The organism is Metasolibacillus sp. FSL H7-0170, from assembly GCF_038593115.1.
Classification (GTDB): domain Bacteria; phylum Bacillota; class Bacilli; order Bacillales_A; family Planococcaceae; genus Metasolibacillus; species Metasolibacillus fluoroglycofenilyticus.
Map to the genome: position 1 here is coordinate 2,191,517 of NZ_CP151964.1, position 83,484 is coordinate 2,275,000.

Consider the following 83,484-nt stretch of genomic DNA (forward strand, 5'->3'; position numbering starts at 1 on the left):
CCATCCACTCTTTTACAATTGCGCCTGCATTTCCCGTCACAACATTTAACACACCTTTTGGTATCCCGGCTTCATGCGCTAATTGTATTAACTTAATTGCAGTGAATGGTGTTTGTGAGGCTGGCTTGATAACAGCCGTACAGCCAGCCGCTAAAGCTGGGCCTACTTTGCGCGTAATCATAGCTGCCGGAAAGTTCCACGGCGTAATTGCAGCAACAACCCCTACAGGCTGTTTGACAACGAGTAAGCGCTTAACCAAACTTGACGAAGGAACGGTATGTCCATAAATGCGCTTGCCCTCTTCCGCATACCAAGAAATAAAACTATTAGCATAGTTCACTTCACCTATCGCCTCTGCTAATGGTTTTCCTTGCTCTTCAGTCATTATTTGTCCAATCAGTTCCTTATTTTCATCAATAAGCTGATACCATTTTTGCAATAAAATCGAGCGCTCTTCAGCAGTTAATTTCGACCAAGAATCAAGCGCATCATGCGCCGCATTAGCTGCCAGCTTCGCTTCCTCGCCACCGCCTTTTGGTACTGTACCAATCACTTTATTCGTCGCTGGGTTTATTACTTCAATTTGCTCTTTTGTATCAATTTGCTCACCGTTAATAATTAAAAATTCTTTTTTACTCATCATTTTCACTCCTTTAATATTCGATGTAAAGGTTTACATACGATTATATGGAGTGCTTATAAAAAAAGTCAATATTAAATTTAATCAAAAATAATCCAATTTTTTTCGTTTTCCAAAAATTCAGAACTAAAATCCTTTAGCGTGTAGGGCGAATAAAAGCTATTGCTAAAGAAAAAAATCATGTTATTCTAACTCAAAAGATACTACTTTTATTTTTTTTATATTATATATTATATTTAGTAAATGAATTCCTACTCGAGGGTTATTTTCCACAATAAAACAATTAATTACGTAACAACGAAGCACGTAATTGCATCAAAATTTTGAATTGTGTTTGGATACCTACTGAATCAATATTAAACGAAATGAGGTTTACAGTTATGAAGGTAAATATTTATGATGTCGCGAAAGCAGCCAATGTTTCAATCGCTACCGTGTCAAAAGTGATTAACAACACAGGGCGAATTGGGGATAAAACACGCAAAAAAGTGAATGACGTTATTAAAGAATTAGATTACAAGCCTAATTTAATTGCTTCTGCACTTATGGGCAAAAAAACGTGCACGATTGGTTTTATTTTGCCTGATTTAGCAAACCCCTTCTTCTCCGAATTAGCGAGATATATTGAGGATATGGCTAGTAGCTATAATTATAACGTTGTTATTTGCAGCACTGACTATATTACAGAAAAAGAGGAAATGTACGTATCCTTGCTATTACAAAAAAACGTTGATGGATTTATTTTAGCATCGGGGTTTGAAAATTTTGAATCAATTAAAAAAATACAAGAAATGGAGATTCCAATTGTACTTGTTGCCCGAAATGCACCTGGTAAAGCATTAAACCTTGTATCCATTAATGACTACGATGCTGGCTTTAGCGCTGCCTCTTATTTAATCGAGCGAGGACACCAGCAAATAGCTATTATTGCGCGTGATATTTGGAGTAACCGTGAACGCTATCGTGGCTATGCAGATGCGATGCGTGCAAATGGATTAACGCCTATGAATGAGCACTATTACGCAAAGGAATCGTCAATCCAAGACGGCTTCAATAGCTTACAACAAATTATGAAGGATTTTCCTACAAAACCAACAGCCATCTTTGCCTGTAATGATTTAATGGCGACTGGAGCGATTAAAGCTTGCAAAACGTTTAATTTAAGCGTGCCTGAGGATGTTTCAATAATCGGCTTTGATAATAGCATCTTTGCACAAATTGTTGAACCTGCCCTAACGACCGTTGCACAGCCGCAACGTGAAATTGCTAGCGAGGCAGTTCAGCTTCTTATGAATGCAATAAATGGAGATGCGTCCCATCAAACAATTACATTGAAAACAGAAATTATTGAAAGAGAAACTGTAAAAAATATAATTTTGTAGTTGAAAATTCTAAAAATTCATTTTATAATTACGTAAAATTAGGTTAAGCGCTTAACTTAAATGCAAGGAGGCGAAAATTATGATTACTGGTACTGCTATGATTGTTCAATCAGGTGGTCCAACAGCGGTTATTAACAGCTCACTGGCAGGGCTCATAAAGACTATATGGAAGCAATCTGACATGCCTGTCTACGGCGCTAAAGGTGGATTGCAGGGCTTATTAAGCAATACATTTGTGCGCTTAGACATGCTCTCGGAGCAACAGCTTGATAAAATAAAATACACTCCGGGTGCGTTGCTTGGAACATGTCGTTTAAAAGTAAATGAACAACATTTAAAACAAATTATCGACACACTCAAAGCTTTAAATGTTCGCTACTTTTTTTATATTGGTGGCAATGGTTCAATGCATGTAGCACATCAGATTAGCACATATGCTCGTCAAAGCAATTATGATTTATATACAATCGGTATTCCTAAATCAATTGATAATGATTTAGATTCAATTGACCACTCACCTGGCTATGCTAGTGCAGCAAAGTTTTTAATATCGTGCACACGAGATATTACATTTGATATTAACAGCTATGAGCTTCCTAAAAAAGTGACTATATTAGAAACAATGGGACGCAATACAGGCTGGTTGGCAGCCGCCTGCTCATTGGCAGCAAGCCAACAATCAAATTGTCAGCAGCTCATCTATATACCTGAAGTTCCATTTAACATGGAGCAATGCTTAGAAAGCATCGAAAGAAATAGAAATAATAATCGGCATACACTTCTTATTGTTTCTGAAGGCATACGCGATAAAAACGAAAGCTTAATTGCTTCTGATAATGTTCTTTTCGATGCACTTAATAGACCAAAATTAGGCGGTGTATCCTATACGCTAAAGCAACAAATTCACCAAAGCCTCGGCGTTTCAACTCGCTATATAGATACGAGCATTTGGCAAAGATGCTGTACTAGCTGCTTGTCGATGGTAGATGTGGAGGAGGCATACACTTTAGGTGTGAAAGCATGGGAAGCTGTACAAAAAGGAAATAACAATATTATGGTTACACTAGTTAGACAGGAAAGTGCTAAGTATATTCCTGTGTACGGCACAGTTTCTTTGAAAAAAGTAATAGATATTGAAAAGCATTTCCCCATTCAGTGGTATGATCAAACGCTGAATACAATTAAGGAGCCATTTTCAAGTTATTTACTACCACTTTTAGGAGAAGATATTTCATCTGCTCAGGATTACTTTCTTGATGCGACGGTGAATATATAATTTTCAACATTGGTTAAGCGCTTACTCATTTTTTATATTAAGGAGGAATTTTATGTCAGTCATCAATTTATTACAAGAAAAAGCTACAAATGCACGAAAGGATTTATTAAAAGTTGTACACCATGCGGGAGCTGGTCATATTGGGGGGCCGTTATCTGCAATTGATTTATTAACAACACTTTATTTTAACGAAATGAATATTGACCCAGCGAAACCGAAGGACCCTGAACGCGATCGCTTTGTATTATCAAAGGGGCATTCTGCCATTGGTTTATATGCTGTGCTTGCTGAAAGAGGCTACTTTCCAAACGAAGAGCTATTCACTTTTGACTCTTTAAACTCTAGATTACAAGGACACCCTGATATGAAAGCCTTACCAGGAATTGAAATGTCTACAGGCTCGTTAGGACAAGGTATCTCAGCCGCGGTCGGTATGGCTTTAGGGGCAAAGCTACAAAACAAAAATTTCCGCACATATTGCATGATTGGCGATGGTGAATCCCAAGAGGGACAAGTATGGGAGGCTGCGTTTATCGCACCAAAATATCAGTTAGATAATCTCGTTATCATACTTGATTATAATAAATTACAACAATACGGCTGGGCGGGTACAGACACAGAACGCTCTGCACCTAATGAGCTTTTAGAAGAAAAATGGCTTGCTTTTGGCTGGCATGTGATTCGTATCGACGGGCATTCTTACACTGATATTTTACAAGCGTTTGAAGAAGCAAAGGCGACAAAGCAAAAGCCTACAGTAATTATTGCTGATACGGTAAAAGGAAAAGGTATTAGCTTTATGGAAGGCAATTATTTATGGCACTCAAAAGTTCCATCAGATGAAGAATTAGCAAATGCATTAAATGAATTAAACGCTGTAGGAGGATTATAAATGAAAATTTCTGAACTTAAAAAAATGTCAATGCGAGATACATTCAGTACGGCCCTTTTAGAAATATCACAAACTGACTCAAGAGTATATGTATTAGATGGCGATTTAGCAACATCTACAAAAATAGATGTTGTCGCAACACAATTACCAGAGAAATTTTTACAGATGGGTATCGCAGAACAAAATATGTTAAGCGTTGCTGCTGGTTTAGCGACAACAGGCTTACAGCCATGGGTTGCTACATTTGCGGCCTTTATGTCCAAACGTGCGATTGACCAAATCCAAGTCCAAATTGCTCAACCAAATCTAGATGTAAAAATGATTGGTGCATATAGCGGTTTATTGACAGGTTTAACAGGAAAATCGCACCAAGCATTAGAGGATATAGCGATTTTTAGAACATTGGCTCATATGACCGTTTTAGCACCTGCTGATGCAGTGGAAACAGCCGCAATGATTAAATGGGCAAATCAATATAATGGACCTGTATATATCCGTTTAGCACGTGACAACTACCCTATTATTTTTGATAATCAATACAAGTTTGAACTAGGAAAAGGCGTTCTACTACGCGAAGGCACAGACCTTACGATTATTTCAACAGGAACACAAACGAGCCGCGCAGTTGAAGCAGCAGAAATTTTAGCTGAGCAAAAGATTTCAGCAGCAGTTTTACATCTACCTTCAATCAAGCCAATTGATAAAGAGGCTATTATTCAAGCGGCAGTAAACACTGGAGCCATAGTAACAGCGGAGGAACATAGCGTCTACGGTGGTTTAGGCAGTGCCGTAGCAGAAATTTTAGCAGCTAGTGAGCCAACTCCTATTGAATTTGTAGGTGTGAAAGACCGCAACTCTGAATCGGCAGATAATGATGATTTACTAAATAAATACGAATTATTGCCTACGCATGTTGCCGAAGCAGCAAAACGTGTATTAGCAAGGAAACGCTAATCAATTATAACTTCATTCAATTTTTAACCTACTAGGCAAAATTGGCAGCACTTAGTGCATTGCGATACTTTGAATTAATAGAAAGCACGAAGGGGCTGTCCGAAAAGCTATACTTTTTCGGACAGCCCCTACTTCTATATTGATTATTCACTAAAATCCAATCTTGAGTTTTCTGAAATTTCGATTGACAAATTACTATTACAATTCAATAATAATATTGTACGAAATAATTACACGTTGTACGATATTAGTACAAAATATAATATAAAGGGGTCAGATGTATGCAAGAAATGGAGAAGTATATGCTTTATATTGATGGTCAATGGATGGAGCCTGTTTCTGGGAATTACGAGAATATTATAAGCCCTGCAACGGGTAAAATTATTAGTCAAGTGGCGGTGGGCGATGAGCGAGATGCACAAAAGGCGATAGATGCTAGTGTGCATGCCTTTAAAGATTGGTCAGCGAGAACAGCTGGAGAACGGGCAAATATTTTACGCAAATTTGCTCAATTATTAGAACAAAATCGCCAACAATTAAGCCAAGCGGTCAGTGTTGAATCTGGTAAACCATTAAAAGAGGCTGATATTGAAGTAACGCGCTCCATTGATTATGCCCTTTGGAATGCAGAAGAAGGACGAAGAATTTACGGTGAAACAATTCCGGCCCCTTCAAGAAATAAGCGTATTGAGGTCATTCATCAGCCTGTTGGGCCTATTGCAGCCATTACACCTTGGAACTTCCCATTATCTATGATAGTTCGAAAAATTACACCTGCCCTCGCGGCTGGTTGCACAGTTGTATTAAAGCCTGCTCCAACTACCCCTGGAAGTGCTGTACTAGTATGTCAGCTAGCAGAACAAGCTGGAATTCCAGCGGGCGTAGTCAATTTAGTACTTGGAGACGCGGAGAAAATTGGGAAAGCATTACTAACAGATAAACGCATTCGTAAAATTACATTTACAGGCTCAACTAAAGTAGGAAAGCTACTATTAAAGCAAGCCGCCGACCAAGTAAAACGAGTGTCTATGGAATTAGGTGGGCATGCACCACTTATTATTTTTGAGGATGCTGATTTAGAGCAAGCGGCTACAAACGTAGCTCAAATCAAATTTTATAATTCTGGACAAACTTGCATTTGCCCTAACCGAATCTATGTCCAGCAAACGATTGTCGAGCCATTTATCCAATTATTAAAGAAAAAAGTTGAGGCATTAAAGATAGGAAATGGTTTACAACCAGAAGTGGAGATGGGGCCGCTCGTTAACCATCAAGCTGTAGAAAAAGTACATGCTCAAGTAAATGATGCTATTCATAAAGGGGCTACACTTATTACAGGTGGAACTATTCCTACTATTGAAGGTTGTGAAAACGGCTCATTTTATGCACCGACAATTTTAGCTAATATTAATCATCATATGACCATTGCCCACGAGGAAACATTTGGTCCCGTAGCTGCAATCGCCACATTTGAATCAGAGGAAGAGGTGCTTGCACACGCAAATAATACTGACTACGGCTTAGCTGCTTATGTGTTTACAAAGGATTTAGCTCGCTCCATTCGCGTGTCAGAGGAATTAGAGTATGGGATGGTCGGCATTAATGATACTGCTGTTACTGTTGTAGAAGGACCATTTGGTGGTATTAAGGAAAGTGGTATGGGACGCGAAGGTGGCCCCGGAAGCTTGCATGACTTTTTAAATAAAAAATTAATTACAACAACTATTTAGCTGTAGGGAGGTCGCTATATGAATATCCAACAATTACAATTCGAAAGCTTGCTCGCAACAAAGCTAATTTTTGGAGTTGATTGTGTTCAACAAAAACTTGGCTCTTTATTAACGCAGGAAAGTTTTTCAAAAGTATTTATTGCGACAGATGCAGGTATTTTAAAAGCAGGTATTATCGATAATATACAATGTCATTTAAAGGACGCTTCAATTGACTATACATGCTTTGCAGAGGTAGAACCAAATCCGCATGCCGAAACTGTTATGAAAGGTAAGGCACTTTATGAACGCGAAAATTGCCAAGCAATTATTGCTGTAGGCGGGGGTAGCGCAATTGACTTTGCCAAATGTGTGAGTGCAGTAATTGCCAATCCTGGTCATATTTTAGACTATCGCCGCGGACAAAAAATATTAACAGAACAAGGTCCTAAAATTATCGTTTTACCTACAACGGTAGGTACAGGGGCAGAAGTAACATCGAGTGCCGTAATTACTGACCCTGCTGCTAAACGCAAATATGTCGTTGCTTCACCATTCATTCAACCACAGTATGCAATGATTGACCCAGCCTTGACTTACTCCCTGCCACAGCATATTGTAGCTGCGACTGGGATGGATGCGCTTGTCCATGCTATTGAATCTTATGTTTCTTTAGAGGCAAACCCTCTTTCCGAGGCCTTCTCTTTACAGGCAATTCGCATGTTAATCGAGCATTTACCTGCGAGCTATGCAAACGTCGCAAATGTCGAGGCGCGTGCTCAAATACATCTAGCAAGTACGTTAGCTGGCTTTGCCTTCAATTATGGGAAGCTCGGCATTGTGCACTCCTGTTCGCATCCAATGTCTGCGCATTATAATGTTCCGCATGGTTTAGCAAACGCAATTATATTACCTTACGTCTTAGGCTTCAATAAAATTGCGAACATAAAAAAATTCGCGCATATTGCGAGAATGTTTGATTCATCGTTAATTGTAAAAAGTGATAACTTCGCAGCCGAGCAATTGCAAAATTTAGTTCATAAATTCAATAATGAACTCAATATTCCAGCCAACTTCCGCTATTTGAATATTGCTTTTACTAATGAAATGATTGAGCAGCTAGCACTAGACGCTCTCGATGACCGAGGAACATTCCCCTTTAACCCTCGCAAGGCTAGTAAAGAGGATATTATAGAAATTTATAAAAAGGTGTTGCTTTAATCAGTAGCAAGAATGGAGGGGATTTTTTGAATGCTAAAGACCATATAGCTATTATTGGGGCAGGCACGATGGGGCTAGACATTGCCAAGCTTTTTCTTGAGCAAGAGCATAGCGTCACTTTAATCGATAATTTTCAAGAAAGCTTAAATCGCGCAAAGAAAGCGCTCGATGCATACGAACAAAGCGGATTATTAACATTGCAAGATAGTATTTTTTTCAATCGTATGCCAAACATTGTTATTGAAGCCGTTCCTGAAATAGCTGAGTTAAAAAGCAGCATTTTTGAATTACTTGAACAGCATGTGACAGCTAACACCATTTTAGTTTCAAATACATCGGGTATCCCTATAACAAAATTGGCTGAAGCTTTGCAGCATAAAGAAAGATTTTTAGGAATGCACTTCTTTATGCCTGCAAATGTGATTCCTATTGTAGAAGTAATTAAAAGTTCCTATACATCTAATGAAGCAAGCGAATATGTCTACGAGCTCTTAGCAAGTGTGCAAAAAATGCCTGTGATGGTGGAGAAAGATGTTCCAGGGTTTATTGGCAATCGCATTCAACATGCAATGGCACGTGAGGCAATATCATTATTAGAGCACAATATTGCTTCAGCAGAGGATATTGATAAAGTTGTACAATATGCTCTTGGCATTCGATTAGTGCTTGCTGGCCCATTAAAACAACGTGATTTGAATGGTTTAGATACCCACTTAAATATTGCTACCTATTTATATAAGGATTTAGAAAATGGTGATACTCCCTCACCTCTACTAAAAGAAAAGGTTGAGCAAGGCTTGCTCGGTGTAAAGAGCGGCAAAGGTTTTTATACATGGGATGAAGAAGCTCTACAACAATTAGCTAAACAAAATAGAAAGTTGCAGGCGCTTTTAGCTTTTTTAGAAAGCTAGTGTTTAAAAATGGCGCACATTTTTCTCATTGGTCATTATCCCAGTAAAGGGACGTCTGAAAAGTCATTTTGAGACGAGTAATCGCAGGTTCAAGTATTTTTAGCAAATATTTAATGTAGAAGCAGAGGGCTATCCGAAAAGTGTATACTTTTTCGGACAGTCCCTCCAAAAAAAACCTTTTTAATAGCCTGCAATATGCCCGTCTGTACGCGACTCTGTGCCACCCATTAGTACACCTTCATCATCGCGCCATATAATTTGTCCACGACCAAAACTACCAGACTCGCTAATTGAAATATTATGCCCTTTTCGTCTCAATTCTTCAATTAAATATTGTGGGAAGTGGGGCTCCACTAATATCGTTTTATCCCCTGTCCATTGCCATCTCGGCATATCAAGTGCTGCCTGTGGATTTAAGTTGAAATCTACAGTATGTGATACGACCTGCATATGCCCCTGTGGCTGCATATAGCCGCCCATTACGCCAAACGGACCAACCGCCTTACCATCCTTTGTTAAAAAGCCTGGAATAATTGTATGATATGAGCGTTTACCACCGCGCAATGCATTTGGTGCTTGTGGGTCTAATGAAAAATCATGTCCACGATTTTGCAGTGCTATGCCTGTACCTGGTACAACTACACCAGAGCCAAAGCCCATATAGTTACTTTGGATATAGGATACCATATTGCCATCCTCATCAGCTGTCGCTAAATAAATTGTGCCACCAGATGGTATTTTTGTTGGTTCAGGGCTAGCAGCGCTTTCTGTAATTTCTGCTGCCTTTAATTTTGCATATTCTTCAGATAATAAATAATCTACAGCTACTGGCATATCTGCCTGCTCCGTAATATATGCCTTGCCGTCAGTAAATGCAGCCTTCATCGCCTCAATTTGTGCATGAAGTGTATCTGCATCTTTCCATTTAGGCTGTTCAAGCTGTTGATAAATATTGAGTGCCATCGTTGCAACAATCCCATGACCATTCGGTGGAATTTCCCATACATCATAGCCTCTATAGTTTACAGAAACAGGCTTTACCCACTCTGGCTCATAGCTCGCTAAATCTTCCTTTGTTAAGAAGCCGTTATGCTCCTGCATGAAATCATCTATTTTCTGCGCTAAATCGCCCTCGTAAAAGCTGCGTGCATCCGTTTCACCAATAGAACGTAAAGTATTTGCGTGCCCCTCTGATGACCAAATTTCACCGATTTTCGGCGCACGTCCTTTTGGTGCAAATGTTGTAAACCATGCTTCAAATTCAGCTGCTGTGCAAGATTCTTTAAATTTTGTATAAGCTCTTTCCCAGTAGCTTCCTAAAATTGGCGATAGAGGAAAGCCCTTTTCAGCATATTCGATTGCTGGTGTTAATGCTTCAAGTAGTGATAGCTTACCGAATCTTTTTGATAATGCTGCCCAAGATGCCGGCACACCCGGAACCGTAATAGGTAGTAAGCCATACACAGGCATTTTTTCAAAGCCGCGCTCACGAACTGCCTCTATAGAAATGGATTTTGGTGCTGGTCCTGAACCATTTAAGCCATGTATTTCCCCGTTCATCCAAACAATTGCAAAGGCATCGCCTCCAATGCCATTGGAAGTAGGCTCAACAACCGTTAACACTGCCGCTGTTGCAATCGCCGCATCTACAGCATTGCCGCCTTTTTTCAAAATTTCTAAACCCGCTTGTGCTGCAAGTGGCTGTGATGTTGCCACCATTCCCTTACGCGCAAAATGTGTATAGCGCTGCGAATGGAACGGCTGTTTTAAAAAATCCATATTGCTCACCCCAAATTATTATGTATTTATCAGTAAATTGTATCATAGAATCTATCTTGATTCAGTAATGTTTTCTGCAACGAGTAACCGCAGAAGCGCAGGCTTTTGCCCGAGAAAAGCATCGGGCTGAAAGGGCATGTTAAGTCCTCTCAGCCTCAAGACCTAGTAAAAGATACATTTACAGGTCGTTATCCCAAACTCAAACTTTCTTTAATATAAAGTTATCAACGAAAAACTTGAAATAAAAGAATTATTTCAGTATGATGTTTCAATGTCACTCTAAAAATTTGAAGTACTTCATTCTCACTTGTTAGCGTAAAAGGCGATGAAGGACAAACAAAAAGCCTAGTTAATTTCTAATACTAGAAGAGCTTCTCGACATCAAAAAAATAATCTTTCATATGATGAATCTTTTCTGCGTTTTAAACGTACTAAATATTAAGACTTCTTTCATAAATAATTATACTATTTCTTCATTTTTATCTGTTATTGTAATATTGAGGTGATTTTCATGGGTAAAGTAATTTATATTGTGTTAACAGAAACTGGGTCAATTCTTTCTCGCGCCATACAACTATATACACAAGAAAATTTCAATCATGTCTCTATTGCATTTGACCGCAATTTAACTGAGATGTATAGCTTTGGTAGAAAGTTTGAAAACAATCCTTTTATCGGTGGCTTTGTTCAAGAAAATATTCACTCTAAATTATTACGCTCTGCCAATTGTGCCATTTATGAATGCTATGTAACGGACGAGCAATACGGAATATTGCAGCAAAAAATTCAATACTTTAAACAGCATATGGACAAGTACCGCTATAATTTCATTGGCTTAATCGGTGTAGCTTGTCGCATTAAGCTAGAACGTGAATGGGCCTTCTTTTGCTCGCAATTTATAGCGACTTTATTAAAAGAGGCTGGTTTCCCTTTGGATGGGCTGTGCCCATATTTTATGAAACCGACTGATTTGGGCAAGCTGCCTTATATGCAACTTCGTTATAAAGGGGAGCTAAGCCGCTATGTCTTCATTCCCCGCTCCAAGCCAATGAGCAATGTACCAATTGGGGCCATATCAAAAGTCATTTGAATGAACTGTTGCGGCAACAAATGCTCGAAGTTGTTCAAAATGAGCCGGTATAAACAAATATTTTCGATAAATTTCTATTAACCGCTCAAATAACTCGAATTGTTCTGTTGCCCATAATGACTTTAAAATATTACATACATGCTTTGAGGTCATCAGAGCAATCTCAGCATATGGTCCTCTTCTTATTTGATAGCCCTCCTGCCACTTTGTTAAAGACTGGCGAATATGCTGCGTAGAGCCATCGACAATATGAGCGATGCCTCTTTGCACACCAGCCTCTAATTTATGTAATAAATCCGCATCCTGCACTCCATTTATATATTGATAAATTTCTATACAGGATGCAATTTCATAATCTTTTAATAATGCAATTATTCGTTTAAACTGATTCGTTTTCGCAAGTGCCTCTATAACATAATATAGAATAAACTCCCCACAATTTTTATTATAAGCCTTCACAATTGTTTCTGGCTGTGGCGGAATAATTTTAAGTACCTCATTATATTCAACCATCAATTCAACAATATGATTGTTTAAACGTTCCTCCTCGATTAAAAAAAGCCCCTGTACCAAAATTTGCTCTGTATCCTTGCGTGCTACTGCCTCCTCAAGCAGTATATAAGCAAGCAGTGTTCTTTCCTTTTCTGTTAAAGCCCACTCCCCCTCTTTCCATACCGCTTCAAGCTGGGCTATACGCTTCCTTAACTTACGAAAATGTCTTGAGCCACTTGTAAAATGAATAATGACATCACTTAAATGTAGTGTTTTTAATTCATAGGATGCCCCACTGCGCTGTGTGATGTGGTTGATTAATTGATGGACAATTGTCGCCACGCGATTTTTAGACATTGCTTGGTTGAGTGCTTTTTGCAACTCCAAAATGAGTAAGGCTGGATTTTGTATATTCTCAATGTCGACTTGCATAAATATGCTATACAATTTTTTAGCATATAGTGTGCTCCAAAAAGATTGATTATCTTGCCATATTGGATGAATCAGCCATTTATTCTCAACTTTATGAACTGCTAAAACCTTCATCTCCTGCATAGGAAGCACCATATCAATCCCTGTTAAAAATCGCAGTAGACCTTGCGCCTCAACTGTTTGATGAAGCGCCATATACTGCAATATATGTGCGTCATGATTATCAAGCATTAAATCTTGCAGCACCTTCGTCACACCTTGCTCTACTCCCGAAAAGGCGGCTACATCCTCGATACAGTAGCCTTTTACTAAAGTGAGTGCTTGCTCATCACTGATTAAAATTTGTTCTAGTGGAAGGAGCTCGCCCCAAATAATAGACGTTTCATTCGAAATTCCTGCAATTGCACGCATGAATGGCTCCCCTATTTTTCCCCCTGTCATGCTATACAGCTGCTCGTCTATTTGCAGCATACGTCTCCCCCCTTTTAATAACATTCTATTTCTACTATATCAAACGTGATGACAGGTTGCTGTAGTTTTTTGTCGGCATCTCTGCAAAAGGAAAGAGGTCGTCTAGAAAGTCATTTTGGGACGACCCTTTTGTGACAGGTCATTGCAGAAGCAGTTTTTTTGTGCTGAAAACGAAGCGACAGGTACAAACATTTTTAGCAAATAGTTAATGTAGAAGCAGGGGCTGTCCGAAAAGATATTCACTTTTCGGACAGCCCCCTATCCTTAATCATACTGCTGTTTTACTGGCTTATATATTTTTGCTTGCTTTAGCAATGTTTTCGGTACTTGGAATGTTGCTGTGACCACACCCGGTAGTCGACCAATTTCGACGCCACCTGTTAAGGTAATACGATTTTTCACCTCATCGCTAGATAAATCTAGTAAGGCTGCTGCCCGTTCCACCGCATTATCCGTTGCAATATTTAGATTGACGCCCGTTCCAACAACCGAAATAGGCAATGCCTCCTCTAGCTGCTTTAATCCATATTCCTCTGCTAGCTCTCGTGCTAAGCGCTTTTCCTCTTTCGTGAATGGCTTTGCAGTATATGGTAAATCCTCCTCATTCGCTAAAATAATTGGCCCGTCGATAGCTACCTTTTTTAGCACGCTTACTTGTAATTGTACAATGCCGGCAACATCTGTCGTATGTCCCGCCATTTCACCATCGCCCTGCATTGCATGCATATCACCGATATAAACACCGCCACCCTCCACTTTTACAGGGCAAATAATAGTAGCTCCTTGACGTACGCGGCTAATGTCCATATGGCCATCGGTTTTATGTGAGACTAATTCCTCCTCAGTTAAAATAAACTCATGTGGTGCACCGATTAATGCCGCACCAAAATCACCCGCATTATGTGAATCAGGTAGCGCTTTTGAAGGCACTGTGCCTAACTGCCCTAAAAATGGGCGCATTCTTGCTAACACGCCAACTAAATCAGAAGGCGCTAAACTTACGACAGGATTTTGCTTCGAGTTTTCAGGTATTCGCATATAATGATTAGCATCTAACGCAATTTTTCGCGCACCGTCCTTGCCCACTGTCACACCTAATTGTTCATTATGGTGAAAAGCCATCGTATAGCCATTTGTGATAGCAAATGGCGCAGTTGCTGTATCACAAATTGCACAGCGAATTGCCTGTGGTCCGATTCCTTGAACCTTCGTTTGTGGATGTAGCTTGCCGCAGCCAGGGCATTTTACTTTCACAAATGGGTCACCTATGAAACGGTCTGGCAGTGCTTCATCCGTACCAGATGCAGTCGCAATGGACGTTACTTGAATTGATTTAATTTTAATAACAAGTGCATCTCCAACTTCAGCACCCTCTATGTATACCGGTTTTGTTACTTCATGCCCGCCTCGTATTTCAGGTGTTAGCATTGGTCCCCAGCAGCCAGGTGCTGTGTTGGCAATAATTGTCCCGCCATTTCGGAGCGGACCAAGCATCGGCTTATTTGGATCTAATACACCATTCGTAAACTCATTGACAAAAAGCGTTTCTACTGCTTTAATCGTTTCGTTATTCTCATGTTCGATTGGTTGTTCATTCGTCATTAAAGCCACCATCCTTTTATACTTTATATTACTAGTTTAACTAGTGATATATTGGAGTACAAGCATTTACGTGAATTTAGAAACTTTTGTGTGTTAAGCGACTTTTTATATGTCTATATTGACAAGTTGCAGCAAAAGATAACAAGCTAGTTGAACGGTGCATTAATATTATATTCTCAATACTAATCTAGAGATTATTTTATATTAATAATCCTTATCACAATGAGCTGTTTATTTTGTTTTAAAGGAAAGTAACTGTAAGCGGCCACTTGACAAACAATTATGTCTATGATTAGCTAGATACAATCAAATATTCAAATTACTAGGGGAGCATAATTTTGCTGAGAGAGACAAGTCTTGACCCTTTGAACCTGATCTAGGTCGTACTAGCGTAGGGAAGTAATGGTGAAATATGTGCATATATTTTGTTATATACATTAACCCATTCCTTATACTACAGGAATGGGTTTTTTGTGCCTAGTATACACATGTACTCTCAGGTGCAAATTCCGAGTTTCCATGACAAAAATAAGGGTTATCTAAAAAGAAAGGGGCTGAATCTAGAGAGTTCTGAAGACAAGACACAGATTTGAGGAACACAAATCTCACAGAAGGCTAGGTATGATTAGGTGAGCTTGCCAAACAAAACAAAGCTCTTTCTGTTTAATTGAACCACCGTATACAAATTCATACGTAAGTTTGAGAGGTAAGGAGTTCATCGCTCCCCCTACTCAATTATATTTTAGTAATGACAAAGGAGAGTAAATTCAATGACATTTTCTGATCGTTTATTTAAAAAAGTGCAGCCTGTATGGAATAGTTATTTAGAACATCCTTTTGTAAAGGGGATTGGGGAAGGGACTCTTGATAAGGAAAAATTCATACATTATATGAAGCAGGACTATGTGTATTTAATAGAGTACTCTAGAGTTTTCGCAATTGGGAGTGCCAAAGCCAATGATTTAAAAACAATGACTATTTTTGCAAATTTATTGCATGGAACAATGAATTTTGAAATGGATTTACACCGTGAGTATGCAGCGAAATTTGGGATTTCCAACGAAGAATTAGAAAATACAGAGCCATCTGCTACAATGACAGCGTATACAAGCTATATGCTTAGCCAAGCACAGTTAGGCGGAGTAGAGAATACGATTGCAGCAGTATTAGCATGTGCATGGAGTTACAATTGGATTGGTAAAAAATTAGCTGAATGGCCAAATTCTTTAGAGCATGAACTCTATGGAAACTGGGTTAAAATGTATTCTTCTGACGGGTTTACTAAAATTGCTGAAGATTGCATCGATTTAATCAATGAGATTGCACAAGGAAAGCCAGAAGATGAACTGAATAAACTAGAAGAAATATTTGTGAAAACAAGTTACTTTGAATATATGTTCTGGGATATGGCTGAAAACATTTCAATGTGGCCAGTAAAAGAATTAGCAAAAATTTAATATTGATTTGGTGTAAATAATAATCGAATGGACAGGAAAAGAATAATTAAATAGAATCTGACCACTAGAGAGGGTGTATTACTACTTACAAACTAGTACATCCTAGTAGAAAGAAGCGGTTCATGAAAATAAATTGATAGATTTCAGACCACTTCTTTTCGCAAGTGGTTTCTCTATTACAAAAAAGGCGGGAATGTTGTGACAAATAATATCGAGAGATTGATGCTTCAAGTAGAAAATCGCAAACAAGAATTGATTGATTTGGTTACTACACTTATAAAGTTTGAAACACCCGCACCACCTGCAAGAAATACAAAAAATATTCAACAATTTATCGCAAATTATTTAAAAAATCTTAATTTTGAAATTGATATATGGGATGTGTATCCAGATGACCCCAATGTCGTTGGGGTGAAAAAAGGAACGGAACCTGAATTATATAGCAGTTTAATTATTAATGGGCATGTTGATGTAGCTGAAATACGAGATGACGAACAATGGTTAACGAATCCTTTTGATCCAATAGTAACTGAAGAGGCTATTATAGGTAGGGGCGTAGCTGATATGAAAGGAGGAATTGCAGGGGCCCTATTTGCATTAAAACTTTTACATGAGGCAAAATTTGAGGTGAAGGGCGATCTCATTTTCCAATCTGTCATCGGAGAAGAAGTCGGAGAGGCTGGTACACTTCAATGTTGTGAGCGAGGATATAAAGCCGACTTTGCGCTTGTTGTTGATACGAGTGATTTACATATACAAGGTCAAGGCGGGGTAATCACGGGTTGGATTACGATAAAAAGTGCTAAAACATTTCATGATGCTATGAGACGAAATATGATTCACGCAGGTGGCGGACTATTGCAAGCAAGTGCCATTGAAAAAATGATGAAAATAATAGAAGGATTGCAAGATTTAGAGCGCCATTGGGCGGTTACTAAGCAATATGAAGGATTTCCACCTGGTACAAATACAATCAACCCTGCTGTTATTGAAGGTGGAAGACAGCCCGCTTTTATAGCTGACGAATGTAAACTATGGATTACTGTTCACTACTACCCTAATGAAACTTATGAAGAGGTATCTAGAGAGATTGAGGAACATATACTTTCTGTTGCAAAGTCGGATCCATGGCTAAGGCACTATCCGCCGACATTCGTGTGGGGAGGAAGTTCGATGATTGAAGACAAAGGCGAAATTTTCCCTTCACTAGAAGTTGATCCGAATCATCCAGCTGTTCAATTATTGTCCTCCTCTCACCAAATGAACCATGGAAAAGAAGCTACGATTGATGTATCTCCTTCCGTTACTGATGGTGGATGGTTTGGCGACGCAGGTATCCCAGCTGCCATTTATGGACCAGGCGATTTTCAAAATGCTCATGCAGTAAATGAATCTTGCTCCATCGATCAACTTATTGCTTTTACGAAAACGATGATTCATTTTGTTTACGAATGGACAAACACCAAGAAAAAGTGACAGAAATGGAGGTTTATCTTGGTATCAACATAAGTTAAAGGGGAACGCGGAAATCAATTGAACAAGAAGGATGAAAGACTTTATGAGTATGGATAAAAAGCATGATTATGTACTGCAGTTTAAAGATGTATCATTTTATTATGATCAGCCACACTATATTTTAAATAAGTTAAATTTTCAAGTAAATAAAGGTGAGTTTGTCAGTATTGTTGGGGCAAGTGGAACAGGTAAATCAACTATATTTAGACTACTTGTGGGACTGGAACAACCAACAGAAGGCTCTATTTTTCTAAATGGTTATGAAGAAACGAATCGTCTAGGTAAAGTAGGCTATATGCCACAAAAAGATTTACTTATTCCTTGGCGAAAGATAGCGGAAAATGTTGCTTTACCACTCGAAGGAAAAAATAAGAAATACGATAAACAATTAGTTTTAAATAGATTAAAAGATTTCGGATTAGAGCATGTTTACAATAAATATCCCCATGAACTATCAGGAGGGATGAGACAGCGTGCGTCATTTTTACGTGCTATATTAACTGGTTCAGATTTACTTCTATTGGATGAACCCTTCTCAGCCCTTGATGCGATGACAAAGCTGTATATGCAGGAGTGGCTGTTAGAACAATGGAATCAAACTAAATCATCGATTGTTTTTATTACGCATGATATTTCAGAGGCATTATTTTTATCGGACAAGGTTTTTGTCATTAGTGAAACACCAATTCATACGATTGAAGAAATCAATGTTCCATTAAAAAGACCGAGAAGCAGACAACAATTAGATGAGCCTTCATTGATTAATTTGAAAAATGAACTAATCGATTATTTTAAAATGAAGGTGACCTAATGAAAAGATATATGTATTCTGCCATATTACTTTCCACAACACTTGTAGTTTGGGAGGTCGTTGCAAGACTTGTTCATGTTTCATTTATTCTCCCATCACCCTCCCAGGTTATTATCAAATTGTGGGAGTTGAAAGACGTATTATTGCAATCCCATCTTCCAGCTACATTTGCAGTTATTAGCATAGGCCTGTCTATCTCTCTTGTGTTGGGGGTTGCAATAGCTATAGCCATGCATTATTCAAAGGTTTTAGAGCAATCTCTCTATCCTTTACTGATTACTTCTCAAACGATTCCAATTATCGCGTTAGCACCTATTTTTGTTCTATGGTTTGGTTATACAATTTGGAGCAAGGTTGTTGTGACGATTTTGATAACCTTCTTTCCGATTACGATAGGCATGTTTGATGGTTTACGTTCTACAGAGAAGGACTTAAAAGAATTGCTTCAAACATTTGGGTTAACAAAAAGTCAAATTTTTTTTAAGTTAGAAGTCCCCTCTGCCTTACCATCGTTTTTTTCAGGATTAAAAGTTGCGGTACCGATGAGTGTTATTGGAGCAGCAATTGGTGAGTGGTTAGGAGCACAATCAGGATTAGGGTATTTTAGTAGAAGAATGATGACTCAATTTGATGGAGCAGGTGTTTTTGCACCAATTGTTATTTTATCGTTCATCGGTATTGCATTATTTATTGTTGTTTTAATTATAGAAAAATCTTTTTTGAAATGGAGAAAAAATTAATGATGAAAAAACGGTTAAGTATCGTTATAAGTATGATGCTTGTATTTATCCTCGCAGCTTGTCAGAGTGAAGGTAGCAATGAGAAAGAGCAAAATAAAAATCATAAAATTACAATGATGTTAGACTGGTATCCAAATGCGGTACATAGTTATTTATACGTTGCAAAAGAAAAAGGATATTTTGAAGAAGAAGGGTTAGATGTCGAATTTCAATTTCCGGCAAACCCAACAGACCCACTATCTCTTGCAGCAGCTGGTAAAGTAACGATGGGAATGTATTATCAACCGGATGTCATTCAAGCAGTAGCAAATGAAGGGATACCTGTAAAAGCAGTTGCAGCAGTCGTTCGTTCACCATTAAATCATGTTGTATTTCGTGCAAATCAACCGATTGAAAATCCACTAGAATTAGAAGGAAAAAAAGTTGGTTATCCAGGAATTCCATTGAATGAAACAATTATCAAAACCATTGTAGAAAACAGTGGAGGAAGCTATGAAAACGTAGACATGGTTAACGTTGAATTCGAACTAGGTTCATCATTAATATCCAAAAAGGTTGATGCCGTTGTTGGGGCATACGTAAACCATGAAGTACCGCAATTGAAAAGCGAAGGTCATGATGTTGGATACATGAATCCAGTAGATTATGGAGTGCCAAGCTATTATGAATTAGTCGCCGTTACGAGTGAAAAAACATGGGAAAAAGAACAAAAAGAAATTGAAGCGTTTTGGCGTGCAGCTAGAAAAGGATTCGATTTTATGGAAAAGAACAGTGAAGAAGCATTACAAATTCTCCTCGACCAACAGGATGAAGCGAATTTCCCTTTAAATAAAGAAGTTGAAACGGAAAGCATTAATATTTTATTACCTAAAATGAAGAGTGAATCTGGGTTCGCAACTCAAGAAAAATCGTCTTGGGAAGAAACAGCCAAATGGTTAAAAGACTATGGATTAATTGAAGAAGTGCCAAATATGGATGAGTTAATTGTTAATATTTTACCTTAATTCACCAATTGGCAATCTGCAGTTTTCTTTGGGGGTAAGACAGCCCAATATTTATCTTGATTGGGCAAATTCCTTTTTTGTACCGAAAGCAACGTGACAGGTATAGAATACTTCCATCTCTATAATTGACAAGTTGAATGCTTCTTTTTCGATTTATTCAGTGGATGTACAAACACTGTGAGTTCAATTTTCAAAAAGTAAGCTATAAAGCTCCGTGTTTCTCTTGTTTTCAAATAACCCTCTGCGAATTCTTTGAAAAAGCAGACCCAACAACGTCCAGGGGCTGTCTAAAAAGAGGGTTTTGTCTAGAAATCGCATGTGAATGAGGACTTTTGCTACTTCTCTTTCATTTTGGAGAAGCACCGCTAAACCCTATGTTTCTAGCATTTTCAAAGAAAGCTCTCTATTTTAGAGGAGCAAACATTTTGCCAAAACACCATCATAAGCGTCCAAAATGCCGGCTATGCACGGCTTTTTGGACGCCCCCTTGGCATCCCTCATTTAACTCTTCCAATAATATAGTAATACTAAAAATTCACTTCCCTGTCATTATCACCTATACTAAAAGAAGAAATGGATTGCTGAAAGAGGTGTTTGTATGGAACAACCATGCATTTTAATTATAGATGATGAGGCTGATTTACGAAGTTTACTAACAACTACCCTACAAAAGGAAGGCTTTTCAAATATTATTACTGCAAGCTCTGTCACAGAAGGCTGGAATATGTTTGAGCAGCATTCACCGAGTATTGCATTAGTCGATATTATGCTACCTGATGGAGAAGGCTATGATTTATGTAAAAAAATGCGTGAGGTATCGCATATACCTATTTTATTTTTATCTGCGAAATCAGATGAAATTGATAAACTACTCGGACTTGCAATTGGCGGAGATGATTATATTACAAAGCCATTTAGCCCAAAGGAGGTTGCATATCGCGTCAAGGCACAGTTGCGTCGCGCAGGCTACCAGACACAAGCTGAAGCACCAACAACTAGTGTCGGTCCTTTCACCATTAATACGGATGAAACTGAAGTATACAAGGCTGGAACTGTACTTGATTTAACGGCTAAGGAAGTTGGCTTAATGGCTTGCTTTTTACGCAATCCAAATCGTATTTTGAGTAAGGAAACATTATTTGAGCAAGTATGGGGGGAAGAATTTTTTGGAGCAGACAATACATTAATGGTGCATATTCGTCGCCTGCGAGAAAAAATTGAGGACAACCCATCTAGCCCAATCTATATTACGACTGTTAAAGGTTTAGGCTATCGCTTTAAGGCGAAATAAGGAGAAGCGTTTATGAGATGGAAAATAACAGGTCGCTTTTTAACTGCCATTATATGTACAGTATTTTGCGTTATTTTAATAAACGGTATGATTTCAATTGTGGCATTCTTTATTTACAATAATGCAAGCGAGGAAATCCATCCTTCACCAACAGATTTTACACGTACACTTGCACGTTACATTTCGGAAGTCGATGGCACACCTCAAATTTCAGACGAAGGGGTTGCTGCACTACAACAGCGCAATGCGTGGCTGCAATTTTTAGATAATAATGGTCATGTGATTTCTGAAGTATTAGCACCGCCTACAGCGCCTCAGCATTACACACCTGTTGAGTTAATACATGCTTATAAATATCGCGACGAAAATAATACGTCTATATTTGTCACAGAGCATGATGGCATTATGTATTTAGTTGGTATTGAAGATAGCAGTTTGACGAAAATTGTTTTCACCTCAAATACAAGCTCCATCTCCCAATTTGTAGCACAGGTTGCTCTTATTATTATTATCATCGACCTTGTTATTGCTGCAATTATTGGCTTTATCTTCAGTTCATTTCTGACAAAGCCGATTTATGGCATGATTGAGCGCATTCGAAAGTTGAAAAGCCGCAATTTTTCTGTTGCCAATATGCAAAACCAAGGCATTTATCGTTCGGTTTTTCAAAATTTAGATGATGTCGCCGAGAATCTGAAGCTACAAGAGGAGGAGCGCCATAAACTAGAGCTGATGCGCAATGAATGGATTAGCAATGTTTCGCATGATATGAAAACGCCGCTTGCCTCAATCCAAGGCTACGCCGAACTACTGCAAGACGATATTTCACCAAAGGAAAAAGCAGATTACGCAGAAATTATTGAAAAAAAATCAGTTTATATGCGTGAACTACTAGATGACTTCACATTAACAATGCGGCTTCGCCAGCAGCAAATGCCATTGCAGCTTGTGGAAACAAATATCGTTTCCTTTGTACGCGAGCTTGTTATCGATGTCTTGAATGATCCATCGTTTAGCGAGCATAATATTTCATTTGAAGCACAAACCGAGCGACTTATGAAAAGCATCGATAGCCATTTGATGAAACGTGCATTGTTAAACTTTATTTATAATGCCCTCGTGCATAATGATGCACAAGTAGCGTTAGAAATTTCTGTCGAGGAACCAGCTACCATCATTATTCGCGACCAAGGCAAAGGAATTGCAGAGGCGGATTTACCACAAATATTCGAGCGCTATTATCGTGGTACAAATACGGAAAATATTAAAGGCACTGGGCTAGGTATGGCAATTGCCCGCGACATTATCCAAGTTCATGGTGGAGAGGTCATTGTAACAAGTAAGATTGATGTTGGCACAACTGTGGTTGTGAGGCTGTAGTGAAGGGGGCGAAAAGCAATTTTCTGCCCCATTCTCCGTCTGCTATTTCCCATCTCCAAAACAATTACCTAAATAAATCACACCTCCGCATAATTGCATCCAAATTTTTTCGAGCTTGCTCGAAAATTCCTCTTCAAAATCTGTGACATCCGCAGGTGACTTGTGCTAACACGATGTTGATTACTCAGTCGTTACCACCAGATACGATGACCCTAGACTGAATTCCTCATTATCGGCGAGTGTTTGGACACTCACTGAAATGAGCCTACCTAATCAAGACATTCATCTCACCATCTGTAGAGGTTGAAGACTTCTACTGAAAAATGTCAAAATTTCTCCTTCACTTTCTCAGGTAGCTCATCATACGATATTTCATCATAAGATGTCACCTCTTTACCGCTCTTTACATAAAGCTTTAAATAAGCATCATGCCGTAAATTTTTGTTTGCTGAAAACTCCACCTCAACAACCCCGCCATTTTCCTTATAGGCAGCCTGCTTATACCAATATGTCGCCATCACTTCGCCACTTGCTGTTGTAAACTTCTCAACCTCTCCATCTCCAGTAATTTGCACATATACAGCCTCTTTCCCTAAACGATTAAAATCAACCGTCGCAATTACAACAAGACCTGCAATCACAACGATAATCAACGATGCTAATGCAATAAATACTTTTTTCATTTTATTTGCCTCCACTGTAAATTGTGTGAAAATTGTTTGTGTGCCTGGCACCCAATCACTGCGTAAATCCCCACATAAACACCCATCCATATAATGACTGGCACAATGATATTTGTGCCCATTAATCCTGAAAATGCACTCAAAGCGAAAGCGCTATGCAAAATCCCCATTACTAATGGTGCTGCAAAGATAAAGCCGATTTGCATGCGGATGGTTTTGCTCATCTCTTTATGACCGACACCAATTTTATGCAAGATTTCATATTTACCGCGGTCTTCCTCTGCTTCCGTCATTATTTTAAAGTAAATAATACTGCCTGTTGCAACTAAAAATACAAGACCTAAAAAACTACCAACAAATAATAATGAGCCTAAACTTTCCATTGACGCTTTATAGCTAGCTGGGAAGCTTGATAAATAGCTATCGCCTAATTGTTGCTGTAGGTCATTAGAAGTTGCTACTTGTTTTTTTTCATCGCTCATACCGATTAATTGGTAGGCGCTGTCATTAACTTCTAATGCTTGATAATCCCTTGCAGATACCACAATTACCTGTGCAACTATGTCGGCATTCAAAATACTTTCTGTTCGGAAGCTCTTGACCTTTACCACTACTTTCCCGATAGTTAATTGTTGTCCAGTAAAATTTGTTGAAAAGCGTTCATCATAATATGGGTCTAGCATAATGGCTTCCCCGTTGTGAACAGTTAATTGTTCGCGCTTTTGCAGCTTCGCTAGCTTGTTGTACGTATCATTATCGATAAATGTATAGCGATAGGTAACTCCTGCAATGTCTAGCTCTGACTGCTTGGCATTAATCGTTTCATCGTAAACAACATCCTGTGAAGAAATACGAGCCGCCTCCCCCTCCCACATAAACGTGTTCGGTAAATAATGCTGCGTTTGCTCGCCCGTATTGTAATACAGTCCATATACTGCACCGCCAGCCGTAATCGTCGTAGCACTTAATACTGCGATTGTTGTCAAGGTTTTCGCGTTACCTCGAATACGATACAAAAGCTGCGAAACACTTAATAAATTTAGCCCGCGCCATGCCCAGCGCTCATTATTTTTTAACTTTGTGAGGACGAAGACGAGGACGCTATGAAATAATAAATACGTTCCTGCAACCGTTGCTATAATAATAACAATCGGTGTTGCTATACCGAGCATTGCCCACATTTTCGATGTCATTAAATCCTGCAATGCTAACCAGTAACCGAATATTAGCAAGGTAATTCCCGCAATCGTTGCCAACCATTTTGCCCGCGGTAAGCTTTCACCTTTTTTATCTGCATAAAATAATTCAATTAATTTAAACTGATAAATTACGCGATAGCCTTGTAATGATGTAAATAAGAAAACAATCATAAAAACAACTGTCGTATTAAGCATCGCTTCACTTGATAGTGTGAAGCTCGCTACTGCATCCAGCCCCATCAAACGAACTAATATCGTTAATAAACCTTTGGATAATAGAAAGCCAAGCATAATTCCAATCGCTAGTGATAATATGCCAAGCACGATATTTTCAAAAAATAATAGAAAACCGATTTGCTTTTTGCGCACACCTAGCAGCGAATACAGCCCTATTTCTTTTTTGCGCTTTTTTATAAAAAAGGAATTGGCATAAATAATGAACATCGCTACAAAAATTAATAAAACAACTGAGGACGCACTCATAATACCTTGCACCTTCAAAGACGAATCTGCTAAAGCACTAATATCATCGCTATATTTCAATGTAACAAATGTAAAATAAATGACAATACTGAACAATACAGAGCCAAAATACAATGCATAACTTCTCATATTGCGGCGCATATTTTTCAATGCTAAATCAAATAACGTCATTTACGTCACCGCCAATCACTGTAAGCTCCTGTAAAATTGTTTGGAAAAATTGCTTACGCGTTGCTTGACCACGAAAAATTTCCTTCGATAGCTGACCGTCCTGTATAAAAAGAATGCGCTGACAGAAGCTAGCTGCATAAGCATCATGCGTCACCATTAAAATTGTTGACTGCTGCTTCGCATTCAAATCACTGAGACTTTCCAGTAAATCCGTTGCTGATTTGGAATCTAAGGCCCCTGTTGGCTCATCCGCAAACAATAGCTTTGGCTCTGTTACGAGTGCACGTGCTGAGGCTGTACGCTGCTTTTGTCCACCTGAAATTTGATACGGATACTTAGCAAGCAGTCCCTCGATGCCGAACAATTTCGCAATTTTTTCTACGCGTTCATTTATTTCTGATGCAGGTCTTTTTGCGATTGCTAAAGGTAATACAATATTTTCACGCACTGTTAACGAATCAAGTAAGTTGTAATCCTGAAAAATAAAGCCTAAATGGTCTCGTCTAAAGTCTGCAAGCTGCTCATCCTTCATATTGGCAATATTCGTCTCATCAATGACAATTTTACCCGTCGTCGCGCTATCAATTGTTGCAATAACATTTAGTAAAGTCGATTTCCCTGCACCAGACGGTCCCATCACACCAACAAACTCTCCTTTATGCACTTTGAAGCTTACACCATTTAATGCTTTATATAGATTAGCACCCTTGCCATATGCCTTTGTTATATTTTCAACTTGTAAAACAGGTTTCATCCTTCGCACCTCCATCTTGATACTTCTACTTTAGCAGGCGCTCCTTACGGTAAAATTGTGCGAAGCTTACAGCAACCTTAATTTTGTAACAATGCTACAATAACATTACATTTCATTTAAGGTTTGATGAAAAACCACTATTCTGCATAAAAATGCGCTATGCTATAACTGTTCCAATCACCTGCATTTGTATTTATATTCCGCAAAATAGCATCGCCTCGCTATTTTAAATACAATTGCAGTCAACCATTTGGACATGAGAAAACACCCTCAATTCTCTTTAATTAGTAGGAATCCTGCTAATTAAAAAGACCAGCCTCCCGCGAACTTCAAAGGTTTTTTCGAGTGAATCCGAAAAAATCCAAAGTTTATTACGCTAAGGCAAAATTGAAAAATCAAAAAAGGATTGCCTCCTGCGCAGGGCAATCCTTTTTTCATTAAATTGTGTGAGAATTGTTTGTGTGCCTGGCACCGTATGTTTTAAAGCGTTCCAACATATACTCCATCTCATCATCATCTAAAATAACCGGCTTTCCTATTCCTCTAGCACGAATATATACTTCAGCACAAAGCTCAATCTCCTCGGCAATATTAAATGCTTCTTCAATCGTTTCTCCCGCTGCGAGTAGTCCATGATTTGCTAATAAAACGGCTTTAGAATCTCCCATCGCAGTTAATGCATTGTCAGCAAGCTCCTGTGTACCAAAGCTTGCATATTGGGCACATGACACCTTTTTTCCCGCAACAGCAACTAAATAAGATACGGCTGGTAAATCTTCACGTAAACAAGAGAGTGTTTTAGCAAATACAGAATGCGTATGAACGACTGCCTGCATTTCTGGCTTTTGTTTGTACACAGCTGTGTGCATAGCCCACTCGCTCGAAGGTTTATAATTACCTTCTATTTTATTCCCATCTAGATCAATCAGCACAACATCCTCTGGCTCCATAGAATCATATGGTACGCCACTTGGACTAATCACTACACAGTTTTCAGAAGGAACATAAATACTTATATTGCCACCAGTGCCTTTTGTCAGTCCACTTTTCAAAAGTAATTGACAGTGTTGGACGATTTTTTTTCGTTCATCAAGTAGTCTCAAATGAACAACCCCTTATTCATCATTTTTTACAAGTCGAAAATCGGTATGATTCTTTTTAAATTCATCAATTACTTCTTTTTGCTCTCCTGTAAAACAATCGCAATCACTAACGATAATCGTATTAATTTCATCTGAAGGTATAACTTGAAACAGTTTTTTGACACCAATCTTGCTATGGTCAACGAGGGCAATGATTTGATTTGATTTATGAATCATCGCCTGTTTCGCCTCACCCTCATCAATCGTAGAATCTGTCAAACCCTCCTGCAATGTTAATCCGCGGGCAGACACAAACATTTTATCTATATTAATGGATTCCATATACTTTTTTAGGGATGTACCCATCGTTGAGATTGAATTTGGGCGCACATATCCCCCCAGTAAAATCGTTGTTATTTCACTACTAATCAAATCTAATGCTATCGTAATATTATTTGTAACAACTGTGATATTTTTAAAATCCTTAACTAATTTTGCTACCTCAGCAGCAGATGTACTCGCATCAAAGCCAATTACATCGCCGTCTTCAATTAGTTTAACTGCTTCTCGTGCTATAACTTGCTTAGATAAAAGGTTTTCAGATGCACGCAAATTTAAGTTATCCTCTACAAATGATTTTTGAATGGGCTTTGCTCCCCCTAAAACGCGAATTAATAACCCTTCATTCTCCATCTTTTCTAGATCTCTTCTTATTGTCATCTCAGAAACATTAAAGCGGTTGCTCAAATCCGATATTTCAACGTAGTTTTTTTGATTCACTAATTTACTAATCTCATTTCGTCGATGTTGTAATGAATTTACCATGCGTGTCATCCTATTCTTTACTAATATTAGTTAAAAACCGCCCTTAATTTCTCCTCATTTGGGCTATGAATAATTCCTTTCTCTGTAACAATTGCTGTAATTAAATGAGCAGGCGTCACATCAAAAGCAGGGTTATAAACTTTTACTTCTGGTGGTGCAATATATTGCCCTGTCGGCTTTAGCACCTCATCCTTATTTCGCTCTTCGATTGGAATCTCTGCACCAGTTGCACAATTTAAGTCAATCGTAGGTGTAGGTGTAGCGACATAAAATGGTATACCATAATGCTTTGCCAAAATTGCTACCCCCAGTGTACCTATTTTATTAGCTACATCGCCGTTTGCCGCAACACGATCGCAGCCAACAATAACAGCCTGCACTTTATTTTGCGCCATTACTGTTGCAGCCATATTATCCGTAATTAATGTTACATCAACTCCAGCGTGGTAAAGCTCAAAAGAAGTAAGCATAGCTCCTTGAAATCGAGGCCGTGTTTCATCTGCAAAAACTTTTAAGCTCATTCCTTTTTCTTTTGCTAAATAAAACGGTGATGTCGCAGTGCCATATTTTGTTGTTGCTAATGCACCAGCGTTACAATGTGTTAAAACACCTTGACCATCGTCTAATAAAGTTAATAAATGCTCTCCAATATTTCGGTTAATATTAACATCCTCCATATGAACAGCTATCGCTTCCTCAAGCATGCACTCTTTAAACTCGTCCAAATCACTTCCTAAAAACAGCTCTGCTACCTTCCCCATACGCTCAAGCGCCCAAAACAAATTAACAGCAGTCGGTCTAGATGTTGCTAAGTAATCAAGCTGTTCCTTTAACACTATCTTTACTTCCTCCACTGAGCCTTTTAAATGCTGAATAGCAATATAAGCCCCGTAAGCAGCCGTTACACCGATGGCTGGTGCACCGCGTACAATCATGGAATGGATAGCGTTCCAAACATCTTCAGCAGTAGTAATCTCTACATAGCTGACATCGTTAGGCAATGCTGTTTGGTCTAGAAGTATTAATTTATCATCTTTCCATTCTATTGTCTTAAGTTCCATTATATCAACACCTCACCTTTATATTTAAGTAGCAACTGAAGATATTCAGAAATGCTAGAAATTGTATCATTTTTTATACATTCTTTCGCAATGGATAAACCTCTTCGTTCAGCTAAAATACGTGCTTCTTTATCTTCAATTGTTGTAATATCTGCTACTTTTGCTAAGCCAATGATTCGACGATTTATTTCTAGTCCTGCAATGGCAAATGTATCCCGTAAAATAGAGGATAAAAACCCCTCTACAACTTCCTCATAAATGGCGAACTGTTCTATCGACTCTTGTAATATCGCCCTTGCTTTTAACTCGAACTTTTCCATTGTCTCTACTAATACATTCTCTACCCAATTTCCGTAATCTACTTCGTTAAAGGCAAGTGCTCTCAGCCAAGAAAATGTTAAATTTGCTACTAAGTTTCCAACATCGTAGCCAATAGGACCATAGAAGGCAAACTCCGGGTCAATAACTTTTAAAGTCTTTTGATTAATAAATATGGAGCCCGTATGTAAATCACCATGAAGTAAAGCCTGACCCTGTGTTAAAAATTGTTGCTTTAGCTTCGCAACTTTCAGATGCATTTCTTTATCGTTATATACAAAGTCTCGAATGAATTCCTCATTACCCTCTGTTAGCATATTTTGCTTTTTAAAATCAATATATGGCTCTGTATAAACGAGATGCTCCGTAATCTCACAAAGCTCAGGATTAATAAATTGCTTTTGTAGCTGCTTTTTCTTTACAGGATTCATTAAAAAATCCGTTGTACGAATTAAGTTTTCAGCCATAAACGTCGAAATATTTTCCGAGAAATGATTGAATGTATGAAATGCCATCAAATCCTTTCTCATAATTTCAAAATCCTTTAAATCTTCCATTACACAGCAGCTCATCGTTTGGTCGAACAACAAAACTTTAGGCACTAAATCTGGTGTGTATTCAGCTTCTAGCATTAATGCCTCTGTTTCAATACGATTTCGGTCTGTCGAAAGTACAAAGCTTTCAGATATCCTCGCTTGAGGTCCTGCCTGTTTGACAATAACTGAGGCCCCCGCTTCATTCGTTACTCTAAATACATAGTTTAAATTACCGTCTCCAATTTCCCTGCATTGTAGTTCCCCTGAAAAGTCTTTAATCTTTGCTTGAACATATTTTTTTACATCTTCATCGCTCATTAAAAAATACGCTGAATACATCACAGCCACCCCTTATTTTTTTCTACTGTAATATGTGGATGCTAAAGCCAAAGCTAATACAAGCCCTTTTATAATATTTAATGAATAATATGGCACCGACAACATCACTAACCCATTTTCCAAAATACCAACAAGCGCAGCGCCAAATAAGGTACCGATAGCATTCGGCTTGCCATGTCCTGCAAAGGATTGACCAATAAAAGCGGCTGCAACTGCTGGCATTAAATAACCTGCTCCCGCGTTAATTTGAGAGGAGCCTATTTGTGATGCTAATAATAGACCACCTATACCCGCTAATAGTGCTGAAAAAATATAAGCCATCATCTTATAACGATTGACAGGAATGCCCGACAATTTTGCTGCCTCTTCATTTCCACCGACAGCATATAAAAAGCGTCCATGCTTCGTATATGTTAAAAACAAATGCACAACAATCACAACACATAGCATAATGAGGATAATCCATGGCGTTTTACTCAATGTTAGGAAAAAGGAAGAAATACTCCCCTCCGTTGGTGTACCGTCTAATCGAGGCATCCCTACAGAAATTGAACCGCCGCCAGTATAAGTCATTGCAACCCCTTCAACAATAAACATCGTTGCTAACGTCGCGAATAAATCAGGAATCTTTATTTTCACAATTAAAAAAGCATTGAATAATGCAACACATAAAACAGCTAACAATGCCACTAAAATAGAAACGCCTGTTGGCATACTAAACCATACAAACATCGAAACGACTACTGAGCTCGCTAATGTCGCAGTAGAGCCGATAGATAAGTCGAAACCATTAACAGAAAGCGATATCGTTAATCCGATTGCAATAATCGTAACGATTGAAATACTTCTTAATATGTTCAGGATATTAGCCGTCTGCATAAACGTTGGAATCGATATAGTAAAAATGATGATTAATAATATAACCGCAATTACAATTGCCCAATCTTTCATAAATTTTATAGATTGGAGATTTTTAAGCCCCTGCATAACTATCACCCCCGGTTGCATAGTACATTATTTCATCCTCGGATGTTTCACTCGTAATAAGCTCCTTAACTATCTTGCCATCATACATAACGTAAATACGGTCTGTGATTAATAACGCCTCATTTAGTTCACTTGTGGCGTAAATTATCCCTTTCCCTGCAATCGCTAGCTCATCAATTAGATTAAAAATGTCGCCTTTTGCACCGACATCTACACCTTTCGTAGGCTCATCAAACATTAATACCTCTGCATCTGTCATAAGCCATTTGCCAATCGCAATTTTCTGCTGATTTCCCCCAGATAAATTAGCTACTTTTTGATATTCATTCGGTGTTTTAGCACCAATTTTTTTAATCATTTCTCTAGCGGCACTTAGTTCTTTTTGGCGGTTTATAAATTTGGCAAAGCCTGCGAAAAATTCTAAGTTCGCCATTGATAAATTTTTATAAATTGGCTCTTCTACAAAAATCCCTTCTTTTCTTCTTTCTTCAGGAATTAGACCAAATTTATTTTTTACGGCATGATAAGGTGATATATTCTTGACCAGTTTCCCAGCCAACTCAATCGTTCCATACTTTAAATGTGACATACCAAATATTGCCTTACAAAGCTCCGTTTTCCCTGCACCAACAAGCCCTGCTATCCCAACTATTTCATGTTTATCAACAGTAAATGTGACATCATTAACTAGACCTGAATCGTCTACTAAGTTCGTTATCTTTAAAATTGCATCCCCTTTATTTTTCAATTGCTTATGATGTACTAAATCGAAGGACTTTCCTAGCATATATTCAATAACCTTCGCAGGACTGATTTCAGCAATTTGGCTTTCGTTAACAATTTCTCCATCCTTCATAATTGTGATTTTTTCACAAATACTAAAAAGCTCAGGAATTCGATGTGAAATAAACACAATGCCTAAATGATGATTTTTCACTAAATCACGTACAATGGAAAATAATTTATCTGTCTCTGCCTGACTTAATGGGGCAGTTGGCTCATCTAATATTAAAAACTTTCTTTCATGGATAAGCGCTCTTGCAATAAGTATCATTTGCTTCTCAGCTAATGAAATATCCTGTACCTTTTTATCAATATCCATGCTGATGCCCATACGCTTTAATACGTCTTTCGCTTGCGATTTGATTGCTTGCCATTTTATTAGCGATTTTTTACTAAAGACGAGATTATCGAGCATAATATTTTCTGCCACTGTTAAATACGGGATTAACGCCGTGTCTACTTCTTGATAAACAATATCTATGCCTAGCTCCTTTGATTTTTTTGTATCTTCAATTGACACATTGTGATTATTAATAAAAATTTCGCCAGTATAATGTGGATATGCACCAGATAATATTTTCATTAGCGTTGATTTGCCTGCACCATTAGCTCCTATGACTGCATGGATTGTACCCGATTCTAGCTTGAAATTAACGTTGTTTAGCGCCTTAACTCCAGGAAATTCGATTGAAATTCCTTTCATTTCTATAATAGTCGTACTTTCCATTTGTACCCTCCTTTCTCTTTTAAAGAAAGAACGCCTTATTAGTGTAAAGGCGTTTTAATTTATAATTTTCACGCTAAAAAATGTGCCGCGAGCTACTAATTAGCTATTAATTAAGCTATTTAGAGTAGTGTTCACGCAATTTCTCCATCCAATCTTCCTCAAAATCAGACGATTCGCCCCAACCATTAATAATGTCCGCTAAATTGAACATCGTAGTGTCATCCTTTAACTCACTTTGTTTAATTAAATTTGCGGATAAATTATATTCCTCCGGTGTATCTTCGCCAGCTAGCTTTTTCGCCATAATTCTCATATTCATTTTACCGATTAGTGCAGGGTCTACTGCTGCTGTAGAAATCCATTGACTACCATCTTCCTTCATCAAATTAATATCCTGGTTCGATACATCAATGGAAATTAATTTGATGTCGCTACGTTTATTATCAACTAATGATTTGTATGCTCCTTTTGCTAATTCGTCCCATGACCCCCAGACGGCATCCACTGTTCCCGGTGGATATTTTGCTAAAATGGCATTCACTTTAGCGGCAATATCTCCTTGTACATCTTGGAAATTTGTTGGTCCAATTGTTTCGAGCGTTACAATTTCATTTTTATCTTCAAATTCTTTATAAACTTCTTGACGACGATCTAAAGGTGATAGACCGCCAAACCATAGTTTAATTACTTTTACAGGCTCTTCTTTTAATTCAGCAATTTCTTGTAATGACAATCGAGCTAATTCATAATCATCTTGAAAAGTTGCTGTTACTCCTTCATGACCTTTGCTATCTTTTAACGCAACCGTATCAAATAGTGTTACTTTTATCCCTTTCTCCACGGCTGGTTTTATCATGTCGTAAGAATAGTCCTCTTTACCATGCGAAATAATAATTCCGTCATAGTCCTGCATTGTAATTTGCGACACTAACTCTTGGAATTTCGCATCATTATTTTCAACAATATGCGTATCTACTTTAAAACCTAAAGCTTCGCCCTCTTTACGAGCACCATCTAAAAACTGCTTCGTATGATCATCAGACGCTAAGTTTCTTAATACCGCAATTTTCACACCCTGCACCCCTTCAGGCACACCCTCAATCACTGCATCTCCTTTGGATGATTTACCATCATCGCTACCACATGCAACTAACAATATTCCCGTTAATAACATCATCATAAAAAATGTAAACCTTTTCATTAAAATCCCCCTTAGTCTTATAAAATCCCTTTTGTAAGCTTTAAAGCTTATAGCAATAATATTATCTGAATATTCAAAAGTCAATCATAAAATGTTATTTTTTTTCTTAATAACGTTAATTTTTTTCATATAAATTATTTTTCATGTTAATTTACACAATTTCATGCCTATTTTTGTTTACTAATTAACAATTTCAATTTCGGACAATATATTAGCAAAATAAAAAAGCCATCCAGAAAATACAATATTTTCTGAACAGCTTTACTTATAATAATATCTATACATGCTCCTGCAATCCCCCATCGCAAGAGAAGGACGTGACCCAAAGTCACTTTTCAGACGCCCCTCCATTAAATTGTGTGAGAATTGTTTGAGTGCCTGGCACCCTCTTTGCAATTTGAAGCAACGGGTCCCATACACCATTAAATGGTGGGGAGTAGGAAAAATCTATATCCAATAAATCTGGCAAAGTCATACCTGCCGCTAATGCTGTTGCAAAAACATCGATGCGCTTATCTACGCCTGCACCGACTGCCTGCAAGCCTAATAACTTTTGCGTATTTTTTTGCACAACCATGCGTAAATGAATAGGCTGCACATTAGGGTAATAACCAGCGATATGGTTTGCTGTATGGGTATACACATCATATGCTATATCAAGCTTGTCTGCATCGTTTGATGTAATGCCAGTCATGCCGATTGCTAAATCAAAGAACTTTAAAATGGCCGTACCTGCCACACCCCTGAAGCGGCTTACCTTACCAGCCATATTAAGCCCCGCAATGCGCCCTTGCTTATTTGCTGTTGTGCCTAGCGCCACATAATCATAATCACCTTTGATATAATTGAAATGTGCCACACAATCGCCCGCAGCATAAACATTTGGTAATGATGTTTGCATATATTCATTTACGATAATGGCCCCGTTATCCCAACGCTCAAGCTTAGCAGCAAGTTCTGTATTTGGCTTGACACCTGTTGCGACAATGACAAGGTCTGTCGGATAGCTTCCCTGCTCTGTCACGACAGCTTCAACTGCCTCAGTCCCTGTAAAGCCAGTTACTTGCTCGTTCAATAGTACTTCTACATTATACTTTTGTGCCTCAGCAAGCACATGCTCAGCCAACTGCTCATCAATCAATGACATAAGCTGCTTCCCTCGATGAATTAAGCGCACTTGTAAATTGCGTGACCTCAATGCTTCTACTACTTCAAGCGCAATGTAGCCCGCCCCTAGCACAGTAACATGACGGGTGTGCTGTAAGCTTTCCAATAATTCATTCATTTGAGGAATTGTTTTCACTGTATGAATATTGGCTAAATGTGTCCCTTCCCAATTAGGCATCGTTGGGCTAGCACCCGTAGCAATTAACAATTTATCATACGGTACAGCAAAAGCTTCATCCCGGTACAGCCCCTTCACAATCTGAGCCTCAAAATCAATTTCCTGCACCTCATGCTGAATACGCGCATCAATACCACGCTTTCGGAACTCCAATGCCGAGCGTGCAATTAAATTATTTGGTGAAGAAATGCGCCCGTCAATTACATACGGTAGCCCACATTGTCCGTATGAATAAATTTCTCCACGCTCAAGTGTTGTAATTTCTGCATCATCGACATTGCGCAAAATTTCCATCGCCGCACTCATTCCCGCAGCATCCCCACCAACAATAACATACTTCATCGCAATCACTCCCTTTACCCCATCATACATGAATTGCAACTAAATTGTGTCTAAATTGTTTGAGTGCCTGGCACCCGTACTTTTTCCGGTCATCCAGCGCCATAATTTCTCCATTGGTCCCATCTTGAAAAACTTGAAATAAACTACGCTAAATACAATTTGGATAGCAAAGACCATTGGTGCAATGATCATAATATCCTTCGAATTTACAACTTCCAGACCCATAACCGAGATAATGGCTAAAGCAATAAAGCTTTGTGCGATATAATTCGTTAAAGCCATTCGCCCAACTTTCGCGATAGGCTGACATAGCCTTACAGCAGTTGGATTCGAGAAAATCCAAAATAATAAAATTAAATAGCAATACGTAATCGGCACTGTTCCTAGTGCCATAATCTGCATTAGATTTCCGTTATTCCCTTCAGATGCAAACCAAATCCATAGCATGCTACCCACCGCAAACGGCAACAGCCCAATAAATAAAAGCTTTAACTGCTTCACTTCTTTTACATTTTGAATCCAGCCTGCCTTTGATACGTAGAAACCAGATAAAAACATTATGAATACAATCATTGAATCATTACTGAAAATGCTTGTCACGGCTGAATCTGTAATAGGTACAAAAAGCGGTAGTGCTGTTGCAACAATTTGAAGTGTGATTAAACCTATTAACCAACTGCGAATCGTGTTTAAGCTCGCTTTATAAAATGGCAGTAATAAAAGGCCTATCACCGCATAAAAAACTAAAATTGAGCCCCAGAAAATAAATATATGCACGATTCCGATTAATAACAATGCAAGTAAACGTCTTACAAAGCGCCATCTCGGTTTATCCCCACGTCCCTCGGCACGCGATGCAAAAATATAAAACCCTACCCCAAATAAAAACGAGAATATCGAGTAAAATTTCTTTTCTATAAAAATATTGATTAATGAATCAATCGTTTTATTAATGCCTGTAAAATCAGGTATTGGACCACCCTCAACTAGTACTTGATAGCCTGCGATATTAATAAATAAAATGCCAAACAATGCAAAGCCTCGAATAATATCAAGGGCTTGAATTCTTTCTTTCGGTGTTACTGACGATTGCATTTATGAACAGCTCCTTCTTTTGAAATATCCGTCCTAAATGTAACGTGTGTACCTTACGTTTATTTAATGGCAAGCTTACAAAAACCTTAAGTAAAGTAGATATGTATTGATAATAGCCTGATTAAGGATTTTTAAAACGTGTCCAAAACGCGTACAAGCAATGGAAGCTTAAAATTGATTTTTACAACAACAAGCGTTACCAGCAAGGCTTAAGCCTCTTACAATTTAGAGCCTAATCCGTTTTATTATTTACAGTATCTACTTCAGTCAAAAGACAGTTTTGTTTTGATAGCGCACCGAAAGGGAAAATTCTCTTTTCTCATTTCCAGAGTATATTGATGAATAAAAATTTTGCTAAAACATCAACGAAGGCGTCCAAAAAGCCAGCAATCGCATGGCTCTTTGGACGCCCTCTTTTATTTTCCCCTCACTCTGTCACAAGCTGCTCCTTGCAAAACGCTAAAATCATCGCTTCCTCATCATCCTCTAACGCGAAATCTAAATATTCGTTTTCCGCCTTGTCGATAATGAAGTAATTTAAAATACGCACTTCCTCTTCATGATGGCCAATTAATACACGCACTTCAATGCCTGCTTCAGAATAGAGCTCGTCTTCTTCATCGATTTCTACATCTAATAAAAATTCATAGCGCTTGCCTTCAATAATATTTGTTGGGTCTTTAATTTCTTCAATCGAAAATTGTGTAATATTCAATTTGCTCGCTCCCTTTGCGAAATATATGTCGTCTTATTAATGATAGCGTAAATTTACTATGCGTCAACTAGATGACAGCGCGTAAGTCATATGACAAAATAGAAGGCAAAGGAGATGAAAAAATGAAGGATTTACTATACTATGTCGATTCGACAATACAGCAGTTTTCAGCAAAAATTTTACATATTGGCAATGATGGACGAGACTATGTCGTACTTTCAAATACAGCCTTTTACCCAACAGGTGGTGGGCAACCACACGATACAGGCTGGCTGAATGATGTAGAGGTGATAGATGTCGAAAAAATAGAGGGAGAAATTCGTCACTATGTGAATGGACAGCTAGCTTTAGGTGAGGTAACAGGCAAGCTTAATTGGCAGCGCCGCTTTGACCATATGCAACAGCATACAGGCCAGCATATTTTAACAGCCGCCTTTGTCGAATTATTCAACTATGCGACAACAAGCTTCCATTTAGGAACAGGCTTCGTTTCCATAGATATCGATACGGAAGAAATATCTGAGGAACAGCTCCAACAAGCTGAGGCACGTGCGAATGAAATTATTTTAGAAAATCGTCCAATTGAAACAAAATGGGTAACGAAGGATGAGCTAACTGAGTATAACTTACGAAAAGATGTAGCAGTTGATGAGGACATTCGCCTCGTTATTATCCCAAACTACGATTATAACGGCTGTGGTGGTACACATCCTACATCTACTGGGCAAGTTAGCCAATTAAAGATTATGGCCACAGAAAAAATGAAAAAGCAAATTCGCGTTCATTTTGTTTGTGGAGAACGTGTGTTACAAGAGCTAGCAATGCGGAAGGCTGTTCTGACAGATGTAGCTAGACAGCTAAGTGTACCCGAGGAGCAAGCAGCAACAGCATTGAAAAAAGTAATGGATAGCGCGAAAGCTACGGATAAAAGCTTAGCTGAGGCACAAGAAGCCTTATTACAATATGAAGCTAAGGAGCTATTAGCGGGAGCACAGCAGCATATCGTAGCAATGCATTTTGAAAATCGCTCTATCCAAGCATTGCAAAAGCTAGCACGCTTTATTACACAACTTGATGTGGAAGCCATTGCTCTACTCGCCGCAAACAATGAAGACAAGCTACAATTCGTAGCGGCACGCGGGCAAAATGTCACGCTCAGCATGAAAAATGTGGCGGCAACTGCTTTAGCCATTATTAATGGCAAAGGCGGCGGTAGCGATGCGCTGGCACAAGGTGGAGGAGAACAAACAATTTCTGCCTCTGAGCTATTAAAACAAATGGAAAATGCATTAAAATAATGACCTATTTCCAACTATTCGGTATTTCTATTCCAGCGCTATGGATAGCCTTTTTAGCAGCAGCTTTTTTACTTTCCCTAAAGCTAGATGGTTGGTTCAGCAATGCGATTGTTATTTACGTGATTATTTGGAAATTAAGCTATATTCTATTCTACTGGGAAAGCATACTCGGATTGCTTTATTTTAACGGTGGAATTAAAGGGCACTGGCTCGGGCTATTTGTTGCAACAATCTACATTATTTTATTAGCGCCTAAAAAATACCCTTCCATCAAAAGACAAGCCTTCAGTGCTGCACTGCTCTATATTTACGCTTTCGAAGCAATTTTTAATTTATTACAGAGCAACTTTTTATTTGCGCTAATCCAAGCTGGAATCGGTGCTTTAATTTTATCATTAAGTAACAAGCTGAATAAGCAATGGATTTTACTATTTTTCATGATTGAACTACTAACTTTATCGCTACAGCATACGCTAACATTAACGAAAATTTTAACATTTAGCGTGCTCATTTTTATCTCAATTCTTTTTACAATAAAGGAGAGAACAAATGGTTAAAAAAATTATATCAATCGCCATTATTGCCATCGCTATTATCATTGTCGTGTTCAATGTGGCGAACACCATGGGCAAAAAGGACAAACGTGAAAACGCTGAGCAAGCTGCTGATTTCTCGTTAGAAACAATCGATGGCTCAACTATTTCATTATCGGATTATAAAGGACAAAAGGTTATTTTAAATTTCTGGGCGACATGGTGTCCTCCATGTAAAGCAGAGATGCCACATTTGCAAAATTTCCATGAAAATAATGAGGATGGCGATGTTACGGTACTGGCTGTCAATTTAACAGCATCTGATTCCGTCAGTAACGCCGAAAGCTTTGTAGATGGCTACGGGTTGACATTCCCTGTTTTACTTGATATTGATGGTGAGGTAGGTCAGCTTTATGAGGTAATCACAATCCCGACAACCTTTTTCATTGATGAAGATGGCAATATTATTGAAAAGTTTATTGGCGCTTTAGACGAGGAATCAATGGAAAATATTATTGATTCTTATTAGAATAATACAAGGAAGTGTCTGGAAGGTAGCCTTATACGCAACATTTCAGACAACTTTTTTATTTAAAGTGCTGTTATATATTTTTTAAATGAACAAACTAAATTATATTTACCCACTATTTCAAAATTAAATTTTGCGGTATTCACTTCTCCCCTATTACAGAAATTTTTTTAAAACTCCCCCATTGACATACCCTACACAGGTATGGTAAATTGAATTTAAAGATTGGAGGCGAGCGTAATGGAGCAGACTACTCATAATATGAATGAAAATACTGCTTGTCGACAAAGTCACCATCCTGAGTCTGTGAAAAAGGACTTGACGACACGTTTAAATCGTATTGAAGGTCAAATTCGCGGCATCAAAGGGATGATTGAAAAGGATGTATATTGTGATGATGTCATTACACAGCTATCAGCAACACAATCTGCACTCAACAGCGTCGCAAAAATTTTACTTGAAGGTCATTTAAAAGGCTGTGTTGTTGATCGCCTATCACAAGGTGATGATGCAATCATTGATGAATTAGTTGTAACAATCCATAAATTAATGAAAAAATAAGGAGTGAATTTATTATGCAAAATGTAACGTTAAATGTTAAAGGAATGTCATGTGGTCATTGCGTTAAAGCGGTTGAAGGAAGCGTTGGAGAACTTGCAGGTGTTGAGCAAGTAACTGTGAATTTAGAGGCAGCAACAGTTGCTGTATCTTTTAATGAATCGCAGGTTTCAGTTGAAAAAATCAAGGAAACAATTGACGATCAAGGCTACGACGTCGAATAACATTATGCAGAGTGCTTATAAAAGCACTCTCTTCTTTACAGAAATATATACCCCTATACAGTATGTGAGGTGAGCAGAATGGCAACTACAAAAGAAACAACATTACAAATTACAGGGATGACCTGTGCAGCCTGTGCGACACGCATCGAAAAAGGCTTAAACAAGATGGACGGTGTAGAACAAGCAACTGTCAATCTAGCACTTGAAAAATCGGCAATCAAATATGATGCGGATAAAATTAACACAACCGACTTAGAGAAGAAAATTGAATCACTTGGCTATGGTACAGTGAAAGAGAAGGCTGAATTAGACATTACGGGTATGACTTGTGCAGCCTGTGCAACACGTATCGAAAAGGGCTTAAATAAATTATCAGGTGTCTCAGTCGCCAACGTCAATTTAGCGTTGGAAAAGGCAACAATTGAGTTTAATCCGTCTGAAATTGCGGTAGCTGACATAATCGAACGTGTCGAAAAGCTCGGATACGGTGCAGTACAGCCTGTTGCGAAAGCAGGAATAGACCATCGACAGCAAGCGATAAAAAAACAAATACGTAAATTTATTGCAGCAGTGATTTTTGCACTACCATTACTTTGGACGATGGTTGGGCACTTCTCATTTACCTCTTTCTTATATGTACCTGACCTTTTAATGAATCCATGGGTACAGATGGCGCTAGCTACACCTGTACAATTTATTATTGGCGGACAATTTTATGTGAGTGCTTATAAAGCGCTACGCAATGGCAGTGCCAATATGGATGTGCTTGTAGCGATGGGGACATCTGCTGCTTATTTTTACAGTGTTTATCAAGCGATTTTATACGGCAATTCTCATCATGCACATCTTTACTTTGAGACAAGTGCCGTCCTCATTACCTTAATTTTGCTTGGCAAATTATTTGAGGCTAAAGCAAAGGGTCGTTCATCTGAGGCGATTAAAAAGTTAATGGGACTTCAGGCAAAAACAGCACTTGTCGTACGCGATGGTGTTGAAATGGAAATTCCATTAGAAGAAGTATTATTCGGTGATATTATTTTAGTAAAACCCGGTGAAAAAATTCCTGTCGATGGCGAGGTTATTGAGGGTAGCACAGCGGTAGATGAATCGATGCTGACAGGTGAAAGCTTGCCTGTTGATAAAAAAGTTGGCGATTTATTATTCGGTGCGACAGTTAATAACAATGGCTTTATTCGCATGAAGGCAACAAAGGTTGGACGTGACACAGCACTCGCTCAAATTATTAAAGTTGTCGAGGATGCACAAGGCTCTAAAGCGCCCATTCAGCGACTTGCTGATAAAATTTCAGGTATTTTTGTACCGATTGTTGTCGCAATTGCTGTGCTAGCATTTATCGCTTGGATTGTTTGGGTGAAGCCTGGTGAATTCACACCTGCACTTGAAGTTTTCATTACTATTCTTGTTATCGCATGCCCTTGTGCACTTGGCCTTGCAACACCTACGTCCATTATGGCAGGCTCTGGACGCGCTGCTGAATTCGGCATTTTATTTAAAGGTGGCGAGCATTTAGAACAAACGGGACATATCGACACAGTCGTCGTCGATAAAACAGGAACTGTGACATATGGTAAACCGGTATTGACAGACATCTTACTAACTGATGATGCAGAAGAAACAGCTGTATTATCCCTAGTTGGTGCAGCCGAAAAGCAGTCGGAGCATCCATTAGCACAAGCGATTGTTCAAGGTATCGAGGAGCGCAATATCACATTAGGCGATGTGCAATATTTTGAGGCAATTCCCGGCTACGGTGTGCAGGCGACTGTTTCAGGGCAAGCGGTGATTGTTGGTACACGTAAATTAATGGCACAATACGATATTCATATCGAAGAAGTTTTACCATCAATGGAAGCTTTAGAGGAAAACGGCAAAACAGCTATGCTTGTTGCTATTAATGGGCAATATGCTGGGATGGTAGCAGTTGCGGATACTGTGAAGGAAACTTCGAAGGCTGCCGTAGAGCGTCTCCATGCAATGGGGATTAAAGTAATTATGATGACAGGCGACAATGAACGCACAGCACATGCAATTGGTGCTGAAGTAGGTGTCGACCAAATTATTGCGGAGGTACTTCCTGAAGGCAAAGCTGAAGAAGTGAAGAAGCTTCAGGCAACCGGCAAAAAGGTGGCTATGGTCGGTGACGGAATTAATGATGCACCTGCTCTCGTTACTGCGGATATCGGGATGGCGATAGGTACAGGAACCGACATTGCAATGGAGGCGGCAGATATTACATTAATTCGCGGAGATTTAAACGGCATTGCTGACGCTATTTTAATGAGCCGCAAAACGATGCGCAATATTAAACAAAACCTATTTTGGGCTTTTGCCTACAACACATTAGGCATTCCAATCGCAGCAATTGGCTTGCTGGCACCTTGGGTTGCAGGCGCTGCGATGGCGTTTAGCTCTGTGTCAGTTGTTCTTAACGCCTTACGATTACAACGTGTAAAGCTTCATTAAAATCCTTCAATTATTTGAGTGAGCTTTGCTTTATTTGCGACCTCCCTAAATGATTTCGTAAAAATAAAAACCAATAGTGCGTCCCCAAAGCAGTGCATTGCCTGCTTTAGGGACGCTTTTAGTGATATTCCTTCAAAGATATCACTAAATAAATAGAGAGAACTTCCTTTAAAAATATAATAAACATTAGGTTTATCCGCTTACTTTTGCATTTAAAATAAGCGTAAAGCTAATTTTTCACTGCACTGAGGAGAGTGAAACAGCACATCGGCTTAATTTTTTAAGAGATTCCCCATATTTTTTAATATTATACTGCCGCTTCTTGCTCTTGCTGCTTTCTACGTTGCTCAGCAGCAGCCATTTCTTCCGGTGTTAACTTCACAATAGCAAAGCCTACATATGCATAAATAATAGAAATAATTGGTACTACAAAGTTTAAAATCGCATACGGTGCATATTCCATCGCCCCTACACCTAAAGTGGCTAAAATAAATACACCGCAAGTATTCCAAGGGACAAAAACAGATGTTAATGTTCCACCATCCTCTAAAGCTCGTGACAAGTTTTTAGAATGCAAGCCGCGCTTCTCGTAAACTTCTGCAAACATACGGGAAGGTACGACAATTGAAATATATTGCTCCGAGCATGTTGCGTTTGTCGTAAAACAAGCAGCAATCGTTGAAGCAACAAGACTTCCAGTTGACTTTGCAAACTTAACAATCACATTCATTAAAGCTCGTAGCATGCCAGAGTACTCTAAAATACCTCCGAATGTCATCGCCACAATTGTCATTGAAACCGTTCCCATCATTGAATCTAAGCCACCACGATTAAAAAGCTCATCCACCATTTCATTGCCAGTCGCAATAGCAAAGCCTTCCTGCAATGCCGTAACTGCCTCAGTTGCTGTTCCACCTTGCACAAAGATTTGCAATAGGAACCCTGATACAATACCCGCTACCAATGCTGGTATTGCTGGAACTTTTAGACCAACAAGTACGATAACACCCACTGGGACAAGAAGTAACCATGGAGAAATCACAAAACTCTGCTCCATTACTTTAAGCGTTGTCAAAATTTCGTCTGACTTCATTGAAATATCTGCAAAGCGACGTCCCATAATACCAAATACGGCAAATGCAATAATTAGAGCTGGTATCGTTGTATAAAGCATATGTTTAATATGATCAAATAAATCTGTACCAGTTAAACCTGCTGCTAAATTTGTTGTATCTGACAATGGCGACATTTTGTCACCAAAATAAGCCCCAGAAATAACAGCTCCCGCAATCATTGCTGCTGGAATACCCATACTTAGGCCAATTCCCATGCCAGCAACTCCAATTGTCGCCATCGTTGACCAAGAGCTCCCAATCGCTAATGAAACAATTGCGCATAATAGCAAAATTGTTACTAAAAACCACGCTGGAGAAATAAGCTTTAAACCATAATAAATCATTGTTGCAACTACACCGCTACCAATCCATGCGCCAATAACTAATCCTACTAATATAATAATAACGATAGCTGGTAAAGCTAGTCGTATCCCCTTATACATCATTTCCTCAATCTCGCCCCATTTGAAACCATGCAATTTAGCAACAATTGCTGCTACTGCTGTCCCAATAATTAATGGCACATGAGGACTTTGCTCAAGCTTTACTACGGTAATAATCATTGCTGTAATCATAATCGCAAAAGTAAGCAATGCCCATTTTGCACTTATTTCCTTCTTCATTAAACTAACCCCTTTACAATTATGCTATTTCTCAGTTGTCTGATGTACTTACCTTCAAACTTCTTTTCATCTCCTACTTGAAGTTTATAAGCTTATCAATTACGCCTCGGCGTAACTGCGTTCAGATTCTTCAAGCTGTTTGGTGGAAGTTAACCTCAAACCGTCACATCCTGTGACAACGGTTAACTGACCTGCATCGCGCAGGTGTCCCTTCAAAATCTGTGACATCCGCTGGAACCGAGACCAACACAGTATTAGTCACTCTGACTAATACTTATATTCATCTCACCGCGGTGGGAAACTTCTACTGAAAGAAGTTAAATAAGAGATAAAAAGAAGTTTGTTCTCACATTTTCTCAGCTTAATGTTTTAAAAAACAAAAATCAACGCAAAATTTTCTTACCACTCTAAGAAATTCATCTTATTCGAGCAGAAAAAAAGCGCTTTCAAGCAGTTTTTAGCGAAATTCATAAAGTGAAACTTCAATCAGTGAAGGTTTTCCCCATCTCCCAATTATCCTTAAGCCAATTTCACTCAAATTTTGAATTCGGTGTCTTACTGCCCGTTAATGCGCGATAAATCGAAGGAAAATTATTATAATGCATGATTGTAAATAATAGTTTATTAATGAAAATTTACTTATTGTCATGAATTGTTCAATCTTGTACCATACCCCCCTATGCTATAATTTAATTAAAGCTACCCATTTTAAAGGAGAGTTAAAGCAAATGAAAAAAATACTATTTAGCTTATTAACGATTGTTTTTTTGTTAGCTGCATGTGGGGCAAAGGAAGAGGTACATGATGAAAATGATGGTCATCTGCACATTAATGGAGATATTCAAGAGGAAACAGCAAGCGCTGATATACTTCCCTCTTTCTTAGATGCGCAACCAGAAAATGTTCGCCTTACTTATCAAATTGCGGGACAGGCTACAGACATTTTAGAGTGGATGCCTTGTTATTGTGGATGTGGGGCATCAGTAGGGCATCGTAACAACTTAAATTGCTTTATTCAAGAGGTGAAGGACGGTGGGGCTATCGTTTGGGATGATCATGGAACTCGTTGCCTCGTATGTTTAGAAATTGCTTTACAATCTGCGAAGATGTATAAGGAAGGTATGAATTTACAAGAAATCCGCCAAACAATTGATGAAATGTATAAGGAAGGCTACGAAAAGCCAACAAATACACCATTTCCTGCATAATGTTCTAATTCATCAAACGACTGTCACTCGCAATGTTCATATTCTAAAGACTAGCGGCTTTGTGAATGTAACAAAGGATAAAAACGATTCAAGACCTTTATCTGTCTCCATAACAGATAAAGGTCTTGCCAGATTAGAGGAGGCATCGCCTATTTGGTCACAAATGCAAGAGAAAATTGAAAATGGGGTGGGGAAGGAGAAGTACGATAATTTACTGGAAATGCACAATACTTTACAAAAATCTATTGGAAATGAGCGCTAAAATAGCCTGAAACGATGCTGTCTTAAAAGTCGAATCACTCTTCATGGCAAGGAAAATTAACTTTACACCTATTTTAAATGCAAAAGAAGGCTAATAAACCCTGTGTTCACCCCATTTCCAAAGAAACTTACTTAATGATGAAATATCACCAAAAACATACTAACATTAGTAGTACAAACCAAGGCCATGGTTTGTACTACTATTTTTTTATAGTAGAAGTGAAGGAAAGTCGAACAAGCTCCTGGGATCATTTTAGAATCCGTATTAAAAACCGACTGACTTCACACCCTTATTTGAATCAGTTTAGTATGTTGGGTCCAAGAGATCGTGTAGAAGAAAATGGAATCGGTAAGGCACTGTGAAGACTTCTATGATTGGCTAAAAAGGAGAAAGTATGATGAAACATGTGGTTGCGTTAGATGTGAGTAAAGGAAAAAGTACCATTGCGATTTATAATCCGTATCGTCAATGTGAATTTGAAGGTGAACTGAATCATACACGTATGGACTTTGAACAATTACATAAGCGAATGAAAGAAATAGCGGAGCGTGACGGTCAAGCACCTGAAATCGTTTTTGAAGCGACAGATGTTTATTCAAAACCATTGGAAACGTTTCTAATCGATTATGGCTACACCTATTGTCGGATGAATCCACTTGAAGCGAATCTACAAATGGCTTCGATGCGTCGAAATAAAACCGATAGTAGTGATGCGCATGAGTTAGCGAAAACCCATTTTAAAATGGAGCGTGAGCCGACCTATGTGCAGGATGATTATTATGAACAGATGCGTGGACTTACACGTTATTATGATGAGATTGATGAAGAAATCACGCGATTAAAAAGTCGAATGCATGCGTTATTACATTTGAGTTTTCCGGAGTTGGAAGCACTCATTACACCAAGTTCGGCCCTGTTTTTAAATATTGTTCAGCTCTATCCACATCCAGCCCTGTTACTGGCGCATTCGAAAACAGTCATTAAAAATCGGTTAAAAGCCAATACACGAAAAAACCTATCATTCGCACGTGCTAAGGCAAAAGCAGAATGTTTACTAGAGGCTGCTCAAAATAGTTATCCAGCCATTAAAGCTACCGATATTCGTTGTGATCAAATTCGTGACTACGCAGCTCGTATCATGGATTTAGTTGAGAAGAAGGAAACACTTGTGAAACAAATGGTGGAGATGTCACAGGAACGCAAAGAATACCAAGTGCTTCGTTCGATTCCGGGCGTTGGCGATACAACAGCTTGCCGATTAATCGGTGAATTAGGGGATATTCGCCGCTTTCAGAATGCGAAACAACTAAATGCGTATGTAGGTATTGATATTATGCGTTATCAATCGGGTAACACGCAGTATCGTGATCGTATCAATAAAAGAGGAAATAAGAAGCTACGAAAGATTTTATTTTTTATGATTTGTACGATGATTACGTTACGGAAAAAGACTAACAATCACCTGGTAGATTATTACGATAAATTAAAAACGCAACCTCAGAGAAAGCCTCATAAGGTTGCGATTGTCGCCTGTATCAATAAGTTTCTGAAAATGACGTTTCAGTTAATGACACAAGGCATTCTGTACGATTATGAGTCCGCACTACCAGCTCAGAAATCGTAACCAAAGTAAATTAACTATAGCACAATGACCTTTCGAAAAAAAGAAAATTCGTGAGGTCTCTTTGGCATGCGCAATTTTTTTGTGAGGGTGGGGGTACCCCCACCCTCACAAAAAAGTCTTTTCAAAACTTTAATTATTTTCTTAAAAACTATTGACTGGAGGTAAGAAGGAGTTGTCCGAAAAAGCTATTTTGTTTTGACACTGCATAGAAATAAATGTTTTCATCGCTTCCCTTTTACTGAAGGATAACGCTGCCAAAGCCCATGTGCATCCCATTTTCAAAAGAGGCGTTCTCTGTTTATAGGAATCAACATTTTGTGAAACATCATCGCTACTGTCACTCTATTATTTTGGTAAATGATTTAAAAAGTTTTGATAGGCAAAGCCGCGCACTTCATCCTCTGAGTAATATTTCATCAGCTCATTTACTAAATTGAAATGCTGGCTAGCATTAGCTAAATGCTTTACCTTTTCATTAATGCCATCAAAATCTGAGCCAAAGCCAATCAGATTTTTGCCACCAAGCGCACAAATATGGTCGATATGCTTGATTAAATCCGCTATCGTCGCCTCCCTTTGTTCTACAATAAACATCGGGCAATAAACGATATGGATTGGTGCTTTTTTCGCCACCATCGCTTTAATTTGCTCATCGTTTAAGTTTCTGCGATGCGAACATAACGCCTTCGCATTTGAATGCGAGGCAATAACATAGTCCGCCAGCTCTAAAACATCCCAAAAACTTTGCTCACTTAAATGGGAGACATCTGTAAACACCTTATGTGCATTATTTAACTGAATAATTTCTTGGCCAAATGCTGTTACGCCTCGCCCTAAATCCTCCTCAACACCGTCCGCAGCCTCATTCGCGTTATTCCACGTTAGACCGATACTTAATACACCAAACTCCCTAAATAAATGCCACATTTTTATGTCGCCCTCTAAAAAATCGACACCTTCAATTGTCAGCACTGCCCCTATTTCATCATCCTGTAAACGCTCAATATCAGACCAATTTTTAATATGTACGACTTTATTTTCTGGTCGCACTACATGCGTTTTAAAATAATACAACTGACGTAGCGCAGATTTTATTTTTTCTGCTTTTGGTATAGTTGGTTGGATAAAGATGGCGAATGCCTGTACTTTGACATTTCCTTGACGCAAGTTTTGCAAGTTCACGTCTAGTTGTGTGGCATTTACAAAATCGACTTCCTGCTTCTCGTATTTATACAGTACATCACAATGTAAATCAATAATTGGCACTTTCATTAAATGGCCCCCTTCCATATACATATTATGACGTACATGAAAGAGGATTGCCATTTCATCGTCTTTACATATCTACCCAAATCTTAACTGCTGTAGCCAATATAAGAAAAGCCAAAATCATTTGTAATACTTTTGTATTGAGCGCCTTGCCCGCCTTTGCACCAAGAGGAGCAGCAATGATGCTTGCGATAATCATAATGACTGCTGCGGCATAGTCAACTTGCCCCGTCATTAGCTTGCCGATACTGCCTCCAATGGATGAAATAAATGTAATGGCTAGACTTGTTGCAATCGTCATACGTGTTGGAATTTTTAATACGACCAATAAAATTGGTACTAGTAAAAAACCCCCTGCCGCCCCGACAATCCCAGACCCTATACCAACGATGAATGCCAAAATTGCTGCGAGCGGCTTATTAAATACTACCTGCTCTAACGGCTTATCATCGAGCTGTTTTTTTGGTACAAACATCATAGCTGCAGCAATTGTAGCTAATATGCCATAAACAATATTGACACTCGTCTCAGATAAATTAGAGGAACCAAAGCTACCTACAAAGCTACCTACTAAAATAGCACTTCCCATTGTTAAAATAAGCGCTTTATTTAAGTATCCTCCTTTGCGATAAGCCCAGACCCCTGCAATGGAGGCGAAAAACACTTGCACAGCGCTAATGCCTGATACTTCATGCGCTGTAAATGCTGCCAAGCCAAATAACGGCGGGATATACAACAGCATCGGATATTTAATAATAGAGCCTCCAACACCGAGCATACCTGAAATAAATGAACCTACAAAGCCAATTGCAAACAGCACAATAATAAATGTTACACCCATCCCACATCCTTCTTTCTATGCTAGCTAGGCTTTTTTAATACGAAAAACAAACACGCCAGCCTCTTCTGTTTGCTCGGTAATTTCGTGACCTCCTGCGCTTGCCCATGCAGGAATATCAGCCAACGAACCTTTATCCGTTACATGCACCTCCAAAATTTCGCCTGACTCAAGTGAATCAATCGCTTTTTTTGTACGTACAATCGGCATTGGACATGCTAAGCCCTTTGCATCTAAAATTGTTGTATTTTTCATCAAAAAAACCTCTCTTCTTTTTACAATACTCATTTAATTTTTACTTCTTCACAATAACTTAGAGAAATGCAGCTAAACTAAATATGCATAGCTATACCCTTGTTGAAACATTATTGAAACGTCTACAAAGCAGATAAAACAATGCTTTTGGACACCTCTATCTTCCTTTTATTATCTAACCGCGCAACGGTTCGGTCCGATTTCCATTTCCGTTTGCTCATCATAGCTAGGCTTTAGTTTACCCATATTCACTTGTCGTATTTGCTGATAAGCATTCGGCTGTGGTGGCAAATTATCCGTTACCGTCCTGCGGAATTCTTCTTCATTTTCGATATTTAAACCGTGATTTTCTGCAAATAAATCACCTAAACGTTTCGCTACCTGCCCATCTGCATTTAACTCCTCTACTATCATGAAATGTGCAGGTAGTACAATTAAATCATCGATTAACTCACGGTAACGCTCATAAAGCGTCTGACGTAAATCACCTACCCAATCCTCCGCAAGTCCTGCTAAATCTGGACGACCAATTGAATCAATAAATAAAATATCACCTGTTAACAAATAGCGATCATCAATAATAAATGATGTGGAACCAATCGTATGCCCCGGTGAATACAGAGCCTCTATCGTCACATTCGCTGAGCCAATTTGCACCTTTAGCCCATCTGTAAGGTCCTCACAATCAAACACAATCTCCTCTGCATCCTTCGGTGGCAAATAATACGCAGCACCTGTTGCCGCCGCGATTTGTCGTCCACCAGAAATATGATCGGCATGCAAATGTGTGTCAAATACATGGGTAATTTTCGCATTCTTTTCTTTAGCAAAATCAAGAAACACATCTGTAAAACGCACCGCATCAATTACTGCTGCCTCGCCATCAGCGACAACCATATACGATAAACAGCCTTTGCCTAAACGCACGAATTGGTACAGCTCGCCGCCACCTGTTAAATCCCCTATTTTAATTGGTTCAAGATAAATGCTCCAAGATTTCATACCGCCCTCTAAATAAGCTGCTTCACGTCCTGCCTCATCTAACATTTTGGCAATCATAATAGAAGAGCCTTCCTTGGCACAAACAACTAACAACTCTCTATCTGAAGGGATTTGTGGCAATACTTCCTCTATGCCGTCTAGCAATTCAAAGTAAGGTATGTTTAAATAATTAAATTGCCTACCTTCAATTTTCCAATCCTCGAAAGCCTCTTTATTGCGTACATCTAAAATAAAAAGCTTATCATCATTAATTACTCTTCGTGCAACATCTGCTGCTGTCCACTTAATCACTACCATACGATTACCCCCTGAGGTATTATTTTTTCGATTTTTTTGGCAGGGCATCCCCCACCGCTTAAATTTATATCGATTTTTCTAGCTCGCCCTGCCATTCCGTCATCCCCGGCAACACATTATAGACATTTTTGAATCCCGCATTTGCTAACTTTTGCGCTGCAAAATCACTGCGCTTTCCTGTTCGACAAATGACATAAATCGTCTGTTCCTTTGCTAGTTCATGTAAACGCGCATCTAGCTCCCCTAGAGGAATCGATTTTGCCCCAGCTATATGACCAAATACATACTCTACTTCCTCACGTACATCTAAAATGATTCCATCTGTTGATTGCTGCAATTGCTCATTTGTAACTGTTTGCTCAAATGGCTTTTCTATCACATCCTCATTAGAGCATTTTCGAATATAGTGATAGAGTACATCCCCCTGCTCTGTCGTTCCGATATATTGATGCTGAGCAGACTGCGCCCATGCTGCTAAATCCGCTGTAGAGCCACGATCTGTCGCCTGTACCTCTAATATTTGCCCATCTATTAAATCTGCCATCGCTTTTTTTGTACGCACAATTGGCATTGGACATGCCAAACCTTTTGCATCTAATTGGACATCTGCCTTAATCGTCATATTTTTTACCTCCTATTTAATATGCCTTGCCAAGCCTGCATTCCACCAGTCATATTCGTTGCATCATAGCCTCGCTCCTGTAAAAATGCTGTAGCAAGCCCGCTACGTCCGCCAGAGCGACATACGATAATATATGGTGTATTTTTATCGAGCTCTTGCAAACGAAATTCAAGCAACCCTAACGGAATATGCTTTATACCCGGAATATGTCCCTCTTGAACTTCATCAACCTCTCGCACATCTATTAATTGCAAGTTTTCACCTGCCGCTAATTGTTTCTCTACTTCCTCTGTCGAAATCTGCTTCATTTTTTTCATCCTTTCCATGCATTCATGCCACCCCGAATATTTGTAATATTATCGTAGCCTAGCTTTTTCATTTGTTTACATGCCCGTGCACTCCGCATACCACTTTGACAAATGACGAAAATATCTCCATCCCTCGGTAGCTTTGAAAAATCCGTACCAAGTGGCATATTTTTAAATTGCTGAATATGTCGCCCCTTATATTCTGAAGGTGTTCGCACATCGATAAATATTTTGCCACGGTCATTAATAATTGTCGCAAGCTCCTCAGTTGAAATAGCTTTTATCCCTTTGGCTGGCAACATGCGCCATGCTAAAAATGCAACAATAACTAAAAAAATGATAAAGGCTGTCATATGAACTCCTCCTAGATAAATAAATTGACATGCCCTTGCTCTGCATCAGCTAAGTAAGCAGCTACTCCTGCATAGTGCACACCATCTAAAAGCTCCTCTTTTTGAAGCCCTAATAAATCCATTGTCATTGTACAAGAGACAAGCTTAATATCCTGCTCCTGCGCCATTTCAATTAGCTGTGTTAATGTTAGTGCATTATGTTTTTTCATTACATGCTTAATCATTTTCGGTCCCATACCAAGCATTTGCATTTTCGATAAACCAAGCTTTTCTGCACCGCGTGGCATCATTCGCCCAAACATTTTTTCTAAAAAGCCTTTTTGCACCTCGATAGGCTGTTGCTTGCGCAACGCATTAATACCCCAGAACGTATGAAAAATCGTTACGTCATGGTCATAAGCAGCGGCACCATTTGCAATAATATACGCGGCCATCGCCTTATCATAATCTCCACTAAACAATACAATCGTTGTTCTTTTTCTTTCCATTGTACGCCTCCATATACCCATATAGGTATTATTTTGAGTAAAAAAAAGTTCAGTTTATTTTCCATCCGTTGCCAGCATGATGTCGGTTATCGTGCCACTTTTACTGAAGGATAACGCTACTAAAGTCAATGTTCATCACATTTTTAAATTAGACGTCCCTTTTATATAAGTCAACATTTTGTGTAACATCATCGATACTGTCCAAAAGCCCGGTATGCTCGGCTTTTTGGACAGCTCTAGCCATTAACGGCTTTTCACTAATAAACTAACTGCCTCCTGTATTGAAGCATTGACTTCTTCTGTATTATCACCAGCTTTTTGCACACATTCAACGAGGTTTTCACTAACAATTACACCAATTGCTCTATCTACACCAGAGCGTACCGCCGATAATTGTGTAATTACATCGCGACAATCTTGCCCTTCTTCCATCATGCGTAAAATACCGCGTAACTGGCCCTCCATTCGCTTGACGCGATTCATTACTTTTTGATCGTATATCATATTACAGCACCTCCTGACATTAACTTATCGTCCATGTCCCTTATATTATACCCCATTGGGTATATTGTCAACCTAAAAAACTCAACAAATATTTTTTGGCTGCCCTTTTATTTAAAATTATACTGTGTTATTATCGGCTCACGTTGCTTTGTGTAATCATTAAAATATTCATGCAGACAAATACCTAGAAAGGAGCCTGCCACATTTTTAATATTCGTAAAACCATTACCTTGTAATGCCATTACCGCATTATAGCTACGCTGACCTGAGCGACAATGGACGTAAACAGGAACATCTCGTGGGATTTCATCTAAACGCTCACGTAGCTCACTTAAAGGAATATTTTTAGCGCCCTTTATATGCCCTTGCGCAAACTCATTTATCTCACGCACATCTAGGAAGTAAGCCCCTTGTTCGACTAATAGACGCACATCTGAAACTTGTATTTGCTCATACTTGCCATAAAGTATATTCAGTCCAACAATTGCTCCTATATTAACAACATCTTTAGCTGTACTAAACATTGGTGAGTAGCTTAATTCTAGCTCCTTTAAGTCCTCTAATGTCCCCCCCATTGTAATAAGTGTTGCGATAACATCAATGCGCTTATCAGCATTCCCTTTACCAATTGCCTGTGCACCAACAATTTTTCCTGTTGGTACTTCAAATACCAACTTTAAATGCAGTGGGTTGCTACCTGGCATTAAGCCAACTTTATCTGGTGCAATGACATAAACACTATCCACCTGTAGCCCTGCCTGCTGTGCTGTACGCTTATTCAAACCTGTAGCTGCACATGCCAAATCGAAAATTTGGATACTAGCTGAGCCAATAACTCCTTTATTTAACTGCGTCATACCATATATATGGTTGGCTACAGCACGTGCCTGACGCTGTGCAGGTCCTGCTAATGCTAATCTTGTCGGCTTGTGCAAGAGCTGATGATACACTTCAATGGCATCTCCCACTGCATAAATGGCAGGGTCATTCGTTGCATAATGCGCATTTACTTTAATTCCTCCTAACTCTCCAAGTGCTAAGCCTGCCTCCGTAGCTAAAGCTGTTTCCGGTCGAACACCAATCGCTAGCACGACAACATCCACTGCTAGGCGCTTCCCTGAATTCAATGTAATATGCTGCTCCGCAATAGTAGCTAAGCCATCTCCAACAATAAGTTCAACACCTTTATCAGTCATTTCCTTATGCATAATTTGTGCCATATCTTCGTCAAATGGTGTCATAATTTGAGGAGCAAATTCAACAAGCGCTACATGATGCCCTGCCAAACGGAGATTTTCAGCAACCTCTACTCCAATAAAGCCACCACCAATTACTGCAATATTTTGTACAGTATTACTTGCTATATACCCCTGTAGGTTTTGGATATCAACCACGTTGCGCACAGTAAAGACATGCGGTAGCTCAACACCATTAATTTGTGGAATAATCGGCCTTGCTCCCGGTGACAATATTAAATAATCATAGCTTTCTTCGTATTCCTCACCCGTCTTCAAGTTTTTTACTGCAATCATTTTACGCTCCCGATGGATTGCCACTACCTCTTGATTTGTGCGTGCTTCAATATTATATTTTGTTTTAAAGCTATGCGGATTCATTAGTATCAGCTTTTCACTATTTTCCACAATCCCACTCAAATGAAACGGTAATGCGCAATTAGAAAATGATACATGCGGTCCTTTTTCAAACATAATAATTTGTGCCTGCTCATCCAATCGACGGATACGTGCAGCTGCTGAAGCCCCTCCAGCAACGCCTCCAACAATTAATATCTTTTTTGTCATATCATCTATCTCCTTTAAAATGTTCTTAAAAAGAATTTATACCCCCATAGGTATTTTGTCAAGTAGAAAAAAAGGCGTCTGACATGCCGTGCAGTTACCGGCATATCAGACGCTGTCGAGCGAGGCTTTTTAAAAGTTTACCCCATAGTTTACTTTGAAAATGAGTGAAACACAAGATTCAGCAAGACTTGCCCCTAAAAAGCAGCCTCATCTTACATAATAAAATAAAAAACCAAATTTCATTCGGAAAAATCAGATAAAACCTGTGTTCTTCAATTTTCAAACCATCTTCTCACTATTTTCTCCAAGCATACCCTTTAGTCCAAAGCCAACAACTGCACGGCTTTAGGCACGCCCCTCTATTCTTCTACAACGATATGATTCACAGAAACATTAAGCTGCTGCACGCGATTAACAATTTGACGCTCAATCTTATAATCTACCAATCCATCTACTAAAATAGGCAATGTATATTGGTCATTGAAAGTGAATATAATATGGTCTTCCCGCTCTCGACCATTCGTTTTTTTCGTTAAATCAAGCTGCACAATTTCATCCCACGCATACTGCTTTTTTCCCTTTAGCCAATGCGAGCTTTCAATAAATTCATTATCTATATAAATATAATTCTTCGTCCCACTAACAAATAAGAAAAGAAACGCAATGATAGTAAAAATACTTAAAGCAATTTTAAAGCCTTTCTTTTTTATAAAATACATGGCAACTAAGCTGGCTGCAACAGCTATAAACGCTGAACTATAGACTGCTAGACTTGATGGTAGTGGAAGAAAAACAATTTTATCTGCATGGTCATAAAAAATCATCCCAATTGTAAACGGCGTAAAAAGAACAATGATTGGTGCAATTAAAGCAACTACAATTGCAAATATAATATAAAGAGTCCTTCTCTCTCGGTCCATCATATGAAAATCCCACCCCTTTTTGTTATATAATCTATATACGTCCCTAAAGAACAAAAGTTTCAGAATATTAAAATAGATGGAAGAAAAGGAAAGAACATGAAGCATCAAAACGCCCATACAGAAATCGGCGAGTACAGGTGCAAAAATAAACGCTTCACCACATTGACACGAGGTCCCAAAATTTATTCTCCAAAAAACTGGGGCTGATTGGGAAAGTAATACTCTTCCAATCAGCCCCAATGTACTATTTAGTAGCTCGTAGCTCTACCGTCACAATCTCTGGTAAATTAAAAATACGATATGGAACAACGCTATTGCCTAATCCTCTGCTGACAACCATTGTCGTCTCCCCGTCCTCATACGTACCTGCTGTATATTTTGGTAAATAGCCCTGCCCTGGCGCTACTAACCCGCCGATAAATGGCAGACGAATTTGCCCACCATGTGCATGCCCTGTGAAAACAACATCAATCGCATTATTCACATATGTTTCAAAACGCTCTGGTCGATGTGATAATAGCAGTGTAAATGCATCGCTCGGTACATACTTGTATGCCATATCAAGCATTTCCTGTGTCGTATAACCCATTAATGGGTCCTCAATCCCGGCAATCACAATTTGTTCATCACCATTCTTTATCGTCAACGCCCTATTCGGTAACACATGCACTCCTAGTTCTATTAATACTTCATAAATTTCCTGCATCTTTCTCGTGGCTACCTCATGATTACCAAGCACATAATAGACATCTGCAATATCCACAAAGCCTCTTACAGCATCTAAACTATTTTCTAAATGATAACGATTGCTGTCTATTAAATCGCCTGTAATGAAAATGACATCTGGATTGGTAGCCCGCACTTTTTCAATCAGTCGCCTCTGTCCCTTGCCAAATATTGCATCATGCAAATCTGTCACCTGTGTAATACGATAGCCATCAAAGCTTGCTGGTACACGCTCGGATTCATACACATGCTCTGTTACCATAAGCCATTTATTATTTACTTGTAAAAAAACATACATCGCAACAATGAAGATAATTAATTTTACTAACTTTTTCAAACTGCACCGCTCAATTCATTATTAATAATATATATATTGAATCATACCACTATTATCAATAATATTTATATGTTTTGGCACATTCAAATGAATTATTTGTTGTCCCATTCCATAATTAGAGTATCCTTCATTGTCAAAACGCTCATAATAATGTTCAATTGTCCATATTTTCGGGATGACACGATGATAGATTATTTCCCTATTTATCTCGGAAATCAATAATGTATCCTTCTCAAAATGTATTTGTGGTGCTGATATATTATTCGTTACATCAATACCTGAAAAAATAAATGGAAATTCATAATAGCTTGCGTAAACATCATTTGATGTCTTATCATCCCTCCATGTGACGATTACATGTGTTCCTAAAAACTCCATATTTGACTTTAATGTCAGCTCTTCATTTGTCACTGTAAAAGTCAATTGTTCCTTCAAATAATCGGAATTTATTTCATCAAAGCGCTTTTCTTGTACAAGCTGATTAAGATATTCGATTTCATCAAGCTTTTCCTTTATTTCCTTATCGGACAATATCGCTTTTTGTGCATTTGGTAAATAGGGAAAGCTAACTGTCGCAATTAACCCGATAACTACATATATAACAAGTAGCTTATAAAATCTCTCGTTAAATGTCGCTTGAAAACGTGAAAGGAGTCGCCCTACAACGTAGATAGTACCAAATATTACAAGACATACAACAGGGACTAATACAAAAATTGCCATCATCCTCGGCGCACCTCCTGTCGACTATTAATTAACATCGCTAATGCATAAAGTACACTTGCTATTACAAAAGTATTCAATATAAGTACTCTATAGTTATCCCCCACGAGCCAACCAAACACATCTTCTAAAAAGTAGGGTGAATAATAAATAAACAATAATCCGCTAATAACCGTCAACACTTTCGATAGATTGAATAATGTGCTTATAAAATACCCGACTGCTGATGCACAAAGCAATGCAAAATAGAATACAAAAAATGTGGATATATTCGGAACAAGTGTCACACCCGCAATATTTGTATTTAGGAAAAGCACTTTCACAAACTGCACAATATTATTCGTCATTATTGCAGTGACAGTTGCAATAAATAGCACAATACAAATAAATAAAATCATTGAAATATTCGTTGCTAATCTCGTCGTCGGAACCGCCAAATTATCCTTCTGTATTCTTTCTGACGCAAATATAGCGCAAATTGTAAAAGCAGTCATCATCGAAATACCTAATAACCCATCTAAACTATAAAAGTATTCCTTAATCATCAAATTATTCATACCGCTGCCACTCATACCGCTATTACCTGCTACTACCGAAATAAACAGCTGAATTAGCACAAATATCATGACAACATTACTATATGTTTCTAGCCTCCATTTCACCTGCGCTCCGATATTTCTGATAAGTGACACATTACTGAAATACATCATCAATACCTCCTGTTGTGCTAGCTGTCATATACCTACACGCATCGCTTACTGAAACAGGCTGCACTTGAATAGTCGATTGACCATCGAAATACTTTCGCTCTATAACGACCTCTGCTAATAACCCCTCTTGCTTTACAAACAAGGCATGGTTTCGATAAGGTTCTAGCTGTTCTGGCTGCCCTACAAGTTGCACTGCGTATTGCTGCATTTTCTCTAGCTCTTCATGGAACACCACTTGCCCATTATGAATTAACAAGATTTCTTCAATTAAGTGCTCAATTTCCTTCAAATGATGACTTGAGATAATAATCGTCCGTGGATATGCAATATACTCTTTTAAAATTGCACGATACATATCTGCACGTACCGCCTCATCCATGCCATTCATTGGCTCATCAAGCAATGTGATGGCACAGCGTGTCGCCAGCCCATAAATCAAATTAAATGTAGAACGCTGCCCCTTCGATAAATTTTGGTGTGAGCTATTCAGATGAATACCTACATATTGCAATAGCTTCTCTGCAAGCTCTTGCTGCCAATTTAGATAAAAGCGCCTAGCAGTTTTTAAAATTTGTGCAATATTGTCGTTTTGAGCAAAGGTCATTCCCTCCTCAATAAAAATGGTATTCGTCGCTGCCGTTATACTGTTAAATGGATTGCTATTGTAAATACTCACTTTTCCTGCTGTCGGCTTTATATGACCCGCTAAAATATTGAGTAACGTAGATTTACCCGCACCATTACGTCCAATAAGTCCAATAATTTTATGCTCGTCAAGATGGCATGAAACACCCTTGAGCACCTCTTTACCTCGGTATTTTTTCACGATATTTTCGCATCGAATCAAGGCTACTCCCCCCTCTGCATTTTCTGGACTAGCGCTATTAACTCCATATCTGTCAAAGCCAGACGCCGCGCCTCATCCACCAATTCTCTCGCAAGTTGCTGCAACGTTTCACTACGTCGTTTCTGCAGAATCATTTCTTTCGCTTGCTCCGTTACAAACATACCTAATCCCCTCTTTTTATATATAATCTCTTCTTCTAATAAGAGTGTTAGTCCCTTTCCAGCAGTCGCTGGATTAATATTGAACAGCTCCGCTAACTGATATTGCGAATACACTTTACCATCCGCAACAAGGCGCTCTGCCAATATTTCATTTTGCAGCCATTCGGCAATCTGTACATAAATAGGTGTCATCCCATCCATATTCAACTTCAAATTAAAACACCCCCTAATTAGTACATTAGTGTTGTAATGTACTATAAATAATTTTCATATTTTTGTCAAGTGCTGACGAAACATCGAATAGCATATTTCTGCTACATCCTCAACCGCGCTTCGTCAATGTAGATAACTTTCTATTTCATCTTCAAAAACTCTGAATTATCCACAATGAAACGACTTAACATATAAATCTCTCATCTTTTCCACAAAGTTATCCTCAATTACATTAGTTATACACACAAAGAATAGGGAATCAGTAAAAAATTATCCACAATTCAGAAATTTCGACATTTTCCCTCGTTATTTCTATAAAGTAAGATTTTCCAAAAAGGCGAAAACACTTTTACATACTTCAATGATTAAACAAAAGTATATTTTTACTTCTTCAAAAAACGGGGGCGTCCAAAATGCCTGCAACTGTACAGCATTTTGGACGCCCCCGCTCATAACTATTCTTTTGGTTCACGTTCAATTGGCGTTTCTTCAGTATGTTCAGGTACATTTGCCTCATCGCCGAATAACACAGGCTTTAATAAATCCTCGCCCGAGCCTTCAGCAAGTGGTACACGCGAACGATATGCTGCACGACAAACAAGATGTCCTGCAACAGGCGCGGTAATAAACACGAAAATAATTCCTAAAATTAAACGGATACTTACATAGCCATCATGGCTCCAAAAATAGAGAAATGCACCGGAAAGACAGGCTAAGACTGACAAAGTGGCGCTTTTCGTTGCCGCATGTGAGCGTGTATATACATCTGGAAGTCGAATCATACCAAATGCGCTGACAACGCTAATAATTGCGCCGAAAAGAATCATCAACACCCCTAGCCACTCAACGATTTGATTTACGCTCAACGATAACACCCCTTTCAATATACTTAGAAAATGCTATCGTTCCGATAAATGCTAAAATACCTAAAATTAAAATTGCCTCTAAAAAGGCTTTTGTTGTCAATAAAATAGATACAATGGCAATAGAAGAAATCAAGTTAACACCTATTGTATCAAGCCCAATCGCACGGTCTGGCATAGAAGGTCCTACAATAACACGATAGAGGAGAAGCGCTATCGCAATCATAAATAAAACGAGCGAAACCAACAGGATTTTCTCAATCATTAACGTGTCACCTCCATAATTGCCTTCTCAAATTTCCCAATGGAGCGAAGTAACGTTTCCTTTGACTCTTCTATATCCATTGCATGAATGTAAAACATATCGCCTTCCTCCGTCACTTCCATCACTACAGAGCCTGGTGTCAATGTTAACAGTAGTGCTAATACTGTAATTTCCCAATCTCCTCGAAGCACTGTACGATATGTAATAATACCAGGTGTAATTTTTAATTGTGGCGTCATTACTTGCTGAATAACGGCAAAGCTCGACAAAGTAAGCTCGCGGATAAAAAGCATAATAAGTTTAAAAACTTTAAACACACGACGTAAATAAAACTGTGTGCCAAAAAAGCGATGCATCGCATATAAGATAAAAATGCCGACTAAGAAACCAGCTACAAATGTTGGAAAGCCCGCATTAGGATCGTCCTTCAATAAAAACCATAGTGCTGCGATAAATAAATTTAAAATAAATTGACCGAACATAGTACGCCCTCCTTCTACTTAGCTCCAAGAATTGCTTCAATATAAATAGCTGGATTAGCTAAAGTTCGCGCTGCATCCTCTACATATAGCGCAATTCCCTCTGCACCTAAGCCAAGTGCGACTATACAAAGCGCAAGCAACACAAATGATGCTGTCGCCCCTTTTGGAATAGGCTTTTTGTCCTCTTCACTGATAGACGTTTCTCCAAAAAATGCCGCTAGGAAAATACGAAGTAAAGAGTATAATACGATAATGCTCGAGCCGAATCCGATTGCTAATAAAACGTAAAAACCGCCTTCTATTGCCTGCTGACCAATTAACACCTTGCCGATAAAACCGCTTAAAGGGGGGATACCAGCCAATGCACACATGACAACAAAATAAATCCAGCCAAATAAAGGATAATGACGAATTAAACCGTTCATATTTTTCACAACAATCTCACCCGTTAAATACACCATCGTTCCAACAATTAAAAACAGCAAAGCCTTTGCCAGCATATCGTGAATCAAATAATAAATTGCTCCTGCAAAAGCTTGTTCTGTGCCAATTGCTAAGCCGATTAAAATAAAGCCCACACCGATAATTACATTATAGGAGGCAATTGTGCGTACATCGCGACCAGATAATGCACCTAAACAGCCAAGCACAATTGTAATTCCTGCCATTACGCCGATTAGCGTATGTGTAACAGTCGTATTCAATGCAAACATTAACGTAAATGTACGGAACAAGGCATAAATCCCAACTTTTGTTAAAAGAGCTGCAAATAAAGCTTGTACAGCAGTTGGCGGCACACTGTAAGAGCCCGGGAGCCAGAAAAATAGTAGCAATCCTGCTTTCAGACTAAAGACAATTAAAAATAAAATAGCAACCGTCGTTAATACAGGGTCTTGCCCTACTTCAGCAACACGCACTGCAATATGTGCCATGTTTAATGTTTTTAATGTGCCGTATAAAAACGCAAGTGCCACTAAAAATAGCCATGAGGCAACAACATTAATAAGGACATATTTTAATGATTCTCTTAGCTGGAATTTTTCTCCACCAAGTGCAACAAGTACATACGAGGCCAATAGCATGACTTCGAAGCAGACGAACAAATTGAAAATATCACCTGTTAAAAATGAACCATTAACTCCTGCAATTAAAAACAACACAAACGGATAGAAAAACATTCGCTCATGACGCTCTCCAATTGTAGAAAAGGCATAAATTAAACAAATTGCTGTAACAATATTCGCTGTCAGTACGAGGAGTATTGAAAATGAATCTGCCACAAATAAAATGCCAAACGGAGGTAACCACCCACTAAAGTCAATCTTCATAATGCCATTTGTCTGTACTTCAAGAAGTAAAATAAACGCAATGATGCTCACCGCAACAACCGTCACCAAGCTAACAATTCGCTGTAGGCGAATATTATGACGTAGGAAAACAAGTAAAATCGCTGTGATGATTGGAATAATAAGCGGTAATACAATAATATTACTCATCCGATGATCCCCCTAGCTTGCTGAAATCATCTGTTCCATTCGTACTATACATACGGTAGGCGAGTACTAAGACAAACGCTGTGACTGCAAGGCTAATAACAATTGCTGTTAAAATAAGTGCCTGGGGAAGTGCATCTGTATACGGTCCGTCCGACTGGCTTAAAAGTGGGACATCCCCCTTTTTCAAGCCACCAACTGTTAAAATAAGTAGATGTGCTGCATGAGATAACACAGCAGTACCTAAAATAACACGAATTACTGTGCGTGAGAGGATTAAATAGGTTGCTACTGCAACTAGAATTCCTACTAATATAATTATTAAAGACTCCATACTATTCATCCTCACTTATACTTAAAATAATTGTCACAAGTGTGCCGATAACTGTCAAAGCTACACCTGCTTCAAAAATCATTACCGTTGATAAATGTGTCTCTCCTAACAGAGGAAGCTGAAAATAGCGATCAGCCTGCGTTAAAAACGGCACATTGAAAAAAATAGACGTAATCGCAGTGCCTGTTGCTAAAAGCACGCCAAATGCCGCTACTTTTTTAAAGTCAAATGGCATTCCTTTATGAACCGTTTCAATATCGTATGTTAAATACAATAAAACGATAGCAGAACCAAGTACAAGACCGCCAATAAAGCCACCGCCGGGCGAGTTATGCCCTGCAAAGAAGAGATACATACCGAGCGTTAAAATAATAAAGACGACTGCCCTTACGACTGTGCGTAAAATGACATCATTAATTTTCAATATCCGTCTCTCCCTTCTTTGCTTTTAGCTTAATAAGCGAATATATACCTAAACCGGCAATAAATAATACAACGACCTCTAGCATCGTATCAAATGCACGAAAATCGCCTAAAATCGTATTGACGATATTTTTCCCACCCGCTAAATTATATGATTCCTCAAAGTAAGTAGAGATTGGAGCGAATTTCTCATAATGTAAAACCGTTAATCCAACAAGCGTTACTGTCGCTCCAACTAATATTGAAATGGTCGCCTTTGAAAATTTCACCGCACGCGACACATTTTCCTTCTTTAAATCAGGTAAGAATTTAAAACATAACAAGAATAGCGCCGTCGTTACTGACTCTACGACAAGCTGCGTCAACGCTAAATCTGGCGCTCGAAACACAACGAAGAAAAAGGCAACAGAATAGCCTAGCACGCCGTTTAATAAAACTGATGTAATCCGCCCTTTTGTGAACAATAATGCTACAGCGGCAAAGACCATAATGAATAGCAAAATAAACTCATAGTACTCGACTGCTGAATCATTTGCTGGACTCCAAACAAATGCATCGCTCAGTACAAAGTAGCCTGCCACAATCGCAACAAATATTACATAAATATAAATGAAATAATATGTTAAGTTACCATTCATATATAAACGAGTAAACCAGCCTGATTTCGACTCACTAAAGCCGATAATGCGCTCATAATAGGCATTTAATGTGTACTTTTGAGAGAATAGCTGATACACTGCACGCCATTTTGGCAATGAACGGTATAGTAAAATACCAACGATGATAACACCGATTGTCATAAATAGCTCTGTGCCTATATGCAATGCTTTAATTGGCACTGTCAATTCCTCCACTGGGAAGGTTGGATAAATACTTTGCATCGCAGGACCTAAAATATTGCGACCTAAAATATTCGGGAAGAAGAAAATACCGATAACAAAAGCAATTAGTATAAATGGCGATATTAACATGCCAATTGGTGCTTCATGAGGTGGCTTTTCTAAACGATCTGGCTGAAGTTTGCCAAAAAACGTTCGCCCGACGATAATTACACAGTAAACGAAAGTAAATACGCTCGCTAGCCATGCGATAACAGGAAAGACGAAACCGAAGTTTTCAATAGAGAAGATATTTAATGTTAAAATATCCACAGTCGCTTTAAAAAACATCTCTTTACTTAAAAATCCATTAAATGGTGGTAAGCCAGCCATCGACATGCTTCCAATAATGGCAATCGTAAAGGTGAATGGCATTAATGCCATAAGTCCGCCTAATCGACGGATATCCCGCGTCCCTACTTCATGGTCAACAATTCCGACCATCATAAAGAGCGCCCCTTTAAAGGTTGAATGATTAATTAAATGGAAAAGCGCAGCAAATGTTGCCTGCGTATAAAGTAGTGACTCTTGGCTGTAACCGAGCGCGTGCCCAGCAGAGCCTAGGCCAAACAATGACATAATCAGACCAAGCTGACTAACTGTAGAATAGGCTAGAAGTGCCTTTAAATCGTATTGACGTACCGCATTAAACGAACCCCAAAACAACGTAACAATCCCGACTCCAGCCACCGTCCAAAACCATACTTCATGCCCACCAAATACGGGGGACATACGAGCCACTAAATAAATGCCAGCCTTAACCATCGTAGCTGAATGCAAGTAGGCACTAACTGGTGTTGGTGCTTCCATTGCATCTGGTAACCAAATATGGAATGGAAATTGTGCGGATTTTGTAAATGCACCTAAAAGGACTAAAATCATTGCCGGGATAAAGAGTGTATGCTCCTGAATCGTCCCTACATTTGCGATTAACTCACGTATGCTAAATGTCCCTGTAATTGTATATAAAGTTAAAAAACCTGCAAGCATTGCGACGCCACCTGTGACAGTAATCGTCATTGCTTTGCGTGCGCCAGCACGGGATGCCTTACGATGATGCCAAAACGCGATAAGTAAAAATGAGGATACGCTTGTTAGCTCCCAAAATGCATAAAGCACCATTAAGTGGTCTGAAAAAACAACGCCTAGCATAGCACCCATGAAAAGTAATAAGTAGCAATAAAAGTGGTGAAGTGATTCCTTCGTTGATAAATAAAAAATCGAGTACAAAATGACTAAGCTACCAACTCCGGTAATAAGCAAACCAAAAATTATGCTTAGCCCGTCCAAGTAGGTTGTAAAGCTTATGTTAAAAGAGGGGATCCACTCATAAGTTTTTGTAAATGTTTGTCCATTTGCTATACGAGGGATATATGTAGTTAATATACTAAATAAAACAACTGGCACAGCTAATACAAGCCAACCAATATGTACTTTCTTAAAGCGCCTATATATAAACGGAATAGCAGCCGCCATTATAAACGGTAAAAGTATTGCAAGTTCAACAATCATACGCCAAAACCTCCTAAATTCAGACTCGTGCACTTTTTATAATGATTCAGCAAAAAACTTCCGCTTCTATGGGCTATGAAATGAATGCTTTATTTACTTTAATTCAGCGTGTATACACTCGCTGAAAAAGAGGAACTCAGTCTAAGAACATCGCATACTAAGATAGCGACTGAGTGACCAACATCATGTTGGCCCAAACCCTGACGGATATAACAGATTTTGAAAAGAGGCCTGTGTGATGCGGGTCGGTTAACCGCAGTCGTAGAACGTAACCGTTTTAGGTTTACTTCCACTAAACAGCTCATGAAAATCTGGATTAACTACGCCAAGACGCAATTGATAACAGCTTTAAAACCTTTAGCTAAAACATTGCTAAAAACAAGTTTTTTTATTCATTATTCTTTACATAATTATTTTACAGCAATTTGTTGCCAATTCACTTGACTAACGCTACAACTCATAGCATAATAGTGTGTCATAAAGAGCACAATCTATTTTAGTCAAATTAATTTTTTATATACAGTGCCCTGAGCAAATCAAAAAAACATCATATAAGAAAAGTATACACTAGAATATGGCGAAATGCACTGTAAGGGCTTCGATTTTAGCTCATTTACACTTGATTTTTCAAAGTTTGATTACGTGGGTGCCGTGTTTACAAATATAATAAAGAGGTGCAAAATCATCATGAAGCATGTTAAAAGCAGAATGGACGAAAGTATTTTAGTTTGTGTATATTACGGACTTAATGGCGAACGTCTAATCCGTCGAGGACATAAGCTCGCGACATTACTTGACTGTCCTCTATATGTTTTAACAGTAGATGCCAAACCACTCGATGCATTCGACGCTGAAAAGTCAGGTTACATTGAGCATTGGCAGCAACTGACAAGTGAGTTAGAGGTGGAAGATTTTATTATCCGTGATAACGAAAAGCTACCAATTCATAAAGTAATTACAGAAGTAGCAATGCAATATAATATTACACAAATTATTGTAGGGCAAAGCGCTCAAAGCCGTTGGGAAGAAATTACGAAAGGCTCGTTCTTAAACGTTTTACTGCGTGAAATTCCTTTTGTTGATTTCCATATCGTAGCGGTAAAGCGCCCAACAGAGGATGAATCATTAGATATTTATGAAAAAGGCATACGCGCTTATTTAATTCATGAAAATGAAGAGTATAAAGTAGCCTTCACCTGCCCCAAATTTGCTCATCTTGAAGGCATCTTTTTCAAGGAAATTGGCACAGATTTCGACAATGGTATTTTTAAATTTACGTATGAGCGTAAAATGCATGAATTGGATATCGTAGAGGGAGTAGTAACAGACCCTCATATTATTCCAACACAATGCAAGCCATCACTAACTCGTTAAACAAAAATAAAGCGTCCAAAAAGCCGTTTGATTGTCGGCATTTGAACGCTTTTGTTGATGTTTCATCTCAAAAAAATAGAGAAAGCTTTCTTTGAAAAAGAGAGAAACACTGATTTCAGCGATATTTCTCCTTAGTAAAAAAGCGCTGTTATAAAAATCGGACAGCCCAATAGACTTTCTCTTATGCTTCAGCATTTGCTGCTTTATCCTTTGGTAGCAGAAACGCCACTAATAGTAATACAGATAAGCAGGAGACGCCTATAATTGTCGGTGTAATTCCGTATAAATCAATTAGCTTACCTGTAGCAATAGCGCCAATTGCTCCCATTCCAAACGAAAGCCCTACTGTTAAGCCCGCCATCGTTCCAATTTTACTTGGCACAAGCTCCTGCGCATAAACAACCGTCACTGAGAAACTAATCATAATTAATGTACCGATAATGATGAGTAGTACGGGTACAAGCCATAAAGGCACATACGGCAATATTAAGCAAAATGGCATTGGTACTACTACAGATAAAAGAATGACATTTTTACGCCCAATACGGTCTGATAAAGGACCTCCCAAAAATGTACCTACGACACCGCAAGCCATGAAAATAAAAATAAAAATTTGCCCTACTGTAATTGTCAATCCATACGTTTCCGCTAAGTAAAATACATAAAAGCTCGTAATATTTGTCGTATAAAAAGAACGAGCAAAAATAATAATAAATAACAATAATAAAGCGATACTCACTTGCTTTTTAGTCAACGGTGGCAACGATGAAATAAGCTGGCGTTTTACCTTTGACAACTTTTCTGCCTCTAGCTGTGCCTTATACCACTTGGCAATTTTTGTTAACATCACAATACCAATTGCCGATAAGGCTAAAACAATAGAGGCTCCCTTCATACCGAATGGTAAAAGGATGAAGGCACTAATAAGAGGTGCTAATGCCTGTCCCGAATTGCCTCCTACTTGATAAATCGACTGTGCTAAGCCGCGCTTCGTTCCAGCGGCCATATAAGAGACACGCGAACCTTCAGGATGAAAGACCGCTGAGCCAAGCCCTAAAAACAACACGGCAATTAAAATCATCCAATAGCTACTTGCGACAATTAGCATAGCCACACCGATAAACGAGCTAACCATTCCTATTGGCAAGGCAAATGGCATCGGTTTTTTATCTGTAATAAAGCCAACGACAGGCTGCAAAACAGAAGCAAACATATTTAACACAAAGGATATTAATCCTAATTGTGTAAAGGTTAATCCTAAATTATCCACTAAAAGTGGGAACATCGCAGGTACAACAGACTGCATTGTATCGTTAATTAAATGACAAATGCCAATAGCGACCATCATCGCGTAAATTGGCTGATTATATTTAGTGGTTGTATTCATAATTCATATTCACGCTTTCTATGCTGTATAGCATATGTACTTTTCGCCCATGCTAATGTAGTAAGGAGTGATACACATGGACATCGGCGAGATTAATTTTTGGGAAATGCTATTTCGTACAACGGTTACTTTTATTGCCCTGCTTATTTTAGCTAGAATTATTGGTAAAAAACAATTAAGTCAATTAACATTTTTCCACTATACAACCGGCATCACCTTTGGCTCAATTGCTGGTGAATTATCCTCTCAAAAAGAGACACCTTTTTGGGATGGTATGATCTCCTTAATTTGGTGGTCTATTTTAACTATTTTACTAAGTGCCATCGCATTAAAATCGACAAAGATACGCGTGCTCGTTGATGATAAACCAACAATCGTTATTCACAACGGCGTTATTTTAGAGGAAAACTTAAAGAAAGCAAGACTCCATTTAGATGAGCTGACAATGCTATTGCGTGAGCAAAGTATTTTTTCAGTCAATGAGGTTGCCTACGCTGTTTTTGAAACAAACGGTGAGCTAAGCGTTATGAAAAAGCCATCCTTTGCTGGGGCGACAAAAAAGGATACACAGGCAAATTTAACACCACCTCTGTGCATGCCAACAGAAGTAATTTCCAATGGACATATCATCTATGAAAACTTGCAGCAGCTCAATTTGACAGAAGAATGGCTATTGAAAAAATTGCGCAATAAAAAAGTAGAAGCTGTTGAGCATGTTCTTTTTGCACAAGTGTTAGAAGACCACTCGCTCTTTGTCAGCACAAGAGCTAATCAACCTTCATAATATCAATTGGCGTCACCATCCCAATCAATTTTTGCTGCGGGCGACCATGCTCTGTAATTAACAATGCCTCATAGCGTTGCCCGCGCTCTACTCCTTCCTTAAAAATTTCCTCTGCCTCGTAAATTGTCATCATTTTGCTAATAAATTTATAATTTTTAAGTTTTTTTTCATGTAACAAAATATCTTGTAGTGTAACGCGATTCGACCAATTTCTTTGCCCCATTGAAATGGCAAGCCAGTTCGTTATCCCGACCGTCGTAATTAATCCTTGAAACTTTTGTCCCGAATATACGGGAAATTGCGTATATTTATGCTTACGAATAATTTTTAACATATATGTAAGTGAATCTGTTGTTTGAAATACCGTTACGCGCTTTCGAAATAGTTGCCCAACAAGCTTTGGCTTCGCTAGTGCCGAATCAATTGCCTCAATAGCTTCAACAATTTGGATGTGCGGCTCTGCAATAATAAATTCAATCGCTGTCCGATGATGCACAATAGCATTACGTAAATCAGCATAGGCCCGTAAATCATCCTCATATTTTTGCACAAGCGGGTTTTTCCTACGCGCACGGTCAAGCAGTCGATAAAACGGCATAAACTCTTTTACATCCACTATTTCACGCAATGTATGGTCAATTCTATTAAAAGCTGTTATAAAGCGATCAGAGTTTGTAGACATTTAGTCCCTCCTTCCTAGACACTATTAAGTTATATTATAGTCTTAATTTTCGGATTTTGAAATATTGTGCCTAAAGATGAAAAGAAACGTCCGAAAAGTGTGCTTGGGCACTGCTTTTCGGACGTTTTAATGGAGTTTTAATTAATTACGCCTCGGCGTAATTGCGTTCAGATTTCTCAAGCTGTTTGGTGGAAGTTTATCTAAAACTGTGACATTCGCCGGAGATTTAACTTCTTTCAGTGCAACTATCGCTAGTGGGAAACTTCTGTACCTGTCACTACGGTTTTGTATAAAAAGTTAAACGGTTGTAAACAGTGAGTCTAACAATTCCCCCTAAAATAAGTAAAAACCAAATTTTTGTTTTATCGAAGATGAATTAGGCTTTTTGGGTAGTCCCACTCTAGCTTTTTTATCATTTATACAGTTTTTCCAATGCCTCACGCATATTTGGGCGAATATTCGCCGATTGTCGCACTTCTTTTACCATTTGCTCAGCACTTTTCAAATCATTGGCTAGTCCTAGCTCTAACAGGACTGCTGTTGCCATCACGCTCGCCCTGCCATTGCCGCTACCACAATGGATAAAAATGTTTTTCCCTGACTCATACGCTTCCTTAATACTTGTTGCTCCAGCTTCAATACTATCAGCTAAATGCTGCTCTACTATTGCTGCATGGACAATTGGGCATGCAGGTACTTCTGCATCTTGCACCGAATTCACACGGACATCATAGACTATATCAATATTTTCATTGTCAACTACCTCTTGTGCATCCGCCGCGCCTCCTAAATAAATTCTTCCTTTTACTAATTCATCGTAGCCCATCTTTTCCCCTCCTATTAATTGCGTCCCACCCACTCTAGTCCAAATTTTTTCGAGCTGGCAAGTGAATCTCTTCAAAGTCTGTGACATTCACCGAAGGCTTTAATTTCTTTCAGCAGCTCTAGCTTCTGTATAAACATTCGCTAAAAGCTATGTGTGCCTGTCGCCTTGCTTTCGGTACAAAATAATTTGCTTCTGCGGTTACTTGTCGCAGTAAACATTACTGAAAGACGTTACAGTAAATCTTTAATCTCCTCATATTGTGGCAATGCTGTTAAAGCACCTGGCTTTGTTGCCGCTAATGCACCTAATTTATTGCCAAAAGCAACACATGCTGTGATTTCCTCTACTGTTGTTGGTAAACCATTATAATGCACATAGCGCAATACACCTGCCATAAACGCATCACCAGCACCTGTTGTGTCAACGGCTATAATTTTTTCAGCAGGCACATGAATCGTCTCGCCATTTAATATTGCATAAGAACCTTCTGCTCCAACGGTAATCAAAATAATTGGTACAAGCAATGCATCAAGTGCTGCAATTCCTTCCTCAATCGTATCCGTTTGCGTTAAGAAAAATAGCTCCTCATCTGTTAGCTTTAAAATATCTGCATCCTCAAAAAAATTAGTAACTATTTCGCGACAAATCGCCTCGCTTTGCAAACGTAGTGGTCTAATATTAGCATCAATTGCAATAATTGCCCCGTGCTCCTTCGCTAGCTCAACCGCCGCTATCGTCGTTGCCAATGCTGTTGGATGAAACATCGTACCCGAGCATACATTAAAAATCGATGCGCGCTTAAATGCCTCTAGCTGAAGCTGCTCCTCCATCACCTGTAAATCTGGTGTCTCATCAATATACTCTTTAAAAATTCGCTCGCCGCCCTCTGTTAAATGTACATAGACACCACTTACACGCTTCTCTGGTGCATAAACAGCGTAATCAAGATTAACCCCCTCATTGGTAATTTCATTACGAACAAATACAGATGTTTCATCATCACCTGTAATCGTAATTAAAGCTGATGGTGCACCAATACGGCTTATACCCGCTGCGACATTAATCGTTGCACCACCTAAATATTTTGTAAATGTTGTATTTGTTATATCGTCTGCGATGTAATCAACAAACGCATCTCCATAAATAAGAATAAAGTCTTTATTTGACTGGCTCATTTTGACCTTCTAACCTCCGAAATTATGCTTTCTTTAGATTACCACGAAATTAAGGCTTCAATCAATTACACCTCAGCGTAATTGCATCCAGATTTTTTCGAGTTCAGAGAAAGTCTTTTTTATAAAGTAAAACTTATCTCCGCAGAGACTTTGACAGGCTGTTAGTACGAAATCAATCGAAATTACAGCCTTTCCTTAATAATTTTGCTATACTACTATAAGACGTCCTGTCGACTTGAGCTATCAAAAGGCTAGGGTACGTTAACAACAAAGAAATTTTTATAAAAGGTTATTACTTTAACAGAACACAACTGAATCGTCTAAAAATCGTGTCTCCTACGATTTTCAGACGCATTTCAAAGAAAGAAGCGATAGATAATGGACATTTATATTCAACAAGCGCAACCTACAGATGCGGAACAAATCGCACCACTTATTTACGATGCAATTGGTGATATCGCACATCGCTTAACAGGAGAAGCAGAGGAGCAGGCTGTATTAGCAGCATTAGCAGCACTAATTAAACGATCAGACAATCGCCATAGCTATTTATACACATATATCGCCAAACAAGCTGACTCACTTCTTGGCATTGCGGTACTCTATGATGGTCTCACTGCACAAACACTTGATGCGAACCTATCCGCCTGGCTGAAAACGAAAAATGCCCCTGCAATCATTGATGCTGAAGCACATGATGATGAGTTCTATATTGATACAGTATGCGTAACACCAAATTCACGCGGCTTAGGAATTGGCACAAAGCTCCTGCATTTCGCGGAAGAGCAGGCGCTCGAAAAAGGCTATAAAAAGCTTTCTTTAAATGTAGAGCTAGAAAAAGAGCAAGCACGTGCTTTATATGAACGACTTGGCTTCGTAATTACAGAACGCTGGACAATTATCGATGAGCCATTTCACCATATGGTAAAATCACTTTCATCATGAAAAAACTCATTTTCCCTTTATTGGTTGTTATCGCATCAAGTAGCTATGGTATTTTATCGACAATTGTAAAGGTTGCAATGCAGTATGGCTTTACAACAGCGGAGGCTATCACGAGCCAATATGTCGTTGGTTTTTTCCTTGCCCTTCTACTGTTTGTCGTGACCCAGCGCACTTTGCCAAGAGTTAATAAATCAGGTGCAATGATTTTATTACTTGCTGGCTCATTAACAGCTACTACGGGTATTGTATATGGACATTCCTTAAATTATTTACCAGCTTCGCTAGCTGTCGTGCTACTATTCCAATTTACATGGATTGGTCTCTTTATTGATTGCGCCTTGCATAAGCGTTTCCCAAGCCGAGCAGAAGGAATTTCGCTTATTTTTCTAATCGGTGGAACCATTTTTGCGGCAGGTATTGTCGATGTAGACTTATCCGCTATCGCTTGGCAAGGATGGGCACTAGGCTTATTAGCTGCATTAAGCTTCGCTTTATTTATTCAAATAAACTCTAGACAGGTTGAAGGTGTTACAATGATTTCTCGTACCTTCCTCGTATCGCTCGTAGCACTAATTGTTATTAGCGTTGCACTAACACCTGAAATTGTATGGAATGGTCAATTATTCGGTGCAGGTCTTTGGAAATTTGGTTTGGCTCTTGGATTATTCGGCATCATTCTACCAATTTTATTATTCTCCATTGCTGTGCCAAAAGTAGGTGGTAGCCTTGCCTCTATTTTAAGCGCGATGGAGCTACCTGTAGCCATTTTGGCATCTATGATTGTGCTTAAAGAAGCACTATCCATACTCCAATTTGTCGGCATCGCTCTCGTGTTAATCGGAATGATTTTACCTTCATATTTATCGATGAAGAAAGATGAAAAAAAAGCTACCCAGAAGGTGGGATGAAACACTGACCCTTCTAGCAGCTTTTTTTATTCTTCGCTTGGTAACTCATAATCATAGCGTTCGCCAAATGTCTTTTTCAAAAACTGGTGTGCCTCCAACTTCGTCTCAACTGTAATTGCTGAATAAACCTTCGCTAACGCAGCCGTAATTATTAAAACATCATCCGTTAAACCTACGAGTGGCAAAATATCTGCAATGATATCAAAAGGTAAAATAAAATAACCCAATGCACCTAAAATAATTAATTTATTAGCCTTTGACATATCGGGGCTTTTAACGGCAAAAAACAATGTACTTGCTGCATGCAATGTTGACATTCCTAATTTTAACCCTGATGCCTTTACCTTCGTTAAAAACTTATCATTAGAGAAATGCTTGTCCTTATTTGCAATCACTTTTTCCATATCCATTCCTCCTTACATAATAAAAGAAAGTACTACAAAGCCCCTGCAAGATTGTAGCCCAAATGTAGTACTTGCCTATATGTACGGATATTCTTAAAAAAAGTTTCAACACTATTGTCTTTTCACCCGATAAAAAATATAGGAAGGGGTGATTAGCGTGTACAAAATTGAAGAGCTTTCATCTATTTTTAGTGCGATTCCAAGCACTCATCAGCCTCTCATATTAGCATTGCAACAAGCTGCCGCACACATTAATGATTATCCAGCACGCTCTTTACAGCATTCTCGTGAAGCGTTAGGTATTATTATAAAAGACATGTATGAGAAAAAAATGCTGCAATCAGTTGCACATGTTGCGCTACGCACTTTATTAAAAAATAAAACATTCATAGCAAAAGTTCAGCCAAGTCGCATTTATTTATTAATGAATCTTGTCCAGCAAATGACGACCACACAGATAAATTCGCAGAACGATACAAAAGCAGCACAAATTGTCCTCGACTATCTAATGGATATATGTGAATGGTATTTAAGCGAACTTCAGGAAGGTGAGGAATTATCCTCTTCAGCTCTCATTCTTAAGCAAGTTAATGAGCTAGATACTGAAAGCTTTGAAGCAATGACTCAATGGTTTTTAGTAGCGGCTACTGCGGGAGATGCTAGTGCTCAATATAATTTAGGCGTTCTTTATAATCATGGAAAAGGCGTAGCTCAAAATTACGAGGAGGCTGTAAAGTGGTACTCCCTAGCTGCTACGCAAAATAATACGGATGCGCAATACGCATTGGGCGTACTATATGAATTGGGTCTTGGTGCTCCACAAAACTACCAACGCGCTGCCGAGCTTTACAAACTTGCCGCTCAAGATGGCAATGCAGACGCTCAATACAATTTAGGCTCACTTTACAATCATGGAAAGGGCGTGGCACAAAACTACACAGAGGCTGCCAAATGGTATCAGCTTGCAGCAGATCAAGGCAACACAAGTGCACTCAATAACTTGGGCTTCTTGTACCACAACGGAACAGGTGTAGAGCAAAATTTTAAGCAAGCAATTAAGCTCTTTTCCAAAGCTGCTCAAGCAGGTGATGCTAGTGCCCAATACAATTTAGGCTATATGTACAGCAAAGGGCGTGGTATTGCTACTAACTTTAAAGAAGCTGCGAAATGGTTTTTAAATGCTGCTCTGCAAAACCACACGAACGCACAGTTTCAACTTGCATTGCTATACCGTGCAGGAGATGGAGTCGAAAAAAATATTGATGAGGCTCTCAAATGGCTCTTACTCGCTGCCAACGCTAATCATACAAATGCGCAATACACGCTCGGTCTTATGTATAAGCTCCAAAACACCAAGACATCCACAAAGAAAGCCATTGATTGGCTCTCGAAAGCTGCTGCGAATGAGCATATTAGCGCTTGCTATGATTTAGCAATGCTTTATAAAAAAATGGATAATGACAACCCGCTTTTTATGAAATGGTTAAAGCGCGCAGCAGTTCATGGCAATGCAGATGCCCAATTTGAAGTAGCAATTTACTATATGCAGAATCAAAATTACCAGGAGGTTATTAAATGGCTTCAATCCGCTGCCGAACAACATCATCTACAAGCTGAATACGAGCTAGGCTTACTGTATGAGCAAGGTCTTGGTGTCGAGAAAAATTATGATGAAGCCCGCCACTGCTATCGTCTCGCTGCTGAACGTGGGCATATGCTAGCACAGTATAAGCTTGGCAATATTTTCGATAAAGGGCTAGGTGTCGACATCGATTACACTGAAGCTGCGAAATGGATTTTACTTTCAGCTTCTAAAGGTTATTCAAAAGCACAATTTCAGCTTGCACAAATGTATGCAAACGGCGAGGGAGTATCACATGATTATGCAGAGGCAGCGAAATGGTACAGACGAGCTGCCACTAACGGGCATGTAAAGGCACAATTTCAACTAGGCATGCTTTATAAAAAAGGACTTGGCGTCGCACAGAATTATACTGAAGCCACCTACTGGCTTAAAAAATCAATCCAATAACTATTTCAATAAGGCTATCGGGAATACAGAATTTCCGATAGCCTTATTATATTGACTTACTTCTCGACTTTCAAATCACATTCTTCTAACGGAAGAAGTCTCGTTTTATATTTGATTTTATAACCAATCCATAGCAGTAAGAATAGCGGAATACCTATATATGAAACAAGTACCCCATACCAATCAATTGCCCCACCGGTAAATGCTGTATAATTTTGACCAAGCACAACGATTAAACAAATCGTTAATGCAAATAGCGGACCGAATGGATACCATCTCGCTTTATAGGGCAATAAGGATAAATCCTTGCCCTGCACAACAAATGCACGACGGAATCGATAATGGCTATAAGCAATCCCAAGCCATGCGATAAAGCCCGACATTCCTGAAGCATTCAGTAACCATATATATACAACCCCATCGCCAAAGAAAGATGCTAAAAAGGCTAAACTTCCCACTGCTAATGTCGCCATTAACGCATACACAGGAATACCTCGACGACTTAACTTCGTGAAAAATTTCGGTGCTTTTCCTTCTACCGCTAGCTGCCAAAGCATACGAGAAGCTGCATACAACCCTGAATTTCCTGCTGACAACATCGCAGTTAAGATGATGGCATTCATAAAAGAAGCTGCTACAGCAATCCCTAAGCGGTCAAACACTAAAGTAAATGGCGACACCGCAATATCCTCAGATAACAAGCGCTCATCTGTAAAAGGGATGAGCAGCCCAATAGCTGCTATAGCTAAAATATAAAACAATAAAATACGCCAAAACACTGATTTTACAGCCTTCGGAATATTTTTCCCAGGATTATCTGTCTCACCAGCTGTAACACCTAATAGCTCTGTTCCTTGAAAAGAGAATCCTGCCGCAAGGAAAATACCAAACATCGCTAAAAACCCACCATGGAATGGTCCATCACTAATAAAGAAATTCGTAAAGCCTACTGGCGCCTCCCCACCTAAAATACCAAAAATCATTAAAAAGCTAACAATAATAAAAACAATTACAGTTGCTACTTTAATCATCGCAAACCAATATTCACTTTCCCCATAGCTTTTCACAGATAAAAGATTAAATGCTAGTACGATAACAATAAACAGCACCGTCCAAAGCCCTGACGAACTATTTGGAAACCAATACTTCATAATCAAAGATACTGCTGCAATTTCTGCCGCAATCGTAATCGCCCAGTTATACCAGTAGTTCCACCCTAATGCAAAGCCCAACGCCGGATCGACAAATTTACTAGCATATGTACTAAATGACCCTGATGACGGCATATAGGCAGCCATTTCTCCTAAACTTGTCATTAAAAAAAATACCATCACACCAATCAAAGCATAAGCTAATAATGCACCTCCAGGGCCCGCCTGCGCAATTGCACCTCCACTCGCTAAAAACAGCCCTGTGCCAATAGTTCCTCCTAAAGAAATCATTGTAATATGACGACTTTTTAGTACTTTTTGCAGCTTTGGCGCTTTATTACCAAGCTGATTAATTTTAATATCACTCACTTTATAGCTTCCTTCCTAATTTTAAGACAAAAAAATACCATCACAAGATTTTGTGATGGCTATATTCGTTCTTAGTTTTTTCTTTGATAGCTCAACACGTCATCTAAAACAAACGTGACAGTTCTGCTCCTTTCGAACGCAGCCCCAGCATGAAGGTTACAAGTACCTTCAAACTTCGGCAATATTTCCTTTCCACTAACTTCATCAATGCTTGCCATTTCCATTAGTGTACTCTTAAATATCGCGACCTCTACCTCAATCAACTTTGAGGTTCATTATTAAATTTACAACGCATATTATTTTAACATAATAATTATTCAATTGCAACCATTGTCCAAAAGCTTCCAAAAGGGAAGCGTTCACCCCCGCAAAATAGAGCCAACCAATGTGTATCTATTAAAAAATGTTTACTCCTATAAAACACGCCGATTAGTATCCAATATTTATATAATCAACGCAACTGATATTTTAACGTTCTATCAGTAGATTTTGCTTTTCTATGGGTGTACTTTTATATTCTATCAGTAATTTTGATGTTTCTATCAGTACGTTTTTGAATTCTATCAGCTACTTTAGCAGTTCTATCAGTAGATTATTAAAAAACAGGCGACTATTTAGCAATTGTTTGATAATTAGCTACGGAATCAGTATCGCTTTTTCAAAGAGTTTGCTCGCAAAATGAGAAAAACACCGAATTTAGAAGTGATTTCTTTAATAGAAAATGAAAGCAGATATTTTAAGATTATTTATAAACCCTGATAGTTAGTTATTCCATGCTTTTCAAAGTTTATTCCATGTTTTTATGAGTTTATTCCATGTTTTTATGAGTTTATTCCATGTTTTTATGAGTTTATTCCACGTTTTTCAACTTTTATTCCATGTTTTCTGAGATTTATTCCATGTTCGCTCTTTTTCTTCTTGGTAACTTCCTTTTTTCCATACAAAAAAACCACTGATTCCTCAGTGGTTTTGATTGCGAAGCAATGTCCTACTCTCACAGGAGCACCCCCAACTACCATCGACGCTTCAACGCAGCACAGCTGAGCCGCGGATTCCTTCGTTGTCCGCGTCGCTTGCGGTACTCATGTGCGATGCACATTCCGCTCCGTGCTCCTTGGCGCCTCGGACTCCTTGCTCTTCTGCACTGCTTCAGCTTGTATTCGATTAAAAGTGTTTGCAATTGTTTGCCTCCGATTACGCGCCGAGCCGACCTTCGGTCTTTGGTAGTTGGCGGCCTCTTTTTCCATACAAAAAAACCACTGAGAAATCAGTGGTTTGTTGTTGCGAAGCAATGTCCTACTCTCACAGGGGCGCCCCCAACTACCAGCGGCACTTCAACGCAGCACAGCTGAGCCGCGGATTCCTTCGTTGCCCGCGTCGCTTGCGGTGCTCATGTGCCATGCACATTCCGCTCCGCGCTCCTTGGCGCCTCGGACTCCTTGCTCTTCTGCACTGCTTGAGCTTGTATTCGATTAAAAGTGTTTGCAATTGTTTGCCTCCGATTACGCACCGAGCTGACCTTCGGTCTTTGGTAGTTGGGGGCTTCTTTTCCATATAAAAAACCACTGATTCCTCAGTGGTTTTGATTGCGAAGCAATGTCCTACTCTCACAGGGGGAAGCCCCCAACTACCATCGGCGCTAAAGAGCTTAACTTCCGTGTTCGGTATGGGAACGGGTGTGACCTCTTTGCCATCATTACTTCACTTGCACATGGGTGTGCTGGCGTCTACGTTACCACAGGATGTGGTGCTTTTAGTAGACGTTCCTTACTCGGCTTCCAATCTACTGCACTACTCTTCGTCAACTGCACTCGCTCATTCAGTCATGTACTTTAGTACATTCCTTCAATCGCTCCTTTGTTTCCTCGATTAGTTTGTATCTTGAAATCCTTATTTTTAGAAAGAGTTTGTTCTTTCAAAACTGGATAAACGAACATTGAAACAAGTTTTAATTGTGGTTAAGTCCTCGATCGATTAGTATTCGTCAGCTCCATGTGTCGCCACACTTCCACCTCGAACCTATCTACCTCATCGTCTTTGAGGGATCTTACTTACTTGCGTAATGGGAAATCTCATCTTGAGGGGGGCTTCATGCTTAGATGCTTTCAGCACTTATCCCGTCCATACATAGCTACCCAGCGATGCCGTTGGCACGACAACTGGTACACCAGCGGTATGTCCATCCCGGTCCTCTCGTACTAAGGACAGCTCCTCTCAAATTTCCTACGCCCACGACGGATAGGGACCGAACTGTCTCACGACGTTCTGAACCCAGCTCGCGTACCGCTTTAATGGGCGAACAGCCCAACCCTTGGGACCGACTACAGCCCCAGGATGCGATGAGCCGACATCGAGGTGCCAAACCTCCCCGTCGATGTGGACTCTTGGGGGAGATAAGCCTGTTATCCCCGGGGTAGCTTTTATCCGTTGAGCGATGGCCCTTCCATGCGGAACCACCGGATCACTAAGCCCGTCTTTCGACCCTGCTCGACTTGTAGGTCTCGCAGTCAAGCTCCCTTGTGCCTTTACACTCTACGAATGATTTCCAACCATTCTGAGGGAACCTTTGGGCGCCTCCGTTACCTTTTAGGAGGCGACCGCCCCAGTCAAACTGTCCGCCTGACACTGTCTCCTACCCCGCTAAGGGGCACGGGTTAGAATTTCAATACAACCAGGGTAGTATCCCACCGACGCCTCCTTCGAAGCTGGCGCTCCGAGATCTCTGGCTCCTACCTATCCTGTACAAGTTGTACCAAAATTCAATATCAAGCTACAGTAAAGCTCCACGGGGTCTTTCCGTCCTGTCGCGGGTAACCTGCATCTTCACAGGTACTATAATTTCACCGAGTCTCTCGTTGAGACAGTGCCCAGATCGTTACGCCTTTCGTGCGGGTCGGAACTTACCCGACAAGGAATTTCGCTACCTTAGGACCGTTATAGTTACGGCCGCCGTTTACTGGGGCTTCAATTCATAGCTTCGCTTGCGCTAACCACTCCTCTTAACCTTCCAGCACCGGGCAGGCGTCAGCCCCTATACGTCACCTTACGGTTTTGCAGAGACCTGTGTTTTTGCTAAACAGTCGCCTGGGCCTATTCACTGCGGCTCTCATGCGCTTGCACGCTCAAGAGCACCCCTTCTCCCGAAGTTACGGGGTCATTTTGCCGAGTTCCTTAACGAGAGTTCTCTCGCACACCTTAGGATTCTCTCCTCGACTACCTGTGTCGGTTTGCGGTACGGGTACCTCCCACCTCGCTAGAGGCTTTTCTTGGCAGTGTGAGATCAGGAACTTCGTCCATACGGACTCGTCATCACAGCTTGGCGTTAGAGTGTGCGGATTTGCCTACACACACGCCTTACTGCTTGAACAGAGACAACCAACGCTCTGCTTACCCTACCCTCCTGCGTCCCCCCATTGCTCAAACGGTGGGGAGGTAGTACAGGAATATCAACCTGTTATCCATCGCCTACGCCTATCGGCCTCGGCTTAGGTCCCGACTAACCCTGAGCGGACGAGCCTTCCTCAGGAAACCTTAGTCATACGGTGGACAGGATTCTCACCTGTCTTTCGCTACTCATACCGGCATTCTCACTTCTAAGCGCTCCACCAGTCCTTCCGGTCTGACTTCAACGCACTTAGAACGCTCTCCTACCACTGACATCGTAGATGTCAATCCACAGCTTCGGTGAATCGTTTAGCCCCGATACATTTTCGGCGCAGTGTCACTCGACCAGTGAGCTATTACGCACTCTTTAAATGATGGCTGCTTCTAAGCCAACATCCTGGTTGTCTAAGCAACGCCACATCCTTTTCCACTTAACGATTACTTTGGGACCTTAGCTGGTGGTCTGGGCTGTTTCCCTCTTGACTACGGATCTTATCACTCGCAGTCTGACTCCCGTGTATAAATATCCGGCATTCGGAGTTTGTCTGAATTCGGTAAAGCGAGATGCCCCCCTAGTCCAAACAGTGCTCTACCTCCGGTATTCTCCATCACGAGGCTAGCCCTAAAGCTATTTCGGAGAGAACCAGCTATCTCCAGGTTCGATTGGAATTTCTCCGCTACCCACAGCTCATCCCCGCACTTTTCAACGTACGTGGGTTCGGGCCTCCAGTAAGTGTTACCTTACCTTCACCCTGGCCATGGGTAGATCACCTGGTTTCGGGTCTACGACAACGTACTCCTTCGCCCTATTCAGACTCGCTTTCGCTGCGGCTCCGCTTTCTCAGCTTAACCTTGCACGTTATCGTAACTCGCCGGTTCATTCTACAAAAGGCACGCTATCACCCATTAACGGGCTCTAACTACTTGTAGGCACACGGTTTCAGGTTCTCTTTCACTCCCCTCCCGGGGTGCTTTTCACCTTTCCCTCACGGTACTGGTTCACTATCGGTCACTAGGGAGTATTTAGCCTTGGGAGATGGTCCTCCCGGATTCCGACGGAATTTCACGTGTTCCGCCGTACTCAGGATCCACTCTGGAGGGAATGAACTTTCGACTACAGGGCTTTTACCTGCTCTGGCGGACCTTTCCAAGTCGCTTCATCTACTTCATTCCTTTGTAACTCCGTATAGAGTGTCCTACAACCCCAAAGAGCAAGCTCTTTGGTTTGGGCTTTTCCCGTTTCGCTCGCCGCTACTCAGGGAATCGAATTTTCTTTCTCTTC

76 protein-coding genes, 2 rRNA genes and 2 riboswitches (2 of these 80 only partly in view) are annotated in these 83,484 nt (G+C 39.3%); of the genes, 29 read left to right on the top strand and 49 right to left on the bottom strand.

All coding sequences use genetic code 11. The features are described 5' to 3' along the window. A protein-coding gene (locus MHH70_RS10115; protein WP_342471429.1) for an NAD-dependent succinate-semialdehyde dehydrogenase crosses the window boundary here: on the bottom strand, positions 1–643 show its 5' portion. 791 nt of this gene lie to the left of the window's left edge; the window shows 643 of its 1,434 coding nt (coding positions 1–643); its start codon is at positions 641–643; its stop codon lies off the left edge, out of view. 377 nt (positions 644–1,020) lie between these two features. Here MHH70_RS10115 and MHH70_RS10120 point away from each other — a divergent pair, with 377 nt between their 5' ends. The 7 genes from MHH70_RS10120 (at position 1,021) to MHH70_RS10150 (ending at position 8,985) form a co-directional block, all read left to right on the top strand. Continuing rightward, on the top strand, positions 1,021–2,022 hold the full coding sequence (locus MHH70_RS10120) for a LacI family DNA-binding transcriptional regulator (RefSeq protein ID WP_342471430.1): 1,002 nt from the start codon (positions 1,021–1,023) through the stop codon (positions 2,020–2,022). A 79-nt stretch (positions 2,023–2,101) separates the two neighbouring features. Next, a complete protein-coding gene (locus MHH70_RS10125) occupies positions 2,102–3,298 on the top strand; it encodes a diphosphate--fructose-6-phosphate 1-phosphotransferase (protein ID WP_342471431.1) in 1,197 nt (398 codons plus the stop codon). A gap of 52 nt (positions 3,299–3,350) precedes the next feature. Then, on the top strand, positions 3,351–4,190 hold the full coding sequence (locus MHH70_RS10130; protein ID WP_107941814.1) for a transketolase: 840 nt from the start codon (positions 3,351–3,353) through the stop codon (positions 4,188–4,190). After that, entirely contained in the window at positions 4,191–5,144 is a 954-nt protein-coding gene (locus MHH70_RS10135) for a transketolase C-terminal domain-containing protein (protein ID WP_342471432.1), read from the top strand. A 281-nt stretch (positions 5,145–5,425) separates the two neighbouring features. Then, positions 5,426–6,874, top strand: coding sequence for an NAD-dependent succinate-semialdehyde dehydrogenase (locus MHH70_RS10140; RefSeq protein WP_342471433.1), 1,449 nt, complete (start codon positions 5,426–5,428; stop codon positions 6,872–6,874). 18 nt (positions 6,875–6,892) lie between these two features. After that, positions 6,893–8,074: an iron-containing alcohol dehydrogenase family protein gene (locus MHH70_RS10145; protein ID WP_107941810.1), complete on the top strand. Its 1,182-nt coding sequence runs from the start codon at positions 6,893–6,895 to the stop codon at positions 8,072–8,074. Between the two features lie 26 nt (positions 8,075–8,100). Next, positions 8,101–8,985 carry a 3-hydroxyacyl-CoA dehydrogenase NAD-binding domain-containing protein gene (locus MHH70_RS10150; RefSeq protein WP_201261876.1) on the top strand — a complete coding sequence of 295 codons (885 nt, stop codon included), beginning with the start codon at positions 8,101–8,103 and terminating at the stop codon, positions 8,983–8,985. A 180-nt stretch (positions 8,986–9,165) separates the two neighbouring features. Here MHH70_RS10150 and MHH70_RS10155 read toward each other — a convergent pair whose 3' ends face one another. Next, positions 9,166–10,764: a gamma-glutamyltransferase family protein gene (locus tag MHH70_RS10155; protein ID WP_107941808.1), complete on the bottom strand. Its 1,599-nt coding sequence runs from the start codon at positions 10,762–10,764 to the stop codon at positions 9,166–9,168. Positions 10,765–11,275: 511 nt separating this feature from the next. On the opposite strand from MHH70_RS10155, the gene MHH70_RS10160 reads away from it, so the two are divergent. Beyond that, positions 11,276–11,854, top strand: coding sequence for a hypothetical protein (locus MHH70_RS10160; protein WP_066170571.1), 579 nt, complete (start codon positions 11,276–11,278; stop codon positions 11,852–11,854). Here the strand turns inward: MHH70_RS10160 and MHH70_RS10165 are convergent. Continuing rightward, entirely contained in the window at positions 11,840–13,249 is a 1,410-nt protein-coding gene (locus MHH70_RS10165) for a hypothetical protein (protein WP_342471434.1), read from the bottom strand. The genes MHH70_RS10160 and MHH70_RS10165 overlap by 15 nt on opposite strands. A 264-nt stretch (positions 13,250–13,513) precedes the next feature. Next, positions 13,514–14,851, bottom strand: a complete 1,338-nt coding sequence (locus tag MHH70_RS10170; protein WP_107941804.1) for an acetamidase/formamidase family protein — start codon at positions 14,849–14,851, stop codon at positions 13,514–13,516. Between the two features lie 314 nt (positions 14,852–15,165). Continuing rightward, a riboswitch (TPP riboswitch) is annotated at positions 15,166–15,266 on the top strand. Between the two features lie 355 nt (positions 15,267–15,621). Here MHH70_RS10170 and tenA point away from each other — a divergent pair. The 7 genes from tenA to MHH70_RS10205 all read left to right on the top strand — a co-directional run bounded on the left by tenA (position 15,622) and on the right by MHH70_RS10205 (position 23,049). Further along, complete coding sequence (tenA, locus tag MHH70_RS10175; RefSeq protein WP_066170579.1) at positions 15,622–16,308, top strand: thiaminase II; 687 nt, start codon at positions 15,622–15,624, stop codon at positions 16,306–16,308. Positions 16,309–16,506: 198 nt separating this feature from the next. After that, positions 16,507–17,784 carry an acetylornithine deacetylase gene (locus MHH70_RS10180; protein WP_342471435.1) on the top strand — a complete coding sequence of 426 codons (1,278 nt, stop codon included), beginning with the start codon at positions 16,507–16,509 and terminating at the stop codon, positions 17,782–17,784. An 88-nt stretch (positions 17,785–17,872) separates the two neighbouring features. Further along, positions 17,873–18,634 carry an ABC transporter ATP-binding protein gene (locus MHH70_RS10185; RefSeq protein WP_066170777.1) on the top strand — a complete coding sequence of 254 codons (762 nt, stop codon included), beginning with the start codon at positions 17,873–17,875 and terminating at the stop codon, positions 18,632–18,634. Then, the gene (locus MHH70_RS10190) at positions 18,634–19,374 is read left to right on the top strand and encodes an ABC transporter permease (RefSeq protein ID WP_342471436.1); all 741 of its coding nucleotides are present in this window, start codon (positions 18,634–18,636) and stop codon (positions 19,372–19,374) included. Before MHH70_RS10185 ends, MHH70_RS10190 begins: the two co-directional genes overlap by 1 nt. 2 nt (positions 19,375–19,376) lie before the next feature. After that, the gene (locus tag MHH70_RS10195; RefSeq protein WP_342473191.1) at positions 19,377–20,378 is read left to right on the top strand and encodes an ABC transporter substrate-binding protein; all 1,002 of its coding nucleotides are present in this window, start codon (positions 19,377–19,379) and stop codon (positions 20,376–20,378) included. A 598-nt stretch (positions 20,379–20,976) separates the two neighbouring features. After that, the gene (locus tag MHH70_RS10200; protein ID WP_342471437.1) at positions 20,977–21,669 is read left to right on the top strand and encodes a response regulator transcription factor; all 693 of its coding nucleotides are present in this window, start codon (positions 20,977–20,979) and stop codon (positions 21,667–21,669) included. Between the two features lie 12 nt (positions 21,670–21,681). Further along, positions 21,682–23,049 (top strand): HAMP domain-containing sensor histidine kinase, encoded by a 1,368-nt coding sequence (locus MHH70_RS10205; protein WP_342471438.1) that lies wholly within the window; start codon positions 21,682–21,684, stop codon positions 23,047–23,049. Positions 23,050–23,375: 326 nt separating this feature from the next. On the opposite strand, the gene MHH70_RS10210 is transcribed toward MHH70_RS10205, so the two are convergent. The 13 genes from MHH70_RS10210 to MHH70_RS10270 form a co-directional block, all read right to left on the bottom strand. Then, positions 23,376–23,732: a YxeA family protein gene (locus tag MHH70_RS10210; protein WP_066170591.1), complete on the bottom strand. Its 357-nt coding sequence runs from the start codon at positions 23,730–23,732 to the stop codon at positions 23,376–23,378. Beyond that, positions 23,729–25,585, bottom strand: a complete 1,857-nt coding sequence (locus MHH70_RS10215) for an ABC transporter permease (protein ID WP_342471439.1) — start codon at positions 25,583–25,585, stop codon at positions 23,729–23,731. Before MHH70_RS10215 ends, MHH70_RS10210 begins: the two co-directional genes overlap by 4 nt. After that, a complete protein-coding gene (locus MHH70_RS10220; protein ID WP_107941794.1) occupies positions 25,572–26,339 on the bottom strand; it encodes an ABC transporter ATP-binding protein in 768 nt (255 codons plus the stop codon). Before MHH70_RS10220 ends, MHH70_RS10215 begins: the two co-directional genes overlap by 14 nt. Positions 26,340–26,776: 437 nt before the next feature. Continuing rightward, entirely contained in the window at positions 26,777–27,442 is a 666-nt protein-coding gene (locus MHH70_RS10225) for an L-fuculose-phosphate aldolase (protein WP_066170600.1), read from the bottom strand. Positions 27,443–27,454: 12 nt separating this feature from the next. Next, on the bottom strand, positions 27,455–28,246 hold the full coding sequence (locus MHH70_RS10230; RefSeq protein WP_066170605.1) for a DeoR/GlpR family DNA-binding transcription regulator: 792 nt from the start codon (positions 28,244–28,246) through the stop codon (positions 27,455–27,457). A gap of 26 nt (positions 28,247–28,272) precedes the next feature. After that, the gene (gene mtnA / locus MHH70_RS10235) at positions 28,273–29,307 is read right to left on the bottom strand and encodes an S-methyl-5-thioribose-1-phosphate isomerase (protein WP_342471440.1); all 1,035 of its coding nucleotides are present in this window, start codon (positions 29,305–29,307) and stop codon (positions 28,273–28,275) included. Continuing rightward, positions 29,307–30,500, bottom strand: coding sequence for an S-methyl-5-thioribose kinase (gene mtnK, locus MHH70_RS10240; RefSeq protein WP_342471441.1), 1,194 nt, complete (start codon positions 30,498–30,500; stop codon positions 29,307–29,309). The genes mtnA and mtnK overlap by 1 nt, the downstream gene beginning before the upstream one ends. A gap of 12 nt (positions 30,501–30,512) precedes the next feature. Beyond that, on the bottom strand, positions 30,513–31,487 hold the full coding sequence (locus tag MHH70_RS10245) for an ABC transporter permease (protein ID WP_342471442.1): 975 nt from the start codon (positions 31,485–31,487) through the stop codon (positions 30,513–30,515). Next, entirely contained in the window at positions 31,474–32,997 is a 1,524-nt protein-coding gene (locus tag MHH70_RS10250) for a sugar ABC transporter ATP-binding protein (protein WP_066170617.1), read from the bottom strand. Before MHH70_RS10250 ends, MHH70_RS10245 begins: the two co-directional genes overlap by 14 nt. A gap of 115 nt (positions 32,998–33,112) precedes the next feature. Beyond that, entirely contained in the window at positions 33,113–34,198 is a 1,086-nt protein-coding gene (locus tag MHH70_RS10255) for a sugar ABC transporter substrate-binding protein (protein ID WP_342471443.1), read from the bottom strand. A gap of 328 nt (positions 34,199–34,526) precedes the next feature. Then, on the bottom strand, positions 34,527–35,885 hold the full coding sequence (locus tag MHH70_RS10260) for an FAD-dependent oxidoreductase (RefSeq protein ID WP_342471444.1): 1,359 nt from the start codon (positions 35,883–35,885) through the stop codon (positions 34,527–34,529). A 39-nt stretch (positions 35,886–35,924) separates the two neighbouring features. After that, positions 35,925–36,980, bottom strand: a complete 1,056-nt coding sequence (locus MHH70_RS10265; protein ID WP_342471445.1) for a DUF418 domain-containing protein — start codon at positions 36,978–36,980, stop codon at positions 35,925–35,927. Between the two features lie 427 nt (positions 36,981–37,407). Beyond that, on the bottom strand, positions 37,408–37,695 hold the full coding sequence (locus tag MHH70_RS10270; protein WP_066170630.1) for a DUF6509 family protein: 288 nt from the start codon (positions 37,693–37,695) through the stop codon (positions 37,408–37,410). A 122-nt stretch (positions 37,696–37,817) separates the two neighbouring features. Between MHH70_RS10270 and MHH70_RS10275 the strand changes: the two genes are divergently transcribed. The 6 genes from MHH70_RS10275 to MHH70_RS10300 all read left to right on the top strand — a co-directional run bounded on the left by MHH70_RS10275 (position 37,818) and on the right by MHH70_RS10300 (position 43,321). After that, the gene (locus tag MHH70_RS10275; RefSeq protein ID WP_342471446.1) at positions 37,818–38,993 is read left to right on the top strand and encodes a DHHA1 domain-containing protein; all 1,176 of its coding nucleotides are present in this window, start codon (positions 37,818–37,820) and stop codon (positions 38,991–38,993) included. Then, on the top strand, positions 38,993–39,550 hold the full coding sequence (locus tag MHH70_RS10280; protein WP_342471447.1) for a hypothetical protein: 558 nt from the start codon (positions 38,993–38,995) through the stop codon (positions 39,548–39,550). The genes MHH70_RS10275 and MHH70_RS10280 overlap by 1 nt, the downstream gene beginning before the upstream one ends. Continuing rightward, complete coding sequence (locus MHH70_RS10285; protein ID WP_066170639.1) at positions 39,543–40,055, top strand: TlpA disulfide reductase family protein; 513 nt, start codon at positions 39,543–39,545, stop codon at positions 40,053–40,055. The genes MHH70_RS10280 and MHH70_RS10285 overlap by 8 nt, the downstream gene beginning before the upstream one ends. A gap of 240 nt (positions 40,056–40,295) precedes the next feature. Beyond that, complete coding sequence (locus MHH70_RS10290; protein WP_066170641.1) at positions 40,296–40,616, top strand: metal-sensitive transcriptional regulator; 321 nt, start codon at positions 40,296–40,298, stop codon at positions 40,614–40,616. 14 nt (positions 40,617–40,630) lie between these two features. Continuing rightward, positions 40,631–40,837 carry a copper chaperone CopZ gene (copZ, locus tag MHH70_RS10295; protein WP_066170643.1) on the top strand — a complete coding sequence of 69 codons (207 nt, stop codon included), beginning with the start codon at positions 40,631–40,633 and terminating at the stop codon, positions 40,835–40,837. Between the two features lie 78 nt (positions 40,838–40,915). Further along, complete coding sequence (locus tag MHH70_RS10300) at positions 40,916–43,321, top strand: heavy metal translocating P-type ATPase (protein WP_342471448.1); 2,406 nt, start codon at positions 40,916–40,918, stop codon at positions 43,319–43,321. A gap of 307 nt (positions 43,322–43,628) precedes the next feature. Here MHH70_RS10300 and nhaC read toward each other — a convergent pair whose 3' ends face one another. Then, on the bottom strand, positions 43,629–45,059 hold the full coding sequence (gene nhaC, locus MHH70_RS10305) for a Na+/H+ antiporter NhaC (protein ID WP_342471449.1): 1,431 nt from the start codon (positions 45,057–45,059) through the stop codon (positions 43,629–43,631). 728 nt (positions 45,060–45,787) lie between these two features. Between nhaC and MHH70_RS10310 the strand changes: the two genes are divergently transcribed. From MHH70_RS10310 to MHH70_RS10320, 3 genes are all read left to right on the top strand, one after another. Further along, on the top strand, positions 45,788–46,267 hold the full coding sequence (locus MHH70_RS10310; protein ID WP_107941778.1) for a PCYCGC motif-containing (lipo)protein: 480 nt from the start codon (positions 45,788–45,790) through the stop codon (positions 46,265–46,267). Positions 46,268–46,328: 61 nt separating this feature from the next. After that, positions 46,329–46,529: a MarR family winged helix-turn-helix transcriptional regulator gene (locus tag MHH70_RS10315; protein ID WP_342471450.1), complete on the top strand. Its 201-nt coding sequence runs from the start codon at positions 46,329–46,331 to the stop codon at positions 46,527–46,529. 397 nt (positions 46,530–46,926) lie between these two features. Then, positions 46,927–48,153: an IS110 family transposase gene (locus MHH70_RS10320; protein WP_342473192.1), complete on the top strand. Its 1,227-nt coding sequence runs from the start codon at positions 46,927–46,929 to the stop codon at positions 48,151–48,153. 345 nt (positions 48,154–48,498) lie between these two features. On the opposite strand, the gene MHH70_RS10325 is transcribed toward MHH70_RS10320, so the two are convergent. From MHH70_RS10325 to MHH70_RS10435, 23 genes are all read right to left on the bottom strand, one after another. After that, a complete protein-coding gene (locus MHH70_RS10325) occupies positions 48,499–49,425 on the bottom strand; it encodes a dipeptidase (protein WP_342471451.1) in 927 nt (308 codons plus the stop codon). 64 nt (positions 49,426–49,489) lie between these two features. Next, positions 49,490–50,263 carry a sulfite exporter TauE/SafE family protein gene (locus MHH70_RS10330; protein ID WP_107941774.1) on the bottom strand — a complete coding sequence of 258 codons (774 nt, stop codon included), beginning with the start codon at positions 50,261–50,263 and terminating at the stop codon, positions 49,490–49,492. Positions 50,264–50,287: 24 nt separating this feature from the next. Continuing rightward, positions 50,288–50,515, bottom strand: a complete 228-nt coding sequence (locus tag MHH70_RS10335) for a sulfurtransferase TusA family protein (protein WP_066170660.1) — start codon at positions 50,513–50,515, stop codon at positions 50,288–50,290. A gap of 171 nt (positions 50,516–50,686) precedes the next feature. Further along, positions 50,687–51,814 carry an MBL fold metallo-hydrolase gene (locus MHH70_RS10340; RefSeq protein ID WP_342471452.1) on the bottom strand — a complete coding sequence of 376 codons (1,128 nt, stop codon included), beginning with the start codon at positions 51,812–51,814 and terminating at the stop codon, positions 50,687–50,689. A 64-nt stretch (positions 51,815–51,878) separates the two neighbouring features. Continuing rightward, on the bottom strand, positions 51,879–52,436 hold the full coding sequence (locus MHH70_RS10345) for a sulfurtransferase TusA family protein (protein ID WP_107941771.1): 558 nt from the start codon (positions 52,434–52,436) through the stop codon (positions 51,879–51,881). Between the two features lie 5 nt (positions 52,437–52,441). After that, positions 52,442–52,744, bottom strand: coding sequence for a rhodanese-like domain-containing protein (locus tag MHH70_RS10350; RefSeq protein WP_066170780.1), 303 nt, complete (start codon positions 52,742–52,744; stop codon positions 52,442–52,444). 5 nt (positions 52,745–52,749) lie between these two features. Beyond that, positions 52,750–53,097: a rhodanese-like domain-containing protein gene (locus tag MHH70_RS10355; RefSeq protein WP_342471453.1), complete on the bottom strand. Its 348-nt coding sequence runs from the start codon at positions 53,095–53,097 to the stop codon at positions 52,750–52,752. An 11-nt stretch (positions 53,098–53,108) separates the two neighbouring features. After that, the gene (locus MHH70_RS10360) at positions 53,109–53,585 is read right to left on the bottom strand and encodes a DsrE/DsrF/DrsH-like family protein (RefSeq protein ID WP_066170673.1); all 477 of its coding nucleotides are present in this window, start codon (positions 53,583–53,585) and stop codon (positions 53,109–53,111) included. 243 nt (positions 53,586–53,828) lie between these two features. Then, positions 53,829–54,089 (bottom strand): metal-sensitive transcriptional regulator, encoded by a 261-nt coding sequence (locus MHH70_RS10365; protein ID WP_066170676.1) that lies wholly within the window; start codon positions 54,087–54,089, stop codon positions 53,829–53,831. Between the two features lie 107 nt (positions 54,090–54,196). Continuing rightward, complete coding sequence (locus tag MHH70_RS10370; RefSeq protein ID WP_342471454.1) at positions 54,197–55,891, bottom strand: FAD-dependent oxidoreductase; 1,695 nt, start codon at positions 55,889–55,891, stop codon at positions 54,197–54,199. Between the two features lie 359 nt (positions 55,892–56,250). Further along, a complete protein-coding gene (locus MHH70_RS10375) occupies positions 56,251–56,814 on the bottom strand; it encodes a hypothetical protein (RefSeq protein WP_342471455.1) in 564 nt (187 codons plus the stop codon). Between the two features lie 244 nt (positions 56,815–57,058). Continuing rightward, on the bottom strand, positions 57,059–57,877 hold the full coding sequence (locus tag MHH70_RS10380; protein WP_066170684.1) for a metallophosphoesterase: 819 nt from the start codon (positions 57,875–57,877) through the stop codon (positions 57,059–57,061). 21 nt (positions 57,878–57,898) lie between these two features. Further along, positions 57,899–58,603 (bottom strand): hypothetical protein, encoded by a 705-nt coding sequence (locus tag MHH70_RS10385; RefSeq protein ID WP_342471456.1) that lies wholly within the window; start codon positions 58,601–58,603, stop codon positions 57,899–57,901. Beyond that, entirely contained in the window at positions 58,600–59,310 is a 711-nt protein-coding gene (locus MHH70_RS10390; protein WP_342471457.1) for a hypothetical protein, read from the bottom strand. The genes MHH70_RS10385 and MHH70_RS10390 overlap by 4 nt, the downstream gene beginning before the upstream one ends. Further along, positions 59,294–60,157, bottom strand: coding sequence for an ABC transporter ATP-binding protein (locus MHH70_RS10395; RefSeq protein WP_342471458.1), 864 nt, complete (start codon positions 60,155–60,157; stop codon positions 59,294–59,296). Before MHH70_RS10395 ends, MHH70_RS10390 begins: the two co-directional genes overlap by 17 nt. Positions 60,158–60,159: 2 nt before the next feature. Continuing rightward, the gene (locus MHH70_RS10400; RefSeq protein WP_201261875.1) at positions 60,160–60,531 is read right to left on the bottom strand and encodes a GntR family transcriptional regulator; all 372 of its coding nucleotides are present in this window, start codon (positions 60,529–60,531) and stop codon (positions 60,160–60,162) included. A gap of 455 nt (positions 60,532–60,986) precedes the next feature. After that, positions 60,987–61,397 (bottom strand): Na+/H+ antiporter subunit G, encoded by a 411-nt coding sequence (locus MHH70_RS10405; RefSeq protein WP_066170695.1) that lies wholly within the window; start codon positions 61,395–61,397, stop codon positions 60,987–60,989. Continuing rightward, on the bottom strand, positions 61,375–61,659 hold the full coding sequence (locus tag MHH70_RS10410; RefSeq protein ID WP_066170698.1) for a Na(+)/H(+) antiporter subunit F1: 285 nt from the start codon (positions 61,657–61,659) through the stop codon (positions 61,375–61,377). The genes MHH70_RS10405 and MHH70_RS10410 overlap by 23 nt, the downstream gene beginning before the upstream one ends. Next, positions 61,659–62,141, bottom strand: coding sequence for a Na+/H+ antiporter subunit E (locus MHH70_RS10415; protein ID WP_066170702.1), 483 nt, complete (start codon positions 62,139–62,141; stop codon positions 61,659–61,661). The genes MHH70_RS10410 and MHH70_RS10415 overlap by 1 nt, the downstream gene beginning before the upstream one ends. A gap of 14 nt (positions 62,142–62,155) precedes the next feature. Then, a complete protein-coding gene (locus MHH70_RS10420) occupies positions 62,156–63,637 on the bottom strand; it encodes a Na+/H+ antiporter subunit D (RefSeq protein WP_342471459.1) in 1,482 nt (493 codons plus the stop codon). Then, positions 63,630–63,968 carry a Na(+)/H(+) antiporter subunit C gene (locus tag MHH70_RS10425; RefSeq protein ID WP_066170709.1) on the bottom strand — a complete coding sequence of 113 codons (339 nt, stop codon included), beginning with the start codon at positions 63,966–63,968 and terminating at the stop codon, positions 63,630–63,632. The genes MHH70_RS10420 and MHH70_RS10425 overlap by 8 nt, the downstream gene beginning before the upstream one ends. A 1-nt stretch (position 63,969) precedes the next feature. Continuing rightward, positions 63,970–64,392, bottom strand: coding sequence for a Na(+)/H(+) antiporter subunit B (locus tag MHH70_RS10430; protein WP_066170712.1), 423 nt, complete (start codon positions 64,390–64,392; stop codon positions 63,970–63,972). Further along, the gene (locus MHH70_RS10435) at positions 64,382–66,781 is read right to left on the bottom strand and encodes a Na+/H+ antiporter subunit A (RefSeq protein WP_342471460.1); all 2,400 of its coding nucleotides are present in this window, start codon (positions 66,779–66,781) and stop codon (positions 64,382–64,384) included. The genes MHH70_RS10430 and MHH70_RS10435 overlap by 11 nt, the downstream gene beginning before the upstream one ends. Positions 66,782–67,468: 687 nt before the next feature. Between MHH70_RS10435 and MHH70_RS10440 the strand changes: the two genes are divergently transcribed. Continuing rightward, positions 67,469–68,155 carry a histidine kinase gene (locus tag MHH70_RS10440; RefSeq protein WP_066170718.1) on the top strand — a complete coding sequence of 229 codons (687 nt, stop codon included), beginning with the start codon at positions 67,469–67,471 and terminating at the stop codon, positions 68,153–68,155. 181 nt (positions 68,156–68,336) lie between these two features. On the opposite strand, the gene MHH70_RS10445 is transcribed toward MHH70_RS10440, so the two are convergent. Continuing rightward, positions 68,337–69,542 (bottom strand): MFS transporter, encoded by a 1,206-nt coding sequence (locus tag MHH70_RS10445; RefSeq protein ID WP_342471461.1) that lies wholly within the window; start codon positions 69,540–69,542, stop codon positions 68,337–68,339. Between the two features lie 76 nt (positions 69,543–69,618). Between MHH70_RS10445 and MHH70_RS10450 the strand changes: the two genes are divergently transcribed. Next, positions 69,619–70,326 (top strand): DUF421 domain-containing protein, encoded by a 708-nt coding sequence (locus MHH70_RS10450; RefSeq protein ID WP_342471462.1) that lies wholly within the window; start codon positions 69,619–69,621, stop codon positions 70,324–70,326. Here MHH70_RS10450 and MHH70_RS10455 read toward each other — a convergent pair. The 3 genes from MHH70_RS10455 to MHH70_RS10465 all read right to left on the bottom strand — a co-directional run bounded on the left by MHH70_RS10455 (position 70,310) and on the right by MHH70_RS10465 (position 73,009). After that, the gene (locus MHH70_RS10455) at positions 70,310–71,008 is read right to left on the bottom strand and encodes a CBS domain-containing protein (RefSeq protein WP_107941752.1); all 699 of its coding nucleotides are present in this window, start codon (positions 71,006–71,008) and stop codon (positions 70,310–70,312) included. The genes MHH70_RS10450 and MHH70_RS10455 overlap by 17 nt on opposite strands. Positions 71,009–71,420: 412 nt before the next feature. After that, the gene (locus tag MHH70_RS10460) at positions 71,421–71,834 is read right to left on the bottom strand and encodes a dual specificity protein phosphatase family protein (protein WP_342471463.1); all 414 of its coding nucleotides are present in this window, start codon (positions 71,832–71,834) and stop codon (positions 71,421–71,423) included. Positions 71,835–72,064: 230 nt separating this feature from the next. Continuing rightward, a complete protein-coding gene (locus MHH70_RS10465) occupies positions 72,065–73,009 on the bottom strand; it encodes a carbohydrate kinase (protein ID WP_342471464.1) in 945 nt (314 codons plus the stop codon). Positions 73,010–73,387: 378 nt separating this feature from the next. Between MHH70_RS10465 and MHH70_RS10470 the strand changes: the two genes are divergently transcribed. Both MHH70_RS10470 and MHH70_RS10475 read left to right on the top strand, forming a co-directional pair. Continuing rightward, entirely contained in the window at positions 73,388–73,954 is a 567-nt protein-coding gene (locus MHH70_RS10470) for a GNAT family N-acetyltransferase (RefSeq protein WP_342471465.1), read from the top strand. After that, positions 73,948–74,862, top strand: a complete 915-nt coding sequence (locus tag MHH70_RS10475) for a DMT family transporter (protein WP_342473193.1) — start codon at positions 73,948–73,950, stop codon at positions 74,860–74,862. The genes MHH70_RS10470 and MHH70_RS10475 overlap by 7 nt, the downstream gene beginning before the upstream one ends. A gap of 26 nt (positions 74,863–74,888) precedes the next feature. Here MHH70_RS10475 and MHH70_RS10480 read toward each other — a convergent pair whose 3' ends face one another. After that, positions 74,889–75,266, bottom strand: coding sequence for a DUF1232 domain-containing protein (locus tag MHH70_RS10480; protein WP_235615983.1), 378 nt, complete (start codon positions 75,264–75,266; stop codon positions 74,889–74,891). A 157-nt stretch (positions 75,267–75,423) separates the two neighbouring features. Here MHH70_RS10480 and MHH70_RS10485 point away from each other — a divergent pair, with 157 nt between their 5' ends. Beyond that, positions 75,424–77,298 carry a tetratricopeptide repeat protein gene (locus MHH70_RS10485; RefSeq protein WP_342471466.1) on the top strand — a complete coding sequence of 625 codons (1,875 nt, stop codon included), beginning with the start codon at positions 75,424–75,426 and terminating at the stop codon, positions 77,296–77,298. Between the two features lie 56 nt (positions 77,299–77,354). On the opposite strand, the gene MHH70_RS10490 is transcribed toward MHH70_RS10485, so the two are convergent. The 3 genes from MHH70_RS10490 to MHH70_RS10500 form a co-directional block, all read right to left on the bottom strand. After that, positions 77,355–78,818 carry an amino acid permease gene (locus MHH70_RS10490; protein WP_342471467.1) on the bottom strand — a complete coding sequence of 488 codons (1,464 nt, stop codon included), beginning with the start codon at positions 78,816–78,818 and terminating at the stop codon, positions 77,355–77,357. Between the two features lie 79 nt (positions 78,819–78,897). Then, positions 78,898–79,079: riboswitch (Lysine riboswitch) on the bottom strand. A gap of 1,327 nt (positions 79,080–80,406) precedes the next feature. Then, positions 80,407–80,522, bottom strand: a 5S ribosomal RNA gene (gene rrf, locus MHH70_RS10495). A gap of 250 nt (positions 80,523–80,772) precedes the next feature. Beyond that, positions 80,773–83,484: ribosomal RNA gene (locus MHH70_RS10500) — 23S ribosomal RNA — on the bottom strand; it runs 216 nt beyond the window's last position.

Coding starts and splice junctions, on each gene's coding strand:
- MHH70_RS10120 (WP_342471430.1), top strand. CDS start 1,021: ATGAAGGTAAATATTTATGATGTCGCGAAAGCAGCCAATGTTTCAATC.
- MHH70_RS10125 (WP_342471431.1), top strand. CDS start 2,102: ATGATTACTGGTACTGCTATGATTGTTCAATCAGGTGGTCCAACAGCG.
- MHH70_RS10130 (WP_107941814.1), top strand. CDS start 3,351: ATGTCAGTCATCAATTTATTACAAGAAAAAGCTACAAATGCACGAAAG.
- MHH70_RS10135 (WP_342471432.1), top strand. CDS start 4,191: ATGAAAATTTCTGAACTTAAAAAAATGTCAATGCGAGATACATTCAGT.
- MHH70_RS10140 (WP_342471433.1), top strand. CDS start 5,426: ATGCAAGAAATGGAGAAGTATATGCTTTATATTGATGGTCAATGGATG.
- MHH70_RS10145 (WP_107941810.1), top strand. CDS start 6,893: ATGAATATCCAACAATTACAATTCGAAAGCTTGCTCGCAACAAAGCTA.
- MHH70_RS10155 (WP_107941808.1), bottom strand. CDS start 10,764: ATGGATTTTTTAAAACAGCCGTTCCATTCGCAGCGCTATACACATTTT.
- MHH70_RS10160 (WP_066170571.1), top strand. CDS start 11,276: ATGGGTAAAGTAATTTATATTGTGTTAACAGAAACTGGGTCAATTCTT.
- MHH70_RS10165 (WP_342471434.1), bottom strand. CDS start 13,249: ATGCTGCAAATAGACGAGCAGCTGTATAGCATGACAGGGGGAAAAATA.
- MHH70_RS10170 (WP_107941804.1), bottom strand. CDS start 14,851: ATGACGAATGAACAACCAATCGAACATGAGAATAACGAAACGATTAAA.
- tenA (WP_066170579.1), top strand. CDS start 15,622: ATGACATTTTCTGATCGTTTATTTAAAAAAGTGCAGCCTGTATGGAAT.
- MHH70_RS10185 (WP_066170777.1), top strand. CDS start 17,873: ATGGATAAAAAGCATGATTATGTACTGCAGTTTAAAGATGTATCATTT.
- MHH70_RS10190 (WP_342471436.1), top strand. CDS start 18,634: ATGAAAAGATATATGTATTCTGCCATATTACTTTCCACAACACTTGTA.
- MHH70_RS10195 (WP_342473191.1), top strand. CDS start 19,377: ATGAAAAAACGGTTAAGTATCGTTATAAGTATGATGCTTGTATTTATC.
- MHH70_RS10200 (WP_342471437.1), top strand. CDS start 20,977: ATGGAACAACCATGCATTTTAATTATAGATGATGAGGCTGATTTACGA.
- MHH70_RS10205 (WP_342471438.1), top strand. CDS start 21,682: ATGAGATGGAAAATAACAGGTCGCTTTTTAACTGCCATTATATGTACA.
- MHH70_RS10210 (WP_066170591.1), bottom strand. CDS start 23,732: ATGAAAAAAGTATTTATTGCATTAGCATCGTTGATTATCGTTGTGATT.
- MHH70_RS10215 (WP_342471439.1), bottom strand. CDS start 25,585: ATGACGTTATTTGATTTAGCATTGAAAAATATGCGCCGCAATATGAGA.
- MHH70_RS10220 (WP_107941794.1), bottom strand. CDS start 26,339: ATGAAACCTGTTTTACAAGTTGAAAATATAACAAAGGCATATGGCAAG.
- MHH70_RS10230 (WP_066170605.1), bottom strand. CDS start 28,246: ATGGTAAATTCATTACAACATCGACGAAATGAGATTAGTAAATTAGTG.
- mtnA (WP_342471440.1), bottom strand. CDS start 29,307: ATGGAACTTAAGACAATAGAATGGAAAGATGATAAATTAATACTTCTA.
- mtnK (WP_342471441.1), bottom strand. CDS start 30,500: ATGTATTCAGCGTATTTTTTAATGAGCGATGAAGATGTAAAAAAATAT.
- MHH70_RS10245 (WP_342471442.1), bottom strand. CDS start 31,487: ATGCAGGGGCTTAAAAATCTCCAATCTATAAAATTTATGAAAGATTGG.
- MHH70_RS10250 (WP_066170617.1), bottom strand. CDS start 32,997: ATGGAAAGTACGACTATTATAGAAATGAAAGGAATTTCAATCGAATTT.
- MHH70_RS10255 (WP_342471443.1), bottom strand. CDS start 34,198: ATGAAAAGGTTTACATTTTTTATGATGATGTTATTAACGGGAATATTG.
- MHH70_RS10260 (WP_342471444.1), bottom strand. CDS start 35,885: ATGAAGTATGTTATTGTTGGTGGGGATGCTGCGGGAATGAGTGCGGCG.
- MHH70_RS10265 (WP_342471445.1), bottom strand. CDS start 36,980: ATGCAATCGTCAGTAACACCGAAAGAAAGAATTCAAGCCCTTGATATT.
- MHH70_RS10275 (WP_342471446.1), top strand. CDS start 37,818: ATGAAGGATTTACTATACTATGTCGATTCGACAATACAGCAGTTTTCA.
- MHH70_RS10280 (WP_342471447.1), top strand. CDS start 38,993: ATGACCTATTTCCAACTATTCGGTATTTCTATTCCAGCGCTATGGATA.
- MHH70_RS10285 (WP_066170639.1), top strand. CDS start 39,543: ATGGTTAAAAAAATTATATCAATCGCCATTATTGCCATCGCTATTATC.
- MHH70_RS10290 (WP_066170641.1), top strand. CDS start 40,296: ATGGAGCAGACTACTCATAATATGAATGAAAATACTGCTTGTCGACAA.
- copZ (WP_066170643.1), top strand. CDS start 40,631: ATGCAAAATGTAACGTTAAATGTTAAAGGAATGTCATGTGGTCATTGC.
- MHH70_RS10300 (WP_342471448.1), top strand. CDS start 40,916: ATGGCAACTACAAAAGAAACAACATTACAAATTACAGGGATGACCTGT.
- nhaC (WP_342471449.1), bottom strand. CDS start 45,059: ATGAAGAAGGAAATAAGTGCAAAATGGGCATTGCTTACTTTTGCGATT.
- MHH70_RS10310 (WP_107941778.1), top strand. CDS start 45,788: ATGAAAAAAATACTATTTAGCTTATTAACGATTGTTTTTTTGTTAGCT.
- MHH70_RS10320 (WP_342473192.1), top strand. CDS start 46,927: ATGAAACATGTGGTTGCGTTAGATGTGAGTAAAGGAAAAAGTACCATT.
- MHH70_RS10325 (WP_342471451.1), bottom strand. CDS start 49,425: ATGAAAGTGCCAATTATTGATTTACATTGTGATGTACTGTATAAATAC.
- MHH70_RS10330 (WP_107941774.1), bottom strand. CDS start 50,263: ATGGGTGTAACATTTATTATTGTGCTGTTTGCAATTGGCTTTGTAGGT.
- MHH70_RS10335 (WP_066170660.1), bottom strand. CDS start 50,515: ATGAAAAATACAACAATTTTAGATGCAAAGGGCTTAGCATGTCCAATG.
- MHH70_RS10340 (WP_342471452.1), bottom strand. CDS start 51,814: ATGGTAGTGATTAAGTGGACAGCAGCAGATGTTGCACGAAGAGTAATT.
- MHH70_RS10345 (WP_107941771.1), bottom strand. CDS start 52,436: ATGACGATTAAGGCAGATGTCCAATTAGATGCAAAAGGTTTGGCATGT.
- MHH70_RS10350 (WP_066170780.1), bottom strand. CDS start 52,744: ATGAAGCAGATTTCGACAGAGGAAGTAGAGAAACAATTAGCGGCAGGT.
- MHH70_RS10355 (WP_342471453.1), bottom strand. CDS start 53,097: ATGACAGCCTTTATCATTTTTTTAGTTATTGTTGCATTTTTAGCATGG.
- MHH70_RS10360 (WP_066170673.1), bottom strand. CDS start 53,585: ATGGAAAGAAAAAGAACAACGATTGTATTGTTTAGTGGAGATTATGAT.
- MHH70_RS10365 (WP_066170676.1), bottom strand. CDS start 54,089: ATGATATACGATCAAAAAGTAATGAATCGCGTCAAGCGAATGGAGGGC.
- MHH70_RS10370 (WP_342471454.1), bottom strand. CDS start 55,891: ATGACAAAAAAGATATTAATTGTTGGAGGCGTTGCTGGAGGGGCTTCA.
- MHH70_RS10375 (WP_342471455.1), bottom strand. CDS start 56,814: ATGATGGACCGAGAGAGAAGGACTCTTTATATTATATTTGCAATTGTA.
- MHH70_RS10385 (WP_342471456.1), bottom strand. CDS start 58,603: ATGATGGCAATTTTTGTATTAGTCCCTGTTGTATGTCTTGTAATATTT.
- MHH70_RS10390 (WP_342471457.1), bottom strand. CDS start 59,310: ATGATGTATTTCAGTAATGTGTCACTTATCAGAAATATCGGAGCGCAG.
- MHH70_RS10410 (WP_066170698.1), bottom strand. CDS start 61,659: ATGATTGAGAAAATCCTGTTGGTTTCGCTCGTTTTATTTATGATTGCG.
- MHH70_RS10415 (WP_066170702.1), bottom strand. CDS start 62,141: ATGTTCGGTCAATTTATTTTAAATTTATTTATCGCAGCACTATGGTTT.
- MHH70_RS10420 (WP_342471459.1), bottom strand. CDS start 63,637: ATGAGTAATATTATTGTATTACCGCTTATTATTCCAATCATCACAGCG.
- MHH70_RS10425 (WP_066170709.1), bottom strand. CDS start 63,968: ATGGAGTCTTTAATAATTATATTAGTAGGAATTCTAGTTGCAGTAGCA.
- MHH70_RS10435 (WP_342471460.1), bottom strand. CDS start 66,781: ATGATTGTTGAACTTGCAATACTTTTACCGTTTATAATGGCGGCTGCT.
- MHH70_RS10440 (WP_066170718.1), top strand. CDS start 67,469: ATGAAGCATGTTAAAAGCAGAATGGACGAAAGTATTTTAGTTTGTGTA.
- MHH70_RS10445 (WP_342471461.1), bottom strand. CDS start 69,542: ATGAATACAACCACTAAATATAATCAGCCAATTTACGCGATGATGGTC.
- MHH70_RS10450 (WP_342471462.1), top strand. CDS start 69,619: ATGGACATCGGCGAGATTAATTTTTGGGAAATGCTATTTCGTACAACG.
- MHH70_RS10455 (WP_107941752.1), bottom strand. CDS start 71,008: ATGTCTACAAACTCTGATCGCTTTATAACAGCTTTTAATAGAATTGAC.
- MHH70_RS10460 (WP_342471463.1), bottom strand. CDS start 71,834: ATGGGCTACGATGAATTAGTAAAAGGAAGAATTTATTTAGGAGGCGCG.
- MHH70_RS10465 (WP_342471464.1), bottom strand. CDS start 73,009: ATGAGCCAGTCAAATAAAGACTTTATTCTTATTTATGGAGATGCGTTT.
- MHH70_RS10470 (WP_342471465.1), top strand. CDS start 73,388: ATGGACATTTATATTCAACAAGCGCAACCTACAGATGCGGAACAAATC.
- MHH70_RS10480 (WP_235615983.1), bottom strand. CDS start 75,266: ATGGAAAAAGTGATTGCAAATAAGGACAAGCATTTCTCTAATGATAAG.